This window comes from Flavobacterium panacis (assembly GCF_024649945.1).
GTDB lineage: Bacteria > Bacteroidota > Bacteroidia > Flavobacteriales > Flavobacteriaceae > Flavobacterium > Flavobacterium panacis.
The window spans coordinates 865070-980412 of the sequence record NZ_JANKMS010000001.1 but is presented as its reverse complement, the minus strand read 5'-3'; the positions used below and the strand labels follow the sequence as shown (position 1 = coordinate 980412).

Annotated in this window: 109 protein-coding genes and 1 pseudogene (2 of these 110 running past the window's edge); 79 read left to right on the top strand and 31 right to left on the bottom strand. The window is 33.1% G+C overall.

Going from position 1 to position 115343, the window contains the following annotated elements:
* Together ligA and NQQ59_RS04195 are read left to right on the top strand one after the other, a co-directional pair.
* Positions 1 to 903 carry the final stretch of an NAD-dependent DNA ligase LigA gene (gene ligA, locus NQQ59_RS04200; RefSeq protein WP_144213917.1) on the top strand. Its footprint begins 1104 nt before the window's first position, so only the last 903 of its 2007 coding nucleotides appear in the window; the start codon falls outside the window, past its left edge; it ends in the stop codon at positions 901 to 903.
* Complete coding sequence (locus NQQ59_RS04195) at positions 890 to 1573, top strand: hypothetical protein (RefSeq protein ID WP_144213915.1); 684 nt, start codon at positions 890 to 892, stop codon at positions 1571 to 1573. The genes ligA and NQQ59_RS04195 overlap by 14 nt, the downstream gene beginning before the upstream one ends.
* On the opposite strand, the gene NQQ59_RS04190 is transcribed toward NQQ59_RS04195, so the two are convergent.
* On the bottom strand, positions 1560 to 2471 hold the full coding sequence (locus NQQ59_RS04190) for a bifunctional metallophosphatase/5'-nucleotidase (protein ID WP_144213913.1): 912 nt from the start codon (positions 2469 to 2471) through the stop codon (positions 1560 to 1562). The two genes, NQQ59_RS04195 and NQQ59_RS04190, sit on opposite strands and share 14 nt — an antisense overlap.
* Positions 2472 to 2516: 45 nt before the next feature.
* Positions 2517 to 3293, bottom strand: coding sequence for a 5'-nucleotidase C-terminal domain-containing protein (locus NQQ59_RS04185; protein ID WP_144213911.1), 777 nt, complete (start codon positions 3291 to 3293; stop codon positions 2517 to 2519).
* A 47-nt stretch (positions 3294 to 3340) separates the two neighbouring features.
* Here NQQ59_RS04185 and NQQ59_RS04180 point away from each other — a divergent pair, with 47 nt between their 5' ends.
* The 18 genes and pseudogenes from NQQ59_RS04180 to NQQ59_RS04095 all read left to right on the top strand — a co-directional run bounded on the left by NQQ59_RS04180 (position 3341) and on the right by NQQ59_RS04095 (position 20196).
* Entirely contained in the window at positions 3341 to 3853 is a 513-nt protein-coding gene (locus tag NQQ59_RS04180; protein ID WP_144213909.1) for a DUF6913 domain-containing protein, read from the top strand.
* Between the two features lie 15 nt (positions 3854 to 3868).
* The gene (dapA, locus tag NQQ59_RS04175; protein ID WP_144213907.1) at positions 3869 to 4750 is read left to right on the top strand and encodes a 4-hydroxy-tetrahydrodipicolinate synthase; all 882 of its coding nucleotides are present in this window, start codon (positions 3869 to 3871) and stop codon (positions 4748 to 4750) included.
* Positions 4751 to 4886: 136 nt separating this feature from the next.
* A complete protein-coding gene (locus tag NQQ59_RS04170; RefSeq protein ID WP_257698138.1) occupies positions 4887 to 5681 on the top strand; it encodes an outer membrane protein assembly factor BamD in 795 nt (264 codons plus the stop codon).
* Positions 5682 to 5690: 9 nt separating this feature from the next.
* Positions 5691 to 6008: a DNA-directed RNA polymerase subunit omega gene (locus NQQ59_RS04165; RefSeq protein ID WP_008463064.1), complete on the top strand. Its 318-nt coding sequence runs from the start codon at positions 5691 to 5693 to the stop codon at positions 6006 to 6008.
* 7 nt (positions 6009 to 6015) lie between these two features.
* Positions 6016 to 7227 carry a bifunctional phosphopantothenoylcysteine decarboxylase/phosphopantothenate--cysteine ligase CoaBC gene (gene coaBC / locus NQQ59_RS04160; protein WP_144221480.1) on the top strand — a complete coding sequence of 404 codons (1212 nt, stop codon included), beginning with the start codon at positions 6016 to 6018 and terminating at the stop codon, positions 7225 to 7227.
* Positions 7228 to 7297: 70 nt separating this feature from the next.
* The gene (porD, locus tag NQQ59_RS04155; protein ID WP_144213903.1) at positions 7298 to 8182 is read left to right on the top strand and encodes a type IX secretion system protein PorD; all 885 of its coding nucleotides are present in this window, start codon (positions 7298 to 7300) and stop codon (positions 8180 to 8182) included.
* A 53-nt stretch (positions 8183 to 8235) separates the two neighbouring features.
* A complete protein-coding gene (gene recN, locus NQQ59_RS04150) occupies positions 8236 to 9888 on the top strand; it encodes a DNA repair protein RecN (protein WP_144213902.1) in 1653 nt (550 codons plus the stop codon).
* 6 nt (positions 9889 to 9894) lie between these two features.
* Positions 9895 to 10416 (top strand): tetratricopeptide repeat protein, encoded by a 522-nt coding sequence (locus tag NQQ59_RS04145; RefSeq protein ID WP_144213900.1) that lies wholly within the window; start codon positions 9895 to 9897, stop codon positions 10414 to 10416.
* Positions 10417 to 10436: 20 nt separating this feature from the next.
* On the top strand, positions 10437 to 11627 hold the full coding sequence (gene fabV, locus NQQ59_RS04140) for an enoyl-ACP reductase FabV (RefSeq protein ID WP_144213898.1): 1191 nt from the start codon (positions 10437 to 10439) through the stop codon (positions 11625 to 11627).
* 127 nt (positions 11628 to 11754) lie between these two features.
* Positions 11755 to 12753, top strand: coding sequence for a glycosyltransferase (locus NQQ59_RS04135; protein ID WP_144213895.1), 999 nt, complete (start codon positions 11755 to 11757; stop codon positions 12751 to 12753).
* A gap of 2 nt (positions 12754 to 12755) precedes the next feature.
* The gene (gene coaE / locus NQQ59_RS04130) at positions 12756 to 13352 is read left to right on the top strand and encodes a dephospho-CoA kinase (RefSeq protein ID WP_144213893.1); all 597 of its coding nucleotides are present in this window, start codon (positions 12756 to 12758) and stop codon (positions 13350 to 13352) included.
* A gap of 59 nt (positions 13353 to 13411) precedes the next feature.
* On the top strand, positions 13412 to 15001 hold the full coding sequence (locus NQQ59_RS04125; protein ID WP_144213892.1) for a sensor histidine kinase: 1590 nt from the start codon (positions 13412 to 13414) through the stop codon (positions 14999 to 15001).
* Between the two features lie 3 nt (positions 15002 to 15004).
* Positions 15005 to 15721 (top strand): response regulator transcription factor, encoded by a 717-nt coding sequence (locus NQQ59_RS04120; RefSeq protein ID WP_012025443.1) that lies wholly within the window; start codon positions 15005 to 15007, stop codon positions 15719 to 15721.
* A gap of 511 nt (positions 15722 to 16232) precedes the next feature.
* Positions 16233 to 16994, top strand: a complete 762-nt coding sequence (locus NQQ59_RS04115; RefSeq protein WP_144213890.1) for a hypothetical protein — start codon at positions 16233 to 16235, stop codon at positions 16992 to 16994.
* On the top strand, positions 16984 to 18375 hold the full coding sequence (locus tag NQQ59_RS04110) for an RtcB family protein (RefSeq protein WP_144213888.1): 1392 nt from the start codon (positions 16984 to 16986) through the stop codon (positions 18373 to 18375). The genes NQQ59_RS04115 and NQQ59_RS04110 overlap by 11 nt, the downstream gene beginning before the upstream one ends.
* Positions 18376 to 18387: 12 nt before the next feature.
* Entirely contained in the window at positions 18388 to 18999 is a 612-nt protein-coding gene (locus tag NQQ59_RS04105; RefSeq protein ID WP_144213886.1) for a hypothetical protein, read from the top strand.
* Positions 18987 to 19676 (top strand): annotated as a pseudogene (gene prfH, locus NQQ59_RS04100) (peptide chain release factor H). Before NQQ59_RS04105 ends, prfH begins: the two are co-directional and overlap by 13 nt.
* Positions 19663 to 20196 (top strand): hypothetical protein, encoded by a 534-nt coding sequence (locus NQQ59_RS04095; protein ID WP_144213882.1) that lies wholly within the window; start codon positions 19663 to 19665, stop codon positions 20194 to 20196. Before prfH ends, NQQ59_RS04095 begins: the two are co-directional and overlap by 14 nt.
* Before the next feature lie 243 nt (positions 20197 to 20439).
* Here NQQ59_RS04095 and NQQ59_RS04090 read toward each other — a convergent pair whose 3' ends face one another.
* The 7 genes from NQQ59_RS04090 to NQQ59_RS04060 all read right to left on the bottom strand — a co-directional run bounded on the left by NQQ59_RS04090 (position 20440) and on the right by NQQ59_RS04060 (position 27238).
* Complete coding sequence (locus NQQ59_RS04090; RefSeq protein ID WP_144213880.1) at positions 20440 to 21186, bottom strand: acyl-[acyl-carrier-protein] thioesterase; 747 nt, start codon at positions 21184 to 21186, stop codon at positions 20440 to 20442.
* A gap of 78 nt (positions 21187 to 21264) precedes the next feature.
* Positions 21265 to 22185, bottom strand: a complete 921-nt coding sequence (miaA, locus tag NQQ59_RS04085) for a tRNA (adenosine(37)-N6)-dimethylallyltransferase MiaA (protein WP_144213878.1) — start codon at positions 22183 to 22185, stop codon at positions 21265 to 21267.
* Positions 22186 to 22338: 153 nt separating this feature from the next.
* The gene (locus NQQ59_RS04080) at positions 22339 to 23178 is read right to left on the bottom strand and encodes an ion transporter (RefSeq protein WP_144213876.1); all 840 of its coding nucleotides are present in this window, start codon (positions 23176 to 23178) and stop codon (positions 22339 to 22341) included.
* 28 nt (positions 23179 to 23206) lie between these two features.
* The gene (locus NQQ59_RS04075; protein ID WP_144213874.1) at positions 23207 to 24568 is read right to left on the bottom strand and encodes an exonuclease domain-containing protein; all 1362 of its coding nucleotides are present in this window, start codon (positions 24566 to 24568) and stop codon (positions 23207 to 23209) included.
* Between the two features lie 50 nt (positions 24569 to 24618).
* Positions 24619 to 25278, bottom strand: coding sequence for a YggS family pyridoxal phosphate-dependent enzyme (locus NQQ59_RS04070; RefSeq protein WP_144213872.1), 660 nt, complete (start codon positions 25276 to 25278; stop codon positions 24619 to 24621).
* A 12-nt stretch (positions 25279 to 25290) separates the two neighbouring features.
* Entirely contained in the window at positions 25291 to 26184 is an 894-nt protein-coding gene (locus NQQ59_RS04065; protein ID WP_144213870.1) for a 3-hydroxyacyl-CoA dehydrogenase family protein, read from the bottom strand.
* An 88-nt stretch (positions 26185 to 26272) separates the two neighbouring features.
* Complete coding sequence (locus NQQ59_RS04060) at positions 26273 to 27238, bottom strand: Gfo/Idh/MocA family protein (protein ID WP_144213868.1); 966 nt, start codon at positions 27236 to 27238, stop codon at positions 26273 to 26275.
* Between the two features lie 347 nt (positions 27239 to 27585).
* On the opposite strand from NQQ59_RS04060, the gene NQQ59_RS04055 reads away from it, so the two are divergent.
* Positions 27586 to 28227: a protein-L-isoaspartate(D-aspartate) O-methyltransferase gene (locus NQQ59_RS04055; protein ID WP_144213866.1), complete on the top strand. Its 642-nt coding sequence runs from the start codon at positions 27586 to 27588 to the stop codon at positions 28225 to 28227.
* Between the two features lie 28 nt (positions 28228 to 28255).
* Here the strand turns inward: NQQ59_RS04055 and NQQ59_RS04050 are convergent, their stop codons facing one another.
* The 3 genes from NQQ59_RS04050 to smpB all read right to left on the bottom strand — a co-directional run bounded on the left by NQQ59_RS04050 (position 28256) and on the right by smpB (position 30568).
* The gene (locus NQQ59_RS04050; protein WP_144213864.1) at positions 28256 to 29305 is read right to left on the bottom strand and encodes a Fic family protein; all 1050 of its coding nucleotides are present in this window, start codon (positions 29303 to 29305) and stop codon (positions 28256 to 28258) included.
* 86 nt (positions 29306 to 29391) lie between these two features.
* On the bottom strand, positions 29392 to 30033 hold the full coding sequence (locus NQQ59_RS04045) for a DUF4136 domain-containing protein (RefSeq protein ID WP_144213862.1): 642 nt from the start codon (positions 30031 to 30033) through the stop codon (positions 29392 to 29394).
* Positions 30034 to 30112: 79 nt separating this feature from the next.
* Positions 30113 to 30568: an SsrA-binding protein SmpB gene (gene smpB, locus NQQ59_RS04040; protein WP_091496954.1), complete on the bottom strand. Its 456-nt coding sequence runs from the start codon at positions 30566 to 30568 to the stop codon at positions 30113 to 30115.
* A 140-nt stretch (positions 30569 to 30708) separates the two neighbouring features.
* Here smpB and NQQ59_RS04035 point away from each other — a divergent pair, with 140 nt between their 5' ends.
* Positions 30709 to 31347, top strand: coding sequence for a porin family protein (locus tag NQQ59_RS04035; protein WP_144213860.1), 639 nt, complete (start codon positions 30709 to 30711; stop codon positions 31345 to 31347).
* 111 nt (positions 31348 to 31458) lie between these two features.
* Positions 31459 to 31683: a VF530 family protein gene (locus NQQ59_RS04030; protein ID WP_144219742.1), complete on the top strand. Its 225-nt coding sequence runs from the start codon at positions 31459 to 31461 to the stop codon at positions 31681 to 31683.
* A gap of 1 nt (position 31684) precedes the next feature.
* On the opposite strand, the gene NQQ59_RS04025 is transcribed toward NQQ59_RS04030, so the two are convergent.
* The 3 genes from NQQ59_RS04025 to NQQ59_RS04015 form a co-directional block, all read right to left on the bottom strand.
* A complete protein-coding gene (locus NQQ59_RS04025) occupies positions 31685 to 32239 on the bottom strand; it encodes a DUF3575 domain-containing protein (RefSeq protein ID WP_144221478.1) in 555 nt (184 codons plus the stop codon).
* Between the two features lie 123 nt (positions 32240 to 32362).
* Complete coding sequence (locus tag NQQ59_RS04020) at positions 32363 to 32911, bottom strand: GNAT family N-acetyltransferase (RefSeq protein ID WP_144213858.1); 549 nt, start codon at positions 32909 to 32911, stop codon at positions 32363 to 32365.
* Positions 32912 to 32917: 6 nt separating this feature from the next.
* Positions 32918 to 33769: an aldose 1-epimerase family protein gene (locus tag NQQ59_RS04015; protein WP_144213856.1), complete on the bottom strand. Its 852-nt coding sequence runs from the start codon at positions 33767 to 33769 to the stop codon at positions 32918 to 32920.
* 185 nt (positions 33770 to 33954) lie between these two features.
* Here NQQ59_RS04015 and NQQ59_RS04010 point away from each other — a divergent pair, with 185 nt between their 5' ends.
* Complete coding sequence (locus NQQ59_RS04010) at positions 33955 to 36225, top strand: M1 family metallopeptidase (protein ID WP_144213854.1); 2271 nt, start codon at positions 33955 to 33957, stop codon at positions 36223 to 36225.
* 70 nt (positions 36226 to 36295) lie between these two features.
* Here NQQ59_RS04010 and NQQ59_RS04005 read toward each other — a convergent pair whose 3' ends face one another.
* Entirely contained in the window at positions 36296 to 36493 is a 198-nt protein-coding gene (locus NQQ59_RS04005) for a hypothetical protein (protein WP_144213852.1), read from the bottom strand.
* Positions 36494 to 36694: 201 nt separating this feature from the next.
* On the opposite strand from NQQ59_RS04005, the gene NQQ59_RS04000 reads away from it, so the two are divergent.
* The 11 genes from NQQ59_RS04000 (at position 36695) to argH (ending at position 48819) form a co-directional block, all read left to right on the top strand.
* Positions 36695 to 37342 carry a GNAT family N-acetyltransferase gene (locus NQQ59_RS04000; protein ID WP_144213850.1) on the top strand — a complete coding sequence of 216 codons (648 nt, stop codon included), beginning with the start codon at positions 36695 to 36697 and terminating at the stop codon, positions 37340 to 37342.
* 55 nt (positions 37343 to 37397) lie between these two features.
* On the top strand, positions 37398 to 38591 hold the full coding sequence (locus NQQ59_RS03995; RefSeq protein ID WP_144213848.1) for an argininosuccinate synthase: 1194 nt from the start codon (positions 37398 to 37400) through the stop codon (positions 38589 to 38591).
* Positions 38584 to 39561 carry an N-acetyl-gamma-glutamyl-phosphate reductase gene (argC, locus tag NQQ59_RS03990; protein WP_144213846.1) on the top strand — a complete coding sequence of 326 codons (978 nt, stop codon included), beginning with the start codon at positions 38584 to 38586 and terminating at the stop codon, positions 39559 to 39561. Before NQQ59_RS03995 ends, argC begins: the two co-directional genes overlap by 8 nt.
* Positions 39562 to 39701: 140 nt before the next feature.
* Positions 39702 to 40841, top strand: a complete 1140-nt coding sequence (locus NQQ59_RS03985; protein ID WP_144213844.1) for an aspartate aminotransferase family protein — start codon at positions 39702 to 39704, stop codon at positions 40839 to 40841.
* A gap of 44 nt (positions 40842 to 40885) precedes the next feature.
* On the top strand, positions 40886 to 42094 hold the full coding sequence (locus NQQ59_RS03980; RefSeq protein ID WP_144213842.1) for a hypothetical protein: 1209 nt from the start codon (positions 40886 to 40888) through the stop codon (positions 42092 to 42094).
* A 35-nt stretch (positions 42095 to 42129) separates the two neighbouring features.
* Positions 42130 to 43323 carry a glutamate-5-semialdehyde dehydrogenase gene (locus NQQ59_RS03975; protein WP_144213840.1) on the top strand — a complete coding sequence of 398 codons (1194 nt, stop codon included), beginning with the start codon at positions 42130 to 42132 and terminating at the stop codon, positions 43321 to 43323.
* Positions 43324 to 43412: 89 nt separating this feature from the next.
* A complete protein-coding gene (gene proB, locus NQQ59_RS03970; RefSeq protein WP_144213838.1) occupies positions 43413 to 44171 on the top strand; it encodes a glutamate 5-kinase in 759 nt (252 codons plus the stop codon).
* Between the two features lie 78 nt (positions 44172 to 44249).
* Positions 44250 to 45203: an N-acetylornithine carbamoyltransferase gene (locus NQQ59_RS03965; RefSeq protein WP_144213836.1), complete on the top strand. Its 954-nt coding sequence runs from the start codon at positions 44250 to 44252 to the stop codon at positions 45201 to 45203.
* Between the two features lie 93 nt (positions 45204 to 45296).
* Complete coding sequence (argB, locus tag NQQ59_RS03960; protein ID WP_144213834.1) at positions 45297 to 46073, top strand: acetylglutamate kinase; 777 nt, start codon at positions 45297 to 45299, stop codon at positions 46071 to 46073.
* A gap of 258 nt (positions 46074 to 46331) precedes the next feature.
* Positions 46332 to 47402 (top strand): M20 family metallo-hydrolase, encoded by a 1071-nt coding sequence (locus NQQ59_RS03955; protein WP_144213832.1) that lies wholly within the window; start codon positions 46332 to 46334, stop codon positions 47400 to 47402.
* A 136-nt stretch (positions 47403 to 47538) separates the two neighbouring features.
* Positions 47539 to 48819: an argininosuccinate lyase gene (gene argH / locus NQQ59_RS03950; protein WP_144213830.1), complete on the top strand. Its 1281-nt coding sequence runs from the start codon at positions 47539 to 47541 to the stop codon at positions 48817 to 48819.
* A gap of 73 nt (positions 48820 to 48892) precedes the next feature.
* On the opposite strand, the gene NQQ59_RS03945 is transcribed toward argH, so the two are convergent.
* Positions 48893 to 50212: a T9SS type A sorting domain-containing protein gene (locus NQQ59_RS03945; protein WP_144213828.1), complete on the bottom strand. Its 1320-nt coding sequence runs from the start codon at positions 50210 to 50212 to the stop codon at positions 48893 to 48895.
* Positions 50213 to 50476: 264 nt separating this feature from the next.
* On the opposite strand from NQQ59_RS03945, the gene NQQ59_RS03940 reads away from it, so the two are divergent.
* A complete protein-coding gene (locus NQQ59_RS03940; RefSeq protein ID WP_144213826.1) occupies positions 50477 to 51478 on the top strand; it encodes a DUF2157 domain-containing protein in 1002 nt (333 codons plus the stop codon).
* Positions 51475 to 52641: a hypothetical protein gene (locus NQQ59_RS03935; RefSeq protein WP_144213824.1), complete on the top strand. Its 1167-nt coding sequence runs from the start codon at positions 51475 to 51477 to the stop codon at positions 52639 to 52641. Before NQQ59_RS03940 ends, NQQ59_RS03935 begins: the two co-directional genes overlap by 4 nt.
* A 76-nt stretch (positions 52642 to 52717) precedes the next feature.
* Here NQQ59_RS03935 and ytxJ read toward each other — a convergent pair whose 3' ends face one another.
* On the bottom strand, positions 52718 to 53107 hold the full coding sequence (gene ytxJ / locus NQQ59_RS03930; RefSeq protein WP_144213821.1) for a bacillithiol system redox-active protein YtxJ: 390 nt from the start codon (positions 53105 to 53107) through the stop codon (positions 52718 to 52720).
* Between the two features lie 202 nt (positions 53108 to 53309).
* Between ytxJ and clpB the strand changes: the two genes are divergently transcribed.
* The 8 genes from clpB (at position 53310) to NQQ59_RS03890 (ending at position 61282) form a co-directional block, all read left to right on the top strand.
* Positions 53310 to 55907 (top strand): ATP-dependent chaperone ClpB, encoded by a 2598-nt coding sequence (gene clpB, locus NQQ59_RS03925; protein WP_144213819.1) that lies wholly within the window; start codon positions 53310 to 53312, stop codon positions 55905 to 55907.
* A gap of 115 nt (positions 55908 to 56022) precedes the next feature.
* Positions 56023 to 56511, top strand: a complete 489-nt coding sequence (locus tag NQQ59_RS03920; protein ID WP_144213817.1) for a T9SS type A sorting domain-containing protein — start codon at positions 56023 to 56025, stop codon at positions 56509 to 56511.
* A 24-nt stretch (positions 56512 to 56535) separates the two neighbouring features.
* Complete coding sequence (locus NQQ59_RS03915) at positions 56536 to 57576, top strand: hypothetical protein (RefSeq protein ID WP_144213815.1); 1041 nt, start codon at positions 56536 to 56538, stop codon at positions 57574 to 57576.
* Between the two features lie 391 nt (positions 57577 to 57967).
* Positions 57968 to 58846, top strand: a complete 879-nt coding sequence (locus NQQ59_RS03910; RefSeq protein WP_144213813.1) for a DUF808 domain-containing protein — start codon at positions 57968 to 57970, stop codon at positions 58844 to 58846.
* Positions 58847 to 59189: 343 nt separating this feature from the next.
* The gene (locus NQQ59_RS03905; RefSeq protein ID WP_144213811.1) at positions 59190 to 59600 is read left to right on the top strand and encodes a hypothetical protein; all 411 of its coding nucleotides are present in this window, start codon (positions 59190 to 59192) and stop codon (positions 59598 to 59600) included.
* Positions 59601 to 59757: 157 nt separating this feature from the next.
* Positions 59758 to 60003, top strand: coding sequence for a hypothetical protein (locus NQQ59_RS03900; protein WP_144213809.1), 246 nt, complete (start codon positions 59758 to 59760; stop codon positions 60001 to 60003).
* Entirely contained in the window at positions 60003 to 60296 is a 294-nt protein-coding gene (locus NQQ59_RS03895; protein ID WP_144213807.1) for a type II toxin-antitoxin system RelE/ParE family toxin, read from the top strand. The genes NQQ59_RS03900 and NQQ59_RS03895 overlap by 1 nt, the downstream gene beginning before the upstream one ends.
* Positions 60297 to 60391: 95 nt before the next feature.
* A complete protein-coding gene (locus tag NQQ59_RS03890; RefSeq protein WP_144213805.1) occupies positions 60392 to 61282 on the top strand; it encodes a carbon-nitrogen hydrolase in 891 nt (296 codons plus the stop codon).
* Between the two features lie 296 nt (positions 61283 to 61578).
* Here NQQ59_RS03890 and NQQ59_RS03885 read toward each other — a convergent pair whose 3' ends face one another.
* A complete protein-coding gene (locus NQQ59_RS03885) occupies positions 61579 to 62838 on the bottom strand; it encodes an OmpA family protein (protein WP_144213803.1) in 1260 nt (419 codons plus the stop codon).
* A 200-nt stretch (positions 62839 to 63038) separates the two neighbouring features.
* Positions 63039 to 64556 (bottom strand): choice-of-anchor I family protein, encoded by a 1518-nt coding sequence (locus tag NQQ59_RS03880; RefSeq protein ID WP_144213801.1) that lies wholly within the window; start codon positions 64554 to 64556, stop codon positions 63039 to 63041.
* Between the two features lie 188 nt (positions 64557 to 64744).
* Between NQQ59_RS03880 and NQQ59_RS03875 the strand changes: the two genes are divergently transcribed.
* Both NQQ59_RS03875 and NQQ59_RS03870 read left to right on the top strand, forming a co-directional pair.
* Positions 64745 to 65785 carry an agmatine deiminase family protein gene (locus tag NQQ59_RS03875; RefSeq protein ID WP_144213799.1) on the top strand — a complete coding sequence of 347 codons (1041 nt, stop codon included), beginning with the start codon at positions 64745 to 64747 and terminating at the stop codon, positions 65783 to 65785.
* Between the two features lie 214 nt (positions 65786 to 65999).
* Entirely contained in the window at positions 66000 to 67184 is a 1185-nt protein-coding gene (locus NQQ59_RS03870; protein WP_144213797.1) for an endonuclease/exonuclease/phosphatase family protein, read from the top strand.
* 82 nt (positions 67185 to 67266) lie between these two features.
* Here NQQ59_RS03870 and fahA read toward each other — a convergent pair whose 3' ends face one another.
* The gene (gene fahA, locus NQQ59_RS03865; protein WP_144213795.1) at positions 67267 to 68550 is read right to left on the bottom strand and encodes a fumarylacetoacetase; all 1284 of its coding nucleotides are present in this window, start codon (positions 68548 to 68550) and stop codon (positions 67267 to 67269) included.
* Between the two features lie 109 nt (positions 68551 to 68659).
* Here fahA and glyA point away from each other — a divergent pair, with 109 nt between their 5' ends.
* The 4 genes from glyA to NQQ59_RS03845 all read left to right on the top strand — a co-directional run bounded on the left by glyA (position 68660) and on the right by NQQ59_RS03845 (position 72378).
* Complete coding sequence (gene glyA, locus NQQ59_RS03860; RefSeq protein WP_132991450.1) at positions 68660 to 69934, top strand: serine hydroxymethyltransferase; 1275 nt, start codon at positions 68660 to 68662, stop codon at positions 69932 to 69934.
* A 110-nt stretch (positions 69935 to 70044) separates the two neighbouring features.
* Complete coding sequence (miaE, locus tag NQQ59_RS03855; RefSeq protein WP_132079980.1) at positions 70045 to 70638, top strand: tRNA-(ms[2]io[6]A)-hydroxylase; 594 nt, start codon at positions 70045 to 70047, stop codon at positions 70636 to 70638.
* A 194-nt stretch (positions 70639 to 70832) separates the two neighbouring features.
* Complete coding sequence (locus NQQ59_RS03850) at positions 70833 to 71873, top strand: GMP reductase (RefSeq protein ID WP_144213793.1); 1041 nt, start codon at positions 70833 to 70835, stop codon at positions 71871 to 71873.
* A 1-nt stretch (position 71874) separates the two neighbouring features.
* Positions 71875 to 72378 (top strand): GNAT family N-acetyltransferase, encoded by a 504-nt coding sequence (locus NQQ59_RS03845; protein ID WP_144213791.1) that lies wholly within the window; start codon positions 71875 to 71877, stop codon positions 72376 to 72378.
* A 171-nt stretch (positions 72379 to 72549) separates the two neighbouring features.
* Here the strand turns inward: NQQ59_RS03845 and NQQ59_RS03840 are convergent, their stop codons facing one another.
* Positions 72550 to 73137 carry a pentapeptide repeat-containing protein gene (locus NQQ59_RS03840; protein WP_144213789.1) on the bottom strand — a complete coding sequence of 196 codons (588 nt, stop codon included), beginning with the start codon at positions 73135 to 73137 and terminating at the stop codon, positions 72550 to 72552.
* A 156-nt stretch (positions 73138 to 73293) separates the two neighbouring features.
* Here NQQ59_RS03840 and aspA point away from each other — a divergent pair, with 156 nt between their 5' ends.
* From aspA to NQQ59_RS03805, 7 genes are all read left to right on the top strand, one after another.
* Entirely contained in the window at positions 73294 to 74703 is a 1410-nt protein-coding gene (gene aspA / locus NQQ59_RS03835; protein ID WP_144213787.1) for an aspartate ammonia-lyase, read from the top strand.
* Between the two features lie 222 nt (positions 74704 to 74925).
* Positions 74926 to 76116, top strand: coding sequence for a BamA/TamA family outer membrane protein (locus NQQ59_RS03830; protein ID WP_257698137.1), 1191 nt, complete (start codon positions 74926 to 74928; stop codon positions 76114 to 76116).
* A 124-nt stretch (positions 76117 to 76240) separates the two neighbouring features.
* Positions 76241 to 76858: a porin family protein gene (locus NQQ59_RS03825; RefSeq protein WP_144213784.1), complete on the top strand. Its 618-nt coding sequence runs from the start codon at positions 76241 to 76243 to the stop codon at positions 76856 to 76858.
* A gap of 165 nt (positions 76859 to 77023) precedes the next feature.
* The gene (locus tag NQQ59_RS03820) at positions 77024 to 77698 is read left to right on the top strand and encodes a response regulator transcription factor (RefSeq protein WP_144213782.1); all 675 of its coding nucleotides are present in this window, start codon (positions 77024 to 77026) and stop codon (positions 77696 to 77698) included.
* 1 nt (position 77699) lies between these two features.
* Positions 77700 to 79082 (top strand): HAMP domain-containing sensor histidine kinase, encoded by a 1383-nt coding sequence (locus NQQ59_RS03815; RefSeq protein WP_144213780.1) that lies wholly within the window; start codon positions 77700 to 77702, stop codon positions 79080 to 79082.
* A gap of 83 nt (positions 79083 to 79165) precedes the next feature.
* The gene (locus NQQ59_RS03810) at positions 79166 to 79888 is read left to right on the top strand and encodes a hypothetical protein (RefSeq protein ID WP_144213778.1); all 723 of its coding nucleotides are present in this window, start codon (positions 79166 to 79168) and stop codon (positions 79886 to 79888) included.
* A 102-nt stretch (positions 79889 to 79990) separates the two neighbouring features.
* Positions 79991 to 80938, top strand: coding sequence for a bestrophin family protein (locus NQQ59_RS03805; RefSeq protein ID WP_144213776.1), 948 nt, complete (start codon positions 79991 to 79993; stop codon positions 80936 to 80938).
* A 215-nt stretch (positions 80939 to 81153) separates the two neighbouring features.
* Here the strand turns inward: NQQ59_RS03805 and NQQ59_RS03800 are convergent, their stop codons facing one another.
* Positions 81154 to 82575, bottom strand: a complete 1422-nt coding sequence (locus NQQ59_RS03800) for an aminotransferase-like domain-containing protein (protein ID WP_144213774.1) — start codon at positions 82573 to 82575, stop codon at positions 81154 to 81156.
* Between the two features lie 109 nt (positions 82576 to 82684).
* On the opposite strand from NQQ59_RS03800, the gene NQQ59_RS03795 reads away from it, so the two are divergent.
* The 6 genes from NQQ59_RS03795 to NQQ59_RS03770 all read left to right on the top strand — a co-directional run bounded on the left by NQQ59_RS03795 (position 82685) and on the right by NQQ59_RS03770 (position 92537).
* Positions 82685 to 83599 (top strand): EamA family transporter, encoded by a 915-nt coding sequence (locus NQQ59_RS03795; protein ID WP_144213772.1) that lies wholly within the window; start codon positions 82685 to 82687, stop codon positions 83597 to 83599.
* Between the two features lie 213 nt (positions 83600 to 83812).
* The gene (locus NQQ59_RS03790; RefSeq protein WP_144213770.1) at positions 83813 to 86077 is read left to right on the top strand and encodes an acyl-CoA dehydrogenase family protein; all 2265 of its coding nucleotides are present in this window, start codon (positions 83813 to 83815) and stop codon (positions 86075 to 86077) included.
* A 210-nt stretch (positions 86078 to 86287) separates the two neighbouring features.
* A complete protein-coding gene (locus NQQ59_RS03785; RefSeq protein ID WP_144213768.1) occupies positions 86288 to 87934 on the top strand; it encodes a DUF6377 domain-containing protein in 1647 nt (548 codons plus the stop codon).
* A gap of 203 nt (positions 87935 to 88137) precedes the next feature.
* Positions 88138 to 90354 carry a glycoside hydrolase family 3 C-terminal domain-containing protein gene (locus NQQ59_RS03780; RefSeq protein WP_144213766.1) on the top strand — a complete coding sequence of 739 codons (2217 nt, stop codon included), beginning with the start codon at positions 88138 to 88140 and terminating at the stop codon, positions 90352 to 90354.
* A gap of 289 nt (positions 90355 to 90643) precedes the next feature.
* On the top strand, positions 90644 to 91291 hold the full coding sequence (locus tag NQQ59_RS03775) for a DUF1349 domain-containing protein (RefSeq protein ID WP_144213764.1): 648 nt from the start codon (positions 90644 to 90646) through the stop codon (positions 91289 to 91291).
* Positions 91292 to 91394: 103 nt separating this feature from the next.
* Complete coding sequence (locus NQQ59_RS03770) at positions 91395 to 92537, top strand: acyltransferase family protein (protein ID WP_144213762.1); 1143 nt, start codon at positions 91395 to 91397, stop codon at positions 92535 to 92537.
* A gap of 90 nt (positions 92538 to 92627) precedes the next feature.
* On the opposite strand, the gene tyrS is transcribed toward NQQ59_RS03770, so the two are convergent.
* The 3 genes from tyrS to NQQ59_RS03755 form a co-directional block, all read right to left on the bottom strand.
* The gene (tyrS, locus tag NQQ59_RS03765) at positions 92628 to 93830 is read right to left on the bottom strand and encodes a tyrosine--tRNA ligase (protein ID WP_144213760.1); all 1203 of its coding nucleotides are present in this window, start codon (positions 93828 to 93830) and stop codon (positions 92628 to 92630) included.
* Positions 93831 to 94295: 465 nt separating this feature from the next.
* The gene (locus NQQ59_RS03760) at positions 94296 to 95402 is read right to left on the bottom strand and encodes an NADH:flavin oxidoreductase (protein ID WP_144213758.1); all 1107 of its coding nucleotides are present in this window, start codon (positions 95400 to 95402) and stop codon (positions 94296 to 94298) included.
* Positions 95403 to 95409: 7 nt separating this feature from the next.
* On the bottom strand, positions 95410 to 95712 hold the full coding sequence (locus tag NQQ59_RS03755) for an ArsR/SmtB family transcription factor (protein ID WP_091496855.1): 303 nt from the start codon (positions 95710 to 95712) through the stop codon (positions 95410 to 95412).
* Between the two features lie 336 nt (positions 95713 to 96048).
* Between NQQ59_RS03755 and NQQ59_RS03750 the strand changes: the two genes are divergently transcribed.
* Entirely contained in the window at positions 96049 to 96543 is a 495-nt protein-coding gene (locus NQQ59_RS03750) for a TlpA family protein disulfide reductase (RefSeq protein WP_144213756.1), read from the top strand.
* 185 nt (positions 96544 to 96728) lie between these two features.
* Here NQQ59_RS03750 and NQQ59_RS03745 read toward each other — a convergent pair whose 3' ends face one another.
* Positions 96729 to 97109: a hypothetical protein gene (locus tag NQQ59_RS03745; protein ID WP_144213754.1), complete on the bottom strand. Its 381-nt coding sequence runs from the start codon at positions 97107 to 97109 to the stop codon at positions 96729 to 96731.
* A 241-nt stretch (positions 97110 to 97350) separates the two neighbouring features.
* On the opposite strand from NQQ59_RS03745, the gene galA reads away from it, so the two are divergent.
* The 5 genes from galA (at position 97351) to NQQ59_RS03720 (ending at position 104471) form a co-directional block, all read left to right on the top strand.
* Positions 97351 to 100143, top strand: a complete 2793-nt coding sequence (gene galA, locus NQQ59_RS03740) for a beta-galactosidase GalA (protein ID WP_257698135.1) — start codon at positions 97351 to 97353, stop codon at positions 100141 to 100143.
* Between the two features lie 360 nt (positions 100144 to 100503).
* Positions 100504 to 101373, top strand: a complete 870-nt coding sequence (locus NQQ59_RS03735; protein WP_144213750.1) for a helix-turn-helix domain-containing protein — start codon at positions 100504 to 100506, stop codon at positions 101371 to 101373.
* 293 nt (positions 101374 to 101666) lie between these two features.
* A complete protein-coding gene (locus NQQ59_RS03730; protein ID WP_144213748.1) occupies positions 101667 to 102074 on the top strand; it encodes a cupin domain-containing protein in 408 nt (135 codons plus the stop codon).
* A 206-nt stretch (positions 102075 to 102280) separates the two neighbouring features.
* On the top strand, positions 102281 to 103333 hold the full coding sequence (locus tag NQQ59_RS03725; protein WP_144213746.1) for an NAD(P)-dependent alcohol dehydrogenase: 1053 nt from the start codon (positions 102281 to 102283) through the stop codon (positions 103331 to 103333).
* A 154-nt stretch (positions 103334 to 103487) separates the two neighbouring features.
* Complete coding sequence (locus NQQ59_RS03720) at positions 103488 to 104471, top strand: aldo/keto reductase (protein WP_144213744.1); 984 nt, start codon at positions 103488 to 103490, stop codon at positions 104469 to 104471.
* A 256-nt stretch (positions 104472 to 104727) separates the two neighbouring features.
* Here the strand turns inward: NQQ59_RS03720 and NQQ59_RS03715 are convergent, their stop codons facing one another.
* Complete coding sequence (locus NQQ59_RS03715; RefSeq protein ID WP_144213742.1) at positions 104728 to 105315, bottom strand: DUF4142 domain-containing protein; 588 nt, start codon at positions 105313 to 105315, stop codon at positions 104728 to 104730.
* A 147-nt stretch (positions 105316 to 105462) separates the two neighbouring features.
* Here NQQ59_RS03715 and NQQ59_RS03710 point away from each other — a divergent pair, with 147 nt between their 5' ends.
* From NQQ59_RS03710 to NQQ59_RS03690, 5 genes are all read left to right on the top strand, one after another.
* Positions 105463 to 106335 carry an XAC2610-related protein gene (locus NQQ59_RS03710; protein ID WP_144213740.1) on the top strand — a complete coding sequence of 291 codons (873 nt, stop codon included), beginning with the start codon at positions 105463 to 105465 and terminating at the stop codon, positions 106333 to 106335.
* A 257-nt stretch (positions 106336 to 106592) separates the two neighbouring features.
* On the top strand, positions 106593 to 106832 hold the full coding sequence (locus NQQ59_RS03705; protein WP_257698134.1) for a DUF7218 family protein: 240 nt from the start codon (positions 106593 to 106595) through the stop codon (positions 106830 to 106832).
* Positions 106833 to 106873: 41 nt separating this feature from the next.
* Positions 106874 to 107968, top strand: a complete 1095-nt coding sequence (locus NQQ59_RS03700) for a DNA topoisomerase IB (protein ID WP_144213735.1) — start codon at positions 106874 to 106876, stop codon at positions 107966 to 107968.
* Positions 107969 to 108055: 87 nt separating this feature from the next.
* Positions 108056 to 108217 (top strand): DUF1328 domain-containing protein, encoded by a 162-nt coding sequence (locus tag NQQ59_RS03695; RefSeq protein ID WP_073417710.1) that lies wholly within the window; start codon positions 108056 to 108058, stop codon positions 108215 to 108217.
* Positions 108218 to 108305: 88 nt separating this feature from the next.
* A complete protein-coding gene (locus tag NQQ59_RS03690) occupies positions 108306 to 108950 on the top strand; it encodes a DUF5661 family protein (RefSeq protein WP_144213733.1) in 645 nt (214 codons plus the stop codon).
* Between the two features lie 81 nt (positions 108951 to 109031).
* Here NQQ59_RS03690 and NQQ59_RS03685 read toward each other — a convergent pair whose 3' ends face one another.
* Positions 109032 to 109568: a hypothetical protein gene (locus NQQ59_RS03685; protein ID WP_144213731.1), complete on the bottom strand. Its 537-nt coding sequence runs from the start codon at positions 109566 to 109568 to the stop codon at positions 109032 to 109034.
* Positions 109569 to 109756: 188 nt separating this feature from the next.
* Here NQQ59_RS03685 and NQQ59_RS03680 point away from each other — a divergent pair, with 188 nt between their 5' ends.
* From NQQ59_RS03680 to NQQ59_RS03670, 3 genes are all read left to right on the top strand, one after another.
* Positions 109757 to 110308: a YciE/YciF ferroxidase family protein gene (locus tag NQQ59_RS03680; protein ID WP_144213729.1), complete on the top strand. Its 552-nt coding sequence runs from the start codon at positions 109757 to 109759 to the stop codon at positions 110306 to 110308.
* A gap of 65 nt (positions 110309 to 110373) precedes the next feature.
* A complete protein-coding gene (locus NQQ59_RS03675) occupies positions 110374 to 111105 on the top strand; it encodes a DNA-formamidopyrimidine glycosylase family protein (RefSeq protein ID WP_144213727.1) in 732 nt (243 codons plus the stop codon).
* Entirely contained in the window at positions 111102 to 111818 is a 717-nt protein-coding gene (locus NQQ59_RS03670; RefSeq protein WP_144213725.1) for a DUF72 domain-containing protein, read from the top strand. Before NQQ59_RS03675 ends, NQQ59_RS03670 begins: the two co-directional genes overlap by 4 nt.
* Positions 111819 to 111946: 128 nt before the next feature.
* Here NQQ59_RS03670 and NQQ59_RS03665 read toward each other — a convergent pair whose 3' ends face one another.
* Positions 111947 to 112447, bottom strand: a complete 501-nt coding sequence (locus NQQ59_RS03665) for a pyridoxamine 5'-phosphate oxidase family protein (RefSeq protein ID WP_144213723.1) — start codon at positions 112445 to 112447, stop codon at positions 111947 to 111949.
* Positions 112448 to 112667: 220 nt separating this feature from the next.
* Here NQQ59_RS03665 and NQQ59_RS03660 point away from each other — a divergent pair, with 220 nt between their 5' ends.
* Positions 112668 to 113102: a response regulator gene (locus NQQ59_RS03660; protein WP_144213721.1), complete on the top strand. Its 435-nt coding sequence runs from the start codon at positions 112668 to 112670 to the stop codon at positions 113100 to 113102.
* On the opposite strand, the gene NQQ59_RS03655 is transcribed toward NQQ59_RS03660, so the two are convergent.
* A protein-coding gene (locus NQQ59_RS03655; protein WP_144213719.1) for a PAS domain-containing sensor histidine kinase crosses the window boundary here: on the bottom strand, positions 113103 to 115343 show its 3' portion. It continues 567 nt past the right edge of the window; the window shows 2241 of its 2808 coding nt (coding positions 568-2808); the start codon falls outside the window, past its right edge — the gene reads right to left on this strand; the stop codon is at positions 113103 to 113105.

The window sequence follows — 115343 nt, the reverse complement described above, 5'->3', positions numbered from 1 at the left end:
ACTGTTTTTGTAGAAAAAGGAGGAGAAATTATTCCAAAAATCATTGCAGTAGATTTAGAAAAACGTCCAGAGAATTCAGAAAAAACAAATTATATCGCTTATTGTCCAGAATGTCATACCGAATTGGTTAGAAATGTGGGCGAGGCAAATCACTATTGTCCAAATTTTTATGGATGTCCTCCGCAGATTATTGGAAGAATTCAACATTACATTTCCAGAAAGGCAATGGATATTGAAGGACTTGGAGGAGAAACAGTAGCTTTACTTTTTAAAAACGATTTAGTACATAATTATGCCGATCTGTATGAATTGAAAGTAGAAGATATTCTTCATTTAGAAAGAATGGCTCAAAAATCTGCTGAAAATTTGGTAAACGGAGTTCAGAAATCAAAAGAAATTCCTTTCGAAAGCGTATTGTTTGCGCTAGGAATTCGTTTTGTTGGAGAAACTGTGGCTAAAAAATTAGCCAAACATTATAAAAATATAGACGCTTTAAGCCAGGCCTCTTTAATGGATTTGATTTTGGTTGATGAAATTGGGGAGCGAATTGCAAAAAGTGTTATTGAGTTTTTTGAAAATGAAGAAAACAAAATCATTATAGAACGCCTAAAAAGCTACGGAATACAGTTTGAAATTGAAGAAAAGATAAATCCAGATGCAACAGATAAATTTGTTGGAAAAACATTTGTCGTTTCTGGTGTTTTCAGTCAATTTTCAAGAGATGAACTTAAGAAAACCATTGAAGATAATGGAGGGAAAGTTGGAAGTTCAATCTCTGCAAAAACAGATTTTGTTGTAGCAGGAGATAATATGGGACCAGCAAAATTAGAAAAAGCAACCAAATTAAACATTCCGATATTATCCGAAGAAGATTTTATAAACAAATTAAATGAAAGCGAATAAACCGTCGTTAATTTTGTTTTTTTTCGCCTTGTTGTGTACAATTATTTTTGATTGGACACAACAGGATTTTTTTGCGACTTATGCTAAAGCCATTGTACTTCCTGCAATTTTTATTTATTTTTTAATAAGTAGCGAATTCCAAATAGGCAAGACAGAAGGCGTAATTTTTTTCTTTTGTTTTGTTGGGCAGGTTTCTGATCTAATGGATATTGAACTTGGAGGAGTTTTTAGTTTCCTTATTGTTTACTCCTTACTAATATTCATATTCATTAGGGAACATGAAAAAATACACTTAACAAAAAGAGACATTCTGCCAATTTCTATTGTAGTAGTTTTTATAGTCTATTTATTGATTTCAGTTCTAAGTCTAAAATTAGACAATATGATGAAGTTTAATTTTGTTTATATTTTGTACGGAATTGTACTAAGTATAATGAGTTATTTCTGCTTTGTCAATTACATCACAAAAGGGACACACATTGCTTTATTGATGTCCCTAATGGCTGTAAGCTATATCTTTTCGGATATATTTTATATTTTCAATGAATATTTCACTTATTCAATTGCTTTGGTTTTAATACGAGATGTAACTCAAATTTTGGCTTATTACTTTATGGTAGAATATTTTTTAGAAAAAGCCAGAATTCATAGAAACGCTACACTACAATAGTTGCACTTTGATTTGTATGTGCTTTATCGTTATCAAAATAAAAGTCAATACGGCCTAAGTTGATTCCGTAACAACCAACCTGATTTACCAAAACCTCTTTACCAGCTTTATTTTTTACAATTGTTGGTTTGTCTAAGAAAGTGTGTGTGTGCCCTCCAATAATCAAGTCAATATCTTGAGTTTGTGCAGCAAAGGTTAAATCACTGATTTTTGTTGGTTCGTCTTTGTATTTATAGCCTAAATGCGAAAGACAGATTACTAAATCGCATTTTTCTTGCTTTTTCAAAAGCTGTGTCATATCCTGAGCAACTTCAACAGGATTATTATAGACAGTTTCCAGATATAATTTTTTGTCTACTAAACCTTGCAATTCAATTCCAACTCCAAAAACACCTACTTTAATTCCGTTTTTATTAAAGATTTTGTACGGTTTAACATGTCCGTCCATAACCGTATTTTTGAAATCGTAATTGGAGTTGATAAAGTCAAAAGTCGCATGAGGAAGTTGAGCATATAATCCATCAAGACCGTTGTCAAAATCATGATTTCCAATAGTTGAAGCATCATACTTCATCATACTCATTAATTTAAACTCCAATTCACCTCCGTAGTAATTAAAATATGGAGTTCCCTGAAAAATATCACCAGCATCTAGCAAAAGAACATTCGGATTTTCTTTACGAATACTTTCAATTAATGTTGCACGACGAGAAACACCACCTTTATTAGGATTACGTGGATCGTCAGCAGGAAAAGGATCGATATGACTGTGCACATCGTTAGTATGTAGAATAGTTAAATGCTTAATATCGTTAGTTCCAAAACTGCTCAAAGACAATCCTAAGCTTAATAGGGCAGTACTTGCTGCTGTTTTTTCGATAAACTCTCTTCTTTTCATTTTATATTTTTTTTGCAGGAATGCTTACTTTATTTTCTTTGATTTTTATTCTTCTGTAATTCGAATATTTTTCGGAGCAAGAACCGTGTCTACATCTTTAAAATAATCAATCAGTACATTTCTAAGCTTATAGTTCAAGTCGAATTTTTGAGTGCCTTTAGCAAAGAAAGTCATACTGTCACCACCATTTGCTAAATAATCATTGGTAGCAACATAATAAGTTTTATTTAAGTCAAGTGGCTTGCCTTGTACCATAATATTTTTTGCAGTATTGTCTTTTGTAATTGTAAATGTCATTCCAGACAATGGCTGAGGTTTTTTCTCTTTAATAATATAAGCCGCAATATCCTGGATTTGTTCTCCTTTTAGGGCTATCACAACCAAATTGTTTTCAAAAGGCATAATTTCAAAAGCTGTTCTTGTTGTAACATTTCCTTTAGGAAGAATAGCGCGAATACCACCATGATTTAAAAGACATAAGTCAATATCTTTATTCTCACGAGATTTAAAAACAGTGTTTCCTTTTTGTAGACAAACATCAGCGAGTAAGCTTCCAATACTAGTCTGCCATTTTCCAGTGCTTTTGTCAAGCGTTTCAGGACAATATGCTAATACATTATCCAAATCCTGATTGATATGATCACGATACGGTTTTATAAAAGCTTCAATTGCTGGAGTTTCACCAATTTTTTCAGTAATAGGAAGCTGTTTTCCTTCGATTTTGTTTAAATTGTAGTTTTTAGGGCTACAGGAGAATATGAAAAATGTTAAGAATATAACAAAAAGTTTTAAAAATACGTTATACTTTTTTAGTTTTACCATTTTAAATGCAACTTAAATAATTAATTTTGTAATCTGGTAAAAGTACTATGTTTTTGAATTATATAAAGGAATTTTTTGTAAAAAAATCATTAAAAAATAACTTAAGTGATGTAAAAAATGAAGTCTTTTCAAACAACGTTCAAACAATTGGTTTATTGATAGATGAAAGTAATTTTAGTCATTCAGAAGCTTTAAAAAAGGAGTTAACTATTCACGGAATTGCTTCAGAAAACATAAAAGTTGTTGCTTTCAATGCAAAATTCAAGAAAAATGAAACGTATTTACGACCTACTTTTGGTAAAAAACACATCAATTGGAAGGGGGAGATTTCAGAAGACTTTTTAAAAGAATTCATAAATGAGGATTTTGATCTTTTGATAAGTTATTATGATATAGAAAATACAATTTTGATGATGCTCACAAGTAAATCAAAAGCTAGATTTAAAGTTGGATTTTCCGCAGTAAACAACGATTTGAATCGTTTAATGATAAATACGGAACTAGAAAACTATAAACTATTCGTTTCAGAATTGTTTAGGTATTTAAAAAATATAAAATAAATTATAATTAAAAATATGCAATCATTAATAGGAACAGGAGTTGCACTTGTAACGCCATTTAAAAAAGATTTTTCAGTTGACATTGAGGCTTTACATAGAATTGTAAATTTCTCTATTGATGGAGGAGTAGAATATCTTGTTGTTATGGGTACGACGGCTGAAAATGCTACTCTTACAGCAGAAGAGAAAGAATTGGTTATAAAAACTGTAATCGATGTAAATAAAGGAAGATTACCGCTGGTTTTAGGAGTTGGAGGAAACAATACTATGCAGATTGTTGAAGAATTAAAAACAAGAGATTTTTCTGCTTTTGAAGCAATTTTATCTGTTTCTCCATATTATAACAAACCTACACAAGAAGGAATTTATCAGCATTTTAAAGCAATTGCTGAAGCTTCTCCAGTTCCAGTAATCTTATATAATGTTCCAGGAAGAACTTCAAGTAACATGCTTCCTGCAACGGTAGTTCGTTTGGCTAATGATTTTGAAAATGTTGTAGCAATTAAAGAAGCTGCGGGTGATATGGCTCAGGCAATGCAGATTATTAAAAATGCTCCAAAAGATTTCTTAGTAATTTCTGGAGATGATATGTTGGCATTACCAATCGTTTTAGCAGGTGGAGCAGGAGTAATTTCTGTTATTGGACAAGGTTTTCCAAAAGAATTTTCAGAGATGATTCGTTTAGGATTGAATAAAAAAGCGGCAGACGCTTTCAAAACACATTACTTTTTATCAGACAGTATCGATATGATTTTTGAGCAGGGAAATCCAGCTGGAATCAAGCAAATCTTCCAAGCCCTTGGAATTGCAGATAATACTGTTCGTCTTCCGTTAGTTTCGGTTGATGATTCTCTAGCTGCAAGATTAAATGAGTTTGTAAAAAACAGCATTAAATAATTGTTAAAGTGTTAGTATTTTAAGATACTAAAAAATTATTTTGCAGTCGCTAAATTAATAACTAAATTTGCCACCGAAACTTCGGTGTGATTTTGTTTTGGCAAATTGTCTAAGAGATCATAATAAAAGTAAATAAATGAAGAAAATAGTATCATTATTAATAGTTGTTGCCCTTTTTGCTTCTTGTGGAGAATACCAAAAAGCTTTAAAAAATGAAGATGTTGCAGCTAAGTTTGAAGTGGCAACAAAAATGTATGATGCTGGTAAATACAATAAAGCGATTCGTCTTTTTGAGCAGTTAGCACCTTCTTATAGAGGAAAACCTCAAGCAGAAAAGCTATTTTATATGTTTTCTCAATCGTATTACAAAACCAAACAATATTATTTAGCTGGTTACCAGTTTGAAAGTTTTGTTTCAGGTTATCCACGAAGCGAAAAAGTACAAGAAGCAGCTTTTTTAGGTGCATATAGTTATTCAAAATTAGCTCCAGTTTACAGCTTAGACCAAGCTGATACTGTAAAAGCATTAGAGAAATTACAAGCTTTTATTGATAATTACCCAAATTCAGAATATTTGGCACAAGCTAATGAAACTGTTCAAGTATTAAATGGTAAATTAGAGAAAAAAGCATACGAAAATGCTAAAGGATACAATACCATTTCAGATTTTAAATCAGCTTTAGTAGCATTTGATAATTTTATCGCTGATTTTCCTGGGACACCTTTTAAAGAAGATGCGTTGTTTTACAAATATGATTCAGCATATCAGTTAGCAATTAATAGTGTGCCTGCTAAAATGGAAGAACGTTTACATGTGGCGCAAACAGCTTATGCTAATTTGATAAAATTTAAAAGCGACACAAAATACAAAGTTAAGGCAGAAGAAATGAATGCCAGAGTTGAAACAGATTTACAAAAATTTACTAAATAAATAAAAGTCATGGATTTAAAAAAGACGAATGCTCCTGTTAACACAATAACTTACAATAAAACAGTTATTGAAGAGCCAACAGGAAATGTGTATGAGGCAATTACCATTATGGCTAAAAGAGCAAATCAAATTAATTCAGAGATTAAAAAAGAATTGACTGAAAAATTAGAAGAGTTTGCTACTTACAATGATAGTCTAGAGGAAGTTTTTGAAAATAAAGAGCAAATCGAAGTTTCTAAATTTTACGAAAAATTACCAAAACCACACGCTTTAGCTGTTCAAGAATGGTTAGACGGTAAAACTTACCACAGAAGTTCAAACAAATAATAGTACAATGTCAGTTTTAAACGGTAAAAAGATTTTACTGGGAGTTTCCGGTGGAATTGCAGCCTATAAAACAGCCACTTTAGTACGACTTTTTATAAAAGCAGGTGCACATGTCCAAGTGATCATGACACCTGCTTCTAAGGATTTTGTAACCCCACTTACATTATCTACTTTATCAAAAAATCCGGTACATTCAAGTTTCTTTAATCAAGACGATGAAGAAGCAGTTTGGAACAATCACGTAGAATTGGCTCTTTGGGCTGATATTATGCTGATTGCACCTGCGACTGCCAATACTTTATCTAAAATGACAACAGGAAACTGCGATAATCTTTTAATCGCGGCCTATTTATCTGCAAAATGTCCAGTGTACTTTGCTCCTGCAATGGATTTGGATATGTATAAACATCCTTCAACTTTATCTAGTTTTAGTGCTTTAAAACAGTTCGGAAATATTATGATTCCAGCTGAAACAGGTGAACTTGCAAGTGGTTTGTCTGGAGAAGGACGAATGGCAGAACCAGAAAATATAGTTGCTTTCTTAGAAGCTGATTTAGAAAGTAAACTGCCTTTAAAAGGAAAAAAAATACTAGTTACTGCCGGGCCAACATACGAAGCTATAGATCCTGTACGTTTTATTGGAAATCATTCTTCAGGAAAAATGGGGTTTGATATTGCTAATGAGGCTGCAAATTTAGGTGCTGAAGTTTTTTTGATTGCTGGGCCAACACATTTTAAAGCTAAAAATGCTTTGGTAAAGGTCGTAGATGTTGTTTCTGCTCAGGAGATGTATGATGCCTGTCATTTGTATTTTAATGATGTTGATGTGGCTATCGCGGCTGCGGCTGTAGCAGATTATAAACCTAAATTTGTTGCAGATCAAAAGATTAAGAAAAATGCTGCTGAATTTTCGATAGAACTTGAAAAGACAAAAGATATATTGTCTTCATTAGGAGCGATCAAGAAAAATCAGTTTTTGATTGGATTTGCATTGGAAACTGAAAATGAAATTGAAAATGCTAAGTTGAAAATTCAGAAAAAAAACTTAGATTTGATTGTTTTAAATTCCTTACAGGATAAAGGTGCCGGTTTTAAAAAAGAAACCAATAAAGTCACTTTTATTGATGAAAATTTTGAAATTGAACCAATGGAATTAAAATCAAAAGAATCGGTAGCAGCTGATATTTTGAATAAGGTGATGCTTCATTTTTCAAAATAAAAGTTTGAGATATACGCCGAAAACAGAAATGGAAATCATTTGTGTTTATAAAATTAAATTTTAGAAGAGTATGAATAAGATAGTTGCACTGTTGGTATTTTTGAGCTTTGGTTTTGTGCAGGCGCAACAGCTAAATTGTACAGTAACTATTAATACAGAACGACTTACGAATCCGAATAATCAGGTTTTTAAAACACTGCAGACTTCTTTGTCTGAATTTGTCAATAAAACAGACTGGACTGGTTCGACCTTAAAGCAGAATGAAAGGATTAATTGTTCGATGTATATTACTTTGTCGTCCAATAGTTCAGATCAATTTACAGGAACCATTCAGGTTCAGTCTTCAAGATTGATTTTTAATTCTACTTATTCATCTCCTGTTTTAAATTATAACGATAAAGATTTTAATTTCAGATATACAGAATACGAACCATTATTGTTTAATCCAACTACTTACGATTCGAATTTGGTTTCTGTAATCTCTTTTTATTGTTATCTAATTTTAGGTATGGATGCCGATACTTTTCAGATGGGAGCAGGTAATCAATACCTTCAAACGGCACAAAATATTGCCAGCGTTGCACAACAAGGCGGATTCAAAGGTTGGAGTCAGGCAGACGGAATTCAGAATCGTTATTATTTGATTAATGATATGATAGCGCCAACTTATAGTGATTTGCGTCAGACAATGTATGCTTATCATACTGGTCTTGATGGAATGAGTCTTGATTTGAAAGCGTCTAAAGAAAAAATAAAAACTTCGTTAATGCTTATTGGTAAATTAAATTCGGTGAAGCCTAATGCTTTTATTACCCGAGTTTTCTTTGATGCCAAATCAGATGAGATTGTTTCTATTTTTTCTGGTGGACCAAGTATTACAATTACAGATTTAACAGATGTCTTAAATAAAGTTTCACCGTTAAATTCTACTAAATGGTCACAGATTAAGTATTAATTCTGTGTCATTTTAAAAATCTTCTCTAACTTTTTATTTTATAAAATTGCCCTATGATTACGTCACTGTCAATTAAAAATTATGCGCTTATTGAAAAACTGGCTATAGATTTTTCTAAAGGTTTTTCTATAATTACGGGTGAGACGGGAGCGGGAAAATCCATTATTTTAGGCGCTATAGGATTGGTTTTAGGAAAAAGAGCGGATCTTACTTCTTTAAAAAATAAAGAAGAAAAGTGTGTTATTGAAGCGCAATTTGAAATTGGAAAATACAATCTAAAAGAGTTTTTTGAAGCTAATGATCTGGATTATGAAGAGGAGACAATCATTAGAAGAGAGATTTTGCCTTCTGGAAAGTCTCGTGCTTTTATCAATGATAGTCCTGTAAATCTTCAGGAACTTCAAGATTTGAGTTTGTATTTAATTGATATTCATTCGCAGCAGCAAACTCAGGAATTATCAGATGAAAATGTACAATTCAAAATTATTGATGCTATTGCAAATAATGCAGAAATAATTACTGAATATCAAAAATTGCTGAAATCTTACAAATCAGATAAATCAAAACTAAATACTTTGTTGAAAAAACAAAGTGATGCAGGAAAAGAGCAGGAGTATCATACTTTTTTATTGAATGAATTGGTTGCTGCTCAGTTGAAGTCTGGCGAACAGGAGGAATTAGAAGCAGACTACGAAAAATTGAATAATGTTGAGATCATTAAAGAATCTCTGGATAAATCTTTAGCAATTGCGAATGAGGAACAGTTTGGTGTTTTTCATAATTTAAATGAAATTAAAAATGCATTGCAAAAAGTAGCTCTTTTTTCTCCAGAATATCAAAATTTATTTGAAAGAGTTAGCAGTTTGACTATTGAGTTTGATGATGTTTCTAAAGAGTTGGAAAGTTGTTCAGAAAAATTATTAAATGATCCTGTACAATTAGAATTGGTAAGTCAAAAATTGCAACTGATTTATAATTTACAGAAAAAACATCAAGTGAGTTCTGTAGATGATTTGCTTCAAATTCAGTCAGATTTAGGGAATTCTTTGTTGGAGCTAGATAATATGGATGAGGAAATAGCTTCGTTATCTAAAATTATCGAAGAAAAAGCAATTGAGCTTAATGATTATGCTTCTAAAATACATGGTAATAGAGTAAATGCAATTCCTAAATTATCGGAACAATTAGTTGCAATTTTAGAAACGTTAGGAATGCCGAATGCTCGTTTTAATATGGAGTTACAGCCTTCTGAGACGTATTTCCAAAATGGAAAAGATGAATTGCAATTCTTGTTTTCTGCCAATAAGGGAACTGATTTTGGATTGTTGAAAAAAGTAGCTTCTGGTGGAGAGATGTCTCGTATTATGCTTGCTGTAAAGGCTATTTTGGCAAAATATTCAAAACTTCCGACTTTGATTTTTGATGAAATTGATACAGGGGTTTCAGGAGAAATAGCAATCAGAATGGGGGAAATTATGAAAGAGATGAGTAATACCATGCAGATTTTTGCTATTACACATTTACCGCAAATTGCCGCAAAAGGAGACTCGCATTTCAAGGTTTCCAAATCGACAATTGGTGATGATACACAGTCTGAATTGAAACTTTTATCACAAGAAGACCGAATTATCGAAATTGCTCAAATGTTGTCTGGAGCTAATGTTTCTGATTCGGCTCTAAATCATGCAAAAGAATTATTGAATTAAAACACAATGGAAAGTTTAAGTTTTTACGAGAATCAGTTTATAAAAGCGGATGCCTTAATATCTGAAGGGAATTCTGCAGATGCAAAAGAATTGCTAGAGGAAATCCTGTCTCAATATCCTGATTTTGGAAAAGCCCACAATCATTTAGGTTGGATTTATTACAACAAATTAAGTGATTACGAAAAAGGAATTTATCATTATAAATTGGCAATGAAATTTGATCCTAAATACGCTGCGCCATATTTAAATTATACCTATTTGTTGATTGATATTGGAAGATATGCTGAAGCAAAAGTACATATTAATAATACTTTGTCTGATTTGGAAAATGCTGATAACTCTTCTTATAACAGTGAATTAGGGAGAATGGCGGAATATGAAGGCGATTATTCGTTGGCTTATAATTATTATAAAGAAGCTAATAAATATGCTTTAAACCCAAATTTTATTGACAATATGAAGGCTAATATGAAAAGGGTTAAGGATAAAATGTCTACTTTTGAAAAATTAAAACTGAAATTCAAATAATACAAAAAAATAATTGCAAGATGATTATAGAACCTAGAATGAGAGGATTTATTTGTTTGACTGCCCATCCAACGGGAGCTGAGCAAAATGTAAAAAATCAAATCGAATACGTAAAATCAAAAGGAGAAATTGCTGGACCTAAAAAAGTTTTGGTGATTGGAGCTTCTACAGGTTTTGGGTTAGCTTCAAGAATTACTAGTGCTTTTGGTTCTGATGCTGCTACAATTGGAGTGTTTTTTGAAAAACCACCAGTTGAAGGTAAAACAGCTTCTCCAGGATGGTACAATTCTGCAGCATTTGAGAAAGAAGCTCACAAAGCAGGTTTGTATGCGAAAAGTATCAATGGTGATGCTTTTTCAAACGAAATAAAAAGAGAAACATTAGACTTAATCAAAGCTGATTTAGGACAAGTTGATCTTGTAATTTATAGTTTAGCTTCACCTGTTCGAACAAATCCAAATACAGGTGTTACACATCGTTCAGTTTTAAAACCAATTGGACAAACTTTTACAAACAAAACAGTTGATTTTCATACTGGAAAAGTATCAGAGGTTTCAATTTCTCCTGCAAACGAAGAAGATATTGAAAACACTGTAGCTGTTATGGGAGGTGATGATTGGGCTATGTGGATTGAAGCTTTGAAAAGTGAAAATTTATTGGCAGAAGGAGCTACAACTGTTGCTTATTCTTATATCGGACCATCTTTAACAGAGGCGGTTTATAGAAAAGGAACTATTGGTCGTGCAAAAGATCACTTAGAAGCTACTGCATTTACAATTGGGGATTCTTTAAAATCTATTGGAGGAAAAGCTTATGTTTCTGTAAACAAAGCTTTGGTAACTCAGGCAAGTTCTGCAATTCCGGTTATTCCATTGTATATTTCTCTTTTATATAAAATCATGAAAGAAGAAGGAATTCACGAAGGTTGTATCGAACAGATTCAGCGTTTGTTCCAGGATAGACTATACAACGGTTCTGAGGTTCCTGTTGATGAAAAAGGAAGAATCAGAATTGACGATTGGGAAATGCGTGAAGATGTTCAGGATAAAGTGGCTAAACTTTGGTTAGAAGCTACAACAGAAACGTTGCCTGAAATCGGTGATTTGGCAGGATATAGAAATGATTTCTTGAACTTATTCGGATTCGAAGTTCCTGGTGTTGATTACAATGCAGATACAAACGAAGTTGTTGAAGTAGAAAGCATCAAATAACAATATTTTACTTTAGTAAAACAGAAAACCATCAATCAAAAGTTGATGGTTTTTTTGTTAATATACCGTATCTTTGTTAAAATTTTAAACAATAAAAAATTACCCTTTAAAAACTGCACATTCTGCTATGATTTTTTCTTTAATTATACCCGTGTATAATCGTCCAGATGAAGTTGATGAGCTTTTAGAAAGCCTCTCAAAATCTGATTATAATGAAGCTTTTGAAATTGTTCTTGTCGAAGATGGATCTTCAGTCCCGTGTCGGGATGTGGTGATGAATTATCAGGGAAAATTAAATATATCATATTATTTTAAAGAGAATTCCGGACCAGGAGATTCCAGGAATTTCGGAATGCAGAGAGCTAGAGGAGATTATTTTATCATTTTTGACTCCGATTGTATTATTCCTTCAAATTATTTAACAGAGGTTCGTAAAGAATTGGATAGGGAATATGTAGATTGTTTTGGAGGTCCAGATAAAGCTTTAGATAGTTTTTCTAATATTCAAAAGGCAATCAATTTTGCTATGACCTCTTTCCTAACTACAGGTGGAATCAGAGGTGGATCTGAGAAAATAACTAAATTTCAGCCGCGTAGTTTTAATATGGGGATTTCCAGAAAAGCTTTCGATGCTTCAAAAGGTTTTGGAAACATTCATCCAGGAGAAGATCCCGACTTGTCTATTCGTTTATGGAATTTAGGATTTGAAACCAGATTGTTTTCTGAGGCTTATGTGTATCATAAAAGAAGGATTGATTGGGAAAAATTCTCTATTCAGGTAAAGAAATTCGGTATCGCAAGACCTATTTTAAATAGCTGGTATCCAGAACATAATAAGCTAACGTTTTTCTTTCCAACTGCATTTATATTGGGTTTATTATTAGCTTTTTTATTGTTAATTTTCAATATTGATATTTTATTACAATTATATTTCGTATATTTCGTTATAGTTTTTCTTACAGCAAGCGTTCAAAATAAAAGTATAAAAATTGGATATCTTTCTGTGATAGCAGTGTGGAAACAATTCTATGGTTATGGAACTGGATTTTTACAATCTTTCATAAAAATAATTGTATTGAAAAAGAAACCTCAGGAAGCTTTTCCACGTATGTTTTTTAAAGTATAAGAATGACAAAAGTTATTGGGCTTACAGGAGGAATTGGCAGTGGTAAAACAACTGTTGCAAACTATTTTGAAGAAATGGGAGTTCCTGTTTATATAGCAGATAACGGAGCCAAAACAGTAATGCAGTCACAAGAGATTGCTGAAGAAGTAAAAACTGCATTTGGTCATGACATTTTTGATGGAGAAGTTTTAAATAGAGCAAAATTAGCTCAGATAGTTTTTAATAATAAAGAAGAATTAGCAAAGTTAAATGCAATTGTACATCCGGCTGTAAAAAGAGATTTTGAAAAATGGATGTTGGGATATAAAAGCTGTGAATACGTTGTTTATGAAGCAGCTATTTTGTTTGAAAGTGGTCGTTACAAAGATTGTGATATAATTATAACGGTTACTGCTCCGGAAGAAGTGAGAATCGAAAGAGTTATAAAACGAGATAACACTACAAGGGAACAAGTGTTGAGCAGAATGAAAATGCAATGGAATGACGAAAAACGAATTTCTAAGAGCAATTTCGTGATTAATAACAATAATCTTAAAATTGCTAAGGAAGAAGTTGTTAAAATTCTTAAAATTTTAAATATAAAACAAAATCAGTCTTAAATGTTAATATTTGGTTAATGTATTATTTAGTATATTGTTAAAATATTAATTTTGTTTCGATGAATAAATTATTTTTTAGAATACTTGTTTTATTGATGAGTTTGTCCTTAATCGGGATAATTCTGGTTCAAGTATTTTGGTTCAATTCTTCGTTCAAGAATAATGAAGAGCAATTTAAATACCACGTTACTCAAGTAATTGGAAATGTTGCAGATAAACTGGAACAACAAGAAGAGTACAGTTTCTACGACAAATACAACCGTATCAAAGACAGTACGGGTAAAATTCCAAAAAAAGAAGATTTACTGGAAGTACTTTATGTACAAAGAAATCCAAAGACAAATAAAACAATTGTTTATACTAGTACTTTGACATCTGAAGACTATGATATCAATGGATCTCTTTTTAATAAAAAGTTCAGTAGCGAACGTTTTAAAAATTTCAGTTCAAAAAGAATAACAGAGGTTTATAATAACAATAAGGGAATTGATAATAATAATTTAGAACAAAGTATTATTCCGGATCTTAAATTTGAAAAATCTGGAAGTTTAGATATTTTAAATAAAGTTCAACAGCAAATTCAATACAAAGATATTGCTGCTTTAACTCCAATTGAGGGAAGAGTAACAAAAGACAAGCTTTATAAATTATTGAAGAAAGAGCTTGAAGAATATGAGGTTAAAACTAAGTTTGAATTCGGAATATACAGTAGTGGAGTTCCAACAAAGATTAAATCTGATGGATTTCATTCTTTAGACAAAGAAGCAACCTATAGTATTCCGATTTATACTGACAATGAAGGAAATAGTAGATACGAGTTGTCTGTTACATTTCCAAATAAAAAGAAATTTTTATTATCTGAATTATTAAGTATCACTATTTTATCTATAGTTTTTACATTAATTATTATCGTGGCATACACGAGTGCATTAAATCAATTACTGCGTCAAAAACATATTTCTGAGATCAAAACAGATTTTATCAACAATATGACGCATGAGTTTAAAACTCCGATTGCAACGATAAATTTAGCATTAGATGCTATTAGAAATCCAAGGATTATTGAAGATAAAGAAAAAGTTTATCGTTATCTACAAATGATTAGGGATGAAAATAAAAGAATGCATGCTCAGGTAGAAAATGTTCTTCGTATTTCTAAACTAGAAAAGAGAGAACTTGATATTACAAAAGAGCCAACTGTAGTTACTGATATTATTGACGATGCAATTGAACATGTGAATCTGATTTTAGAAGACAGACAAGGTACAGTAGTAAAACATTATAATGCTGCAAGAACAACCTGTTTGATAAATGAAGTTCATTTTACAAATGTTTTAGTTAATATTTTAGAAAACGCTATTAAATACTCTCCAGATGTTCCAGAGATCGAAATCTTTACTGAAAATGTAAAAGATATGATTCTGATAAAAGTACGAGATCACGGACTGGGAATGAGTAAGATAGCTCAAAAGCGAGTTTTTGAAAAGTTCTATAGAGAACATACGGGAGATTTGCACAACGTAAAAGGTCACGGTTTAGGTTTGGCCTATGTAAAAAGAATTGTAGAAGACCATAATGGTCAAGTATATGTAGAAAGCGAAAAAGGAAAAGGTAGCACCTTTATAATAAAAATACCATTAATAAATTAAAATATGGAAAATACTAACAAAAGAATACTTTTAGTAGAAGATGACCTAAATTTTGGGGCAGTTCTTAAAGATTATCTAATGTTAAATGACTTTGAAGTTACTTTAGCTAAAAACGGTATGGAAGGTTTCGAAAAATTCAAGAAAGATGTATACGATTTATGTATTCTTGATGTAATGATGCCATATAAAGATGGGTATACTTTAGCAAAAGAAATTAGAGAAAAGAACAGTGAAGTGCCAATTATCTTCTTAACAGCTAAATCTATGAAAGAAGATGTTTTAAAAGGATATAAAGCTGGTGCAGACGATTATTTAAATAAACCTTTTGATTCAGAAGTTCTTTTAATGAAAATTAAAGCAATCATTCAAAGAAAATCGGCTGATACAAAAGCAGAACAAGTACAGTTCGAATTTAATATTGGTAAATTCCATTTAAATTCAAAATTGAGATTCTTGACTTTCCAAGATGAAGAACCAATTAAATTGTCTCCAAAAGAAAATGAATTGCTTAAAATGCTTATTCTTCATGAAAATGATTTAATGCCGAGAGAATTAGCTTTAACAAAAATCTGGAGAGACGACAACTACTTTACTTCAAGAAGTATGGACGTTTACATCGCAAAATTGAGAAAATACCTAAAATCTGATGAAGATGTTGAAATCTTAAATATTCACGGAGAAGGTTTCAGATTAGTGGTAAAAAGCAAAGTTTCTGAATAATTAATTCATCGAAAAACATATAAGCTCTGAGAAATCAGGGCTTTTTTTATGCAATAGATTGAAATTTTTTTAATTTAATTTATTGAAATTAATTTTGGTTTAATTGTTTGAATTTTAAGTGTTTATTCTTGGTTTTAAAAGGCTTGAAAATGTTACTGAATTTTATTTTGATGAATTTTCTTTAAAATTATTTGGAAAATCAAAAAAGTATTATGAATATTTGCACACGAAAAAATTAATAACCCTTTAAAAACGAAGAAAAAATGTTTGTACTTACATTGACATCTCAGAGCTTTACACCAAACGGATTTGGTGAAGCAATTCTTCGTGGCTTATTTCAATCTTAGAAATATAATTTTAGATATATAAAAAAGCCCGAAGACAATAAGTTTCGGGCTTTTTTTATTCTAGACTCTTCAAAATTTTCCCGAAAATCGATTTTTAGAATTTATCCGTGAGGATAAAAGGTTAAGCCTATTTGGCTGTTAATTTAATGCACGATAATTTTTTTATGGAAAATTATACGGTAGAGGAGTATGCTTTGTGTACTCGTTTTAAAAGTAAAAGAAGAAAAAAAAGAGTAGTAAAAGAAGATTTTGAAAAACAATTAATTCAGTTAAGAAAACTTGAAAAAGAACTTTGGAACAAACGACAAGATTTACCGTTAGTTCCTCTGGAAGTACCCTATCAAAAAGGCTGGCAACGTAATTTCAAATTAAGAGAAGATGTAGCCAGATCAAGTGAAGCTACATTTTACAGCGAATTATTGGAAAAAATAAACACATGGCAGTTTTCTCCCGAAAAATCTTTTAAGAGAAAGAAAAAACGAAAAAGGAGAGGTGTTTATGTTGAAAAAATCCAAACTGTAAAAGAGTTTTCAGAGTGGGAATGGAAAAGTTCAAAACTCGAATTGACCGAAAAAGAAAAAGCGCATTTTTATAAAAGAGAACGTTGGTGCAGCAATTGCAAACGATACAAAATTCATTATGTATTCAACGAACCTTGGCGTTATGTTCTGCGTGTGAGTCCTTACATGATTACGCATACAAAAATGGTCGATTCAGATTTAGAAAGTCAAATTAAGCTTATTGATAATTATATTGATAATCATAATCTGAGAGATAAAATAAACAGATTAATGCACGGCGGTTCTCATACATGGAGTTACTATGAAAAAGAAAACCCAAAAGAGATAAGTCCAATTAAAAATAAAAGTTTGCATGCATTGTATCAGCAATATGCAGATGAAATGATAGAACATCATGGGAAATAAATTATCTGGAAAAGACTTAATTAAATTAGGTTTTCCAAAGAACAATTCAATAAACATCGCCTTAGGGCAGATAAATAGATATAGAAAAAGAGAAAAAAAGGAATCTATTCTAACAGAAGCAAAAGATGTACTGCTAAATCCTGAAAAATACGAAGGAAACGGAACTTGGGGCAAAGTTGCCGAAGGTTTAATCAAACCAGTACAAGTAAGAATGCATCAGCTTAAAACAACGAGAGCGCCTTTTACCATTTTTGGTGAAAATGAAATTGATCAGCAGGCAAAATTTCAATTATATGATTCATTGAAATTACCAGTTTCAGTTGCTGGAGCTTTAATGCCAGATGCGCATTCTGGTTACGGATTGCCAATTGGTGGGGTTTTAGCGACTGATAATGCGATTATTCCGTATGGAGTTGGTGTGGATATTGGTTGCAGAATGAGTCTTTCAATTTTTGATTTACCAGCTTCTCATTTTAAAGGGAGAGAGCATCAATTAGAAGCAATTCTAAAAGACAATACGAAATTTGGAATGTATGAAGCGCATGCTTCAAGAGTCGATCACGAAGTATTTTATAAAAGCGAATTTCAGGATATTCCATTACTGAAAAATCTTTTACCAAAAGCTTACAAGCAATTGGGAAGTTCAGGTGGAGGAAATCATTTCGTAGAATTCGGAATCGCAAAAATCGATAATCCTGAGAACGAATGGAAATTAGAAAAAGGTGAATATTTTGCCGTTCTATCACACAGCGGTTCACGCGGATTAGGCGCTAACATTGCAAAACATTACACGTATTTGGCAACAAAACAATGTCCGTTACCAAAAAATGTACAGCATTTAGCTTGGCTAGATTTGAATACGCACGATGGTCAGGAATATTGGTTGGCAATGAATTTAGCTGGTGAATATGCAAAAGCTTGTCACGATGATATTCACAGAAGAATTGCCAAAGCGATTGGAAAAAGAGTAGTGGTAACAATAGAAAACCATCACAATTTTGCTTGGAAAGAAATGGTAAACGGTCAGGAATGCATTGTGCACAGAAAAGGAGCAACGCCAGCTGGTGAAGGTCAACTTGGAATTATTCCTGGTTCGATGACAGCGCCGGGATTTATTGTGAAAGGAAAAGGAAATGCAGAAAGCCTAAATTCAGCTTCGCATGGCGCTGGACGTTTGTTTTCTAGAGCGAAATGTAAAAGTAGTTTTACGCAAAGTCAGATTAAAAAAGAATTGAAGAAACATGATGTGACTTTGATTGGTGGTAATATCGACGAAGCTCCAATGGCTTACAAAGACATTGAAAAAGTGATGACAAACCAAACCGAGTTAGTAGAAGTTTTAGGAACATTTACGCCTAAGATTGTTAGAATGGATCGCTAAAAATTAAAGATCATGGAAAGATTTCAAGACGAAAATAAATGGCTGGGAAGCTTTTATAATGAGATTTTGGTTAAATGCCCAAAATGCGAATCGAAAGCGGTTGTGAAAGAGGAATTAAAAGAAAAATGCGAATGTGGAAGATGTCACAATATGGTTTTTGAATGCAAAAATTGTTTTTACAAAATAAAAGAACCTGTGTATCAATACATAGCTTATGGCAAGGAATATTGCAATAATTGCTTCGAAAAATTCGATTACCAATCTCAGCCTTTAAAGGAAAAACCTTTAACATACAAAACGAAATGTCCTCATTGTGATTTTCAGGAGGAATGGAAAACAAAAACGTATAGAGTTAAAGAAGAATCGAAAGCAGATAATGGTTTAGCAAAAGATATGTGGTATGATTTGCCTCTTTGGTTTCAGAAAGAAATTAACGGAAACTTATTTTGGGCATATAATATGAATCATATCGATTATCTCGAAAGATACATTACGGCAGATTTGCGAGAAAGAAACAATGACGGGAGTGCTAATGGAACGATGGTTTCGAGACTTCCGCAATTTGTAAAAGCAGCGAAAAACAGAGAAAAGCTGCTCAAAATTTTAAAGAAATGGAAAGAATAATTCAGATAACAGCGGGTCGCGGACCTGCAGAATGCACTTGGGTTGTGGCCCAAGTGCTTAAAAAAGTGCTAGAAGAAGCGCAAGAACATAAACTAGAAATAGTTTTACTGCAAAGAGAAGCAGGAACTGAAAACGGAACTGTAGAAACGGCATCAATTGCTGTAAAAGGAAAAAATGTTGACCAGTTTGTGGATTCATGGATTGGAACAATTCAATGAATTGGCCAAAGTCAGTTTAGGAAAATGCACAAACGCAAAAACTGGTTTATCGGTATTTTTGAAGTTGAACAACAGAAAAACAATTCGTTTTCAGAAAATGATATTCAGTATCAGGCGATGAGAAGCTCTGGAGCGGGAGGACAGCATGTAAACAAAGTGAGTTCTGCGATTCGAGCGACTCATATTCCGACAGGAATTGCAGTTGTGGCGATGGACAGCAGGTCGCAACATCAAAACAAAAAACAGGCAACAGAAAGATTAATTAAAAAACTAGAAGACGAGAAATTACTACAGCTTAAAAATCACGTAGGAAAGCAATGGGAAAATCAGCTAAATGTACAGCGTGGAAATCCAGTTAGAGTTTTTATCGGAAGTGATTTTAAAAAGAATAAAGTAGAGAAAAGCTACAAAGGAACTCGTCAGAAATTAAAAAACGATTTACGAAATGAAGACAACTGATAAATATCTTTTTCAGGCTTTGGATAATTATCCGTTTTGGCTGGAAGGAACAATTGAATCTTTGGATTATGCTTCTTCTTATGATGATAAAAACACGATGGTTTTGTGTTTGTACGGAAGAATTCAAGCAGAACAATTAATGAATTATGAGGAAGCGAAATCTTATTTTCAACAGGCTTTAGCAATTAATATCCATGCGCTTGAAGTATATCCGTATTACTTGAAAACTTTGATTTTGAATGAAGATTTCGAAGAGGCGCAAAAACTTATTGATTTTGCTTTGACAGTTAAAGGGATCAATAAATCGGAGATTTATGTCAAAAAAGCGGTTCTTTTGGAAGTGCAGCATCAATTTAAAGATGCTTTAAAAGAAATTAAACAGGCGAAATTATATTCGATTCAACACGATTATGACTCCGGAATTAGTGAAGTTGAAAAACGAATTAAAGACAAAGTTGATTTGTTGAAAAAGAAGAAACCTAAAAAGGATAAGAAAAAATCTAAAAAGAAATCGAAATGATTTTAACAAAAAACGATGCAGTTCTGCGGGAATTACATCGTTTTTTTTATTTTTTTGTTTGCCACGAATTACACGAATTTTCGCTAATTGTTTTTTTGCCACAGATTAAAACAATTTTTGAAGATTTTTATGAACAGAATTTTTAAAATAAATAATTCAAAGTTTTAAAAATTAGTGGGAATTCGTGTAATTCGTGGCTAAAAAAAAAATCATTTAGAATCTTTTTAATCAGTGGCTTAAAATTTATTTCCAATGCAATTCTAAAGCAAAACAATTTTTATCCCCTTTCGTAATGCTGAAAGTTGTCGCTGAATGATCTTCATTGTCATTTTCATGAATAACGACTTGATCGTTTAGAGAAAGCTCTTTTAGGAAATTCATTTCGAAGCTTTTTACTTCTTGTTTTAGAATTCTTTTTACGTCAACATGATCCAAACACCATTCTAAATATTTTACATTATTAGCATGATTTACAATGTCTAAATCTGATAAATAAACTGTTTTTTCGAAAACTGATTCTTTTTCGGGATTAATGTTGATTCTAGAAAATCCTTCCACTGTCGCTCTGTTGTCTGGGAATAACTCAAAATGTTCAAAAGGCAAAGCCAAAGCTTCTGGACGACGTGCTTTGGTGTTGAAAACAGCCCAATAAGTTTCACTTCCCACAATCTTTTTGCCGTTTACATACATTTCAAGCGCACGAACTGAACGTGAATTTTCAAGGCTATTGATCCATGTTTTTACCGTGACAACATCTTGCCATTTTGGTAAAGCGGTTATCTCGACACGCATACGGCTTAAAACCCACGCTTGATCAAATTCCTGCATGTCCGTAAAGCTGATACCGCCCACTTCTGAATGTGCTGCGGCTGTCAGTTGTAAAAGATTGCATAAATCGGTATATTTTAAATAGCCATTTGGCGTACATTGTGTAAAATTAATTTCCCAGTCTTTGCTTAAAACGGATGTGAAATTTGGTGATATTGGCATTTTCTAAATTTAGATTTTAGATTGTTGATTTTAGATTTTTGAAGGAGAGAACAAAGAATATAGAACAAAGAGAAAAGATTATTTTGTTTTATCTTCAATGTAATTTATAATTTGTTTTCTATCTAGCGCATAATCAAACCATTTGGTGTTTTCATTTCGTTTGAACCACGTTAATTGTCTTTTTGAAAATCTGCGTGTGTTCTTTTTTATTTCTTCAATTGCGAAAGGCAAAGTGAATTCTCCTCCAAAATAACTAAATAATTCCCTATAACCGACCGTTTGTAAAGCATTTAACTCTTTGTTAGGATAAAGTACTTCTGCTTCTTTAAGTAAACCTTCATTCATCATGATGTCTACACGCTGGTTGATTCTGCTGTAAATGATTTCTCTATCGGCGTCTAAACCAATTAAAATAGGAGTGAAGTTTCGATTGTTTTTCTTAAGATTTAAAAAGGAAGAATATGGTTTTTGCGAACCAATACAAACTTCGACAAAACGCATCATTCGTTGTGGGTTTTGCAAAGTCTGAGGATTTTCGATTTTTATTTTTTGATAATAATCTGGATCTAAGTTTTGTAATTGTTCTTGAAGATATTCGATCCCGAGCTTTTCGTAATTTGAATTAACTTCGGTTCTGACTTCTGGAGCGATTTCTGGGAATTCATCAAAGCCTTTTAAAACGGCATCGACATATAAACCTGATCCGCCAATTAGAATGGCAAAATCATTGTTTTGGTACAATTCTTCTAATTTTAAAAGCGCTTCTTTTTCGTAATCGCCAACTGTATAATTTTCAAAAATTGATTTGTTTTGAATGAAATGATGTTTGGCAACGCTTAATTCTTCCTGACTTGGAACGGCGGTTCCAATCGTCATTTCTTTGAAAAACTGACGGCTGTCGCAAGAGATAATCTCGCATTTAAAATGTTGTGCCAAAGCGATACTTAGGGCAGTTTTCCCGATAGCTGTTGGTCCGACAATGGTAATTAGGTACTTCATATTTTTTAGCCCAGATGGAAATGGAAACCCCGGACTTATATTTGTTTGTTTTTTTTGGAATAAAAGAGCGACCAACGGAAGCTCCTTTTATGACTTTAAAAAACAACAAAGATAAGGAGGAGTTGTAATGTACAGCTGGATTAGCTTCATAAATTAATTATTGGGTAATGTTTTTCCGCATTGGTAGCAGTATTTTGCATTGTCAAAATGAAGTTGAGCATTGCATTTCGAACAGGTTCTTTTTCCGCTTACGGAGCTATTTTTAAGGCTTGCTTTGGCAAATTCTGCTGTTACTATACCCGTTGGAACTGCTATGATTCCGTAACCCATAATCATGACAAGTGATGCGAGAAATTGCCCAAGCGGTGTAATTGGCGAAATATCTCCATAACCAACCGTGGTAAGTGTTACGACAGACCAATAAATGCTGACTGGAATGCTGGTAAAACCGCTTTCTTTGCCTTCGACAACGTACATTAATGCACCAATGATAACGGCACTTATTACGACAAAATAAATGAAAACAAGGATTTTTTCTTTACTAGCCTGCAATGCTTCTTTGAGCTGGTACGATTGATGGGAAATTTGCGGAATATGCAGAATCTTGAATAATCTGAAAAAACGCAGTACACGCACAATGGTCAAAACATTTGTAGCAGGAAAAAAGATTGACAAATACATTGGTAAAATTGCCAGTAAATCTATGATTCCATAAAAACTGAAAACGTATTTTACTGGTTTTTGAATTGCAATTATTCTTAAAACATATTCTAAAGTAAAGAATGCAGTGATAATCCATTCACAAATTAGAAGTTGATGGTGGTATTTATGATTAATACCTTCTACGGTATCGAGCATTACCAATAATACGCTTAATAATATGAGTCCGAGGAGAACCAAATCGAACATTCGGCCCAAAATGGTGTTTGTTCCGTAGAGAATGATTTTGATTTTTTCTCTAAAAATCTCGTATTTTGATTTGTTTTTTGTCATATCGCGAAGATACGTAAAGTTAATCGTATTAAAAATGCATTATTTTTAATGACCTGCTTTTACGAATGTAGCTTTGAATGATGTTTTTTACGTCTCGATTGTGCTGCATAGGAATTAGAATGTTTTTAAGGATATCGATATTTGTGATTTGATAATTCAAATCGTAGTAGGCGTAGCCTTTGTAAGTTCCGTCTTCTATCAAGATAGCACTTCTTTCGTTTACATTTCTACCTCTGTCGATTAAGATCATACTTTTATTTTCGAAACTGTTTTCTGAAATAAATTGCTGTACTCTTAAATTGTAAACTTCAGGTGTGATTTCTCCAATACAAGCACCATCACATTCTTTGATGGTATACTGAAAACATTCTTTTTTGGTTTGGTATAAGCCTGTTAATTTTTGACACAAATGATATTTGGCTGTGAATCTAAAAAGAGCATTTTTGCCATCTTGTAAAGAAGCAAAAGAGGTAATTTCTTTTTTTCGTCCGTCGGCTTTCTCTAATTTTAGGTTAATATATCCATTTGCATCTTTTTCAGCGTATAGAGCAAAAGGGAAAACGGTTTTCTTTTGTGAACGATTATATTTTGGACGGTTTATTTTTACTTCCTGACTTTCTTTTAAAAGCGCAATTAATTCGCTACCAGTTTCGTCGTAAGTAACTGTAAAAACTTCTGCCTGAATTCTTTTGCTTTTGGTTGTAATTCCGGTAAAATGCTGGTTGACTCTCTTTTTGATATTTTGGCTTTTGCCAATATAAATCAACGTGCCAGCTTCATTATAAATATAATAAACGCCAGTTTTGGTCGGCATTTGGTTTAAAATATCTAAGAATTTTGGAGAAATTCCTTTTTCGACCTCTAGTTTTATAAAATCTTTTACGATTGTTTTCTCGGTGTCTTTTTCTAAAAGCATTTTGAACAGCTTTGTTGTAGCCATAGCATCTCCGCTCGCACGATGTCTGTCTGCCATTGGAATTCCAAGAGCACGTACCAATTTTCCTAAACTGTAAGAAGGCTGTTCTGGAATTAGTTTTTTTGCTAATTCGACTGTACAAAGTGTTTTAGCTTCGAAATCGTAGCCCAAACGGCGAAATTCTGTACGAAGAATTCTGTAGTCAAAAGAGGCGTTGTGAGCCACAATTACGCAATCTGAAGTGATTTCGATAATGCGTTTGGCTACTTCATAGAACTTTGGCGCCGACTGTAACATCGCGTTATTGATTCCAGTCAGTTTTACTACAAACGGCTGAATCGGAATTTCGGGATTTACAAGACTGATGAATTGGTCAACTACTTCATGCCCATCAAATTTATAGATGGCGATTTCGGTAATTCCTTCTTCATTAAATTGTCCTCCAGTGGTTTCTATGTCTAGTATTGCGTACAAATTAAGTGTCCAGTCTCAGTTTTTAGTAATCAGTTAAAATCTATTGTAGTTTAGCGCCCGCCAAAAATGCTGCTTCCAATTCTCACCATTGTGCTGCCACATTCTATGGCTAATTGATAATCGCCGGACATTCCCATTGATATAGTATTCAGTAGGCAGTTTTCAGTTTTCACTGTTTTAGCAGAATCAAAAATAGATTTTAAATGTGTGAATTCTTTCTTTATTTGGTTTTGGTCTTCGGTGAAAGTGGCCATTCCCATTAAACCTAAGATACGAATATTTTTCAATTCTTTGAACTCTGTAGAAGTTAAAAGTTCATTTAATTCTTTTTCGTCCAAACCGAATTTAGATTCTTCTTCAGCAATATAAATTTGAAGAAGACAATCTATAATTCTGTTGTTTTTTAAAGCTTGTTTATTGATTTCTTGTAATAATTTCAAACTGTCAACACCATGGATCAAAGTGACATAAGGTGCCATAAATTTGACTTTATTCGACTGAACATGACCAATCATATGCCATTGGATATCCTTTGGCATTTCTTCCCATTTCTCCGTCATTTCCTGAATTTTGTTTTCTCCAAAAATTCGCTGACCAGCTTCATAAGCTTGCATCAAATCTGAAACAGGTTTTGTTTTGGAAACGGCAACTAGAGTTACGTGTTCAGGTAAAGTTGCTTTAATTGTATTTAAATTCGATTGAATCGACATGATATTTCTTTTTTATGAAAGAATAAACTGCTTCGAAATTTTCTCTGCTTTTTTACTTTCGCTATAATCGTAAAAACCTTCTCCAGATTTAACTCCTAATTTTCCAGCTCTAACCATATTTACTAAAAGCGGGCAAGGAGCATATTTTGGGTTTTTGAATCCGTCGTACATTACATTAAGAATTGCAAGACAAACGTCAAGTCCTATAAAATCGGCTAATTGAAGTGGTCCCATCGGATGTCCCATTCCTAATTTCATTACGGTGTCGATTTCGTAAACCCCAGCAACTTTATTGTATAACGTTTCAATTGCCTCGTTTAGCATTGGCATTAAAATTCTGTTTGCCACAAATCCCGGATAATCATTTACTTCAACTGGAACTTTACCTAATTTTTCAGATAAAGTCATGATGATTTTAGTTACTTCATCACTTGTGTTATATCCGCGAATGATTTCAACCAATTTCATAATCGGCACCGGATTCATAAAGTGCATTCCGATAACACGCTCAGGATGTGCTACAACTGCTCCAATTTGTGTAATTGAGATAGAAGAAGTATTGGTTGCTAAAATCGTATTATGTGAGCAATATTCATTTAATTGTTTAAAGATGTTCAGTTTCAATTCTACATTTTCAGTTGCAGCTTCAACTACTAAATCAACGCCTACAACGCCGTCTTTTATATCGGTATACGTAATAATATTGGTGATTGTTCTGGCAACATCTTCTTGTGTAATGGTGCCTTTAGATAACATTCTATCTAAATTGGCTGCAATAGTTGCCATTCCTTTATCTAATGATTTTTCAGAAACGTCAATTAATTTTACAGTAAAACCGCTTTGCGCAAAGGTATGCGCAATTCCGTTACCCATTGTTCCTGCTCCAATTACAGCTATTGTTTTCATATTTTGATAGATATTTTTTTATGATTTAGCCACGAATTCACCAATTTATTCGTGAATTCGTGGCTAATTTATTTTTTTTGAAATTTACTTATTTATTGAAACAGTCAATAATTTGGTAAGCCACTCTTAATGCATCTGTAGCTTGCTCCAATGTTACAACTGGCGTAGTATCAGTATTGATTGCATTTGCAAAAGATTCTAATTCGTCCAAAATAGCATTATTTTGCTCAACATCTGGATTAGTGAAATAGATTTGTTTTTTTACACCTTCGGCATTTTGAAGAATCATATCAAAATCTCCAGGAACTTCTGGCGCATCCTTCATACGAACCACTTCGCATTTCTTTTCTAAAAAGTCAACCGAGATGTAAGCATCTTTTTGAAAGAAACGGGATTTACGCATGTTTTTCAATGAAATTCTGCTCGCAGTTAAATTTGCAACGCATCCGTTTTCGAATTCAATTCTAGCATTCGCAATATCTGGAGTGTCACTAATTACGGAAACACCACTTGCATGAATGTCTTTTACTTTTGAATTCACAACACTTAAAATCGCATCAATATCATGAATCATTAAATCTAAAACCACAGGAACGTCAGTACCACGCGGATTAAATTCGGCCAAACGATGCGTTTCAATAAACATTGGATTTTCGATCATGTTTTTTGTAGCAATAAAAGCGGGATTAAAGCGCTCTACGTGACCAACTTGTCCTTTTACATTGTATTCTTTGGCTAAAGCAATAATTTCTTCAGCTTCTTCTACAGTATTGGCGATTGGTTTTTCAATAAAAATATGTTTTCCAGATTTGATTGCGACTTTTGCACATTTGTAATGTGAAAGTGTTGGAGTAACAATATCAATCACGTCGACAGCGTGAATGAGTTTTGCAATTGTGCTGAAGTTTTTATAGCCAAACTCTTTTGAGATTCTTTCGGCATTTTCTTGATTTTCGTCGTAAAATCCAACTAATTCGTATTGGTCAGATTGTTGTAATAAGCGTAAATGTATTTTACCAAGATGACCAGCACCTAAAACTCCTACTTTTAACATGAGAATGTATTTTAAACAAAAATATAATTTATTTGTTTAACGTGAAAATGAATTTAGCGAATTGTGAAATGTGAGTTGTGAAATGTTTAATTGTTAGTCGTTGGTTGTTGGTCGTTATTTGACTGTCGTTGGTCGCAAATTGCATTTTCAACTTAAAGCTATTTCTCTTGAACGAAATCAAAAAACATAAAATTAAAATACGAATGAATTCGACTTCGCTCAACGTGCCAAATGGTGATTTACGACTTTTAACTATCGACTTTCGACTGTATTAATTTATTATTTAAAAATCAATATTTGAAATCCTGTTTTGTTTCTTATTTTTGCGAAAATAAAACCCACCCATTTTGAAAGACACTGCCAAACATCAAGGACTTCGTAATCAATTAGTAACTACTTTAGAGCAAAAAGGAATTACTGATAGAACTGTTCTAGAAGCGATAAGAAAAATCCCGAGACACCTTTTTTTGAACTCAAGTTTTGAAGATTATGCTTATCAGGACAAAGCGTTTCCTATTGGAGCGGGGCAAACTATTTCTCAGCCTTACACAGTAGCTTTTCAGTCGCAATTGCTTGAAGTTAAGAAAGATCATAAAATTTTAGAAATTGGTACAGGTTCTGGTTATCAGACTGCTGTATTATTTATGCTTGGTGCGAAAGTTTATACAGTTGAGAGACAAAGTGAATTATTTAAAACAACTTCAAATCTTTTTCCAAAATTAAACATTCGTCCAAAGCATGTTACTTTTGGAGATGGATATAAAGGATTACCAAATTTTGCTCCGTTTGATAGTATTATAGTTACAGCGGGTGCACCTTTTATTCCGCAGCCTTTAATGGCGCAATTGAAAATAGGAGGAAGGCTTGTTATTCCGTTGGGAGAAGATGTTCAGATTATGACTTTATTAATCAGAAAGAATGAAACTCAATTTGAAAAACATGAATTTGGAGAGTTTCGATTTGTTCCTTTATTAGAAGATAAAAATTAATAGAAAAGCCCGTTTTATACGGGCTTTTTTATTGCGTTAGAATTGAAATGTATCTTTCTAAACTTTCTTTTTCTCTTTGTGCAATGAAAAGGAAAAAATCTTCTTTGTCTTTTTTAGTTTGGGCTATTTCTAAAGATTGATAATATTGCATTCGATTTTCATAATCGCCTTTAATATTAGCTATTGGATAGCCTTTTTGCATCAAAATTAAATTCATAATCAATCTTGAAACTCTGCCGTTTCCATCAATAAAAGGATGAATTGCTACTAAGCGTTCGTGCATTTCAGCAGCTAGAATGACAGGATGTAATTTGTTTTTGTTGATTTCGTACCAAATAAAATATTCTTCCATTTCCTGAGGAATCATTAAAGGCTGAGGAGGCATGTGTGAACTTCCTTGTATCATAACTTGAACTTTTCTGTAACGTCCTGCATCTTCTGGAATTATTCCTCGAAGTATCAAATTATGAATAGATAAAAGATCGCGTTCGTTTAACGAATTACTTTTACCCATTAATTCTTTTATAAAACCAATAGCTTCTTGATGATTAATAGCTTCAAGATGTTCACGCATACTTTTTCCCGAAATGGTCAAACCTTCATTAATAACCATATCCGTTTCGCGAAGCGTCATAGTATTTCCTTCAATTCTATTGCTTTCAAAAGTGTATTCTAATTCGAGCGCTTGTTTGATTTTAAAACTGTCATATTGACGATGAGAATCAAGTTTTGTTTTTAAAGAATCTATTTCTTTTAGAATCTTCTCTAATGAAGTTGATAACTTAAGATTGGAAACTGTTTTATTGTATTTTATTTCGTCTTCGGCAACTTTTAAAGCTTTCAAAGCAAATTCATCATCACCAATTTCATATAGAATCTTTTCTTTAAGCCAAGCTATCATCAAAGTTTCATAATCAATCTCCAAAAGTTGAGACAGTTTTATAACTTGATCTTTAGTTGGTTTTCTAGTTCCAGATTCAAATTTGCTAATCAAAGCTTGATCAATTCCTACAAGTTGAGCCAATTCACGAGTTTTTAAACCTTTTTGTTCTCTAGCGTTTTTTAAAAGCGATTTCATTATATGAATTTTTTAGTCTTGACAAATTTAGTCAATTTTCTAAACAAAAGAAAAGCAGTATTTTGAAATACTGCTTTTTGATATTTTTATTTTGGAGGAAGAGAACCGTCTTTTCTCATTTCTTTTACAACAGCCTGCATGATGGCATCTACAGTTTGTCCCAAATCAGTAACATAATCAGATTTTGTAGTTCCTGTCCAGATTAGTTTATTTTCTTTTAATGAAAAAATATTGGTTTCTACCATATAAGATGTTGATTCTTGGTAGTAACCAGGATCATAGAAGTTTGGTGAATACATTCCATACCAGTTTCCAAAGCCGTATCCGTACATTCCGGTATACATTCCGTCAAAACCTCCATAGTACATTCCAGTGTAAGTTCCAGGAACATAGGTTGTTTCTTTTTCTTTGCTTACAAGTCGCATGGTTACAACTCCATCGAAATTTTCATCTTGAAGAATTTTTAACTTCTGTTCCTTTGTGAGTTCTTTTGTTGTTTCGTTTAAGTATTGATAAGAAGTTTTAAAAATAGGATGGTTGGCGGCGATTCGGTTTTCTGCAACTCTTCTTGATGCTTCATCTTTTACCAGAACAACGACTAAAACCTTTTTGAAATTTTCTTGGGCAACCGTAATTTTTGGATCTCTCCAGCTGTTTACAATAGAAGTATTGCTGCCACAACCAGAAAACATAACTACAGCGAAAAATAAAAGTAAAGACTTTTTCATATTTTACAGTTAATTGGTTATAAGTAAAAATAACGATAAAATATTAATAAATAGGACTTTATGGAAATTAAAAAAGCTTTTAGTTAAAAGCTTTTTTAATACGATCCAAATCTCTCTTAGTATCTTGTTCTTTTAAAGACTCTCGTTTATCATAGTTTTTCTTTCCTCGACAAAGTCCAATTTGTAATTTGGCTAAACCTTTTTCATTTGTGAATAATTTTAAAGGAACAATAGTAAGTCCTTTTGCTTGCACATTTTTATGAAGGGTTTTTAATTCTTTTTTATTCAAAAGCAGTTTTCGTTCGCTTCTTGATTTATGATTGAATTGATTTCCAAACGAATATTCTTCGATATACGTATTGATTGCAAAGAGCTCCATGCCACTGAACTCGCAAAAGCTTTCAGTGATATTGGCTTTTCCTAAACGAATTGATTTGATTTCTGTACCAGCTAAAACAATTCCAGCAGTGTAGGTATCGATTATTTCGTAATCAAATCGGGCTCTTTTATTTAATATATTGACTGATTTTAACATGGATGCAAATGTAAGACAAAATTGAAAAACTTTATGCTCGCTAAGATAATTAAAGTTTTTTTTTAATCTATGATTTTAATCATTCCCGAGAGAAAAGCTTACGGCTAAGTTTGTTTCATAATTTCAAAAACAAATTTATAATGAAAAAAATTGTAACGCTAGTAAGTGTTGTATTATTGAGTTTCGCCGCTAAAGCTCAGGATTCAACTCAAGGTTTAAAAGGAACGTGGTTTGTAACTTCTCAGTTTGGTTATCAGCAGACTAAAACGGCAGATGCTAAAAGTACCAATATTTCTGTATTGCCAATTGTTGGAACATTTGTAACTCCATCTGTTGCTGTTGGAGCGGCTGTTGGTTATATAAATATAAAAGCAGATTCTGACGCAGGTACAGCAGCAAAAACAGATTTAATCGTGGCACAGCCTTTAGTTAGAAAATATTGGAATGTTGCAGGTTCTCTTTATTTCTTTGGACAATTAGCAGTGCCGATTATTTCAGGAAAAGAAAAAGAAAGCGAGTTAAAAGTGAATCAAATTGGGGTATCTATGTCAGGCGGATTTGATTATTTCGTAACTAAAAATTTCTCTGTGGAGTTTTCTTATGATTTGGCGAACTTTACATCAACAACACTTGATCCTAAAACGGGAGAAAAAACTACAGTAACTAATTTCGGATTAGCGCATGCAGCAAATGTGGATCCATTTTACAATACTGCTTTAGGCGGGAGTAATCCTAATTTAACTTCTCCAATTTCTGTAGGATTTAAATTCTTATTCTAATTTATTCTTTATTTGATTACTGTAAAATTCAATTTAGTAATTTTGCAAAAAGAAAAGACCGTACTTTTCATAGTACGGTCTTTTTGATATTATTTAATGAAATATTACAAAATGCAAAACCAATCTAAAGATCCTTTACACGGAATAACACTTCAAAAAATTGTCGAAACATTAGTCGACTATTATGGTTTTGATACTTTAGGAGAATTAATTCCTGTCAAGTGTTTTAATTCTAATCCAAGTGTAAAATCGAGTCTTACCTTTTTAAGAAAAACAGATTGGGCAAGAAAGAAAGTGGAAGAGTTGTATATAAAAACGCTTCCTAAAATTTCCTAACTTATAGTTTGTACGAAATCATTACACCTCCACGGTAAGGAAGCCATTCGCCGCTTTTGTTCCAGTTGACTGTTTTTTCGTATCTTCCTGGAGTTCCGTCATTATATTTACCATGATAGAATCCTTGGTGCCAGCCACCTCCGACAAAAATATCAAGTACAAACTTATCGTTTAATTTTAAGTTGTATCCTGCCGTAGCTCCAATTCTGTATCCAAAACCATCTTCGTACATGTTGGTGTCCCAGTAATTCCATTTTTGTAGTTTATATTGATCAGCTCCAATGTGGGCTCCAGCATAAAAACCATTATATTTTTCTTTAAAATGATAACGAATTTCGGGAGTAAAAGTGACAAGTTTCATCGGGTGATTTCCGTTAAACGATTCCCAAAAAGAAGCCATTACATCGGCACTAAATGTGGTTTTTTCGCCAATACTAGTTTCAATTCCAATATTAGGAACTAATAATAAAGCTGTTGCACCATTAAATTTTACAAAAGTCTGACTTTGAGCTTGAATTGTTAAGAAAAGAACAGTTAAGGCGAGTATTTTTTTCATGATTATTTTGTCGCGTGGAGAATAATTAATTTTCGGCACAAATATAACGTAAGTAAATCGTTACTATTGCTGAAAACTCTGCTTTTAACAAGATTATTTTTTGTCAGAATCAAATTAAGTGGTCTAACTGTTTAATAACGAGTAAACTACTTTGTCTAGAAAATTTCCTTCCCAAAATTCTGCTTCTCTTAAATGAGCTTCTTTAACAAATCCGCATTTTTGTAATACTTTTTCAGAAGCATAATTTTCTGGATCAATAACAGCTTCAATCGAATGTAGATTCAAATTTTTGAATCCAAAATTGATTAATACATTTACTGCTTCAGGTACAATTCCTTTTCCGTGAAAATCCGGAGATAGCATATAACCAATTTCGGCACGGTAATTTTCAGGTTGCATTTTGTAAAAACCTATGATTCCTAATAATTTTGTATCATCTTTAAGTCTGATTCCCCAATTTATACCAGTATTGTTTTCTATTTTTTCATCAATCATTTTGATATGTTCCAATGCATCTTCGTTATTTTTAACTAAAGGCCTTGGAATATACTTCATGGTTTCTGGATTAGAGCGAAGTTCAAAGACTTCTTTGAGATCTGCTTCAGTAACTCTGTCTAGAATCAAACGTTCTGTTTCTATTACAGGGAAAGGAGAAAAATGAAATTCTAGCATTTTTGATTATAATATTGAAATGGTAAATTTTGCAGTGAAATTTTTGTTTTCGTCCAAAATCAAAATTCCTTCTTTTTGATATAAATCTCCTGAATTTTCGTCGGTATCAGAATAACCCAACCAAGGTTCAATGCAAACAAAAGCAGCATTTTCTTTTGTCCATAGACCTAAGCTAGGGAAATCTTCGAAATCAACTTTTATGTAAGGTTTTGAATTTTCCAGAATAGTTAAAGATTTTGACTCTAATGTTTTAAAAATTAAGGCGTCATTTTTGAAAAGCTCATAATTAAAAGGAACGATTTTATCTTTTGCTTCCAGAATTTTAGTTTTTGATGAAATCAGATCATTTTCAAGAAGATAATATTTTAAATTTTCTTCTTTCTCAAATTCGAAGGCATAATCTTCAAAGTTTTTTGGTAGTGCAATTGCAGGATGCGCACCAATTGAAAACGGCATTTTTTCTTTACTTTTATTAATGACGTTATATTCTAAAGACAAAGAATCTTCATTAAGCGTGTAAATAAGCTGTAGCTCGAATTCAAAAGGATATTTTTTTAAAGTCTCTTCAGATGATTTAAGAGAAAAGATGGCTTTGTTTTCAGTTTTATCGATTAATTCAAATTCCATATCACGGGCAAAGCCATGTCTCGGTAATTGATATTCTTTACCATTAATGGTGTAAATGTTATTTTTTAAGGTTCCAACAATTGGAAAAAGAACAGGAGAATGTTTTCCCCAGAAATCAGGATTACCTTCCCAGATATATTCTTTGTTTTGATTGTCTTTTATTGAAATTAACTCCGCTCCAGCATGTTTAATGGAAGCGCTTAGCTTTGAATTTGAAATAGTTGTAGTCAAAATATCTAGTGTAAAATGATTGTTTTTTTAAGTGAGGTAAAGATATTTTATAAAATTTAGTTTTTTAATAAAATGAGCTAAATTATTTAATTGATAAAATTTTGCTAAAATTAAATTTATGTTTTGAAATTTCTCTGTAAATAGCTTTTTTTTTCATTAATTTGCTACATAAACAGCTAAAAAATATGAAAAAGCAATGTGCAAAAGCCTTTTTAACCGCGGCTTTATTTTTTGGGATTTCATCGTTATGGGCGCAGCAAACTCCAGCAGCGACAGCGGCAAATCCTGTAAACAATTACAATTATCATGATGCCTTTGGTCCACATTTTTACACCAAAAATGGAACATCAACCCGTACAGCGAGCGGTCAGCCGGGAGCTGAGTACTGGCAGAACAGAGCCGATTACCAAATCACAGCAAAATTAAACGGGACAACAAACGAGATTGTTGGTACAGACGAAATTACATATACAAATAATAGTCCGGATAAATTAGGATTTCTTTGGCTGAATTTAGATCAAAACTTATTTAAAGAAGATTCAAGAGGAAATGCGGTTGTACCTTTAACAGGAAGCCGTAACGGAGCGCAAGGACAAGTTTTTGATGGCGGAAACAAAATTAAATCTGTAAAAGTAATTTCAGGAGGAAAGGGCAAAGCAGAAGTTGAAGCAAAATATGTTGTTACAGATACCAGAATGCAGATTTTTCTTCCACAGGAGTTGGCAGCAAAAGGTGGTTCTGTAAAAATTAAAATCGAATTCTCTTTTATCGCACCATTTGAAGGGTCTGACAGAATGGGAGTTTTAGAAACTAAAAACGGAAAAATCTTCACTATTGCACAATGGTATCCACGTATGTGTGTTTATGATGATGTAAGAGGATGGAACACAGCTCCATATTTAGGTGCTTCTGAGTTTTACTTGGAATATGGTGATTTTGATGTGAAGTTAACTGTTCCTGGAAATCATTACGTAGTAGCTTCTGGAGAATTGGTAAACGGTCAGGAAGTATTTTCAGCAGAACAATTAAAAAGATATAAAGAAGCTTCTAACAGTGATAAAACAGTTATGATTCGTACAGCTTCTGAGGTTGAATCAACTGCAAATAACAATGCTGGAACTGAAAAAACATGGCACTACAAAATCAAAAATGCACGTGATTTCTCTTGGGCTTCATCTTCGGCTTTTATCTTAGATGGTGCTAAAATTAACCTTCCAAGTGGTAAAAAATCATTGGCATTATCAGCATATCCAGTTGAAAGTGACGGTCGTGATGGTTATGGACGTTCTACAGAATATGTGAAAGCTTCAATCGAACATTATTCAAAACAATGGTTTGAATACCCTTATCCGGCAGCTACAAATGTAGCAGGAAATGAAGGAGGAATGGAATATCCAGGAATTGTTTTCTGTGGATGGAAATCTAAGGGGCAAGATCTTTGGGGAGTTACAGATCATGAATTTGGTCATATTTGGTTTCCTATGATTGTGGGATCTAACGAAAGACTATTTGGATGGATGGATGAAGGTTTTAATACTTTTATTAATTCATTAAGTACAGCGGCATTCAATAATGGTGAATATAAAGAACCTGCATCTGATTTGCATCAAGAAGCTGAATCATTTACTCGTCCTGATTTGGAAACCATTATGAGTTCGCCAGACAATATGAAAGAAGGTAATATTGGGATGTTATGTTACTTTAAACCAAGTGCTGGACTGATCATTTTAAGAGAGCAGATTTTAGGGAAAGAACGTTTTGATACTGCTTTCAGAACTTATATTGAACGTTGGGCTTACAAACATCCTCAGCCAGATGATTTCTTTAGATCAATGGAAAATATTGCAGGTGAAGATTTAAGTTGGTTCTGGAGAAGCTGGTACGTAAACAACTGGAGATTTGATCAAGGTATTAATTCAGTAATGTACGTTAAAAATGATCCGTCAAAAGGAGCGGTAATTACGGTTGAAAATTTCGATAAAATGCCAATGCCGATTGTTTTAGATGTTAAAACGAAAAGCGGAAAAGTTACAAGAGTTAATCTTCCTGTAGAAATCTGGCAACGTAATAACAGTTGGTCTTTCAAGCATAATTCAACAGAAGAAATTGCAAGTATAACTTTGGATCCTGATCATGTTTTTCCAGATAATAACGAATCAAATAATGTTTGGACAGCTGGAAAAGGTAAGTTAGAAAAAGACATTATTTTAGATGCATATGTAGGTAATTATGCTACTAAAACTTCGCCTTTGACAATTGAATTGACAGAGAAAAATAGTGTTTTAAGTGCGGAACTTCCAAACTATCCAAAATTCTCTTTATCTCCTGTTGCAGGTGAAAAAGATACATTTGAATCGTCTAGAGCTGGATTGAAATTTAAATTCAATGAAGCTAAAACAGGTTTTGATATGATTCTTATGGGAAATAATCAGGTAATACCTTTTACTAAGAAGTAAAAAAGCTGAATTATAAAACATTTAAAACCCGATAATTAGAAATAATTATCGGGTTTTGTATTTTGCGGTATTAACAAAACGCAAAAAAAATGTTAGAATTTTTAATTTTTGTTTTGTAAATAAAAAAAAGATGTACTTTTGCACCGATGAATAAAATAAGTTTACATATAACTTCTTTGTCACGGACAAACTCACCGATTACTTCTCCCGAAGTACGGACACTAGCTCTATAGTGTTCACTGAGTTTTATAGCCGTATATTTATTCATATCCATTTTTCATTTTGAAATCACATAATTTGTCCATTGGACAAACATATCCTAAAAGTATTTATTATTTTGTAAATTTTCTTGATCAAGGTTTTGATTTTGAGAAAGTTACTTCTTTTATGCTTAAATTTATTGGATTCAATTCTGGATTTCAAACGAGTCAATATGCTTTAATTTTTAACTCTAACTTCAATTATTGAAATGAAGATCTCTATTGTTGTTACCCAGGAAGAACACTTCAAATTCGCACAGGAAATCTGCGATACGATAGAATCATCTGCCTTGTTGAGAGGTACGGGGATTGCTAAAAGAACTCCTGAGTACATTCAGAAAAAAATGTCGAATGGTGATGCGATGATTGCTCTGGCCGATGGAAAATTTGCAGGTTTTTGTTATATCGAAAGCTGGGAACACGGAAAATTCGTGGCACATTCTGGTTTAATTGTACACCCAGACTACAGAAGTTTAGGTTTGGCAAAAAAGATCAAATCAAAAGTTTTTGATTATTCTTTGAAGAGATATCCTGATGCTAAAATATTCGGAATTACAACTGGTTTGGCGGTTATGAAAATTAACTCTGAACTTGGCTATAAACCTGTTCCTTTCTCAGAATTAACAACCGATCCGAGTTTTTGGGCAGGCTGTAAAACATGTACTAATTTCCCGATTTTACAAAGCAAAGAAAACAAAATGTGTCTTTGTACAGGAATGTTGTACGATCCGAAAGAAAAACAAAAAAATCCGCCGAGACATCCTTTTAACGAGGCTGTTCTAAGCAGATTGAAAAAAATCAAACAGGCTTTATTCTTAAACAAAATAGTGTCATTTATTTTTTTATTCAAAATTTAATTAAAAAGAAATCTCAAACTGCTACATACGAAAGTATTAGCCTAAATTATAAAAAATGAAAAAAGTAGTATTAGCTTATAGCGGAGGATTAGATACCTCGTATTGTTTGAAATATTTAAAAAATGAAAAAGGATACGAAGTTCACACTGTTCTTGTTGACACAGGAGGATTCGACGCAGAAGAATTATCAGCAATAGAAAAAAGAGCTTACGAGTTAGGAAGTGCACAACACGCAAACTTGACAATCGTAGACAAATATTATGATAAAGCTATAAAATATTTGATTTTTGGAAACGTATTAAAAAATAATACATATCCATTATCAGTAAGTGCAGAGCGTGTTTTCCAAGCTATTGAAGCAATTAAATATGCTAAAAAAGTGGGAGCAAGCGCAATCGCACACGGAAGTACAGGTGCAGGAAATGACCAAATTCGTTTCGATTTGATTTTCCAAACTATTGCTCCGGAAATCGAAATCATTACACCAATTAGAGACTTAAAATTGTCGAGACAAGAAGAAGTAGAATACCTTCAAAAAAATGGTGTAAGCTATTCTTGGGAAAAAGCACAATATTCTATCAATAAAGGACTTTGGGGAACAAGTGTTGGAGGAAAAGAAACTTTGACATCTGCAAAACCATTGCCAAGTGAAGCTTATCCTTCACAATTGCAAAAAGATGGTGAAGAAAAGGTAACACTTCATTTTGAGCAGGGAGAATTAGTTGGTTTAAACGGAAAAACAGATAAACCTTCAAACAATATCGTAGCGCTTGAAAAATTGGCAAATGCTTATGCAATTGGTAGAGATATTCACGTTGGAGATACGATTATCGGAATAAAAGGTAGAGTTGGTTTTGAAGCTGCTGCTCCGTTAATTATCATCAAAGCGCATCATTTATTAGAGAAACATACTCTAGGAAAATGGCAACAATATTGGAAAGAACAGCTAGGAAACTGGTACGGAATGTTGTTTCACGAAGGTCAGTTTTTAGATCCTGTAATGAGAAACATCGAAACGTTCTTGCAAGACACTCAAAAAACAGTAAATGGAACTGTGACTGTTTCGTTAAAACCATATCATTTCTCACTTGACGGAATCGAATCTGAAAATGATTTGATGAACACTGGTTTCGGTCAGTATGGTGAAATGAACAATGCTTGGACATCTGAAGATGCAAAAGGATTTATTAAGATTTTAGGAAATGCTCAAAATATTTTCTCATCTGTAAACAAATTAGACCATGATTAATGTCGGAATTATTGGTGGTTCTGGCTACACAGCCGGAGAACTCATCAGAATTTTAATGTATCATCCAAAAGTAAACATCGATTTTGTTTACAGTACAACAAACGCCGGAAAACCACTTTCTGTAGCGCACCACGATTTGATGGGCGATATCGAAATGAATTTCACAGCCGAAATCAATCCAAATGTGAATGTTGTTTTCTTGTGCTTAGGCCACGGAAAATCGATTTCATTTTTGAAAGAAAATCAGTTTGCAAGTCATACTAAAATCATTGATTTAGGAAATGATTTCAGATTGAATAAAGATGCTCATTTCGAAGGAAAAGATTTCGTTTACGGATTGCCTGAAATTAATAAAGCAGAAATCAAAAAAGCAAATTATATCGCCAATCCAGGTTGTTTTGCAACTGCTATTCAGTTGGCCTTGTTGCCTTTAGCAGAACATAATTTGTTGAATAACGATGTTCATATTAATGCAACAACAGGAAGCACAGGAGCGGGAGTAAGTCTTTCAGAAACTTCTCATTTCAGTTGGAGAAACAATAATTTTTCGCATTACAAAGCTTTCGAGCACCAGCATTTAGGTGAAATTTCAGAAAGTTTGGTTCAGTTGCAAGATGATTTTGACAGCGAATTGCTTTTTATTCCGAACAGAGGAGATTTTCCAAGGGGAATTTTTGCAACGCTTTATACATTATGTGATGACAGTTTGGAGCAATTAGTTGAAAAATACCAAGAGTTCTATAAAAATGAACCTTTTGTAACGGTTACAACAACCAACATCAACATGAAACAAGTGGTTCAAACGAACAAATGTATCATTAGTTTATTGAAAAAAGGAAACCGGGTTCTCATAACATCAATTATAGATAACTTAACCAAAGGTGCTTCAGGACAAGCAATTCAAAACATGAATTTAATGTTCGGATTAGAAGAAACCACAGGTTTGCATTTGAAGCCAAGCGGATTTTAATTTTTTAGTTTCAAGTTTAAAGTTTCAGGTTACACGTTAATCTGAAATATGAAAAAGAAACATAACTAGTTTCAAGTTTAAAGTTTCACGTTGCAAGTTAACTTGAAACCTGAAACCTGAAACAAAATAAACAAAACAAAATGAACTTATTCAACGTTTACCCATTATACGACATTACTCCAGTAAAAGCAATTGATTGTACCATTATCGATGACAAAGGAGTAGAATATTTAGATTTATACAGCGGACATGGTGTGATTTCTATTGGACACACACAGCCGGATTATGTAGCAAAACTTAAAAATCAAATCGATCATTTAGGTTTTTATTCAAATGCAATTCAAAATCCTTTGCAGGTTGAATTGGCACAGAAATTAGGAAAACTTTCAGGATTAGAAGATTATGAATTGTTTTTATGCAGTTCTGGTGCTGAAGCAAATGAAAATGCTTTAAAATTAGCTTCTTTCCACAACGGAAAATCAAGAGTTGTGGCATTTCATAATTCTTTCCACGGAAGAACTTCTGCAGCAGTTGCGGTTACAGATAACAAAAAGATTGTTGCGCCATTAAATGCGCAGCAAGAAGTAACATTTTTACCTTTAAACCAAATCGAATTGGTTGAAGCGGAATTAGCAAAAGGAGATGTTACAGCTGTAATTATTGAAGGAATTCAAGGAGTTGGAGGTTTAGACCAAGGAACAACGGAGTTTTTTCAAGCTTTAGAAAAAGCATGTAAAAAACACGATGTGGTTTTAATCTTAGACGAAGTACAGTCAGGATACGGAAGAAGTGGGAAATTTTTCGCTTTCCAACACCACGGAATCAATGCTGATATTATTTCAGTTGCAAAAGGAATGGGGAACGGTTTTCCAGTTGGAGCAATTTTGATTTCTCCAAAATTCGAAGCAAGTTTCGGGTTATTAGGAACTACTTTCGGTGGAAGCCACTTGTCTTGCGCAGCAGGAATTGCAGTTTTAGACGTAATTGAAAAACTTGATTTACAAAAGAATGTAAATGAGGTTTATGAATATTTCTTAGAGAAAATCAAAGAAGTTGAAGGAATCAAACAAGTAAAAGGAAAAGGCTTAATGCTTGGAGTAGAGTTTGATTTTGATGTAGCAGCTTTAAGAAAGAAATTGATTATCGAAAAACACATTTTTACAGGAAGCGCAAACAATAAAAATCTATTAAGAATTTTACCGCCTTTAACTGTGAAAAAAGCTGATATTGATACGTTTGTAAAAGCTTTAAAAGAAAGTTTAGAAGAGCTTAAGAGTTAGTTTTCTAAAGTATATATGTTCATTTAATTTCAGAATATAAATATATGGATAACGCAAAGTTTCAAATCATTCTTCAAGAATATTTCGATTCTATTAATGATAGAGATTATGAAAAGTATTTAAATTTTCTATTAGATAAATTTAGAGATGCAATCACGAAGGATGATTTGAGCTTTGTTTTTGGATTAAATCACGAATTTAAGACTGAATTTACTCAATTCGATTTAGACTCTTTGTCAGATCCAACGTCAGAAGGAGATTTTATTATATTCAAAATGGATTATAGTTTTTCTCTGAAAGATGAAAATGAGAAAGTTTTCAATACAGATACAGTTGTCTGGTTATTTTATGATCAGGAAGATGAAACCTTAGCTTTTTTGCCTTATCTGCCAGAAAAAAAAGAATTAATTTTTAGTTTTCTTCCTGTAAAGATAGTTAATGAAGTTTTGAGAAGTGAAGAAAAATCATATTCGGTTGATTTAATTCCATATCCAGAGTTTGAAGATGTGTTTACAGAAGAAACAGATCTTAAAGCAAAATTTGTTTTTTTACCATTAGTTACAATAAAAATTAGTAATCATGAACAATTCAAAGACAAAACATTTCATTTGATTTCGCTTTGGGATACAGGAGATTACGAAAGAGAATATTTTGGTGACTATAGAATTGATGTAAATGAAATTGTATTTGATTTAGTTGGTGATAAATTAGGTTATAAAGACAAAATTGATTTTCCAAAAATTGAATTTTTAGAAGAAGCCTATACTATTATTAGCGAAGATTTTGAGATACAAAAAGAATATTATCTAAGTAATTTAAATTACAAAGAGAATAAGTCTAAAATTGAGAGGGGAGGAAATTTAATTTTAGATAGAATTCCAGAATTTGGAAAGTTCGAAGCTGAATATTATTTTGAAAGAATTACCTCTGTTCTTCTTTCTAAATACAGGTTTAAAAATTATGGAGTGATAAATTCCTGTTTTGATGATAATTCTTTCTTTAGATATAAATTTAAAGGAGACTATTCTGACGAGGAACTTGAAAAAATTGATTTTAATAAAACGGGTAAAGTTAATTTTATTGATAATCTGTTACTAATGCCGGATTTTATTCAAAACAATGAATTTCCGTCAGATACTATTTTCATTGGACAAGTGGATGAGGGAGATTTTATTTCTTCTAGTTCTACAAATACTTTTCTCTTTTATGATGCTATAAACGAGAAACAAATACAAATTTTTCAATGGGATTAAAAATTTAAATTTTTTTAACCAACCAATTATAAACTATGAAACCATTATCAATTGAAATACGCAATGCGGTTTTGCGAACCATGGCAAAGCTGGTCGAACAAGAGCGGAATCAGATCATTTTGACCAATCAGGAAGATCTTAGTGATTACGACGGTTCAGATTTAGCGATGGAAGAACGCCTGAAAGTAGATGATAAAAAAGTAGATGAAATGATTTTATCGCTTAATCAGTTAGCTTCGCAGGAAGACCCCATCGGCATTGAGCTTTTTCATTTTACTCATGATAATGGAATTAAAGTGGTGAACAAAACCGCAGCTTTCGGAACCATTTTAATTATTTACGAATCTCGCCCAGATGTGACAATCGAAGCGGGCGGAATTGCTTTTAAATCTGGAAATAAGATTTTATTAAAAGGTGGAAAAGAATCTCTAAAATCAAACTTAAAGATTGTAAGTCTTTGGCATAAAGCTTTAGAAGAAAATGGCGTTTCAAAAGACTGGGTTGAATATCTGAATTATAACAGAACTGAAACTCAGGCATTTTTAGAAAAACCAACTCAAAAAGTAGATTTAATTGTTCCGAGAGGAGGAGAAAAATTAATTGAGTTTGTAAAAGCGCATGCGACTTGCCCAGTAATTGTAAGCGGACGCGGAAATAATTTTGTTTACGTTCATCAAGATGCTGACACAGATTTGGCTTTAAAAGTAATTTTAAATGCTAAAACTGCTAAAATTTCGGCTTGCAATGCATTAGATAAAGTTTTGATCAGTTCGAAACTTCCCAATTTTGAAGGTTTTACAGCGATGTTAATTGAAGCTTTAATCGAATCAAAAGTGGAAGTTATTGTCGATAAATCTTTAGAGAATTTCGAGAATACCAAAACCATTCAAAACGAAGATATTTGGTACGAAGAGTTTTTAGATTATAAAATTGTAATCGGAACCATCGACTCTGAAAATCACGCGATTGATATGATTAATAAATACTGCGGAGGGCATTCTGCAGCAATTATTACAAGAGATAATGAAGTTGCACAACAATTTATGGAATCGATAGATGCAGCGGCGGTTTATCAAAATGCATCAACAAGATTCACAGACGGCGGGCAATTCGGCCTTGGAGGAGAATTAGCCATAAGTACTGATAAGTTGCATCAAAGAGGACCAATTGGTTTACAGCACTTGGTAACCAATAAATGGTATGTGTACGGAGAAGGGCAAATTAGATAATGTGTCAATTAGATAATTAGATAATTGAAATCTTCGATTAAATTTAAAAAGAAACTTTGTGCCTTAGCGCCTTCGCGGCAGATACGAAAATGAAAAAACGGATTTTATTAAAAATAGGAAGTAATACTTTAACCAAAGAAACGAATCATATTTCGCGGGGAAAGATTGAAGATCTTGGAGTGCAGATTGCAGCTTTAAACGACGAATACGAATTTATCATCGTAAGTTCTGGCGCAATTGCAGCAGCAAAACAATTTGTAAAGCTGGATAATCAAGATAAAGATGTTTTTGTAAAACAGGCTTTGGCTTCAATCGGACAGCCTCATTTAATGCGGATTTACAATGAAAATTTCAAAGATTTAGGATTAAATACTTCGCAGTGTTTACTTTCTTATTCTGATTTTGAAAAAGAGCAAACGAAAAAGAACATTGTAAATACGATTAATGTATTAGTTAAAAACAATTACATTCCGATTATCAATGAAAATGATACCGTGGCGACAGATGAGATTCGGTTTGGAGATAACGACAAATTAGCGGCTTTAACTGCAGTTTTATTAAATGTGGACATTCTGATTATTGCAACCAATACAAACGGAATTTATACAAAAGAGACCTTTCAAAATGAAGTTCCGGAAACAATAAAACTGGTAAATGATTTAAAATCGCTTGAAAAAGAAATCGGAGATTCAAAATCATCACACGGAACAGGAGGAATGCAGTCCAAAATTGAAGCAGCAGGAATTGCAAAAGCAGCCAAAATAGAAACCTGGATCGTCAACGGATTAAATGATAATTTTATTCTGCGGGCATTGAAAGACGAAATTTCGTTTACTAAAATAATTTAATGAGTCAATTAGATAATTAGAAAATGTCACAATTATCTAATTATCAAATCATCAAATTTTCTAATTAATAAAAAAGACATGAACTATATCTCAATAAAAGAAATCAACTCATTATCAAAATGGGTAAACCAAGCGATCAAAATCAAAAAGAATCCGCTTAAAAATCAAAGTTTAGGAAAAAACAAAACTTTAGGAATGTTATTCTTCAACCCAAGTTTAAGAACGCGTTTGAGTACTCAAAAAGCGGCTATGAATTTAGGAATGAACGTTATGGTGATGAATTTTACTAGCGAAGGATGGACTCTTGAATTTGAAGACGGAGCAGTAATGAATTCTGGTGCTTCAGAACACATTAAAGAAGCCGCAGAAGTAGTTTCTCAATATTGCGATATTATTGCAATTCGTGCTTTTGCAGGTCTGGTAGATAAAGAAAAAGATTATGCTGAGACGGTAATTTCTGGATTCCAGAAATATGCTACAGTGCCAATCGTAAACATGGAAAGTGCTATACGTCACCCATTGCAGTCATTAGCAGATGCAATTACGATGGAAGAATTCAAACCTAGACACAAAAATAGACAAAAAGTGGTGCTTTCATGGGCTCCGCACCCAAAAGCTTTGCCACAAGCAGTTGCAAATTCATTTGTAGAAATGATGCAAATGCAAAAAGATATGGATTTTGTAATCACGCATCCAGAAGGGTATGAACTAAGCCCAGAAATTACAAAAGACTGCGTAATTGAATACGATCAAGATAAAGCTTTCGAAAACGCTGATTTCGTTTACGTTAAAAATTGGAGTAATTTCAAAGATTACGGAAAAGTAACCAACAGCGATCCAAATTGGACCGTTACTGCCGAAAAAATGGCTTTAACCAACAATGGAAAATTTATGCACTGTCTACCGGTTCGTCGTAATGTAATCGTAACTGATGAAGTTTTAGACGGAGAAAATTCAATCGTAATCGAACAAGCTAATAATAGAACGTATTCAGCGCAATTAGTTTTACAAAAGATTCTTAAAAAAATATAATCTTTGAGGTTCAAAGGTTCAAAGTTACAAAGGTTCAGAGGTTTCTTCCGAACTTAAACTTTGTCCCTTTGTTCCTCTGAACCTTTGAACCTCATGAATAAAGTTACTGTAATAAAAATAGGTGGAAACATCATTGATAATCCAATAGAATTAGAACAATTTTTAACTGATTTTTCTAAAATTGAAGGACATAAAGTTTTAGTTCACGGCGGCGGAAAATCGGCTACTAAAATGGCGCAAAGTATTGGTTTGGTTCCACAAATGATTGACGGACGCCGAATCACAGATGCTCCAATGCTAGATGTTGTAGTAATGATTTATGCAGGTCAAATCAATAAACATATTGTGGCACAATTGCAGGCAAAAGACAATAATGCAGTAGGTTTTTCTGGAGCTGATGGAAATTTAATTCAGTCAACCAAAAGAAATCACCCAACGATTGATTACGGATTTGTAGGCGATGTAAAACAAGTCAATACCAAATTATTAGCCACTTTATTAGAAGCTGGAATTGTACCTGTTTTCTGTGCCATCACGCACGACAAAAACGGACAATTGTTAAACACAAACGCTGATACTATTGCAAGTGAATTGTCAATTGCATTATCTGAAGTTTTTGATGTTACATTAACTTATTGTTTTGAAAAACAAGGTGTTTTAATGGATTCAGAAGACGATTCTTCTGTAATTACAAAAATCAACGAAGCGTTATATAATAAACTAAAAGAAGAAAAAGTAATTCACTCTGGAATGATTCCGAAACTGGATAACTGCTTCAATAGTTTATCAAGAGGTGTGCAGAAAATCAAAATTGGGCATCACAAAATGCTTCAAAATGGAAATGTTCCGCATACAACCATTACATTATAAAAAATGTTGCCACAAATTGACGCTAATTCCCTCAGTTAAAAGAGAAAATAATTTTAGCCACACGTTAAAAAAATCATTTTGATTTTAAATTAGTAACAAAAAAATAATTTGCGAAAATTCGTGTAATTCGTGGCAAAAAAACACAACCGCGCAGTACTTTTAAGATTAAATTTAAGAAATTTGCGCAAACTTTAAATGTCACAGATTGATCAAAAAAAACTTTGTGACTTCCTGCCTTCGTGGCAAAGAAAATATACTATGAAAAATATAGATACGCTTACCCAGGAAGCAATTAGTTTATTAAAAAGCCTTATTGAAACCCCTTCATTTTCAAGCGAAGAAGATCAAACAGCTCTTTTAATAGAAAATTGGTTCAATCAGAATGAAATTCCATTCAAGAGAGAAAATAACAATGTGTGGGCTTTCAATAAATATTTCGACGAAAAGAAACCAACACTTTTATTAAACTCACATCACGATACCGTTAGACCGAATCAGGCTTACACCAACGATCCGTTCAAAGCGATTGAAAAAGACGGTAAATTATTTGGTTTAGGAAGTAATGATGCCGGAGGATGTTTAGTTTCGTTATTAGCAACATTCGTTCATTTTTACGAGAACCAAAATTTATCTCATAATATTGTTATTGTTGCTTCGGCAGAAGAAGAAAGCAGCGGTAAAAATGGTTTAAATAGCGTTTTGAAACACTTACCAGAATTAGATTGCGCAATTGTAGGTGAACCAACTTTAATGCAATTAGCAGTTGCAGAAAAAGGACTTTTAGTTTTAGATGTAAAGGTAAAAGGAACTGCAAGTCATGCGGCACATCAAAACGATGATAACGCTTTATACAAATCAATTCCGGTAATGGAATGGTTTAAAAACTATAAATTCGACAAAATCTCTGATGTTTTAGGTCCTGTAAAAATGACTGTAACGCAGATTAATGCTGGAAAACAACACAATGTAGTTCCGTCAGAATGTGATTTGGTTGTCGATATTCGTGTAACAGATTGCTACACAAATGCCGAAATTTTGGAAGTAGTAAAAGCGAATGTAAATGCCGAAGTTACGCCAAGATCAATGCATTTAAATGCTTCGTCTATTCCAGTTGCACACGGTTTGGTACAAGCAGGAATTGCTTTAGGAAGAACAACGTATGGTTCGCCAACACTTTCAGATCAATCGGTTTTAAGCTGTCAATCTTTAAAATTAGGACCAGGAGAAACGTTACGCTCACATTCAGCAGACGAATTTATTTTTGTAAACGAAATTGTAGAAGGAGTCGATTTGTATATCAAAATACTAACCGGTTTCTTTAAATTATAAGAAAAAAAACCGCCACGAATTCACGAATTATTTTTTACTATCTAAACGAAATATTAATTCGAATTCATTCGAAAAAAATAATCGCAAAGATTTGAAAAAATAATTCGTGAATTCGTGGCGAAAAAAAACACAACCTATGAAACTTTGGGAAAAAGGAATACCAACAGATAAACAAATCGAACAATTCACAGTTGGAAACGATCGTGAACTGGATTTGGTTTTAGCAAAATATGATGCTTTAGGTTCAATTGCACATGCCAAAATGTTAGGTCAGATTGGTTTGTTGACAGAGGAAGAAACAACTTCTTTGGTAGATGCATTAAACGAAATCATTGCGGATATCGTAGTAGGAAATTTCGAAATCGAAGACAGTTTTGAAGATGTTCATTCTAAAATTGAATATTTACTAACAGTAAAATTGGGTGATGCAGGAAAGAAAATCCATACGGCGCGTTCTCGTAATGATCAGGTTTTAGTAGATGTTCATTTGTATTTAAAAGACGAATTAAAAGCAATAAAAGAGCAGGTAAAAACACTTTTTGATTTGTTGATGGAATCAGCAGAAAAACATCAAAATGTATTATTGCCAGGATATACGCATTTGCAAATCGCGATGCCATCTTCATTCGGAATGTGGTTTTCGGCTTATGCAGAAAGTCTAATTGACGATATTACAATGCTGAACGCTGCTTCAAAAATTGTAGACCAAAATCCGTTAGGATCTGCTGCAGGTTACGGAAGCTCATTTCCAATCAACAGAACTTTTACCACTCAAGAATTGGGTTTTGAAACTTTAAAATACAATGCCGTTGCAGCACAAATGAGCCGCGGAAAAGCAGAAAAAACTGTTGCTTTTGCTATGACAAGCGTTGCAGGAACATTATCAAAATTCGCGATGGACGTTTGTTTGTATATGAGTCAGAATTTCGATTTTATTGGACTTCCAGCTCATCTTACAACAGGTTCAAGCATTATGCCTCACAAGAAAAATCCAGATGTTTTCGAATTAATCAGAGGAAAATGCAACAAGATTCAGGCACTTCCTTACGAAATCACTTTAATTACCAATAATCTTCCAAGCGGTTATCATAGAGATTTACAGCTTTTAAAAGAAGGGTTATTTCCAGCAATTCAAAACTTGAAAGCTTGTTTGGATATTGCGATTTTCTCAATTAAAGACATCACAGTAAAAGATCATATTTTAGAAGATAAAAAATACGATTATTTATTTACAGTAGATACTTTAAACGAAATGGTGGTTGCAGGAATGCCATTTAGAGATGCTTACAAAGCTGTTGCGGAACAATTGGAAGCAGGAACATACAAATCTCCAAAAGAAACCAAACACACGCACGAAGGTAGTATCAATAATTTATGCTTAGATGCGATTAAAGATAAAATGAAAGCTGCTTTTTAAAATTTAAAAAATAAGCTATAAAAAGTAAAAGGTCATTGATTTGTTTCAATGACCTTTTTTTATGGAGCAAAATTTAGTTTTTGACCAATTTAAATGTTTTGCTTTTGTTGTCGATTTTAACTTTACAGATATAAATGCCTTTTGAAAGATTTCCGACATTGAGTTCTAATTTTTCATCTGGAACAACATTTTTAGAATGCGAATATACTTTTGATCCATTTGAAGAAAATAAATCTACTTCAGCTAAACCATTGTCAGAACTTGAAAAATCAATATTCAAAAGACGATTGATAACTGAAGGATAATATTTTAATTCCAAACTATTTTTTACATTATCATTTAAGCCTAAATTATTACAGCTCGTAGACAAAACACCTTGATTGGTAACCTGAAGAGTTGCTCCGGCACCGCAAGTTGCATTCGAAATAAAACCTGCAACATTTGCAGTTGGTAAAACACTATACGAATAAGCAGGTTTTGTTACTGCTGTTCCAGAATTTGCAGGAGCATTCAAACAATCATTAAAAGAAATTCCAATTGTACCGCCGTCTGTACTCACGTAATTTTTAAAAGCAGTTCCAATTTTAGCAAAATCGGTGCCTTCAACGTAGCAATTAGTATTATTGTTACCACCACCTAAACCAATTGCTAGTGATCCAGAAACCGAAGTATTGTAATAGCAATTCAAGATATGAAGCTGTGCATTTCTAGCTCTTGGCATTCTTTCTTTGCAACCTTCTGCCCAATAACAATTTTTGAAAGTTATACTGTAATGACCATCTGCTGGAGCATCAGATTTTGAAGATCCAACTAAATCAGAAAATCGGTGATCGTCTGCACCACCAGAACCTCCTGGTTTCGGAGCTTTAAGATAAGTGAATTTACACCAAGAAACCGTTACATTATCTGCAGCGCCTTTGTTGTCAAAGTTACCATCCATTCCGTCTTGAAATTCACAATGGTCTACCCAGATATTGGTTGCTTCAGATGTAAGGTTGTCTCGTCCGTCAACATCGTATGCGCCAGGGCCTTCAAAAATTAAATTTCTAATGATAATATTGTTTGATCCCGGTTTTAAATTTAAGATTCCAGAACCTGTTGCAGTTTGATCCAGATTCACTAATCGGGCACCAGGAAGTCCGATAATTGTTTTGTCATTTATTTGCAAGCTGGTGTACGGAAAGGTTATAGTTCCAGAAACTAAAATAACCTGTGGTGTTGTGAGTTTAAGCTTTGCTGTAAAATCAGCCAAAGTAGTGACAGTAACAGGAGTAGCACTTCCTCCGCCAGTTGCAGAAGCTCCAAATCCTTCTGGTGCACTCATAAAATAATTTTGAGCAAAGAGAAAGGAGCAAGGCATAAGCAATGCCAATAGCATAAGTTTTGTTTTCATTTGTGGTTTTTTTTGTGGTTTGATAGTTTAATGTAATCGATTGCACAAATGTAAAAGAATAAAAATAAATTCAAATTAATTTATCACTTTTTTATGTTTTAAAGATTTGATTATAAGAATTATAAGTGTTGTTTTTACACTAAATAAATTGGCCTTTTTATTGTGTAAATTAGAGTAAAAGAAACAATTGCTTTCTACAATTTATTAAAGAAGAGAAAATTCATACTAATTCCATATATTTGAGTTTAGGTTTAAATGAGGCAAATGAAAAAATTTAACGAACAATCCACTGAAGTTCTTTTTGAAAAAGGCTTAATAACAGAAAATCAGTTTGAAGAAATAAAAGCATATCGAAATTTGAATATCTTTTCGGTAAATGCAGAATTGAAGTTCTTCCTTTATTTATCAGTATTGTTGTTTACGTCTGGAATTGGAATTTTAATTTATGAAAACATAGATTCAATTGGGCATATTGCTATTCTTTCTCTTCTTTTAATTGTAATTGTAGTTTGTTTTTTTTACTGTTTTAAGCATTCTAAGGGCTTTCAGAAAGAAGAAACAACTTTTGAGCATCCTGTTTTAGAATATCTCGTTTTGGCGGGTAATATTTTGACTTGTATTTTTATCGGATATCTGCAGTTTCAATATAAACCTTTTGGAGAGCATTACGGATTAGCAACTTTGGTTCCGACCATTGTGAGTTTCTTTTGTGCCTATTATTTTGACAATAGAAGCGTTTTAACGATTGCGATTACAGGTTTAGCAGCCTACATCGGACTTTCGGTTACGCCTCAGGATATTTTTAACGATAGCAACAATTTATATGCAAGTCAGAATTTAAGTTATTCGGCTGTAATGCTCGGAGTTTTGTTAATCTTATGGACGATTTACAGTCGCCGAATTGCTTTAAAAACTCATTTTGGATTGGTTTTCCTCACTTTTGCATTGCATATCATAAGTATCGCAGCAATTAGTAATTTGACTGGTTATGATACTTTAACATGGATCATATTTGCTGTGATTTTGGCGGCTTCTACTTATTATTTTTATAAGATAAGTTACGATTACAAAGCAATGTCTCTGTACGTTTTTATGATCGTTTACGGTTATATTGGTGGAAACATAGTTTTGTTTAGAATTTTTGAGAATGTTGATTTCTCTAACATTTGGGAATTATTATTTTTTGTACTTCCAGTATATTTTGTAGGTTCAATTATAATGTTCATTAAACTGATTAAGAACTTTCATAAAGAAATCGCGGCATGATAGTATACGATACAAAAATATTAGATAACGAAATCTTGGTTGATGAAGCAGATACTTTATACAAAGGAGGTTTTATCAGTAAAGAACAAAATAAATTTATAAAAAAAGAATTGCCTGTTTTTAGAAGTCAGGATAACATTCTGGTTCGTATTGGATTCTTTTTATTAGGCAGTTTATTGTACAGTTCGATCTGTGGTGCAATAACCATTGTCGGTTTGAGTTCGGAGCATGTGTATTTTCAAATATGTTGTTATCTTTTTACAGTTGTTGGTTTTGTAGGTTCAGAAATATTAGCAAAGCAGAATATTCATAATCATGGACTGGATGATGCATTTATTTTAGGAACCATCCTGAATCTTGGAGTTGCTATTGCTGTAACAACAGAAGGTTACGAAGCTGTGATTGCTTTTTTTACAGCAGCAGTGTCTATTTTTATGTTTTTAAGGTATTTGCATTTGCTTTCAATGCTTGTGTTTTGTTTATCGGTGACTGCATTTTTGTTTTTTCAAATGTTTGAATTTGGTGATGTCGGAAGGGCTCTTTTACCCTTTATAGCAATGATTTTTGCCGCTATTTTTTATTTTCTCACAAAGAAATTAATCAATCAGCTATCTAAGCATTATTACGGAAATGGATTATTGCTTGCTAATAGCTTTTGTCTTGTCTTGTTTTATTTTTCCTGTAATTATTTAGTGGTAAGAGAACTTTCAGAGGAACTTTTAGGAACTGAAGTGAAACCAGGAACAGATATTCCGTTTGCATTTTTCTTTTATGGCTTTACGTTTATAGTTCCAATTATTTATTTGTTACAGGCTATAAGAACGAAAGACAGAATTATGCTTTGGCTTAGCTTTTTAGCTATAGCATTTTCATTTTATACTATTCGATTTTATTATGCTGTTTTGCCAATCGAAGTTGCGCTTACACTTGGCGGAGCCGTTTTGTTTGCAATAGCTTATTTTTCAATTAAAAAATTAAAAGAAAAAGAAAGTGGATTGACATTCAAAGCAGACCGAATCAATCATTCGGACAATTTCTTGAATGCAGAAGCTTTAGTGGTTGCATCAACCTTTGGAATTAAACCTGGTGTAAAAGCTCCAGATTCTCCAATGGAATTTGGAGGAGGAGGTTTTAGCGGTGGCGGATCTGAAGGAAGTTTTTAAATAAAAGTTGCCACGAATTTCACGAATTTCCACAAATTAATTAGTGTGAATTAATGAAATTCGTTGCAAAAAAAATCTATACTTTGCTTTTCAATGCTTCAGCATCAATATCGCTGTGTGAAACATCATAAACTGCTTTTCCATCTTTAATTAAGATAAGCTGTGGAGATTCATGGTAAACTCCAAATCGGCTTGCAATTTCGTTTGAAATATCTCTGTGTGCAATCAAATCTAAAAAGTACGCATCAACAACATCTTCAAGATCATATTCTCTTTCAAACTGTTTTAATGCCATTCGGCTGATGCTGCATCTTGTGCTGTGTTTAAAAATAACTACTGGCTTTTCTTTAGAAATAGCTTCGATCTCCATCAATTGAAGGATATCTGTTAATTCTGTCCAGTTTACTTTACTTTTTGGAGCTTCTGAGTTCTCTGAACTTCCGAAGATTGAATTAAAAAAACTCATATTTGGCTTGTTTTATGACTTTTTGACGTGTAAAAATGATTGAATTTTGATTTTTAACGCCATTTTGTCTGTTTTTTTGTTGTGGAATATAATTTGTCTATTCGAATACAAAGTTAAATGATTTGAGTCAAAAATGTAACTCAATAAATCGTAACTTTAATCTTATAAATTTCAAACAAAAAATTAATCAAATCGAAAAAATATGAATATAAATAAGTTTACTATTAAATCGCAGGAAGCCATTCAGTTGTCGCAGCAATTAGCGCAACGAAATGGCCAGCAACAAATTGAAAATGAACACATTTTCAAAGCTATTTTTGAAGTTGATGAAAACGTAGCGCCATTTATCTTAAAAAAATTAAATGTAAATGTGCCGTTATTTTTACAACTTTTGGATGCTACAATTCAGAGTTTTCCAAAAGTTTCTGGAGGTGATATTTTGCTTTCTAGAGATGCCAATAAAGCTTTGAATGAAGCAGAAATTATTGCACAAAAAATGAACGACGAATACGTTTCGATCGAACATTTAATTTTAGCCATTTTTGACTCAAAAAGTAAAGTTTCTCAGATTTTAAAAGATCAGGGCGTTACAGGAAAAGGTCTTAAAGCAGCTATTGAAGAATTAAGAAAAGGCGAGAGAGTAACGTCAGCTTCTGCAGAAGAAACGTATAATTCGTTGAATAAATACGCTAAAAATCTAAACGAGCTAGCGCGTACAGGAAAACTGGATCCAGTTATTGGTCGTGACGAAGAAATCCGTCGTGTGCTGCAAATTTTAACGCGTAGAACCAAAAACAACCCAATGCTAATTGGTGAGCCTGGAGTTGGTAAAACTGCAATTGCAGAAGGTTTAGCACATAGAATTGTGGACGGAGACGTTCCGGAAAACTTAAAAGAAAAAATCGTTTTCTCATTAGATATGGGAGCTTTGATTGCCGGAGCGAAATACAAAGGAGAATTCGAGGAGCGTTTAAAATCGGTTGTAAAAGAAGTTACATCAGCAGAGGGAGATATCGTTTTGTTTATTGACGAGATTCATACGCTTGTAGGAGCGGGTGGAGGTGAAGGCGCAATGGATGCAGCTAACATCTTAAAACCAGCTTTGGCTCGTGGAGAATTGAGAGCAATTGGTGCAACGACTTTAGATGAATATCAAAAATATTTCGAAAAAGATAAAGCGCTTGAAAGACGTTTCCAAAAAGTGCTGATCGACGAACCAGATACAGAAAGTGCGATTTCTATTCTTCGTGGAATCAAAGAGAAATATGAAACACACCATAAAGTTCAAATTAAAGACGAGGCGATTATTGCAGCAGTTGAACTTTCTCAAAGATATATTACGAATCGTTTCTTACCAGATAAAGCGATTGACTTAATGGACGAAGCAGCTTCTAAACTGCGTATGGAAATCAATTCAAAACCAGAAGAATTAGATGTTTTGGATCGTAAAATCATGCAATTGGAAATCGAAATCGAAGCCATTAAACGTGAAAAAGAAGAAAGCAAGCTGAAAATCTTAGGTATGGAATTGGCCAACCTGAAAGAAGAGCGAAACGAAATCTACGCGAAATGGAAACAAGAAAAAGATATCGTTGACGGAATTCAGGCTGTAAAACACGAAATAGAAGACTTTAAATATGAGGCAGAACGCGCAGAACGTGATGGTGATTACGGAAAAGTAGCTGAGATTCGTTACGGAAAAATAAAAGAAGCTCAAGAACGTCAGGAAGATCTGCAAAAACAATTGCAGGAATTTCAATCTGGAAATTCTTTAATTAAAGAAGAAGTCACCAGAGAAGATATCGCAGAAGTTGTAGCAAAATGGACTGGAATTCCAGTGACCAAAATGCTTCAAACAGAAAGAGAAAAACTATTGCATTTAGAAGACGAATTGCACAAACGTGTAGTAGGTCAGGAAGAAGCGATAGAAGCCGTAAGTGATGCAGTTCGTAGAAGCCGTGCCGGTTTGCAGGATATGAAAAAACCTGTTGGAACATTCTTGTTCTTAGGAACAACCGGAGTGGGTAAAACCGAATTAGCAAAAGCTTTAGCCGAATATCTTTTTGATGATGAAAATGCCATGACGCGTATTGATATGAGTGAATACCAAGAGCGCCACAGTGTGAGTCGTTTAGTGGGTGCGCCTCCAGGATATGTAGGTTATGATGAAGGGGGACAATTGACAGAAGCGGTTCGTAGAAAACCATATTCTGTGATTTTGTTAGACGAGATCGAAAAAGCGCATCCAGATACTTTTAATATTTTATTACAAGTTTTGGATGAAGGCCGATTGACAGACAACAAAGGACGTCTAGCCGATTTCAAAAACACAATTATCATCATGACTTCTAATATGGGAAGTCAGATCATTCAGGAGAAATTCGAAAACCTAAAAGGTGGAGTAGAAGCAGCGACAGAAGCTGCTAAAAACGAAGTTTTAGGATTGTTGAAACAGACGGTTCGTCCGGAATTTATCAACCGTATCGATGAGATTGTAATGTTTACGCCACTTACTGTAGAAAATATTTCAAGAATTGTAAGCTTACAATTAAAAAGTGTTACAAAAATGCTGGCACTACAAGGCATTACAATGGATGCAACTCCAGAAGCAATTGCTTATTTGTCAGACAAAGGATATGATCCTCAATTTGGGGCAAGACCAGTAAAACGTGTTGTTCAGAGAGAGGTTCTAAATCAACTGTCAAAAGAAATTCTGGCAGGAAACATCACAACAGAAAGTATTATTTTATTAGATGCTTTCGATGGCAAATTGGTTTTTAGAAACCAGACCACTAAATAATTTTTTCATGTTATTCTTAGAAAAGCATCAGTCGAAAGGCTGGTGCTTTTTTTATTAATATTTAATTTATTGTAAGAAATAGTTTATATTTTTCCGTAATTATTAAATCAAAAATATGAAAAGAAATCAAAGGGCATTTTTATTTTTATTTCTTGTAAGTATTTCATTTGTGACCAATTCGCACGCACAAGAAAGTATTGTTGCGGCTGGAGGAAAAGGCACAGGAGATGGTGGAGCTGCAAGTTATTCAATTGGACAAATTGCTGATGTTAAATTGAAAGGGAATGGTGGCTCTGCACAGCAAGGCATCCAGCAAGCTTACGAAATATCGACTTTAAGCAATGATAAATTTGAAGGAATTAGTTTAGTTATGACAGCGTTTCCAAACCCTGTTGTTGATGAACTGAACCTTATTGTCAATAATAAATTTGAAGACTTGTCTTATAATTTATTTGATATCAATGGAAGAATACTTTCAAAGGCTTTCAATATTACTTCGTCAGAAACAAAAATATCGATGCAAGGATTGGCGCAAGGGATTTATTTTCTTACAGTAAACAACAATTCAAAAGCTATAAAAACCTTTAAAATCATTAAAAAGTAAAAATTTTAAACAACAGAAAAATATATGAGAAAAATTACTCTAACATTTCTATTATTAAGTTCTTTTACCATTTTACTTGCTCAAGCACCGCAAAAAATGAGCTATCAGGCTGTTGTTCGTAAAGCGGATAGTACATTACTTGTAAATTCTGTAATTGGTATTAGAATAAGTATTTTAATAGGGTCGGAAACAGGAAAACCGTCTTATGAAGAAACTCAGACGACAACAACAAACACTAACGGATTAGCAACAATAGAAATCGGTGGTGGTACAGCAATTAATGGAAGGTTTTCAGATATTGATTGGGGAGCAGGATCTCATTTTGTTAAAACAGAAATTGATCCAACTGGAGGAACCAATTATACAATTAGTGGTACAAGTCAGCTTCTAAGTGTTCCATACGCTTTATATTCAGGAAGTAGTTCAAATAAAGGAAAAACTAGTATTGTATTAACTGGTGATATTAGTGATGCAGAAGCTAGAGCACAAATAAAATCTGAATTAGGTTCTTATACAGAAAATATTTATGTTACTAATACAACAAACCTGACAACTTTAGATTTGAATTCAGCAACAAATTTGATAAATTTAATTATACAGGACAATGTAAAATTAAGTACTATAAAAGTAGATAATCTGCTTAATATTTATGGTGACTTAGAGATAGAAAATAACGAAAAATTAAGTACAATTGTGTTTTCTGCTTTAAAAGGAATGCATGGATATGATCTCAGCATTATGAATAATCCATCTTTGCTATCGATTTCTTTTCCTGCATTGATTAAGACTAAGGGAGTTTATTTTGCTGAAAATAAATCTCTTAGTTATATTAGTTTTCCGCTACTAGCAAAGGTTTATGGCTCTCATACAAGTCTCAGTTTTAGCAATAATGCCCTTCCAAGTCCTCAGGTTAATGCAATTTTACAAAAACTGTTAGGTATTACGCCAACTTCAGGATGGTATATTCAGTTGCAAAGTCAAAATCCTATATCTCCTCCAACAGGTCAAGGAATTATTGATAAAGCAACTTTAATTAGTAGAGGTCAAAATGTAGATACCGATTAATTCAAGAAATATTACATTAAAAGCATCAGTTTAAAACTGATGCTTTTTTTGTATCCTCAAATTTTGAAACTTTTCTCCCAATTTTTATAACAATTCATTTTGAAAAAATAATCAATTTTAAATTAATAAAAATCAGCAAATTATTAATTAAAATCAAAAATCATGAATAACATATTTAGAGGATTATTGGCAGGTTACGGAGCTAAAAAATTAGGTGGAGGATGTTTCGGAACAATTATCGTTTTTATTATTCTTTGGGTTCTTTTAGGACAATGTAGTTAATAGTCACATTACAGAAAATTAGGAATAAAAAACTTAAATTTAATATGATATTGTTGGGCAGATTACGGCAAATTGTCTAGATTCGCATCACTAAAAATAAATTTAAAAAATGGGTTCAGGTTTTTTCGCTCTATTAGATGATATCGCAGCAATTATGGATGATGTTGCTATAATGAGTAAAGTTGCTGCAAAAAAAACAGCAGGAATTCTTGGTGATGATTTGGCAGTAAATGCCGAAAAAGCTTCAGGATTTGCTTCATCAAGAGAGCTTCCGGTTTTATGGGCAATCACAAAAGGTTCGTTATTAAACAAAATCATTATTCTTCCAATCGCATTTTTATTGAGTGCTTTTTTTCCAATTGCTATCATGGTGATTTTGGTTTTAGGAGGATTGTTTTTAGCTTATGAAGGAGCAGAAAAAATCTATGAATTTATTGTACCTCACAAACACGAAGAATCTGAAGGGATTACAGACGAAGTTCTTACTGAAGAAGAAATTCTAATAATCGAAAAAGATAAAGTAAAGTCGGCAATTGTAACCGATTTTATACTTTCTGTAGAAATTGTAATTATCGCTTTAGGAACCGTAATCGGAAAACCATTGGTTTCTCAAATTATCACAGTTTCAATCATCGCATTAATTGCAACAATTGGCGTTTACGGAATCGTAGCGCTTATTGTTCGTATGGATGAAGTAGGTTTCAAAATGATTAAAAGCAGTAAAAAAGAAAACAGTCTTTTAAAAAGTGTTGGAAATGTATTAGTTCAAGCGCTTCCAAAAGTAATCAAAGGATTAACTGTAATCGGAACAATAGCCTTGATTTTAGTTTCCGGAGGATTATTCGTTCACAACATCGAATTCTTTCACCATCTTTTACCAAATTTCCCTTCAATTGTAAAAGAGTTTGCAATCGGACTTATAATAGGCTTTATTGTTTTAGCAATCGTAAATCTATTGAAAAAGATCTTTAAAAAGAAAACAGTTTAATTAGAATTTCAAAATATAATTTCAAGAAACATCAGTTAACGCTGGTGTTTTTTTTGTTTAGGAGCAGATCGAAAGTTTTTTCAAAAGAGCGTTCGGTCCCGCTATCCGCTATATCTTTTTTTGGTAGAAAAAACCAAAAAAAGGATGCCGCTTCTATCGGGGCTAAGTAAGAAAATTTTTCTCTTCATAAGAAAAAATAATAATTCATTAAAAATTTTTCAATAAATAAGGGTTTGATTTACAAATGTTTAATTGTTGATTCAAAACTTTTAACATTTTGCCAAAGCAACCTTTGCAATTATGTGCTGTCTTCATAGTAATTAACAATTAATTATTATTTTATATGAAAAGTTTTAGATTAAAATCAGTTTTAGTAGTATTATTTTTATCATTATCAATTGTTTCATGCAGCAATGACGATGATGAAAAAACTCCAGCTCCAACTACAAAAGCTGCTTTGGTAACAGAAATTAAAGGACCAGCAACAGGAAAAGTAAATGAAGAATTAAGCTATGAGGTAACGTATGTTGTAGACAATGCCTGTGCAGAATTTGATAAAATTACAGAAGTAAAAATTGGAGATGTAAAAGGATTGCAAGTAATTGCAAAATATCCATCGGAAGTTTGTACGCAACAAGTACCAGAACCAAAGAAAACAGTTTACAAAATTAAACCAACTGTAAAAGGAACTGTAGAGATTAAATTCAAAAAATCAGAAACAGAATTCTTAACTCAGAAAGTTGTAATCGAATAGCAACTAGTTTAGTTGATATTTTTTTAGGTTGAAAGCCATTTTGCAGAAGCTTAGTTTTAAGCTGATGTGGGATGGTTTTTTTTATTTAAAGTTTAAGAATTATAAGGTCTAAAGTACATCTTAAAAATGCTATCTTTGAATTGTAAAAAATAGAATTATGGGAGCTTTGGAATTGAGAGAGAGTATTTTGGAGTATATAAATACAGCAGATGAACGTCTGTTAAAGGTAGTAAAAGCAGTAATTGAAAGTTATCAGGAAGATGAAATAGTTGCCTTTTCAGTTGATGGAAAACCAATCACTAGATCAGAATATAAACTGGAATTATCAAATGCTGAAAACGAAATAAAAAATGGAAGCCTAATTTCTCACGAAGATTTGGAAAAAGAATCTGAAAATTGGTAATGGAAAGAGTTAAAAAAGTCATTTGGACAAATTCTGCCAAAGATGAATTAAAAGCTATTTATACATTTTACAAACAAAAATCTACTCAAGGAGCTTTAAGTTTAAAAGCGGATATTTTAGAAACTGTTAAAAGCATTGTTTTTGCAGAACAATATCAGAAAGATGAAATTGACCCAGAATACAGAAAAATTATTGTTAGAGATTACAAAATTCTCTACAAAGAAATAAATGGTGAAGTTTTTATTGTAAAAATATTTTCAATAAGACGTTTCCCAGAGAGGGAATTAGAATAGAGCTTTTTTGAGGCTCTTTTTTTATGCATAAGAGGTAAAACCTAACTTTGCCATTCCTCTAAAATTTACTATTTTTGCACTCTAAATTTTATGTCATGGCGAAAAGAAAATATAAAATATCGGTTATTCAGTTAAATCTGAATGATGTTGCCGAAAATAATCTTAAGAAATGTATCAGCTGGGTAAGAGATGCTGCGAGTCAAGGTGCAGAAGTGATCTTACTTCCTGAATTATATAGCAGTCATTATTTCTGCCAAAGCGAGGATGTAGATAATTTTGCATTAGCAGAACCACTTTACAGTACTTCATTTATTGCATTCAGCGAATTGGCAAAAGAATTAGGAGTAGTTATCATTGTTCCTTTCTTCGAAAAAAGAATGGCTGGAATCTATCACAATAGTGCGTACATTATTGATACTGATGGAACAGAAGCTGGTTTATACCGTAAAATGCACATCCCAGACGATCCTCATTTCTATGAAAAATTCTACTTCACACCTGGTGATTTAGGTTTTCAGGCCATAGAAACTAAAAAAGGAACTGTTGGAACTTTAATCTGTTGGGATCAATGGTATCCAGAAGCAGCTCGTATTACAGCGCTTAAAGGAGCAGAAGTTTTATTTTATCCAACAGCAATTGGATGGCATCCTAAAGAAAAAGAGCAATACGGAGAAAACCAATATGGTGCTTGGATGAATGTAATGAAAGGCCATGCCGTTGCAAATGGTGTTTTCGTTGCAGCAGCAAACAGAATCGGTCTTGAGAAATATTTGGAAGGAACAGAAGGAATTCAATTCTGGGGAGCTTCTTTCATTGCTGGGCCACAAGGTGAAATCTTAGCGCAGGCTTCTCACGATAAAGAAGAAATTCTAATTGCTGAGGTTGATTTAGATTTACAAGAAAATGTTCGTCAAAACTGGCCATTCTTCAGAGATAGAAGAATTGATGCTTTTGGAGATATTGTAAAAAGAGCAATTGATAAATAATTAGAATTATCTATACTATTTAAAAGAGCTGTCTAAAAAAGACAGCTCTTTTTTTGTACGCTTCAGAGAAGCGAAATAGCTATAGAAAATAATTCACACATATAATAAAAAAGCTCCAGCGGAGCGACATATAAATTGTGAATATGTCACTCCGCTGGAGCTTTTTTTGTTTTAATTATTGAAACTCTATAAATATTTTGCTTCTCTGAAGCTCTTTTATAATTTATATTAAAACAAAAAAGAACTGCTTCATTACTGAAACAGTTCCTTTTCTTGTTTTTAGCTTTATATTTAGATTACTTCACTTGGAAAGTAACTCTTCTCACGATTTGACGTGCTTCTTTAGAGTTTTTGTTAACAGAAGTATCTTCTCCGTTAGCAATTACATTCAATCTTGAAGCATCGATTCCAGCGTTTACTGCTACTTTTTTCACAGCTTCAGCTCTTTTTCTAGACAATTCAGTATTGTAGTTTGAACTTCCAATTTCATCAGCATAACCAATAATATCTGCTGATTTTCCTGGATTGTTTTTCAAGTATTTCACTAAGAAATCTACACCAGATAACGAAGCATTGGTAGGTTTAGACGAATTGAAATCGAAATAAACATTTACATAACCTCCGTTGATTAATTCTTCAACAGTATTGTTTGTGTTTGTACCAGCGCCTTTCTTTTCATAAGTTTTATCTAAATAGCTTTCTAACTCATCAGGTACACCATTTTGATTGGTATCAATAGATTGACCTTTTGTGTTAACAGCAACACCAGCAATAGAATTTGGTTCTAAATCGTATAAATCAGCAACACCATCTTTGTCTGAGTCGATAAGACCAGTTTCGATTAAGTCCACTCTTTTTTCCAATTCCCCAATTCTGTCTTCTTCACCAACCCAGTCAGCATGTCTTTCATGTTTTCCTAAGTAGAAAGTTAAACCAACAGAAGCATTTAATAATACACCATCAAAAGATCCTGTTGTTGTATTTCCCATTCCGTCAAAGTTCCAGTTTTGTCTTCCGTTAACAATACCTGTTAAGTCTCCAGTCAAAGCTACACGGTTGCTTAATCTGATTTGTCCAGTTAAACCAGCAATTCCGTGTGCCATATAATCTTGACCACCAAAACCAGTTTCTGTACTAATTTGCGAAACTCCAAAACCACCATGTGCTAAAAGTCCGATTGTATTCGTCCATGTTTCAAAATTCAAAGCACGTCCAACATTTACAACTCCTTGTAAACTTGCTCTAACATAACGGCTTTCAAAATCAGGAGTATTTTTTTTCTCTTTAAATTGATCGTATCCAACATCTAATTTCAAACCAAATTTTGGATTAAACATATATCTTACACCTAAATCTCCGTGAAAAAAGTTTGCAGATTCTGTTGTATAACCTGGTGTCATTGTTCTCGTTGGTTTATTAACACCTCCATTAAGTTCAATCGACCATTTATTGAATTCCTGGTCTACGGCAGGTTTGGTAGAAGTGGTAGCCATATTTTGCGCGCCAGCGGCGAAGGATAGTAATAATAACGAGGCTGATACTAATTTCTTTTTCATGATATCAAAAATTAAATTGTTTTTATTTTAAACTCATGAACAAAATTAGGGCGTGTATATTTAGAATGTGTTGTATAGTTACTTACATAATTCCCATCTTTTGGCTTTTAATTATGTAAATACGTTAAAATTAGCCTAATACAAGTCAAAAAAAAAGAGCAAAATTTACATTTTGCTCTTTTTGATGTACTGAAAATATATTATTTTAAGTCTGGTTGGTAGATTTTAACACTTCCGTCTCCTTCGCTACTTACCACTAATAAACTTCTTTTAGTAGGGCTTTTTGAAGCTGGAATAAAAAGTAATCCTTCTGGAGCGTCACCTGTTTTTACAGTTTGTAAATATTGTGGCGATGTTGGGTTTGTAGCATCATAAACCATAAAGGCATCAGATCTTTCTAAACCAACAAAAATAATGTTTTGGTTCCCCATTTTTGCAGTAACAACCGCTTCTGGCTCAGAACCTTTGTCATCACTTCTTTTGTCATCGTAAGTTCCTAATTCGTGCGTTTTTTTGTCAACGTCATTTTTGCTGTCATAAACGATTTTTCCTGTGTTGCCATTCCAAATTGAGAAAGATCTTCCTCCAAAACTTACCATTTCGTCTAAATCTCCATCACCGTCTGTATCTCCCATATCAGCAACTAGATTTAATCTTCCCATGCTAGGATCTAATTTTAAAGCAGCAGCATCTGGAAAAACTGTTGCATCCAATTTCAAGCTTTTCATACGCTTCACATCAGAATAAGCGTTGTATTCTCTTGCATCACCTTCGTTAGCAGTCACAAAGTAAGGAACATTATTTACGGTATAATGTGCAATAGCATCCGGCATATAAAGTCCTTTCACTTTCCAAGGATTGAAAGCAATTTTATCATCACTGTCACTTACATCAATTGCATTTTCAGCAGTATTGTAATCTTTTAAACCTAAAGGATAAATAGCAGTAATAGTTTTAGAAGTCAAATCAACTTTTGCAACACCATTGTTTTCTTGTAAAGTTACCCAAGCCGTTTTAGAATCGTCAGAAATAGTAATGTATTCTGGTTCGATATCTTGAGCAAAACTAGTTTTAGAAAATTTAGAAATTCTAAACCCATCTTTTGCTAAAGCAGCTGCCTGACTTGCAAACGAAGCGAAATCTAAAGTTGTAACAGTATAAGTGCTGGTTTCGATAATAGAAATTGTTCCGTTTGGATCTTGTGTGTAATCTGTATTTGGCTCACCTTCATTAGCAGTCATAATATATTTTCCATCAGGAGAAAAAGTTACCATATCTGGCAAAGCTCCAACAGTAACTTGTTTGATTAAACTATAATCAGAAGTATTAAAAATAACTACTTTTCCGTTTGCTTGTTTGTTTGCAGTTGATTCTAAAGCAACAGCTAGTTTTCCGTCAAAAACAGAAACACTGTTTGCAGCACCTTCATAAGATGCTAAATCAATTTTTCCAATTTTCATCGGTTTGGTAGGATCTGTAATATCAATAACATCAATTTGATTTACTCCGCTATTGTTTACTGTAAATAATCTTTTTGTTTTTTCGCAGTAAGCAGAAATTTCAGCAGCAGCTTCTCCACCAATAGTGATAGAACCAATTTCTTTAAAAGTTCCTGGATTCTCGTTAACAGAAAATTCTGGTTCGTTGTTTTTTTCATCATTATTACAGCTTGCCAAGATCAAAAGGGCAGCCATTAATGAGATTGATAATTTTTTCATGAATGTGTTAGTTTTTAGTTTCGGCAAAAGTAATTCTGTGGGTTCTGTTAAATATTAAGAACGCATTATGAAATCTTTAACTTAAATTTTGCAGGATATCCTTTGTGAAATCATGTGCGAATTTCACTCAGATGTTTTATAATCCTAACGAATGCTTATCTTTGCACTTTCTAAATTAGAACGAATTTATGTCAACAAATAATAGAAGATTTCCAGCAGAATGGGAAAAACAACAAGGAATTGTATTGTGTTTTCCGCATAATGGTAATGACTGGCCGGGAAAATATGAGGCAGTTCAATGGGCTTTTGTAGAGTTTATTAAAAAAGTAGCCACTTTTGAAACTGTTTTTTTGGTCGTAGCCGATGAAAAGCTAAAAGAAAAAGTTGCTGATATGCTTGAGAGAGCTCGTGTAAACCTTGAAAATGTTTCTTATATTATTCATAAAACAAACAGAAGCTGGATGCGTGATTCAGGACCGATTATTGTAAAAAACGGCTCTAAAAGAGAAGCTTTAAACTTTAATTTTAATGGTTGGGCAAAATATAAAAACTATCAATTAGATAAATTTGTACCAGGCAAAATTGCAGATTTTATTGATGTGCCACTAACACAAGTGATGTACAAAGGAAAACCTGTAATTGTGGAAGGCGGTGCAATTGATGTAAACGGAAAAGGAACTTTATTGACTTCTGAAGAATGTTTGATGCATCCAACAATTCAAGTAAGAAATGCTGGTTTTACGAAAGAAGATTACGAAGCTGTTTTTAAAGAATATCTTGGCGTTACCAATGTAATTTGGTTAGGTGACGGAATCGAAGGTGATGATACACACGGACACATCGATGATTTATGCCGATTTGTAAATGAAGATACCATTGTAACGATTGTTGAAACCGATAAAAACGATTCAAATTACAAGCCATTACAGGATAATTTGAAACGTCTTCAGAATGCAAAATTAGAAAACGGAAAATCGCCTGTAATTGTAGCATTGCCAATGCCAAAACGTGTTGATTTTGAAGATTTACGTTTACCAGCAAGTTACGCTAATTTCTTGATTTTGAATAATTGTGTTTTAGTGCCAACATTCAATGACAGCAATGATCGTGTTGCTTTGAATATTTTAGCAGAATGTTTCCCAGATCGTGAAGTAATAGGTATTAGCTGTATTGATTTCATTTGGGGATTCGGAACTTTGCATTGCTTAAGTCAGCAGATTCCTGCATAAAAATAGTAGTCACAAATTAGAGTGAAATTACTTTGAACGTCTTAATCTGTGATAAAATTATCTGATATACAGAGATTTTCTTGTATTATTAAAGCTGTCACTTTTGGTGACAGCTTTTTTTTGATGTATATTTAACAAAGAGATTTGTCGTGTGTACTAACAACCTTCTTATATTCGTGTAGTCAACAATGCAGAAATGCAGATTTAATTTTATATGAAGAAGATATTTTTTATTCTTTCCGTGCTTTCTTCCGGAGTTCTATTTTCACAGACTGATTCACAAGAAAAAGTTGAACTTACATTTGCCACTTATAATGTAAGTATGGAATCTGATAATTATTCTCCAAAAGGGGCAATGGGAAAATCGGAGCAACTATTAATTCAACAGCTTAGTTCGGGGCATAATGCTCAAATCAAAAATATTGCACAGATTATTCAAACCGTTAGGCCAGATGTTATTCTGTTAAACGAATTTGATTACATTAAAGATCCTGAACTTGGTGTAAAGGCATTTATTAAAAATTATTTGAATATAGGCCAAGGTGGAGCATCAGCCATTGATTATCCTTATTACTATTATTCAACAGTGAATACAGGTCAGCCAAGTCCTTACGATTTGAACAATGACGGAAAGTTGACTAATTTTGGAAATGATGCATGGGCATTTGGTAATTATCCTGGGCAATATGGGATGATGCTTTTGTCTAAATATCCTATTGATGTTAATGCGATTCGTACTTTTCAGCATTTTAAATGGAAAGATATGCCAGGAGCATTGCTTACTAAAAAAGCGGATGGATCTGATTGGTATAACAAGAAAGCATGGAAGGAATTTCCATTATCTTCAAAATCTCACTGGGATGTTCCTGTACAGATTGGTGATAAAACAGTTCATATTTTAGCTAGTCATCCAACTCCTCCGACTTTTGATGGTGTTGAAGATCGTAATGGGAAAAGAAATCATGATGAAATCCGATTTTGGAAAGATTATATTTCAGATAATTTGGCTTCATATATTTACGATGATAAAGGCGTAAAAGGTGATTTGCCTCCGAATTCTCGATTTGTGATATTGGGTGATCAAAATGCTTCGCCTGTTGAAGGAGATGCTATTAGAGAAGGTATAAAGTCTTTAATAGAAAGTCCGAAAGTCAATAGCGACTTTACACCTGCTAGTAAAGGTGGTGCAGAATTTAGTCCTAATAATCCTTTTGGGGTTAATCATACGGCCTTTTGGAGAATGCATGCTGATTATGTATTGCCATCCAGATTAGGTTTTAAGGTTGTCGATAGCGGTGTTTTCTGGCCTGCAAAAGGTGAACCAATGGCCGAATTGGTTGAAAAACGCGAATCAAGTTCGGATCACCGTTTAGTTTGGGTAAAGGTGATTTTAGAATAAATAACTTTAAATAAAAGCATAAAAAACCTTGGTCATCGCCAAGGTTTTTTACTTTTTATATCTCTTCAGACTTATCTGCTCTTCATTGTTTGATGAAAGGAGGTAATAATTGACTAGAAACTTCTCCAAAACCAATTCTTACCTCAGTATTTTCGCAGAAACCACGAATAATTACAGTATCGTTATCTTCAATAAATTTACGCTCGCTTCCGTCTTTTAACTTCAATGGATTTTTTCCTCCCCAAGTCAATTCTAACATAGAGCCAAAACTATCAGGAGTTGGACCAGAAATCGTTCCAGAACCCATCATATCGCCAGAATTTACACGACACCCGTTAGAAGTATGATGTGCTAACTGTTGGCTCATTGACCAATATAAATATTTGAAGTTTGATTTTGAAATAACAGTTTCTTCTTGATCTTCAGGTTGTAATGAGACTTCTAAATGAATATCAAAAGCTTTTTTTCCTTTAGTTTGTAAATAAGGAAGTGGAGCAGGATCTTGTTTTGGTCCTTTTGTTCTAAAAGGTTCCAAAGCATCCATAGTCACAATCCAAGGAGAGATTGAAGTGGCAAAGTTTTTAGCTAAGAATGGTCCAAGAGGCACATATTCCCATTTTTGAATGTCACGCGCGCTCCAGTCATTCAATAAAACCATTCCGAAAATATAGTCTTCTGCTTCGTAAGTTGGAATATTTTCTCCCATTACATTTACATCTGTTGTAATAAAAGCAGTTTCTAATTCGAAGTCTACTAAACGTGAAGCACCAAAAACCGGCGTATCGTGACCATTTGGCAAGGTTTGTCCCATTGGTCTATGAACCGGAATTCCAGATGGCACAATTGTAGAACTTCTACCGTGATATCCAACTGGAATATGAAGCCAGTTTGGTAACAATGCATTTTCTGGATCACGGAACATTTTACCTACGTTTGTAGCATGTTCTTTACTAGAATAAAAGTCTGTATAATCACCAATTAAAACTGGTAATTGCATTTCTACATCTTCTATTTTAAATATAACAATATCTCGGTGTTTTGTTGAATCTCTTAATTGCGGATTGGTTTCGTCAAAGATCTCAGCGATACGATTTCGAACCAGACGCCATGTTTTTTTTCCGTCAGAAATAAAATCATTTAGCGTATCCTGCATAAACATATCATCGGTTAATTCTATTCCTTCAAAATAGTTTAATTGTTGTAAAGCCCCTAAATCTATAGCATAATCACCAATTCTTGTTCCTACAGTAACGACATTTTCTTTGGTAAGAAACACGCCAAAAGGAATATTCTGAATAGGGAAGTCGCTATTTTCTGGCACTTCTAACCATGATTTTCTACTGGTATCGTTGGCGGTTATAGGCATGTTTAATGTTAATTATTTGTTGAAAAATTACATGTCAAATATATCATAATCTAGCAGTTTGACAAACGTTTTTTTGTATTTTTGCGTGAAATTAACGAAAAACATAAAAATGCAACGCGACGAACAAATTTTTGATCTTATCCAAGAGGAGAAAGAAAGACAAATTCACGGATTAGAGCTTATTGCTTCAGAGAATTTTGTAAGTGATGAAGTAATGGCAGCAGCAGGGTCTGTTTTAACTAATAAATATGCAGAGGGTTATCCTGGTAAAAGATACTACGGCGGTTGCGAAGTAGTTGACGTTATTGAGCAAATTGCTATTGATAGAGCTAAAGAATTATTTGGTGCTGAATATGCAAACGTACAACCTCACTCAGGTTCTCAAGCAAATACAGCTGTTTACCACGCTTGTTTGAATCCTGGTGATACTATTTTAGGTTTCGATTTATCTCACGGTGGTCACTTGACTCACGGTTCTCCGGTAAACTTCTCAGGTCGTTTATATCGTCCAGTATTCTACGGTGTAGATGCTGAAACGGGTCGTTTAGACTATGATAAAATTCAAGAAATTGCAACAAAAGAACAGCCAAAATTAATCATCGCTGGAGCTTCTGCTTATTCTCGTGATATGGATTTTGCTCGTTTTAGACAAATTGCTGACAGCGTAGGAGCAATCTTATTTGCTGATATTTCTCACCCAGCTGGTCTTATCGCAAAAGGATTATTGAGCGATCCAATTCCACATTGTCATATTGTTTCTACAACAACTCATAAAACATTAAGAGGGCCACGTGGAGGTCTTATTTTAATGGGGAAAGATTTCCCAAATCCACAAGGATTAACAACTCCAAAAGGAGAAATCAGAATGATGTCTTCATTGTTGGATTTAGCTGTTTTCCCAGGAAATCAAGGTGGACCTTTAATGCACATTATCGCTGCTAAAGCGGTTGCTTTTGGTGAAGCGCTTAAAGATGAGTTCTTTACTTACGCAATGCAATTACAAAAAAATGCAAATGCAATGGCTGATGCTTTCGTAAAAAGAGGTTACAACATCATCTCTGGCGGAACAGATAACCACATGATGCTTATCGACTTAAGAAATAAAAATATTTCTGGTAAAGAAGCTGAAAATGCATTAGTAAAAGCTGAAATTACAGTAAACAAAAACATGGTTCCTTTTGACGATAAATCTCCATTTATCACTTCTGGAATTCGTGTTGGAACAGCTGCAATCACAACCCGTGGTTTAGTTGAAAAAGATATGGAAACTATAGTGGCTTTAATCGATAAAGTTCTTACAGATCATACAAACGAAGATCTTATCGAAGAAGTTGCTGAAGAAGTAAACGAATTAATGAGCGAAAGACCAATTTTTGCATATTAATTAGATAAGTCTTAAAGTTTTTAAAATCGAAAGTCAAAAGCCTTATTTTTGACTTTCGATTTTTGCTTTTATAACACATAACTTTTAATTCATAACTCATAACTTTAGAAATGGGCGTATTAAGATTACAACTACCAACTGACCCAAGATGGGTAAATATTGTTGAGAAAAACATCGAAGAAATCTTGACAGATCACGCTTGGTGCGAGCAAAAAGCAGCAACAAATGCGATTACAATTATCACGAATAACTCTGAGCATCAAGATTTAGTGAAAGACTTATTGGCTTTAGCCAAAGAAGAAATCGATCATTTTGAGCAAGTTCATAACATTATCATCAAAAGAGGATTGAAACTAGGACGTGAGCGTAAAGATGATTACGTAAACGAACTGTACCAATACATGAAAAAAAGCGGAGACGGAAGTCGTGTTTCTGGACTTGTTGAGAGATTATTATTCTCAGCAATGATTGAAGCTAGAAGCTGCGAACGTTTTAAAGTGCTTTCTGAAAACATCAAAGACGAAGAATTAGCACTTTTCTATAGAGAATTAATGGAAAGCGAAGCAGGACATTATACGACTTTCATTACTTACGCTCGTAAGTACGGAACAGGAATCGACGTTGAAAAACGCTGGAGAGAATGGTTGGCTTTTGAAGAATCTATCATTACGAATTACGGAAAAGGAGAGACGATTCATGGTTAGGTTTTAGTTTTCAGTCTCAGTGGCAGTTTTCAGTTTGCTTTGTGAATCTTTGCGTTATCTTTTGTGAATCTCTGTGGAATTTTAAAGCAAATCAAAGGCCTGAATTGTTTACAAGTTCAGCTTTTTGTTAATCTAAAATCAACAATCTAAAGTCCAAAATTCCGTACATTTGAGAGTAACCAAAATCTCGAACTATGAGAATAGAAATGGACCTGAAATTAGGATTTAAAGACGTAATGTTTAGACCTAAAAGATCAACGCTGAAAAGCAGATCTGAAGTTTCCTTAGAACAAAATTTCAAGTTTTTGCACAGTACTTCAAGCTGGACAGGAATTCCGATTATGGCTGCTAATATGGACACCGTTGGAACTTTTGAAATTGCGAAGGTTTTGGCAGGAGAAAAGCTTTTTACGGCGATTCATAAGCATTACACTTTAGAAGAATGGAATAATTTCTTGAAAAATGTCAGTCCAGATTTCTACGATTATATCGCTGTAAGCACAGGTACAGGAAGAGAAGATTTTGAGAAAGTAAAACAGATTATCGCATCAAATCCTCAGTTAAAATTTATTTGTATTGATGTGGCAAATGGCTATTCCGAACATTTTGTTCAGTTTTTGAAACAAACTCGCAAACAATATCCCGATAAAATAATTATCGCTGGAAATGTGGTCACAGGAGAAATGACCGAAGAATTACTCTTAGCAGGCGCTGATATCGTAAAAGTCGGAATTGGACCAGGTTCTGTTTGTACAACACGTGTTAAAACTGGCGTCGGTTATCCGCAACTTTCTGCTATTATTGAATGTGCTGATGCCGCACACGGTTTAGGTGGACATATTATCAGCGATGGCGGTTGTACAACTCCCGGAGATGTTGCAAAAGCTTTTGGTGCAGGAGCCGATTTTGTAATGTTAGGTGGAATGTTAGCTGGACATACCGAAAGTGGTGGTGAGTTGATAGAAGTAAAAGGAGAAAAATTCAAACAATTTTACGGAATGAGTTCGAAAACAGCCATGGATAAACATTCTGGAGGAGTTGCAGAATACAGAGCAAGTGAAGGAAAAACAGTTCAGGTTCCGTTTAAAGGAGATGTGATTCACACTGTTTTAGATATTTTAGGAGGAATTAGAAGCACTTGTACTTATGTTGGAGCTTCAAGATTAAAAGAATTAACTAAACGTACGACTTTCATCCGCGTAAGCGAACAAGAAAATCAAGTTTTTACAAAATAATATGATTCAAATTACTGAAGCAACTATTGAAGATATTACTAAAATTCAAGAGATTGCACGTATAACTTGGCCAATTACGTATGGCGAAATCTTAACGGCGGAACAATTAGGATATATGTTGGATATGATATATTCTGATGAAGCACTTTCAAAACAAATTCAGAATAAAGAGCAATTATTTTATTTAATTTCAGATGCTGATTCTGAAATTGGTTTTATCGGAATTGAGCACAATTATAAAAACGAAGCGATAACCAAAATTCATAAAATTTATCTTCTACCAGAAACGCAAGGAAAAGGCTATGGCAAAATCGTTTTTGAAGAAATTGGAAAATTGGCTTTAGAAAATAATTCAAAAAATCTTTTATTGAATGTAAACCGTTTTAATACAGCGTTGAATTTCTATAAAAAATTAGGTTTTGAAATTAAAGAAACGGTTGATATTGAAATTGGAAACGGTTATTTAATGGAGGATTTTGTGATGGGGAAGCAGATTTCAAATTAAGTTTTCAGCATTTTTGTCATTCCGACGAAGGAGGAATCTCCACGAGAAACTCTACAAAGATTGGTGATATTCTATGCGGAGCTACTTGTGGAGATTCCTCCTTCGTCGGAATGACAAACTTCGCGTGAATCATTAAATGAATAAAAAAAAGCCAATAGTTAGTGGCTTTTTTTATTTCTGATCACTCACAATAATATCATGTTTAAACAACAACCCTTTCACTTCACTCAAAGAAAAAATAGCTTTCTTCAATTTAGTTTTAGACGGATCAATAGTATAATTGAAACTCGTTTTAAAATCGGTTTTGTTGGCGATGGCTTTATTAAATTCAGAACGATATAAATCGCAATTATAGAAAACGACACTCGTTAGATCTGCAGCCATAAAATCGACAGCGATTAAACTGCAGTTGGTAAAAAACGTTCCTTTTAATTTTAGAGTGTAAAACTTCGAAAAGTCAAGAATACAGTCATTAAATTCGATTTCAAAAATCAATTTATCACACATCGCAAAATTGACGTCTTTAATCTCACATCGATTAAAAGTTGCCGTTCTAAAAGCAACATAATTGATTTTGGCTTCGGTAAATATACAATCATTAAAAACACAGTCAATAAAAGTAACAGCCAAGAAAGTACATGCTGAAAAGTTACAATTATTAAAAACGCAGCATTCGAAGTCTTTAAAATTAAGATCATCTTTGTCGTAAACAATCGTATTGTATTCTTTATCAAGAAAATATTCGCTTTCTTTTTTCAACTCTTTTTTGATAATTATTTGAGACTGAAAAGGTAATAATTTGCTGTAGAATTTTCGATGAAAATCGGAATCATTTTGAAATTATTAACGACTTTAGAATAAAATTAATGTAGCTTTACAGGTATTTTTTAAGCTAAAATTTATCAATTTCACAATATGGAATCAACAAGAAAAGAGCATGATTTTCTAGGGGAATTAGAAATTCCAAATCATTTATACTACGGAATCCAAACTTTTAGAGCGGTAGAAAATTTCAATATTACAGGTATTCCAATTTCAAAAGAACCTTTATTTATCAAGGCTTTAGGATATGTGAAAAAAGCTGCTGCCTTGGCTAACAAAGATTGCGGTGCAATTGACCCAAAAATTGCAGAAGCGATTTGTTACGGAAGCGATCAGGTAATTGCAGGTAAATTTGATCAGGAATTTGTGAGCGATTTAATTCAAGGTGGAGCAGGAACTTCTGTTAACATGAACGCGAATGAAGTAATTGCCAATATCGGACTAGAATATTTAGGTCATAAAAAAGGAGAATACCAGTTTCTTCATCCAAATAATCATGTAAACTGCTCGCAATCTACAAACGATGCTTATCCATCAGCATTTAGAATTGCTTTGTATTTGAAAATGGAAAGTTTCATCAAAACTTTTGCAGGTTTAGAAGTTGCTTTCGCTAAAAAAGGAGAAGAATTCAAAGAGGTCTTAAAAATGGGAAGAACGCAATTGCAAGACGCTGTTCCAATGACTTTAGGACAAGAATTTAAAGCTTACGCAACCACAATTGGCGAAGATATTCAGCGTTTAAAAAATGCTCAAGAATTATTATTGGAAATCAATATGGGCGCAACGGCAATTGGAACAAAAGTAAATGCTCCAGAAGGTTATCCAGAAATCTGCGTAAAATATTTAGCCGATGAGGTTGGAATTCCGTTAACGCTTTCGCCGGATTTGATTGAAGCGACGGTAGACACAGGGGCTTACGTTCAGATTATGGGAACCTTAAAACGTTCTGCGGTAAAGATTTCAAAAATCTGCAACGATTTACGTTTATTGAGTTCTGGACCAAGGACAGGTTTAAATGAAATTAATCTTCCTGCACGTCAGCCTGGTTCGTCTATTATGCCAGGAAAAGTGAATCCAGTAATTCCGGAAGTCGTAAATCAAACTTGTTTTTATGTAATCGGGCAGGATTTAACAGTTACAATGGCAGCAGAAGCGGGACAATTGCAATTGAATGTAATGGAACCTGTAATTGCTTTTGCTATGTTTACGTCGTTAGATTATCTTTCAAATGCGATTCAAACTTTAATCGATAAATGTATTAACGGAATCACTGCAAACGTTGATCATTGTTATAATATGGTCATGAACAGTATAGGAATTGTGACGCAATTAAACCCGATTATTGGTTATGAAGAAAGTGCGAGTATTGCAGGTGAAGCTTTAAAAACAAACAAAAGTGTGCATCAAATTGCTGTTTTAGAACGAAAGTTAATTACACAGGAAAAATGGGATGAAATCTATTCTTTAGAAAACTTAATTCATCCAAAGTTCATCACAAAATAGTTTTTTAGAGAATTAATTAAAAGCCGTTAATTGTTTAACGGCTTTTTTTGTTTTGGAATAAATCTGGTTTTAATTCGTAAGATGTTGAAAATTAGGATTATATTTACATTATGTTGCTGGTTTCTAATGAAATAAATTTTTTAAATGGTGAATTTTTTAAAAAATAATGGCTTTCAGTACAAGTGTAAAATCTTAGGATTGTTATTTTTTATTTCATTTAATATGTTTTCTCAAGAGGAAATAGAAACTTCAGAAATTTGTCCACCAAAAACCATTTTCGATATCTTTAAAAAAGAGGATAATTCATTAGTTGTTAAACCCACAAAAAACAATTTCTTCCTATTAATTCCAGCAATCGGCTCTCAACCGGCAACTGGATTTTTTTTTGGTGCTATTGCGCAATATACCTTTAAAGGAAAAGAAGAAAAAGATAAATATTCCATTGCCAACGTTGGAATTACTTATACTCTGAAAGATCAATGGCTTGTAAACATTAAAAACAATATTCTGCTTAAGAACAATAAAATCTTTTTGAGCGGTGATTATCGAATTTATCTTTTTTCACAGCCTAATTATGGTCTAGGAACTGATATTATTCCACATCATAGCAAAAGAGAAAATTTCAGTATCGATTCTATCGCTCAGGATATGGATTACAATTATTTCAAGTTTCATCAAACAGTTTCTTTTGAAGTGAGAAAGAATTTTTATGTAGGTGGAGGAATCAACATTGATTGGTATTCTAGTATTAAGGATAAAGAATTGGATGTAGAAAACGGAAATCTAACGTATCATTATAATTACAGTCAAAAATATGGATTCGACAATTCAGAATATTTTCTCAACGGACTAAGTCTGAATTTAGTTTACGATTCCAGAGACAATCAGGTTAATGCTTCCAAAGGTTGGTTCGCCAATATCAATTATAGATTTAATCCCGTTTTGTTTAATAATCAGGATTACAGCAATGTTTTATTTGCTGAATACAGACATTTTATTCCACTTTCGCATAAAAATCCACATTATATTTTAGCTTTTTGGACTTACGGACAATTTGTAACTCGGGGAAAAGTTCCTTATTTAAATTTGCCCGCAATTGGTTGGGATCAACGAAGCAGAAGTGGGGAAGGTTATACACAAGGACTTTTTAGAGGAAACGGTTTAGTTTATTTATCTACCGAATTTAGATTTCCAATTACTTGTAATCAATTGTTGAGTGGTACGGTTTTTACCAATTTTGTAACCGCCAGTAATTCAGTTACCAATCTTTCTCTTTTTAAATCGATTCAACCTGCTGCTGGAATTGGTCTTCGAATTTTAATTGATAAAGCGACTAAAACAAACTTGGTTTTAGATTATGCTTGGGGAAATAACTCAAAGGCTTTTTATTTGAATGCGGGCGAGACTTTTTAGTTAATGTTTTGTTTTTCAAATGTTTGTGTTGTTGTTTTTAAGTTTTTTCTTTCTAAAATAAATCAATTTTTGAAAGAAAAAGATTAATTTTGATTATTCCATTAACAAACAAAATCCAAAATTTATGAAAAAGTACAGTTTATTATTAGTTGTATTTCTGTCGGCGATGGGGATACAGGCTCAGGATGCAAGATCATTTTCTCTTAATTTGTATGGAGGTTATAATTTTTCAGATAAGTTAGATTATAACAATTATTCTGCAACAATTGAAGATGGTTTTCAATATGGTGCGGGATTTGAGTATTTCTTTTCAACCAATAACTCAGTTGAGTTAAAGTATCAAAGAGCAGATGTAAAAATACCTTTGTACGGTCCTGCAGGAATCCAGATTAATACCAACGACAAAGGTGCCTTCAATTTCATTTTAGCAGATTTCACTCATTATTTTGATACAGGATCAAATTTGCTTCCGTTTTTGGGTGCAGGTGCGGGAGTTGGTATTGTAGAATCACCTCAAGGAGGAAGTGGTACTTATTTTGCTTGGGATATAAAAGGTGGTGTAAAAATTAAAACAGATTCAGCTGTATCTGTAAATATTAACGCTTATTTGCAATCAATGTCTGCGGCAGTTGGAGAGAGTTATTATTGGAGCTATTGGGTAGGACCAGTGGCTATTGAAGATTACATTTCAACTTTTCAATTTGGACTTGGTGCAACTTTAAGTTTTAACTTCAAAAATTAATAATTAAAGGCTTTAAACCTAAATAAATAAGAAAAAGCAGACTATTAAGTCTGCTTTTTTGTGTATTGACTAAATTGTTTATAATTAAATCAAAATTTCTATCCGTAATAAGTACTATTTTTGAAACTCAATTCTTATTTTTGTTGTATATACAAACTTCTCAAGATGAAATTACTGATAGTCGAAGACGAACCAAATCTATTATCTATACTAAGAAAAGGATTTGCCGAAAATAATAATGAAGTAAGTGTGGCTCTTGATGGCAAAACTGCTCTTGAGATGATTCATAATTATACTTTCGACGTCGTAGTTCTAGACGTAATGCTTCCGGATATTAACGGAATCGAAATTTGCAGAAGACTTCGCGCAGCTAAAAACTTTGTTCCTATTTTATTGTTGACGGCTTTAGGAACTTCAGAAAATATCGTTACTGGTCTTAATGCTGGTGCAGATGATTATTTGGTGAAGCCTTTTAAATTTGGAGAATTAGATGCTCGCGTAAATGCACTTTATAGAAGATCGCATCAGGAAACGGAGAAAATTGATACTATAACAATTGGCGATTTAGAAATAAACGGACGTGCAAAATCAGTTAAGAGAGGCGGAGAAAATATTGTTTTAACGGCCAAAGAATTTAAACTTTTGTACTATCTCGCAAAAAATACAGGCAGAATTGTATCTCGTGATCAAATTTTGGATAATGTTTGGGATATTAATTTTGATATGAATACCAACGTTGTCGATGTGTATATAACCTATTTAAGAAGAAAGATTGACAAGCCTTTTGATACCAAACTTATTCATACCATGAAAGGTTTAGGTTATGTTATAAAGCCATAAAATGGATATTAGAAAAAAAATTACCTTCAACTACGTTGCTCTTTCTACCTTTAGTACATCGCTATTGTGTATCATCGTGTTTTTTTTATTCAGAGAAAATAATAGATATCACTTTTTAAAGCGTTTAGATGACAGGTCAAAAATTGTCGCGTCTATTCATTTTCAAAAAGATCCTGAGAAAATAAAGTACTATAAAAATCTTCAAAAAAATGGTCTTGAAGAATTAATTGAAGAAGAAGAATATGTATTAAAAATCAACAGTCATAACAGTTTTGATTATAATACCAATCTTAATCTTCCGAATACTTTTTATACCAATATTTTAAGCACTGGAAGAGATTCTTACGAAATAGATAACAAATATTATTTAGGACAGATTTTTGAAGAAAACGGACAAAGATATATTGTAATTGTTGGCGCGAGAGATCGTAAAGGAAAAGATACAACGGTTTATATTGTCAAAATTATGCTTTTTGGCGGTATTGGTTTCGTTATTCTGGCTTTTCTTTTAGGTAGATTTTTGGCAAAGCGAGTAATAAATCCTGTTGCACGAATTACAAAAGAAGTAAAAAGAATTAGTGCTTCAAACCTTCATAATCGTCTTCCAGAAGTTAAAAATTCAGATGAGATTTCAGATTTGACCAACACCTTTAATAATATGCTGGATCGCTTGGAAACTTCTTTCGAAATTCAAGCCAATTTTATTAATAATGCCTCTCACGAATTAAAAACACCAATAACTACCATTATTGCCGAAGCTGAGATTATGCTTCTTAAAGAAAGAGAAAAGGAAGAATACGTAGAATCGTTGCAAAATATTTACAGTCAGGCTTCAAGATTAGGAAATTTAACCGAAAGTCTTTTAAAGCTAACACAAACTGGTTATGACGGTCAGAAACAAGTATCAGATATTGCCAGAGTTGACGAATTGTTATTAGATGTAAAATCTGATTTGGATAAAATTTATCCAGACAACCGAGTGAGCATCAAAATTGATATTGCGCCAGAAGATTCTAACTTGCTTTTGCTTCCGTGTAACAGACCTTTGCTCGAATTGGCAATCAATAATATTATTACGAATGGAGTAAAGTATTCTGATAATAATGAAGTATTTGTAAATCTTTCAGCAAATTCAGATAAGATTAAAATTTCGATTAATGATATAGGAATCGGAATTCCGCCAGAAGATATTCCGCATTTGTATGAACCTTTCTTTAGAGGGAAAATCGCGACTAAGTATATAGGTTATGGTTTAGGACTTCCTTTGGCTTCTAAAATTATCAGAATGCACGAAGGAGAACTACAAGTACAATCTGAGCAAAATAAAGGAACAATCGTAACGATTATCTTCAAGAAAAGAAACATTAAAAAATCTAATGTTTAAATTTAGGAAATTCTAATTTTAGGTTAAGAACGGTATAATTCGTTGATAGTTAATTTGTAAGTATAAACTAAAAGAGTATACTTATGAAAAATTTTCTTATACCTACGACTTTAAAAGACGATACAATCTTAGCTGTTAAATCTGCGGTGAATCAGTCAAAAGATACTGAATCAGAAATTATTTTAGTATTAGTTTCAGAAGCACCGGATACTTTTTCTACTTCTAGTTTTTTAAGAGAAATGAGATCCGGACTTACCAAAAGTCAGGAAGAAGTTCTGGAAACTTGCAGATATATTATTGAACACACTCCAAATACCAAACTAAAAGTCCATAACCAATACGGACTTTCAGCACCAATTTTCAAACGTCTTATTGAAGCTTTTTCTGTAAAATTGGTCATTTTAACGCATTCTTATAAACAAGAAACCAAAAAAATCCATCAGTATTTGGTTCAATTGGCTGGAAATCAAAAATGTCCAATTCTACATTTGAGTACAGAAATTAATAAAGAAGTTTTCAGCAAAGCACTTTATGTTGAAAATTCTACTAAAAGTATTCATGTAAAAGATGTACAGCAATATTTAAGCGAAAACTTCTCATTTGAAATCGTAAGTCAGACAGCAAATTTTGATGATAATTACGAAAATGTTGCACCATTTTTATCAGAAGCCATTTCAAAGCATAATATAGACATGTTGGTCGAAACCAGAAAAGGCGAAAAAATCAAATTTAAAAAAGTAAAAAAAGAAAATGTCAATGAAAAACTAGGACTTCCAGTTCTTTCATTGTATGAAGAGATAGTTTAAGATGCTAAGTTTCTAAGATACTAAGTCTCTAAGTTTTTTTAATTCTTAGCATCTTAGAAACTTAGCCTCTTAAAAAAGAAAATTTAATTTAAATCCGAAAATATGTTGTTAAAGAAAAGAATACCAATGAAGTACGTTCTCGGGAAAATTAAAGTAGAAATTGTTCTGGTATTAGCTTATACCGTACTTTTTGAAATTTTTCATCATTATTTTATCAATCTTCCCGTAGATATTCCAATCGCAATTCCAACCATGATTGGAACCATTATTTCCTTATTATTGGCTTTTAAGTCGAATCAGGCTTACGACAGATGGTGGGAAGCCCGAATTGTTTGGGGAGCCGTTGTAAACGATTCCAGAACCTTAATTCGTCAAGTTTTGACTTTTTATAAAGATCCAGATTTTTCTGTTGAAGCCAGCGAATTCAAAGAGAATTTTGCAAAAAGACAAATTGCTTGGTGTTACAGCTTAGGAGAATCTCTAAGAAAAAGAGATGCCATAAAACCACTTGAAGGTTTGATGAGTGATGAAGAAATTAAATACATCAAAAACCATCAAAACGTTCCAAATGCTATTTTAATGTTGCATGCAAGAGATTTAAGAAATGCAAAAAACGAGAAGAAAATCAACATGTATCAACAAGTTGAAATTGATAATACATTGTCAAGACTTTGTGATGAAATGGGGAAATGTGAACGAATTAAAAACACGATTTTCCCAACAACTTACAGTATGTATATTCGATTGACATTGTGTTTGTTCATCTTATTATTACCATTCGGATTAACAAGTGTGTTAAGTTGGTTTGCAATTCCGTTGATTACCGCTATTGGAGCCGCTTTCTTTTTGATTGAAAGAATGGCAATTCATTTGCAAGATCCGTTCGAAAATCGACCAACAGATACTCCGGTTACAACTATTGCAAGTACAATCGAAAAAAATATAAAACAAATGCTGAATGAATATCAAAGCGAATTTGATATTCTGAATGAATTTGAATTAAACGACGAACCTAAGAAAGTCGAGAAAGACGCTTACTTTGTCTTATAAGAATTTAATTTTGGTCTTCTTTTAATTAGTTGGCTGGACAGTGTGTAGTTGCGCTGTCCAGTTTTTTTATTTAAACACATAGAAACATAGTTTTGCAACCATAAAAAAGGCGTTTCACTTATTTGAATGCACATAGCTATGTGTGAGAAACTGGTTTCTTTCTTTATTCTTTATTTAGCAAAATAAAATCTATGTTTCTATGTGTTTAAAATACTTTACAGTTGATGAGCCAATCTCCCCAATGTTTGAATAGCAGTTCTCAATTCATTTGTCCAAGGCAGACCAAAACTCAATCGCATACAATTAGAAAATTGATCCTGAAACGAAAAAATCCTTCCCGGAGCAATACTGATATTGTGTTTTAAAGCCAAATGGTAAAAAGCTGCCGTATCAATCTTTTTGTCCATTTCGACCCAAAGAAAAAAACCGCCTTGAGGTTGACTCACTTTAGTACCAGCAGGAAAAGATTCTAAAACGGTATTGATATAATTGGTACAATTTCGATTTAAAATCTGGCGTATTTTTCGAAGATGATTTTCATAACGCCCGTTTTTCAAGAAATCTCCAACTACTTCATGTGTTATGGTAGAATTTGAAATCGTATGATATAGTTTTGTTCTTAGAACTTCCTTTTTAAATTTTCCAGGAATAATCCAGCCTACACGATAACCTGGCGCTAAAGTTTTAGAAACAGAACTACAGAAAAGAACAATTCCGCTTTCGTCGTAAGTTTTACAGGTCGTTGGACGACTTGCTCCAAAGTACAAATCGCCGTGAATATCATCCTCAATCAATGGAACATTATAAAAATCCATCAATCGGACAATTTCTTTTTTATGTTCATTTGGCATCATACTTCCTGACGGATTACTGAAATTACTCATCAAAACGCAAGCTTTTATTTTATTAGAAGAAAGTGTTTTCTTTAAAGCTTCTAACTCTATTCCAGTGGTCATGTTTGTTGGAAGTTCCATTACATACAAGCCCAACGATCTGGCCAATTGCAGAATACCAAAATAAACAGGGCTTTCGGTAACAATAGTATCTCCTGGTTTTGTCAAAGTCAGTAAACAATCTGAAATGGCAGAGATACAGCCTGGTGTTGTAATAATGTCTTCTTCAGTAAAAGAGCCGCCCCAAGTAAATGACCAACGTGCAATTTCTTTACGTAAATTACTGTTTCCTTGTATTTCCTCATAACTTGTTCCGCTGTTCGGTAATTGACGCATGGCCTGCACCATTCCTTTATTCAATTTTGCAATTGGAAGTAGCTCATTAGAAGGAAAACCAAGCGAAAGCATAGTAAGGTCTTTTTTGCGCATATCGCCATAAACCAAATCAATCAGATCCTCACGTTCGATATTTTCAACTGTTAAAATTGGATTACTTGCCGATGGTTCAGGAATTGTTCGAGCCGAAATATTACTTACATAATAGCCAGATTGTGGTCTTGATTCGATCAAAGAACGACTTTCAACTTCGTAATATGCCTTGCTTACTGTACTCATGCTGTAACCCGTTTCGGCACAGACTTCACGTATAGATGGCAGTTTATCACCCACATTTAAAAGTCCAGATTTGATCTGTTTCTCGATACGGTCAGCAAATTGAAGATATAAGTGATTAGAATTTTTCATAAAAAAATAAAAACTGTTATGCTGCAATTTACAAAAACTGTATCTGTATTGCTATTTTATTTTTTGGAAATTTGCTTCATCAAAAGAAAACAAATTCAAAACACATTTTGTGAAAACAACAAAGTATTATATTGCGGCGATTTCAGCCTTTATTACATGGGGACTTTTCAGTTTGGTTTTAAAGCCAATTCATGATTATCCTTCATTGGATATTTTATTTTTCCGTGTTTTTAGCTGTGCTATTTTAATGCTTTTGATTGCTTTTCTTTTCAAAAGAAAACAAATCAAAGAAACAATTGCTATTTTCAGTGCTTTATCAAAAGCAGAAAAAAGAAAATCGATTTTGTTGAATATTGGCGGAAGTGCATTTTTGATGGCAAATTGGTTTACTTTTATTTATGTAGTAAATCATGTTAGCGTTAAAGCAGCTTCTTTGGCTTATTTGGTTTGTCCAATTCTAACAACTTTATTAGCTTATTTTATATTGAAAGAAAAACTGTTGAAAACGCAATGGCTTTCAGTAGGATTAAGTATCTCAGGATGTATATTGCTTTCATACAGCGATATAATGGATATGTTTTTCAGTATCATTATTGGACTAACTTATGCCGCTTATTTAGTAAGTCAGCGTGCCAACAAAGGTTTTGACAAATTTATCGTTTTGACTTTTCATATCACATTGGCTGCATTGTTTTTAGTACCATTTTACCCAACTTATGGAGGACCGGTTCCAACAGAATTTAAATTCTATTTCTGTATCGAAACAATCGCAATCTTATTTACTATTGTACCGCTTTTCCTGAATTTGTACGCGCTTTCTGGAATCAATTCTTCAACAGTTGGAATGTTATTAAACATCAATCCGATGATTGCATTTGGATTGGCAGCCTTTGTTTTCAAAGAGAATATTACACCTTTACAAATTACAGCATACGGAATTATTTTTGCTGCAGTGTTAGTTTTTAATTCACATCATATTTTTGCCATAAAGCAGAAATTAAACACAATATCCAAAGGTTCATAATCCTTAGTTTTCATATTTTTTATTGGTTTAAAATCGAAAATTACCAGAATCTTAACAGGATGTTTAAACAGGAATGATTATTTTTCATTCCTGTTTTTTTATGCGATAAAGCGAAAAAAGTGATAGCCACGAATTCACGAATTATTTTAAAATAAATATTAAAAATTCGTGAATTCGTGGCTAAAAAAACTATTAAAAACTGAATCTATTGATATGAAAAATACCAAACTTCAAGCCTTTACTCCCTTATTTTATTTAGTGTGGTCAGATGATTTATTGACGCAGAAAGAATTTGCTACTTTAAAAGAGTTTATCAATTCCTTAAATGTTTTATCTGAAGAAGAAAAGCAATATTTACTTTCGAAAGTAGATATTTCTAATCCGCCTTCGCGAAATGAACTCACACAATGGAAATCGGATATTGAAAAAAGTATTCAGGATAAATCTTCTATTAAGTCTATTTTTGATATTGCAAAAGCGCTTTCAGCAAACGATTTGGACTTAACGCCAATTGAATCAGATTTTAAAAAACTGGAAAATGATTTAGGGATTTTAGGCGAAGAAGCGCTTCAAAACTTCAAAACCAAAGCAGGATCTTTTACAGCAGATTCTCATACCGATGCGAGTTTTGACATTCAGAAAATTACTCAAATTTTAGACGGAAAGGAAGCTGCCATAATAGCAAAAGTAAAATCGGTGATTTCAAGACCTGAATTTGCTTACGAAACTTCTACCGATATTAACGTTTTTAGGCAAACCGTTTACAAATGGTGTAAAATTCTGGCAGATGAAAATCTCGGAAATATGGCGTATCCAAAGCAATATGGTGGCGGAGAAAACATAGCAGATTATTTTGCGATTATGGAAACGCTGAGTTACCACGATTTAAGTTTGGTAATCAAATTTGGTGTTCAGTTCGGACTTTGGGGAATGAGTGTTCAATCTTTAGGAACAGAAAAGCATTATGCTAAATACTTAAAAGATATTGGTTCACTAAAACTTCCAGGTTGTTTTGCTATGACCGAAACACATCACGGATCAAACGTAAAGGGTTTAGAAACAACGGCAACTTACAATCATAACGATCAAACTTTTACCATTCATACGCCAAATAAAAATGCTCAAAAAGAATATATCGGAAATGCTGCTGTTCATGGTCAAGCTGCAACTGTTTTTGCAAAATTAATTATTGATGATCATGATTATGGAGTAAATGCTTTTGTGGTTCCGCTTCGTGATCCAAATGGAAATGTACTAAACGGAGTAACAATTGGAGATTGTGGCCATAAAATGGGATTAAATGGTGTGGATAACGGAACGATTAGTTTTGATAATGTGGTAATTCCGAAAGAAAATATGTTGGATCGTTTTGCATCTGTAAATGAAAAAGGTGAATTCGAAAGTCCGATTCCGAGTGATAACAGACGATTTTTTACTATGTTAGGAACTTTGGTAGGAGGAAGAATCGGGATTCCGCGTTCGGCTTTAGCGGCAGCTAAATCTGGATTGACAATTGCCATTCGCTACAGCGACCAAAGAAGACAATTTGGACCAGAAGGAGGTTCTGAAGTTCCAATTTTAAATTATAGAATGCATCAGCGTAGATTGTTACCTCATTTGGCTAAAACTTATGCGGTTCATTTTGCACTTCAATATCTAACTAATAGATTTTTGAAAAGAACTGAAGCTGAAATGCAGGAAATCGAAGCTTTGGCTGCTGGAATGAAATCATATTCGACTTGGAGTACCAGAGATATTCTGCAGGAATGTCGTGAAGCATGTGGTGGAAAAGGATATTTGTCTGAAAATAGAATTGATGCATTGAAAAACGATACAGAAATCTACACAACTTTTGAGGGTGATAATACTGTTTTAATGCAATTAGTAGCCAAAAACCGTTTGTCTGAGTTTAGAAAATCATTTGGAGAAATGGGGTCGTTGGGAATCATTAATTATGTTTATGAGAATGCCAAAACTGCAATTACAGAGAAAAATCCGATTGCAACCCGCAGAACAGAAGACGAGCATTTGTTAGATGGGGAATTCCATCTTCAGGCTTTCGTTCATAGAGAAAAAACTATTTTAGCTTCTGCAGCAAGACGTATTAAAAAATTGGTTGATGGAGGATTAGAAGCCTATGATGCTTTTAATGTGGTTCAGCATCAAATGATTGATGTGGCGCAGGCTTATTTGGAAAGAGTAGTTTTAGAACAATTTCAAATTGCAATTAAAGAAGTAGAAGATGAACAGTCAAAAGCAATTTTGACAAAATTGAGTCAATTGTATGCGCTTTCACAAATCGAAAAAAATAAAGCATGGTATCTTGAAGATGGTTATATGGAAGCCGTAAAAACTAAAGCAGTTCGTAAAATGGTAAATCAGCTTTGTTGGGACATTCGTCCGGATGCTGTGGCTTTGGTAAATGCATTTGATATTCCGGAAAGTTGCCTAGCCGCGCCAATTGCAGCACATATCTAGTTTCGAAAAATACATTTTTAGTAAATGATTTCGGTTTGGTTCAATTCAGATCGAAATCATTTTATTTATAAAAAAGTGATATGTGCGATTATTTTATTTATAGCATTAGTCTAAATCGCACCCATTTTTAGTACATTTTGACCACAATGAAATAATTCTCTTTTTATACTTTCGCTTTGTTATATTTGTAAATCCATTAACTAAAACGACTTGAAAAATTATTACTTATTTCTGTTCCTTATTATTATAAACTTTCCAGTTTTTGCATTGGGAAGCACAGATGATATTTTAAAACAATTAAATGAGGCAATAAAAAATAAGCAGCAATATGTCAAGATTAAAGAAGAACGAATTCTTAATTTTAAGAAATTAAAATCGGATAATCTTACCAAAGAACAGGAATACAATTATAACAAAACATTGTATTTTGAGTATCAGAAATTGAATTCAGATTCGGCAATTCAATATGTAAAAAAGAATCTTAAAATTGCAGAAGAATTAAAAGATAAAGAGCTTTTTAATTTAGCTCAATTACAATTAGTTACCTTATATTCTTCGTCTGGAAAATATCGCGAATCTGAAGCGCTTTTGAAAAGCATTAATAAAAATAATCTCGCAACTTCTTTACTTCCCAACTATTACATTTCGTATCGTGAGTTTTTTGAGCATTATGCGGCGAATAGTTACAGTCCAGAATATCGAAAACAAATTGGTAAATACAGAGATTCGTTATTAAATATTTTAGATAAAAATACACTTGAATATCAGATTAATAGAATTCAACAGGATATTTTTATTAATAAAAAATACAAGAATCCAGAGAAAGAATTATTGGTTTTATTGAATAAAACTAAAGAAGAAAGTCCTCAATATGCGATGATAACTTATTTATTGGGAAAAATTGCAGAAGCTACACATGATTTAGAAGCAAGAAAAAAGTACTATGCGCTTTCTGCCACTTCAGATATTAAAAATGCCAATAAAGACAATGCTTCGTTACAGGAACTAGCATTGGTTTTTTATGAAATTGGTGATGTAGATATGGCTTACAAGTTGACGCAGTCGGCAATTGAAGATGCATTATACTGCAATGTTCAATTTCGAACTTTACTGATGTCAGAAGTATACTCCATAATCAATACGGTTTATCAGGAACGTGAAGCACAACGAAAAAGTGAATTACAAATTTATCTTCTTTGTATCAGTTTGTTATCGTTATTCTTATTAGTGGCTATTATTTACGTATACATGCAAATGAAGAAAGTTTCGCGAATTCGATCAGAACTTTATGAAACCAGTCAGAAATTAGCAGAATTAAACAAAGATATTACAGAAACAAACAACCAATTACAGCAAAGTAATCTACAATTGTCTGAATCTAATTTGGTTAAAGAAGAATATATTGCGCATTTCTTCAGTCTTTGTTCGACCTACATTAATAAACTGGAGAATTACCGAATTATTCTAAACAAAAAAGCGACTGCAAAACAGTTTGATGAAATTTATAAAATCTTAAAATCAACTACTTTGGTTGATAATGAGTTAGAAGAATTGTACAAAAACTTCGATATTATCTTTTTAAACTTGTATCCAACATTTGTAAAGGATTTCAATGCGTTGTTAATTCCCGAAGAACAAATCGTTCTAAAACAAAATGAATTGCTGAATACTGAACTTCGAATTTTTGCTTTAATCCGACTTGGAATTACTGACAGTGTTAAAATAGCGGCATTTTTACGTTATTCTTTAAGTACAATTTACAACTATCGTACAAGAGCCAGAAATAAGGCAGCAGTTTCACGAAACGATTTCGAAGAAATGGTCATGAAAATCGGTTCAATGGCTTTGAAAGCGTAAATATTTATTTTAAATCTACTACTTTTTTTACTGGTTTAAAAAAGTTAAATATTTGTAAATCAGTTTTTTAATTTTTTAATTCACTACTTTTTTCTATCTAAAAATGTAACGTGAACGATAACGTTTTAGTTTTACAATATGATAAAAAAAGTTTTCCAAAAAGACTTTCCCTATTATAAACTAATGCTTTAATAATTACTGTTATGTTAAAAAACGTTAAAACAATTGTTGTTTTACTTTTACTAAGTTCTTTGGGAGTGAATGCCCAAAACAAAGTTCCAGTTTATCTGGACGATAAAAAACCGATTGAAGAGCGTGTAGAAGATGCGCTGAAACGAATGACTACTGATGAGAAAATTGCCATGATTCATGCGCAATCTAAATTTAGTTCTCCAGGTGTAAAACGTCTTGGGATTCCAGAAAACTGGATGACAGACGGACCACACGGAATTCGTACAGAAGTAAAGTGGGACGAATGGGATCAAGCAGGATGGACAAACGATTCTTGTATTGCTTTCCCAGCGCTTACAGCACTTTCATCTACATGGAACAAAGAATTATCTTCTTTATACGGTAAATCTATCGGAGAAGAAGCGCGTTTTCGTAACAAAAACGTATTATTAGGGCCAGGGGTAAACATTTACAGAAGTCCATTAAACGGTCGTAATTTCGAATATATGGGAGAAGATCCGTTTTTGGCAGCAAAAATGGTGGTTCCTTATATTAAAGGAGTTCAAGCCAATGGAGTGGCTGCTTGCGTAAAACACTTTGCATTAAACAATCAAGAAACAAACCGTAATTCAGTTAACGTAATTGTTGACGATCGTGCTTTATACGAAATTTATCTTCCTGCTTTTAAAGCAGCCGTTCAAGAAGGTGATGTTTGGTCGATTATGGGATCTTACAACAAATATAAAGGACAGCAATGTTGTCACAATGAATATTTATTAAATGATATTCTTCGTGGAGAATGGGGCTTCAAAGGAGTTGTAGTTTCAGATTGGGGTGGAGTTAGCGATACGAAACAAGCTATTCACAATGGTTTGGATATGGAATTTGGTTCTTGGACAAACGGTCTTTCTTGGGGAACAAGTAATGCTTATGATAACTATTACTTAGCAAAACCATATTCTGAAATGATCAGAAAAGGTGAAGTTGGAACTAAAGAATTAGACGAAAAAGTACGTCGTATTCTACGTTTATCTTTCTTGACTACAATGGACAGAAATCGTCCTTTTGGATCTTTCGGAACGGAAGAACACGCTTTAGCAGGTCGTAAAATTGCTGAAGAAGGAATTGTTTTATTACAAAACAACAATAATATTCTGCCAATCAACCTTTCTAAAACTAAAAAGATTGCGGTTATTGGAGAAAATGCTATCAAAATGATGACAGTTGGTGGAGGAAGTTCTTCGCTTAAAGCAAGATACGAAATCACACCGCTTGAAGGTTTAAAGAAAAGAGTCGGAAACCAAGCTGAAATTGTTTATGCAAGAGGTTATGTAGGAGATCCAACAAGTAACTATAATGGTGTTATTGCTAAAGTAAGTTTAGAAGAAAAACGCCCTCAAGCAGAATTAACTGCAGAAGCTTTGAAAATTGCTAAAGATGCTGATATTGTTCTTTTTATTGGTGGTTTGAACAAAAGTGAAAATCAAGATGACGAAGGACACGATCGTAAACATTTAGAATTGCCTTATGGTCAGGATAAATTAATCAGTGAATTAGCGAAAGTAAATAAAAACATTGTTTTCGTAAATATTTCAGGAAATGCTGTTGCAATGCCTTGGATTAAACAAGTTCCAGGAGTTGTTCAAGGATGGTTTTTAGGAACTGAGGCTGGAAATGCTTTGGCAAATGTTTTGGTTGGAGATGTGAATCCTTCAGGAAAATTATCTTTCACTTTCCCAGTAAAATTAGCAGATAACGGAGCTCATGCTTTAGGAGAATTCCCAGGTGGAGATGATGTAAAATACAACGAAGGAATTTTTGTTGGATACCGTTGGGTGGACAAAAACAAAATTAAACCATTGTTTTCTTTTGGACACGGCTTAAGCTACACGACTTTTGCTTACGGAAAAGTAACAGCTGATAAAAAACAAATTAACGAAGGAGATAAAATTACATTCTCAGTTAACGTGAAAAATACAGGAAGCAGAGAAGGATCTGAAGTGGTGCAGTTGTACATTACAGACGTAAAATCTTCATTACCTCGTCCGATAAAAGAATTAAAAGGTTTTGAGAAAGTGGCTCTAAAAGCTGGAGAAGAAAAAACAGTAACGTTTACAGTTGATAAAACGGCTTTAAGTTTCTTCGATGATAAAAAACATGACTGGGTTGCAGAACCTGGTGATTTTGAAGCAATCATTGGTGCTTCATCAACAGATATAAAATCTAAAGTGAATTTCTCACTTAAATAAGTTTTTATTTCTAAAAATTGGTTGGTTTGTAAAGCTGCAAGTGTAAAAATTTGCAGCTTTGCTTTTGGTTATAAACTTACCATTAAAACATAATATTAGTTTTATCATTAAGATATTAAGTTTCATTAAGAAAGTCTTATTTTTGAATATTTCCAGGATAAGATTCATTAGGTCAAACTTAATATTTGTAAAGTAAAGCTTTCTTTCTTAAAATATTTAGGCAATACTATTTACGAAGTCCAGCTTAATTCTCTTAATAACTTAATGGTTTAAAAAAAAATAAAACAACATGAAGAAAATTACGCTTGCAATAGCAACTTTATTTTTTGCACAGTATATTTCAGCACAAAGTCTGAATAAAATGCAATGGTTTAATGAACCTGAAAAATGGGAAATTAAAAACAATGCATTAATTATGAATGTTACTGCAAATAGTGACTACTGGAGAATTTCGCACTACGGATTTACGGTTGATGATGCTCCTTTTTATTACGCCAATTACGGAGGTGAATTTGAAGCAAAAGTAAAACTGACCGGAAACTACATCGCACGTTTTGATCAAATGGGTTTAATGATTCGCATTGACGAAAAAAACTACATCAAAACAGGAGTAGAGTTTGTTGACGGGAAATTCAATGTCAGTACAGTTGTAACACACGATAAAAGCGATTGGAGCGTAACAACTCTAGATAAAGCGCCACCTTTTATTTGGATTAAAGCCGTGCGACGATTAGATGCTGTTGAGGTATTTTATTCTTTTGATGATAAAAACTACATCATGACCAGAAATGCACCATTACAAGACAATACGCCAGTTATGGTAGGTTTAATGGCCGCTTCGCCAGACGGAAAAGGTTTTGAAGCGAAATTTGAAAACTTCTCTGTCAAACATTTGCCAGACCAAAGAAGAGCAGAATGGCTTAAAAATCACCAATAAGTTTAAATTCCAATTTAAAAAAATCCAAATTCCAAACTCAATTGTTGAATTTAAATCTAATCTACAATTAAAACCTAACTTAACCTTAATAAACCAAATACAAATGAGTTCAATTTCATCTGATATTAAACCAAAAAAACATTACGAAATTCTAGACGGATTGCGTGGAGTAGCAGCTATCTTGGTTGTTGCTTTTCATATTTTTGAAGCTTTTGCAGGCGGAAACCGTTTTAAACAAATTATCAATCACGGCTATCTTGCTGTTGATTTCTTTTTTCTTTTATCTGGATTTGTTGTCGCTTATGCGTATGACGATCGTTGGGGAAAAATGACGCAATGGGAATTTTACAAACGCCGTTTAATTCGTTTACAGCCAATGGTAATCATGGGAATGATCATTGGAGCCATATTTTATTATTTTCAAGCTTCAGATATATTGTTTCCAATGATTGGAGGAATGGAAGTTTGGAAAGTCATTGTAACCATGGTAATTGGATTTACTTTATTACCAATTCCGCCGTCATTAGAAATTAGAGGTTGGGGCGAAATGCATCCTTTAAATGGTCCGGCATGGTCGCTTTTCTTCGAATATATTGCAAATATCTTGTACGCCACAATCTTTCGTAAATTTTCGAATAAAGTACTATCAGTTTTCGTACTGATATTTGCCGGACTGTTAATTAATTATACTGTTTTCGGAACAAAAGGAGATGTAATCGGCGGATGGTCATTGAATTTAGAGCAATTGAATGTTGGTTTTACAAGACTATTATTTCCATTTTTCGCTGGAGTTTTATTATGTCGTTTAGGGAAATTAATTCATCTAAAAAATGCGTTTTGGATTTGCAGCATTTTAATCACGATTGTGTTAGCCTTGCCAAGATTTGGAGATGAAAACAGCCTTTGGATGAACGGAATTTACGAATCAATTTGTATTATTTTCATTTTCCCACTTATTGTTGCTATTGGAGCAGGAGGAGAAATCAAAAACGAAACTTCTTTAAAAATCTGTAAGGCTTTAGGTGATATTTCATATCCAATTTACATTACACATTATCCGTTAATTTATTGGTTCACCGCTTGGGTTGTAGATAATAAAGTTTCGATGAAAGACGGATACATGGAAGGAATTGGAGTTTTAATCGCGAGTATAATTATGGCATTTGTATGTTTGAAATTATATGATGAGCCAGTTAGAAATTGGTTGGTAAAGAAGTTTCAAAATAAAAAGCAAGTAACAGCATAAAGAGTTTTTTAGAGTTTGTAATTTTTGTTAGTTACAAATACGAAAAGGGATAAAACGTTTTGTTTTATCCCTTTTTTAATTAGATCAAATTTATTGTAGTTCATAGAAATTTCGCTTTCCAATCTTAATTTTGGTTTCTTTTTTTAATGAAATCAGTTCAAACGGATTAATGATTTTTTCATTATTAATTTGAACCGCACCACTTTCAATTAATCTTCTGTTGGCTGATTTTGTGATATCATTTTTTATGAAAGCACAAAGATCAATTAATAAAATTTCTTCTGATTCATTTTCTAAAGAAGAAATCAAAACCGGAACAAATGATTTTGTGGCTGCATTTTTACTTTGAAATTGATTAATAAAAAATTGTTCTGCCTGTTCTGCTTCCGTTTGATTATGGTATTGGCTGATGATATTTTTAGCAATTAGTTTTTTAATGTTCATCGGATTTTCTAATTCCAATCTTTTCTTGATTTCTTCTTTTTCTTCGAATGAAAAATCGGTTGTCAATTCTAAAAATTCCAAAATAAGATCGTCAGGAATCGACATGGTTTTGCCAAACATTTCATTCGGTTCGTCAATCAATCCGATGGTGTTATGAAGTGATTTGCTCATTTTTTCTTTTCCGTCAAGTCCTTTCAATAAAGGCATGCACATCACAATTTGTCCAGAAAGTTTGAAACTTTCTTGTAATTGTCTTCCCATAGTACAATTAAATAATTGATCTGTTCCGCCCATTTCGATATCAGCCTTAATTTTAACCGAATCAAAACCTTGCAAAATTGGGTAAACGAGTTCATGCATTGCAATTGGCGTATTCTCTGTAAAACGCTTATTGAAATCATTTCGATGCATTAATTGCGCAACGGTCACATTCGACATAATGTGAATCACTTCAGAAAAAGGGAGTTGGTCCAACCATTCTGAATTAAAAACAATTTTTGCTTTTTCAACATCAATAATTTTAGACAATTGCGAAATGTACGTTTCTGCATTATGTTGTACTTCTTCGATGCTTAGCGGTTTTCGGCTTTTATTTTTTCCGGTTGGATCGCCAATTCTGGCTGTAAAACTTCCCACAACAATCACAATTTGATGTCCTAGATCTTGAAATTGTTTTAGTTTTTTAAGTACAACAGCATGTCCCAAATGTAAATCTGGAGCTGTTGGATCAAAACCCAGTTTGATAATTAGTTTTCTGTTTTCTTTTTCAGCTTGATTGATTTTTTCTTCTAAGCCATTTTCGGGAAGAAAGATGACAGTATTTTCTTTTAATTTTTGAATTGTTTCCATTTTTTTGAAAATAAAAAAGCCCGGACAAAATGCCCGGGCTTTAAGGTTTATATAATTTTTTATCTGTTTAAATTACAGTTTTGAATTCGTTGAATTATATGCATAGCCTATCCGAGCAGATATTATTGCATAATAATAAGTGCTGAAAAATGGAAGACGTAATATGCTGTTCAAGAATTTCATATCGACTGCAAAGATAAATGTTTTAAACTAATTTTTAATCTATTAGGTGAAATTGAATAAAATAAAAAGTTTCATTCAAAAAGTAAAATCTAATTTGATCTGCTTTAATCTGTATAAATCTGCGTGAAAAAAATCGATGCGCAAAAAGTATTTCACGCAGATTTTAAAAGATTTCAGCAGATTTCCACAGATTTGAATTTAAACCTGTATTGTAGAAAACAACAAAGGTTCAAAGGAAAAGCTTTTTCCCTTTGAACCTCTGTTGCTTTGTATCTTAAAAAATTATTCTAAAACCAACTGTCCTAAAGCTTCTTTAGTAAAACCTTTTAATTCATCCGTTTTTCCAGCTTTGATTTTAGCCACCCAATTCGGATCTGATAAAAGAGGTCTTCCAACAGCAACCAAATCAAAATCACCTCTGTCGAAACGTCTGTTTAATTCCTCTAAAGAAGTTGGCTCAGAACTTTCTCCAGCAAATGCACCAAAGAAATCACCAGAAAGTCCAACAGAACCAACAGTAATAGTTGGTGCTCCAGTTACTTTTTTAGCCCATCCTGCAAAGTTCAAATCAGAATCTTCGAATTCTGGTTCCCAGAAACGACGTTGCGAAGCATGAATAATATCAACACCAGCGTCAACAAGAGGAGTAAGCCAAGCTTCTAATTCTTGCGGATTTTTAGCTAATTTATAATTATAGTCAGAAGGTTTGAATTGAGAAAAACGCATAATCACAGCGAAGTCATTTCCAACTTGTTTTCTTACTTCTTTTGTCACTTCAATAGCAAAACGATTGCGTTCAGGAAGTGTTTTTCCTCCGTAAATATCTTCACGTAAGTTTGTCTCCTCTCTAAAGAATTGGTCAATTAAATAACCGTGTGCACCGTGAATTTCAACAGTGTCAAAACCTAATCTTTTAGCATCAGCAGCAGCTTTACCAAAAGAAAGAATGGTATCTTCAATATCTTTTTCAGTCATGGCAACACCATTTCTAAAATCAGGACGGTTTAATCCAGACGGACCTTCAAATGGAACAGGAGGTACCCATCCAGAATGGTGGTTGTCCATAATTCCCATATGCCAGATCTGCGGTCCCATTTTTCCGCCCGCAGCGTGAACTTCATCAATTACTTTTTTCCATCCATTTAAAGCTAAATCTCCGTGAAAGTGAGGAACATTAGCATCATTAGATGATGAAGGTCTGTCAATAACAGTTCCTTCAGATAAGATTAAACCAACTTCGCCTTCAGCTCTTTTTTGGTAGTAAGCAGCGACTTCATCAGTTGGAACTCCATTAGGAGAAAAAGAGCGCGTCATTGGCGCCATTACGATTCGGTTTTTCAGATTTAACGTTTTTAAGTTAAATGGAGAAAACAGGTTGTTTGTACTCATAGTAATTTTACAAATTAGATTGAATTAATTTACTGAGTGCTTCAAAGGCACCTTCGTTACGTTTATAATAAGTCCATTGTCCAACACGTTTGGCTTCGATAAAACCAGCGCGCTGTAAAATAGACAGGTATTCGGATACTGTGGATTGTGTCAAACCAGCTTTGGCCTGAATCTGCCCAACGCAGACACCATGCTCAAATCCGGCATGTTCAAGCTGTCCCGGAAAGTTAATTTCGGGTTCTTTTAGCCATTCCAGCATTTGTAATCTGGATTTGTTGGATAAAGCTTTAAAAATTTCTATCGTTTCCATGGTACAAATATATCGACTTTTCTCGATATACCAATTAAGAGAAAAATATTTAGGATAATTTTGTGATTGAGAGAGAATGAAGAATAAAAAATAAAGTTTTCTTAGGTCAAGAAATTCTGTGAAAGAAAAATTTATATTTGTTTTAGAATAATCTCGCAAAGTCGCGAAGTTGCAAAGTTTTTTATGAATTGTCTCTAGCTTTAGCTGGAGGTTTAAAAAAGAGTGAAATAGGAGGGCTTTGGCCGAATATTCAAACTTAGAAATAAAACTTAGCGCCTCTGCGCCTTTGCGAGATTAAACTAAAAAGGCCCCACAATCTAAATTATAAACTTAATTATGAAAAAAACTTTACTTATTGCAGCATTTTTATGCTGTGTTGTAACAAGCACAAACGCACAAGTTGTAGGTGTAAATATTGGAGATATTGCTCCAGAAATTGAGCTTCCAGATACAAAAGGAGAAAACATATCGCTTTCCTCTTTAAGAGGTTCCTTAGTTTTGGTTGACTTTTGGGCTTCCTGGTGTGGACCTTGCATTAAAGAGCAGCCTGTTTTAGTAAAATTGCACAATGCTTATCCAGACAAATTATCAATTTATGGCGTCTCTATGGACACCAAAAAGCCATTATGGACAGCAGCAATTGCAAAAGGGAAATTACCTTGGACAAACGTTAGTGATTTAAAATACTGGCAATCTCCAGTTGTTGGTGATTATAAATTGCAATCTGTTCCGTTGAACTTTTTGATCGATAAAAACGGAATCATTTTAGCCAAAAACATTCACGGACATGCTTTAGAAGCTAAAATTAAAGAGCTTTTAGAAGTGCAATAGTTTTTTGTTAACAGCAAAGTATCATTTAAAAGATTTTTCTCTCGTAGATTTAGTAGATTAAACAGATTTGATTTTTTTAAATAGAAAAAAATCTCCATAATCTGCTAAATCTGCGAGAGAAATAAAGTTTTTTGAGTGTAAAAACAAAAAAGCCCAATCGACTGTGATTGGGCTTTTAATTTTTTTTAAGACTCTTTAATGACTTTCTTGACACCTCCGAAACTAGTTTTCAGCATTTCTCTAATCTGAAACTGCGTTTTGTTTCCCGATGCGCTTTTCCAATCTTTGAGATCAAAAATATGAAGTTGATCTGCGTAAGGATTCGTTAAAAATGAAATTCGTGAAATGGCATATTTATAGTATTTCAGTTCGTGAGAAACATGTCGATTTGGAACCACAATTAGTATGTTTTCCCATTTCAGAAAGTCCTTCGGAACATCATTTCTTTCTGTCAATCCTAAAGATTCAAAAAAAGCAACAATCTTTTGATCATTAAGTTCATTAATCTTATGATCTAAGGTTTTGAATTTACTTTGGAGTCTATTTTCATTTATAATAGTACTCATAATTTTCTTGCTTTTTTATGATTTTAAAATAAAGTTACATCAAAAGAAAATCATTTTTGAATTTGAAGCTATTAGATTCATTCTAAATTTTAAAACCCATTTTAGAACTGTATATATGAATGAGTTATCATATTTTGATAAAATACTATTAATGTTTTTTCTGTAAAAGCCTTATTTTTATCACTATTTGAATTTACTAACAAACCAACCTATGAAAACCACTTTTCCTCAAAGAATAATTATGTCTTTTTTTCTCCTGTTTTTATTTCAGGCTTTTGCGCAAAATAAATCGGTTAGAGAATTAATTTTAATTGATAAAGATTGGCGGTTTTCATTCGGACATTTGTATGATACCAAAAAAGATTTCGGTCATGCAGAAGGCTACTTTTCGTATTTAACCAAAACAGGTTTTGGTGACGGACCTGCTGCAAAAGATTTTGACGATCGAGCTTGGAGAAAATTAGATTTACCGCACGATTGGGCAGTTGAACAACCCTTTAGCGAAAGTGCAAGTTTCAGTCACGGATTTAAAGCAGCTGGGAAAAATTATCCAGAAAAAAGTATTGGTTGGTACAGAAAAAAAATCACGATTTCGAATGAGGATTTAGGGAAAAATATTTCTCTAAAATTTGACGGTGTTTTTAGAAATTCAAAAGTCTTTTTTAATGGCTTTTATTTAGGAACTCACGAAAGTGGTTATAATGGTTTTGAGTATGATATATCGGCTTATGTCAATTATGGAGGAGAAAATACCATCGTGGTTCGAGTTGATGCTTCGATGGAAGAAGGTTGGTTTTATGAAGGAGCAGGAATTTACAGACATGTGTATTTGCAGAAGACAAATCCGATTCATGTAGTTCAAAATGGAACTTATGTGACTTCAGAAATTAAAAATAACAATGCTGAGGTTACTGTAAATGTTGCAATTGAAAATAAAGGAAAGTTTGACGGTTTTCTGGAAATTGTTCAGATGATTTTTAATGCTGAAAACAAACAAGTTGGCTTCTTTTTAGAAGATGTAAACGCACCAGAATTTTATAAAACTGCAAATTTTATTTCAAAGATAACTGTGAATAATCCGCTTTTGTGGGATATTGAAAGTCCTAATTTATATCGTTTGGTTACTCAAATTAGGAAAGACGGAAAGTTAATAGATAATTATGAAACTTCATTTGGAATCAGAACTATAAAATTTGATCCAGAAAATGGTTTTTTCCTTAACGGAAAACATGTAAAATTAAAAGGAACAAACAATCACCAAGATCACGCAGGAATTGGAACGGCGCTTCCAGATGAAATGCAGTATTACAGAATTGCAAAACTGAAAGAAATGGGGTCAAATGCTTATCGTTGTTCGCATCATCCGCCAACTCCTGAATTATTAGATGCTTGTGATAAATTGGGGATGTTGGTTATTGATGAAACGCGTTTGATGGGAATTAACGATTATCATTTAAATGATTTACAGCGAATGATAGGGCGTGACCGCAATCATCCGAGTATTTTTTGCTGGTCGGTTGGAAATGAAGAATGGCAGATTGAAGGCGGAATTACCGGCGAAAGAATTACCAATATCATGCAGGATTTCAGCAAAAGTATCGATCCGACAAGACCTGTAACAGTAGGAATCAGCAGCGGATTTAAAAGCGGAATTTCTAATGTAGTTGAAATTATGGGATACAATTATCTTGGAAACGGAGATATTGATGCGCATAGAAATCAGTTCAAGCAACAACCAGGAATGGGAACAGAGGAAGGTTCGACGTTTGCAACACGAGGAATTTATTTTACAGATGACGCCAAACATTACCAAAGCGCTTACGATAAAAAGCCAAGACCCACTTTTTACAGTATAGAAGAAGGCTGGAAATTCTATGCAGAAAGACCTTATTTAGCAGGAATGTTCATTTGGACTGGTTTTGATTACCGTGGCGAACCAACGCCTTATGGCTGGCCGTCTGTAACTTCTTATTTCGGAATGATGGATGTTTGTGGTTTCCCAAAAGACAATGTTTTTTATTTAAAATCTTGGTGGGGGAAAGACCCAGTTTTGCATTTGCTTCCACATTGGAATTGGAGCGGAATGGAAGGCAAAGAAATTGATGTCTGGGCGTATTCAAACTGTGATGAAGTAGAGCTTTTTCTCAACAAAAAAAGTTTAGGAAAAAAGAAAATGGAGCCAAACGGACATTTAGAATGGAAAGTAAATTATGCTCCAGGAATTTTGGAAGCTGTTGGTTATAAAAACGGAAAAAAAGTACTTTCTGATATTCAAAAAACAACGGGAAAAGCAGAAAACATCAAATTGTCTTTCGATAAAGAAAATGTTTTAAAAGGGAATGTTTCTGTTGTAACAGTTGAAACTACAGATAAAAATAGTTTGCGTGTTCCAACGGCAAACGACGAAATTACGTTTTCTATTAAAGGCGGAAAAATTTTAGGAGTTGGAAATGGAGACCCAACTTCGTTAGAAAGCGATCAGTTTATTGATGACATTGCGTTAGTTGCTATAAATAATTTTAAGGAACAAAAAGGAACAAATGAGACTCTGCCTCAACAATTACCAAATTATTCAGAAACCGAATGGACAGAAGCTTTTAAAGATCGTGATTACAAAAAACAGGCACCATCCTATATTTATAAAGGAGAATTTGAGTTGAAGAATAATTCTATCTCAAATGTGGTAAGTTTCTTTTACAAGAAAATAGGAGTAGAGACTGTAGTTTTCATTAATGGAAATAAAGTAAATCCAAGTGCTGAAGATCCTCAAAAATATATTTTAAATACATCAATTTTAAAAGAAGGCAAAAATACAATTCATATTGCCGCAACTCCATTACAAAAAGTAAAAGACTGGGATGTAATGAACACAGAACCAGGAATTATTCAAGTTATAACACCAGCAGAACCTTGGAAAAGAAAACTGTTTAATGGCTATGCGCAAATCATTATTCAGAAAGAAGAAAATGTTAAAGAAGTTGTTTTGTCTGCTTCTGCGAAAGGGTTAAAGAATGGTGTGATTGTGGTGAAGTAGTCTCAAGTTTTTTTAGCTACAAGAGATAATGCCCGCAAAGTCGCTGAGACGCAAAGTTTTGATGTTTCAATAAGTAAATGAATTGCGTCCAGCTTTAGCTGGATTGTCTAGGACTTTAGCCAACAGTTCTTAGTTTGGCTAAAGCCTTTTTTGTACATAAATAGTAAACCTCCAGTTAAAACTGGAGGCAATTCAAATAAACTTTGCGTCTTAGCGACTTTTCGAGCATTTTTTCTTTCAAAATAAAAACTTTCCTCCCGATGTCTATCGGGATTGCGAAAAATCTTAGCGCTCTTTGCGGTAAAAACCAAAACAAAAAATTAACAAAAGAATAATGTTTGATTTTCATAACTTTGCAAAATGAATAATCAAACAGAAACTCAGAATTGCGATTTTACTTCAGATTTGAAGATGAAAGGATTTAAAGTCTATCCTATAAATGGAGATTTCAGTAAAGTTCCCGTTTACAGCCGAAGAGACTTTTATAAAATCTGTATCAATACCAGCAAAAGCATTATACAATACGCAGACCGAGGTATAGAAACCGACGGAACGATTCTATTTTTTGGTAATCCGATTATTCCCTATTCTTGGGAAACCGTTTCAGAGAAATACGAAGGTTATGCTTGTGTTTTTACAGAAGAGTTTTTTAAGACCAAAGATCGGTCAGAGACACTTCATGAATCGCCTTTGTTTAAAATAGGAGGAACGCCGATCTTTACTTTAAACGCTGAACAAAAGGTATTTATCGATTCATTGTTCCAAAAAATGATCGAAGAATATGAAACTGATTACGCATTCAAAGATGATTTAATGCGTAGTTATGTCAATTTGATTATTCATGAATCAATGAAAATGCAACCTTCGGAGAATTTCTTTAAACATAAAAATGCTTCTTCCAGAATTACTTCTTTATTTTTAGAATTGTTAGAAAGACAATTTCCTATTGAAACCAAAAATCAGCCTTTAACTTTAAAAACGCCACAAGATTACGCACAAAGTCTTTCTGTTCACGTAAATCATTTAAACCGTTCGGTAAAAGAAATTACGGGAAGACCAACTACAGCGCATATTACGGATAGAGTTATCAACGAGGCAAAAGCTTTGCTGCAACATACTGATTGGAGTATTTCAGATATTGGTTATTCTCTTGGATTTGAATATCCGAGTTACTTTAATAATTATTTTAAAAGACTTACAGGAACGGTTCCAAAATCGCTTCGAATGTAAATTGTTTCAATTTCTTAATTTTTTGTTTGAATATTGTTATTTCGCGACATTAGTATTGCACTACATTTGTCCCGAAATAAACAACGAATCATTGTATCAGTTTTTAAAAGACTAAATAACACTTCACAAAAGCGATTTCTTGCTTTTCTGTTTGGTTTTAAATTTTGATAAAAAAAATATATAAATTTTTAAAGTATTAATTAAAATGCAATCTCCTTTTAAAAAGAGATTCGATGTTCTGATTGTTTCAACAACTTTTAAAATAAATTATTAACCTATAAAACAACGAAATTATGACAACAAATTTCACTGCCGTAACCGAAGAAGGTAAAATTTCAAATACTTATATGACAGGTGAAGTGTCATATAAAAAGCAAACAAGTGAAATTCACCCTGAAAATACTGTGATCAAAGATGTTTCTTTTGAGCCGGGCGCAAGAAGCAATTGGCACAGTAACACTAGTCTGCAATTAATCATTGTAACAAACGGAATTGGGTATTACCAAGAAAGAGGCGGGCAAATCAACCTTATCGAAAAAGGAAAAGTAATCACTGTTTTACCAGGTGTAGAACATTGGTATGGAGCAACACCAAAATCAAAATATTCTCATATTTCTATTAGTACAGAAGTAGATAAAGGTTTTGGCGTGTGGCTAGAAAGCGTAACCGATGAAGAGTATTATTCTTTCGAAAGATACTAAGATTCTAAGTTGCTGAGATTCTAAGATTTTTCTCGTAGATTTTACTGATTCGTAACAGATTTTATTTTTTGATTAGAAGAAAATAATCGAAATTTATATAAGTATTTGTATATCAATATGAATCAATAGGATTTCTATGCCAATTTCTTAACGGTTTTAAACTTTAAACCTGAAACAAAACAAAAAACAAACAAACTATAAAAATTATGGAAACAAAAAGTATTAAAGCCTTTGGTACAGAAGCTGCAGAAGCACCTTTACAAACATTAGATATTACAAGAAGAGAAGTACAAGCACACGACGTAGAAATTGAAATTTTGTATTGTGGAATCTGCCACTCCGATTTGCATTCGGCTAGAAACGAATGGCACGGTACAATTTATCCAATTGTTCCTGGACACGAAATCGTTGGACGTGTAACAAAAGTTGGAGATCACGTTAAAGGTTTTAAAGTTGGTCAATTAGCAGGGGTTGGCTGTATGGTTGATTCTTGTAGAGAATGTGAACATTGCAAAAATGATTTAGAACAATTTTGCGATGAAGGAAACATTCAGACATTCAATTCGCCTGACAAACATTTAGGAGGACAAACTTTTGGAGGTTATTCTCAAAGTATTGTAGTGGATGAAAGCTTTGTATTACACATTTCAGATAAATTAGAGCTTGCAGCTGTTGCGCCTTTATTGTGCGCTGGAATTACAACTTATTCGCCATTAAAACACTGGAAAGTTGGTCCTGGTCAAAAAGTTGGAATTGTAGGTATCGGTGGTCTTGGTCACATGGGAATCAAAATCGCAAAAGCTATGGGAGCTCATGTAGTAGTTTTTACAACATCTTTATCTAAAACTGAAGATGCAAAACGTCTTGGAGCAGATGAGGTTGTATTGTCTACAGACGAAGCACAAATGGCAGCGCAAGCTAGAAGTTTAAATTTCATTTTAGACTGCGTTTCTGCTGAACATAATATTGATGCTTACTTAAACTTATTAAAAGTAGACGGAACATTAACTTTGGTTGGAGCGCCAATGGATCCGCTTCCTGTAACTTCTTTCAGCTTGATTTTAGGAAGAAGAAGCTTCTCAGGATCTCTTATCGGAGGAATTGCAGAAACTCAGGAAATGCTTGATTTTTGTGCCGAACATAATATCACATCAGATGTAGAAGTAATCGGTGTTAATGATGTAAATGATGCTTACGAAAGATTATTAAAAGGAGATGTTAAATATCGTTTTGTAATTGATATGGCTTCTTTGAAATAAGATACTAAGTTGCTAAGGTTCTAAGAAGCTAAGTTTTTTTCTTTGCGCTTAGAATCTTTGTCTTAAATTATAAAAAAATAAGTATGCTAAGATTTAGAATACTAAGATAAAACTTAGAACCTCAGAATCTTAGTATCTTAGAAACTTTAAAAAAATGCAAACACGTAAACTAGGAAATAGCAGTTTAGAAGTCTCAGCTTTGGGACTTGGCTGTATGGGAATGAGTTTTGGTTACGGACCTGCTCATGATAAAAAAGAAATGATCAGTCTTTTGCGTTCGGCTTATGAAAAAGGAATTACTTTTTTTGATACAGCAGAATGTTACGGACCATTTTTGAACGAAGAACTTTTAGGAGAAGCTTTAGCGCCTTTCCGTGATAAAGTTGTCATTGCAACGAAATTCGGTTTTTTAGAAGGCGATTCTAAAAAAGGATTAGACAGCCGTCCAGAATGGATTAGAAAAAGCGTTGAAGGTTCATTAAAAAGATTAAACACAGAGGTAATCGATTTGTATTACCAGCATCGTGTAGATCCGAATGTGCCTATGGAAGACGTTGCAGGAACTATTAAAGATTTGATTCAAGAAGGAAAAGTAAAACATTTTGGACTTTCAGAAGCGGGTGTAGAAAGTATTCGTCGCGCACACGCGGTTCAGCCTGTGACTGCGCTTCAGAGCGAGTATTCACTTTGGTGGAGAACTCCAGAAGAAGAGATTTTTCCAGTATTAGAAGAACTAGGAATTGGTTTCGTGCCTTTTAGTCCGCTTGGAAGAGGTTTCCTAACCGCTAAAATTGATGAAAATACACAATTTGATAGTACCGATTTTAGAAATACTTTACCTCGTTTTACACCAGAAGCTAGAAAAGTAAATCAGGCGTTAGTTGATTTGTTATCGAAAATTGCAGCAGAAAAAGGAGCAACAAACGCACAAGTAGCGCTTGCATGGATTTTGGCTCAAAAACCTTGGATTGCACCAATTCCAGGAACAACAAAACTACATCGTTTAGAAGAAAATCTTGGTGCAGTAGATTTTAAACTTTCAGCACAAGATCTAGTAGAAATTGAAAATGCCGCTTCAAAAATAACAATTGAAGGCTCAAGATATCCAGAACATTTGCAGAAGCAAGCGGGAAAATAAGTTTTTAAGCTTCTAAGATACTAAGGTTCTAAGTTGCAAAGATTTCGAGCTACTTTGCATTTTTGTGCAAAGAGAAAAACTTAGAATCTTAGCAACTTAGAACCTTAGTATCTAAAAAGCAAAACCCCTCAAGCAATTCAACTCTTGAGGGGTTTTTTAGCAAAGATTTGAGGTTCTTAGATTCTAAATAACTTAGGATCTTAGAATCTCAGAATCTTAGCATTTAAAAAATAAATAATAACCAATTAAATTTATTTTACTTTTTGTCTAGGTTTTGTTTTAGCATTTTAGCATGTTCTAAATGTGCTGTTAAACCTGCAATATTGTTAGAAGCCCAAGTTCTTACTTCTTGATCGTTAGCATCTTTTGCGGCTTTCTCTAATTTTTTAATCGCTTTTTCGTGACCATCAATCATCATGTCAGCGAATTTTTTATCGAAATCAACTCCTGTTTTTTCATTCAGTTTATTGTATTCCTCTTGTCCTTCTTCAGTTAAAGAAGTTGGCAATGTAAAGTTCTTAGCTTTTGCTAAAGTACTTACTTCAGAAGCTGATTTGGTATGCTCATCAACAAGCATTTTACCAAATTTTTTCACTTCAGTATTAGTACTTTTTGTTTGTGCTAATTTACCTATTTCGATTTCAGCTAAATTAATTTCCGCTTGATCTACCAAGAATTCAGAATCATCTTCTTTACTGTCGATAGAATCAAATTTAGCCTCGTTTGCATCTTCTGCTACTTCTTTTGGATCTTCTTGTTTGGTTTCGTTTTTACAAGATTGAAGACATAATACAAGAAGTCCTGCTCCTAAAATAGTTTTTCCGGCTAATAATAACTTTTTCATGATTTTAATAGTTTAATGTTATAATGTAAAATTATTGAGAAGATGTAAGAAAATTTTACAGGATTTTTATGGATTGTTATAGGATTTGGATGCTGTATAAAATTTAGAAAATGTATGTTTGTAATACTATTGAAAATAAAAAGCTTCATGAAACAAAAAATTACACTCCTATTTCTTTTAGCAACAGCTTTCCTATCAGCCCAAATAAGTTATAAAGGTTTCATTGATAAATATCCAATAGAGTTTGTCTCTGATGTTTATTCTGATGGAGTAGGATCAGCAATTTATGCTTACTCTAATTACGACACTCCAATTGTTTTAAATGCAAAACTTACGGGAAAAACGCTCGTTTTAATTGAAAAAGATAAAAATGACAAGGAAACAGCAAAACTGACTTTCGAAAATTACGATGAGAAAAGCGATCAGTTAAACGGAGTTTGGAAAGATTTAAATTCAGGAAAAGAACTCAAAATAAGTTTAGCAAAAGACTTTGATATCAATTATGGAAATGATGTAGAATGGACAGAAAGAGAAATTCTGCAACCTGTTTCATTTAAAGACAAATACTTTAAATTAGTTATTAATAAAGAAAAAGGCAGTTTTTACTCGAGAGTTTCGGCTATAAAAATTATCGAAAAAAAGACCGATAAATTAATTCAGAAAATTGATGTGCAATGTCAACTTTGGGGATTGTATAATATCGGTATAGGAGATTATAATTTTGATGGATTTGAAGAATTCTCTGTTTTCGAATCGAGTTATGCTGGACCCAATACTTCCAGAATCTATTTTCTTTTTAATCCGAAAACGGGCAAATATTTTGAAAGCAGTTTTAGCGGTACTTCTTTAGAATTTGATAGTAAAAAAAAGAGAATATTTGAACACAATCAATGTTGTGCAGGAAGAAGTCATGAAAACGCCGAATATAAAGTCGTTAATAATAAAATGGTTTTAATTAAAAAGACTTGTATGGAATATGATGAAAAAACGCAGGATTATAAGATGATTAAATGTGATTAGTTTTATAATATATAAGTATAGGAAATCCCAACTCCCAAGAGTTGGGATTTTTTTTGACCAACCACGAGCAATCAACCATCAACCACCAACCATCAACCATCAACAATTAAAAATTAAGATTTTACATTCCTCCTTTCAAAATTCCCATCCCACAAATTTGAAAATTCTGAACAAAATTCTATAACAGAATAGCCTTACTTTTTGAGGAACTTTGACTTATCAGATTTTTAGAATTTAATCCTATAAAAATAGAAATCATGCCAAATCCAAGAATTAAAAATGAAGAGCAGTATGAAGCGTTGGTAAAGAAAGGATACAGCAAAGAAAAATCGGCACGTATTGCCAATACGCCAAATGCAGGAAAAAAAGGAGGAAAGGCAACGCCTTATGAAGAATGGACCAAAGAAGAACTTCAAAAACAAGCCAGTAAAGTGGGTATAAAAGGAAGATCTTATATGAATAAAAAAGACTTAATTGATTCTTTAAGAAATAATTAAAATTTAAAATGAATTATTAGTGTGATAAAAATTTAAATATCATGAATGCTGCGAGAAAAGAAGTTTTAATGGATCAATTGATAAAAGCACCACATTTAGTTATCGAAAAACTAGACTTGGAGTATATAAATGATAATCAATTGACGATTGTAAGATGTCGCGAAGGAGAGCATTTCGTTTATAAAAAAAACGGAAGAGATGTAAAAAGCAAAAATGAAATTAAACGCATTAATAGTTTGGTATTGCCTCCAGCTTGGGAAAATGTTCGAATAACAGATGTTACAAACGGTCATTTGCAAGCAGTTGGAATCGATGTAAAAAACAGAAAACAATACCGTTATCATCCGAAATGGAATCTGATTCGTAATCAGACTAAATTTTACAAGATAGCGGCATTTGGTGCGAAACTTCCATCAATTAGAAAACAAGTTGATATTGATTTGGAAAAGAAAGAATGGTCGAAAGAGAAAGTAACGGCTTTAGTCATTCGGTTGATGGAGGAAACGCATATCAGAATTGGAAACGAAAAATACGCAAAAGACAATAAGTCTTATGGACTTTCGACTTTGCGAAAACGTCATATTAATATCAATAAAAATTCACTTCGATTTGAATTTATTGGTAAAAAAGGAAAACAACACACCATTACAACTCGAAATAAAAAGTTGATAAAATTGGTTAGTCGTTGTGAAGAAATTCCAGGTTATGAAGTGTTTAAATATTATGACAAAAACGGTGAAAAGAAGATTTTAGACAGTCACGCCGTTAATGAATATCTGCACAATATTTCTGGCGAAGATTTTAGTGCGAAAGATTTTAGAACGTGGGCTGCGTCGATTATTTTCTTTGAAAGTTTAATGGAAATGGGAGTCACTTCTGATGAAAAAGTAATCAAACAGAATGTCATAACTGCGTTTGATTTAACGGCAGAGGCGCTCGGAAATACTAGAAAAGTATGCAAAGATTATTACGTTCATCCGCTTTTGATTTCGACTTATGAAGATGGTTCTATCCAGAAATATTTTGATAGAGCAAAGAAAAGCCGCAGTACGAAAAAGTATTTTACAAAATCAGAAATCGCATTTTCAGAATTGATTCAGCATTATGAAGTCAATTTTGAATCAGAATGCGCTTAAAATAAAAGAGTTAAGGCATCTCTCAAAAAGCTTAAATTATACATACAAACAGAATCAAAAATCAGTATTAACTAAAAAACTATTATTATGTTACGTTGGACAGTCACATTTATTATTCTAGCCATAGTGGCGGGAATATTTGGTTTTGGTGGAATTGCCGCTGGAGCCGCTAGTATAGCAAAAATTTTATTCTTCATATTTTTAGTCTTATTCATTATTTCACTTATCAGTGGAAGAACGAGAGTATAATAAAAATAGCAGTAAATAAAGAACCATAAAACGACACATTTATTTCGATAATGTGTCGTTTTGTGGTTACAATTAAAAAATAGAAGTCATGGGAACAAAAAGCGGTGCTTATCAGGATGTTTACATCAAAAGAGAAGACGAAATGGTAAGTTTGAAAAATGATGTCATAGATTTTTGCGAAAAATACATAAAGCCTGTTCATCCCAAAAATTGGGATTGGTCGGTTCGTGATTTTGAAAATCCAGAAAACGATCCGACAATTGCAGAAGCCAGAGCTATAGCAAACATTGTTTTTAGAGATTTAAGCAGTAAACAAACAGATGTTGATCTTTCGACGATGAATAATGTGCATGCAATAAAAGCCTATTTAGATCCGAAGAGTAAACATGAAGCTTTTAATATGGAAGAATTTGCTTTTGCCTTAAAAGTAGAATTGGAGCACGGAAGAGTAAAAGATGTAAATGTGACCAATAATCATCCGTTTTTAACCGCCATGATTGCACTTGCCCATATGACCGAAAGTTTGACTTATTACAAAAGATTGAAAGTAATGGAAGCGGAAGGAGAAATCTATGAAATTGTTCGAAAATTGGAAACTTCTCCAAAAGGAAAAGAACAATGGTATATAGAATTGGGCAAAGCAGAACAAGAACTGAACGAAGCGCGGGCGGGATTAGCAGAACGTCTAGCGCGAATGGACGATATCCCAGTATTGAAAATTATTGGAGATTAAGTAGTTGAATTTTTTTAAACTCAAAAAAACCGTCTCGTTTTTTAACGGACGGTTTTTTCTTTTTGTGATATTAAAATCGATTTAAAAACGACGAGGATCATTTTCAGGATATTCTTCGTCATCATTATCTTCCTGGACATCATCTTCTATGTAATCATTTTCATGATCATCAATATCTTCTTCGACATAATCATCTTCGTCTTCCTCATCATCCTCGTCTTCGTCCAAATCTTCCAAAACATCCTCTGTTTCGTTAAAGTCGTAATCGTCTTCTCCAGCATCTGAAGGATTATCTAATTCGTCAACTTCATCTTCGTAATCATCGTCTTCAAGTTCTACTTCGTAAACATCATCATTATTATCTTCCAAATCTCTGTCCGTATGGAAATCATCGTTTAGATCATCCAGATCATCATCAGACATATAATCTTCTTGATCCGGATTTGGTCTGTTCGGATTATATCCGTTTCTCACCGTGTAACCACGTTCTGCAATTTCAGCATTATCATTGTCTGATTGACGAATATCATCTTTTAAATCGTCGCCTAAATTTCTGTCATTAGAGAAATGATTCTGAATATCTCTATTTAAACTGTTTTTTTTATCTGTAGTGTTCATGACGTTTTGTTTTTATGATTTCTATCTTACAAAGCTACCGATGAAGTTTCACGTATTATTATAGAATTATATACTCTAATTGCATAATTAACAGATGTTTAGAATGCAATTTATATGGTGAATCATATAACCAGTCCGATTTTAGAGAGTCTAATTTTATAATCTTATTAATCGTAAAAATTATTACCATGAAAACTACAGAAAAACAAACCACACCAAGAGGAGTTACGAAGCCAAAATCAAATGCAGCTTCTGGTTTAACAGAATTATTTGAAGATGGATTAAAAGATATTTATTGGGCAGAAAAAGCTTTGACAAAAGCACTTCCAACAATGGTGAAGAATGCGTCTTCAGTAGAATTGAAAGATGCAATCGACAATCATTTAACCGAAACCGAAGAGCAAATCGCGCGTTTAGAACAAGTATTTAAGATTTTGGGACAAAAAGCCACAGCCAAAAAATGCGATGCTATGGAAGGTTTGATTGAAGAAGCAAAAGGAATGCTGGAAGAAACTGAAATTGGAGTTGTACGTGACGCAGCAATTATTGCAGCCAGTCAGAAAATTGAGCATTACGAAATTGCTACTTATGGAACTTTAAGACAATTTGCCGAAACTCTCGGATTGCCAGAAGCAGCAACTTTACTGGAGCAAACACTAGACGAAGAAAAAGGTGCCGATAAAATATTGACTGAAGTTGCCGTAAATGCAGTTAATCTTGAAGCTGCTGAAATTGAATAAAGAATAAAAATGTATTTAAAAGTGCAGTTTTTGAGACTGCACTTTTTTCATAAATAAAAGAATTTATGCCCGAAGGTCCTTCCATAGTAATTTTAAAAGAAGAAGTACAGCAATTTACTGGAAAGAAAATCATTTCTGTTTCTGGAACTGCTGCTATTGATATTTCCCGATTAAAGGATAAAACGATAAATGCTTTTAAGACCTGGGGAAAACATTTTTTGATTTGTTTTGATTCTTTCACCGTAAAAATTCACATGCTGATGTTTGGAACATACAGAATTAATGAACGTAAAGAATCGAAACCACGATTAAGTTTGGTTTTTGAAGATGGAGAACTTAATTTTTATACCTGTTCCGTTAAATTATTAGAAGGAGATCTCAATTCTTATTATGACTGGAGTGTTGATGTGATGAATGAAGACTGGAATCCCAAAAAGGCACAGATTAGTTTAGAAAAAATGTCAGACAAAATGATTTGCGATGCCATTTTGGATCAGGATATTTTTGCGGGAGTAGGGAATATCATTAAAAATGAAGTTTTATACCGTTGTTACATTCATCCTGAATCTATTATTGGAAAAATCCCTCCAGATTATATCAGTCAAATTATTGCCGAATGCTCGACGTATAGTTTCGAATTTTTATACTGGAAAAAGAAATTTGAACTCAAGCAACATTGGGAAGCCTATACAAAAGATGTTTGTCTGAGATGTAATCTCCCATTTCATAAAAAACAAACAGGAGAACGAAAACGCAGAAGTTTTTTCTGCACCAATTGTCAAGAATTATATATATGAAAAGTAAAGTATTAATAGGATGTTCAAGCTTTTACAACAGTTTCTGGAAAAGCATATTTTACCCCAACAATCTGCCCTCAAAAAAATGGTTTGAATTTTATTGTCAGCATTTTAATACTTACGAATTTAATGGTAGTTTTTATAAATTTCCTACGCTTAAGATTTTTCAGAATTGGTACGATAAGTCGCCCGAAGCCTTTTTATTTTCGATTAAAGTACCAAAAGAAATTACGCATATTAAAAAGCTTCACGAATGTGAAAGTCTTTTACATGACTTTTATGAAGTGTGTATAAACGGAATGAAAGAAAAGCTTGGGCCGATTTTATTTCAGTTTCCGCCAAGTTATGCTTTTAGCAAAGAAAAATTAGATAATATAATTGGCATTTTAAATTATGATTTTCAAAATGTAATTGAATTTCGTCATGAAAGCTGGTGGAATCCGGATGTATGGAATTCATTTAAAGAAAATAATATCACATTCTGTAGCGTGAGTCATCCTGATTTGCCGCAGACTATATTTAAGGATTTCCCTTTGTTGTATATTAGACTTCATGGTATTCCGAGAATGTTTCATTCTAGTTATTCGACAGATGAATTAATAGTTGTGAAAGGTGAAATACACTCTAAAAAAGAAGGATTTGTCTATTTTAATAATACAGCAAGTGAAGCAGGAATTCTAAATGCTTTAGAATTAAAAAGAATGAATAATTAGGTTTGTTTTAAACCGCAAAGAGCATAAGGAATTTATTTAAAAAGTTTAGCCACAGATTAAAATGATTATGTAGAAAAAAATCTATTAAATCCTTTTAATCTGTGGCTAATAATTTTGTTGTAACTAAATTACAATTTTAAGCTTCCTTCGATTCCGTCATCCATGGTTTTTCCAGTTACTAAAGCAGCGGTCATTTTGGCAATGGCAACCATTTTTCCGTTTTTATTATTCCAGTAGTAACCATCTTCAGGAACAACTTTAATTACGCTCAGATTTGGATCGTCTTCACCGCCAGGCATCCATATTTTAACTTCTGGACTCCACAGTTTTTTGATCGTTTCTTTATCATGCTCAATACTTGCCGTTCCGTGTAGCGTAAGGAATTTATCGTGTGGTTCAGAAAAAAAGATTTCGACCATCGGATTTAAAGTAATTTCAGCATTTTGACTACTGTTTCTGTCCGATAAGAACCAAAGCTGTCCTTTATCGTCGATTTTTTGAACAGACATAGGTCTTGACTGTAATCTGTATTCGTTGTAAGTACAAAACATACATGTTTTGATATTTTCTGCCAGATCTTTTATTTTGTCTACAGCAAATTCATCCTTAAGGTCTTTATGATCTCCCATGATATTGTGTTTTTTAGTTTGTATATGTTTGAAAAACAAATAGATATTTGTCTGAAAATTGATAAAGTAAAGTTGCCATTTTTATCTTTTTTCCTATTATATAATTAACCTGAGAAATTATGAGATTTCAATTTGAGATTGAGTATGAATTGGATTAATCAATCATTATCGGATAAAAAACACTATATTTGGAAGAATTAAAATTTACTCCCAAAGTAACATGGCCGATTATACTATATTTTACACGGATGATGATGACGATGATTTGAGCATTTTTACCGATGCAGTAGAATCTATGCCACAGAAAATTATACTTCAAACCTATACAGGAGGAGATAAATTGCTGCATGCTATTTCTAATAATCCAATTCCGGCACCTCATGTTGTTTTTTTAGATTTGAATATGCCAGGGAAAAATGGTTTTGATGTATTAGAAGAACTTCGAAAATCAGATTTCCAAAAAGATGTACCGGTACTTATTTATTCTACTTCGAGCGAACCTGGAATTATTGAAAAATGCCGTAGTCTTGGTGCTAATGGTTTTATTACAAAACCAGTTTTAATGAGTGACATTATCAAATCTATTGAACACGCTTTGCAGATTGACTGGAGTAAATTCATTCCTACCAAGTCCAATTTTGTATTCAAATATTGATTACGATAAATCGGGAATGTAAATATTAAATACAGATCCTTTATCTTTTTCGCTGAAAACGGTGATGAATCCTTTATGGTTTTCAACGATTTTTTTTACGATAGCCAGACCAATTCCAGTTCCTTTAAACTCGCTTTCGGTATTTAAACGCTGAAATACTTCGAAGATTTTTTCTTTATAAACAAGTTCAAATCCAATTCCGTTATCCGAAACCTGAAGATGATGGTACATTTTGTCTTTAAATTCTGCTTTTGGAAGTAGCTTTCCATTCACTTTTTCTACTGAAATTTTTACTTTCGGAGGAATTCCAGGTCTCGAGAATTTCAATGCATTTTCAACTAAGTTATGAAGTAATTGTCTGAATTGAAACTGAATGAGTGTGGCTTCTCCTAAATCGCCGTATTCTACAACGGCATTTTTTTCTTCAATCCGATCTGAGAAATCGCTTATGACTTCTTCGGCAACTTCGTTTATTTTCACAATTGTAAAAACGCGGTCTGCAGAATTGGTTCGTGAATAGGTGAGTAAATCTTGTATTAATGTTTGCATTTTTTTTGCCGAAACTTCAATTCTACCCAAATACGTTTTGGCAATAGCCGAAATATTTTCATCATCTAAATCAGCAAGGCGACTGGCAAAAGTTTGTATTTTACGTAATGGTTCCTGCAAATCATGGCTTGAAATATAAGCAAACGACTGCAGTTCAATATTCATATTGACTAAATCTCGATTTTTAAGTTCCAGTTGAGTCGTACGTTCAATAATTTGCTCTTCGAGTTGATTGGTAAAGTTTTTCTGTTCTTCGATATCGGTGCTGGTTCCCACCCACATTTGTATTTTTCCGAATTCATCTATTTGTGCAATAGCGCGACTGAGTTGCCATCTGTATTCGCCGTCGTAACGTTTGAATCGATGTACAAACAAAAAATCATGTCCTGTTTTTACAGACTCCATCCAGAGTTTTACATTCTCTTCACGGTCATCTGGGTGCACGACTTGCAGCCAGCCGTTTTTCTCAATTTCTTTTTTCGAAAATCCGCAATAGGTATAAAAAGTTTCATTGAAATAATTGAGATTTCCGATGGAGTCACTTGTCCAAATTAACTGCGGAATAGAATCGGAAAGGAGCCTGAATTTTTTCTCGCTTTTGAGTAATATTTCCTGATTTTCTTTTTCGTCGGTAATGTCCATTACCGTTCCAATCATTTTTGCAGGTTCTTTGTTATCATCATAGAATATTTTACCGTGTACTTTTATCCAGCTTATGGTTTCATCTAATTTCTGAATTCGGGCTTCATATTTATAAATACTTGTTTTTAAAGCTTTTTCAAAGGCTTCTAAAACAATAGACTCATCTTCTGGAAGAATTCGGTTTCTAATGTCTTGATGTACAATCTTTGTAGATTTTTCAAAACCAAAAATATCCAATAAATTTTCGCTGTAGATTAGTTTTTTAGTTTGAAGATTTAAATCCCACATGGCGATTTCTCCAATTTCTGCTGCTAATCTGGCTCTTTCTTCAGCTGTTTCGACTTTTTTTCTGGCTTTAACTTTAGAAGTTACATCGTTTACCGTTACCATGATGCCAGACGACTTTCCGCTTTTTTCGTAAAGCGGTGTGTATTCGTAATCGAGATAGAATTTTTTTAGTTTTCCTTTAATATCTACATACGCAATTGATTCGTTTTCACGGATTGTTTTACCATAATCACGCACTTCATTTAATAACTCCGGATATTTCTGATTGACTAATTCAGGAAAAACCTCCAATAAAGGTTTTCCAATAGTATCTTTTTCTTCTCTTTGCCAAATCGTATATAGCATGGTATGATTGGCTAATTCGATAATATGGTCTTTTCCTCTAAAAATTGCCATTGCCATCGGAGAATCCATAAAAATATTTCGAAAAGCTTTTTCACTTTCAGCTAAAAGATGTCTTCCTTTTACTTCTTCAGTTATTTCATAAGCGACAACAATAACTCCAGTAATGTCATTTTCTTCCTTTAAAGGATAAAAAACAAGATTAAAATAAGCCAATTCTTGCTGGTTGTAACGATTTAAGATTACATTAAACTCATCAGCAAAATAAGGTTCGCCAGTTTCAAAAACATTTTTTATAATAGGATACGCAGTTTCTTTAGTTTCAGGAACAGAATCAAAAATGGGTCTGTTTAAAACATCATTTTCTGTTCGATCAATAATATGAAGGTAAGTGCTGTTTGCCATTTCAACAACCAGATC

Bases quoted from the DNA above. Each gene is read 5' to 3' on its own strand.
- NQQ59_RS03965 (WP_144213836.1), top strand. From the start codon at position 44,250: ATGAACTATATCTCAATAAAAGAAATCAACTCATTATCAAAATGGGTA.
- NQQ59_RS03705 (WP_257698134.1), top strand. From the start codon at position 106,593: ATGCCAAATCCAAGAATTAAAAATGAAGAGCAGTATGAAGCGTTGGTA.
- NQQ59_RS03940 (WP_144213826.1), top strand. From the start codon at position 50,477: ATGAAAAAATTTAACGAACAATCCACTGAAGTTCTTTTTGAAAAAGGC.
- NQQ59_RS03665 (WP_144213723.1), bottom strand. From the start codon at position 112,447: ATGGGAGATCATAAAGACCTTAAGGATGAATTTGCTGTAGACAAAATA.
- NQQ59_RS03720 (WP_144213744.1), top strand. From the start codon at position 103,488: ATGCAAACACGTAAACTAGGAAATAGCAGTTTAGAAGTCTCAGCTTTG.
- ytxJ (WP_144213821.1), bottom strand. From the start codon at position 53,107: ATGAGTTTTTTTAATTCAATCTTCGGAAGTTCAGAGAACTCAGAAGCT.
- NQQ59_RS03670 (WP_144213725.1), top strand. From the start codon at position 111,102: ATGAAAAGTAAAGTATTAATAGGATGTTCAAGCTTTTACAACAGTTTC.
- NQQ59_RS03805 (WP_144213776.1), top strand. From the start codon at position 79,991: ATGTTGTTAAAGAAAAGAATACCAATGAAGTACGTTCTCGGGAAAATT.
- NQQ59_RS03820 (WP_144213782.1), top strand. From the start codon at position 77,024: ATGAAATTACTGATAGTCGAAGACGAACCAAATCTATTATCTATACTA.
- NQQ59_RS03880 (WP_144213801.1), bottom strand. From the start codon at position 64,556: ATGAAAAAATTATCAATCTCATTAATGGCTGCCCTTTTGATCTTGGCA.
- NQQ59_RS03975 (WP_144213840.1), top strand. From the start codon at position 42,130: ATGAAACCATTATCAATTGAAATACGCAATGCGGTTTTGCGAACCATG.
- NQQ59_RS04010 (WP_144213854.1), top strand. From the start codon at position 33,955: ATGAAAAAGCAATGTGCAAAAGCCTTTTTAACCGCGGCTTTATTTTTT.
- NQQ59_RS04145 (WP_144213900.1), top strand. From the start codon at position 9,895: ATGGAAAGTTTAAGTTTTTACGAGAATCAGTTTATAAAAGCGGATGCC.
- NQQ59_RS03830 (WP_257698137.1), top strand. From the start codon at position 74,926: ATGTTTTCTCAAGAGGAAATAGAAACTTCAGAAATTTGTCCACCAAAA.
- NQQ59_RS04170 (WP_257698138.1), top strand. From the start codon at position 4,887: ATGAAGAAAATAGTATCATTATTAATAGTTGTTGCCCTTTTTGCTTCT.
- NQQ59_RS04090 (WP_144213880.1), bottom strand. From the start codon at position 21,186: ATGCCAATATCACCAAATTTCACATCCGTTTTAAGCAAAGACTGGGAA.
- NQQ59_RS04060 (WP_144213868.1), bottom strand. From the start codon at position 27,238: ATGTTAAAAGTAGGAGTTTTAGGTGCTGGTCATCTTGGTAAAATACAT.
- NQQ59_RS04000 (WP_144213850.1), top strand. From the start codon at position 36,695: ATGAAGATCTCTATTGTTGTTACCCAGGAAGAACACTTCAAATTCGCA.
- argC (WP_144213846.1), top strand. From the start codon at position 38,584: ATGATTAATGTCGGAATTATTGGTGGTTCTGGCTACACAGCCGGAGAA.
- NQQ59_RS03890 (WP_144213805.1), top strand. From the start codon at position 60,392: ATGGCGAAAAGAAAATATAAAATATCGGTTATTCAGTTAAATCTGAAT.
- glyA (WP_132991450.1), top strand. From the start codon at position 68,660: ATGCAACGCGACGAACAAATTTTTGATCTTATCCAAGAGGAGAAAGAA.
- NQQ59_RS04110 (WP_144213888.1), top strand. From the start codon at position 16,984: ATGGGAAATAAATTATCTGGAAAAGACTTAATTAAATTAGGTTTTCCA.
- NQQ59_RS03800 (WP_144213774.1), bottom strand. From the start codon at position 82,575: ATGAAAAATTCTAATCACTTATATCTTCAATTTGCTGACCGTATCGAG.
- NQQ59_RS03985 (WP_144213844.1), top strand. From the start codon at position 39,702: ATGAACTTATTCAACGTTTACCCATTATACGACATTACTCCAGTAAAA.
- NQQ59_RS03825 (WP_144213784.1), top strand. From the start codon at position 76,241: ATGAAAAAGTACAGTTTATTATTAGTTGTATTTCTGTCGGCGATGGGG.
- NQQ59_RS03750 (WP_144213756.1), top strand. From the start codon at position 96,049: ATGAAAAAAACTTTACTTATTGCAGCATTTTTATGCTGTGTTGTAACA.
- NQQ59_RS04120 (WP_012025443.1), top strand. From the start codon at position 15,005: ATGGAAAATACTAACAAAAGAATACTTTTAGTAGAAGATGACCTAAAT.
- NQQ59_RS03875 (WP_144213799.1), top strand. From the start codon at position 64,745: ATGTCAACAAATAATAGAAGATTTCCAGCAGAATGGGAAAAACAACAA.
- NQQ59_RS03760 (WP_144213758.1), bottom strand. From the start codon at position 95,402: ATGAGTACAAACAACCTGTTTTCTCCATTTAACTTAAAAACGTTAAAT.
- NQQ59_RS03710 (WP_144213740.1), top strand. From the start codon at position 105,463: ATGAAACAAAAAATTACACTCCTATTTCTTTTAGCAACAGCTTTCCTA.
- NQQ59_RS03660 (WP_144213721.1), top strand. From the start codon at position 112,668: ATGGCCGATTATACTATATTTTACACGGATGATGATGACGATGATTTG.
- NQQ59_RS04025 (WP_144221478.1), bottom strand. From the start codon at position 32,239: ATGAAAAAAATACTCGCCTTAACTGTTCTTTTCTTAACAATTCAAGCT.
- NQQ59_RS03920 (WP_144213817.1), top strand. From the start codon at position 56,023: ATGAAAAGAAATCAAAGGGCATTTTTATTTTTATTTCTTGTAAGTATT.
- NQQ59_RS04020 (WP_144213858.1), bottom strand. From the start codon at position 32,911: ATGCTAGAATTTCATTTTTCTCCTTTCCCTGTAATAGAAACAGAACGT.
- argB (WP_144213834.1), top strand. From the start codon at position 45,297: ATGAATAAAGTTACTGTAATAAAAATAGGTGGAAACATCATTGATAAT.
- NQQ59_RS04195 (WP_144213915.1), top strand. From the start codon at position 890: ATGAAAGCGAATAAACCGTCGTTAATTTTGTTTTTTTTCGCCTTGTTG.
- NQQ59_RS03700 (WP_144213735.1), top strand. From the start codon at position 106,874: ATGAATGCTGCGAGAAAAGAAGTTTTAATGGATCAATTGATAAAAGCA.
- proB (WP_144213838.1), top strand. From the start codon at position 43,413: ATGAAAAAACGGATTTTATTAAAAATAGGAAGTAATACTTTAACCAAA.
- galA (WP_257698135.1), top strand. From the start codon at position 97,351: ATGTCTTTTTTTCTCCTGTTTTTATTTCAGGCTTTTGCGCAAAATAAA.
- NQQ59_RS04030 (WP_144219742.1), top strand. From the start codon at position 31,459: ATGCAAAACCAATCTAAAGATCCTTTACACGGAATAACACTTCAAAAA.
- NQQ59_RS04050 (WP_144213864.1), bottom strand. From the start codon at position 29,305: ATGAAATCGCTTTTAAAAAACGCTAGAGAACAAAAAGGTTTAAAAACT.
- NQQ59_RS03815 (WP_144213780.1), top strand. From the start codon at position 77,700: ATGGATATTAGAAAAAAAATTACCTTCAACTACGTTGCTCTTTCTACC.
- NQQ59_RS04065 (WP_144213870.1), bottom strand. From the start codon at position 26,184: ATGAAAACAATAGCTGTAATTGGAGCAGGAACAATGGGTAACGGAATT.
- NQQ59_RS03775 (WP_144213764.1), top strand. From the start codon at position 90,644: ATGAAGAAAATTACGCTTGCAATAGCAACTTTATTTTTTGCACAGTAT.
- NQQ59_RS03780 (WP_144213766.1), top strand. From the start codon at position 88,138: ATGTTAAAAAACGTTAAAACAATTGTTGTTTTACTTTTACTAAGTTCT.
- dapA (WP_144213907.1), top strand. From the start codon at position 3,869: ATGCAATCATTAATAGGAACAGGAGTTGCACTTGTAACGCCATTTAAA.
- NQQ59_RS04180 (WP_144213909.1), top strand. From the start codon at position 3,341: ATGTTTTTGAATTATATAAAGGAATTTTTTGTAAAAAAATCATTAAAA.
- fahA (WP_144213795.1), bottom strand. From the start codon at position 68,550: ATGCCTATAACCGCCAACGATACCAGTAGAAAATCATGGTTAGAAGTG.
- NQQ59_RS03770 (WP_144213762.1), top strand. From the start codon at position 91,395: ATGAGTTCAATTTCATCTGATATTAAACCAAAAAAACATTACGAAATT.
- coaBC (WP_144221480.1), top strand. From the start codon at position 6,016: ATGTCAGTTTTAAACGGTAAAAAGATTTTACTGGGAGTTTCCGGTGGA.
- NQQ59_RS03695 (WP_073417710.1), top strand. From the start codon at position 108,056: ATGTTACGTTGGACAGTCACATTTATTATTCTAGCCATAGTGGCGGGA.
- NQQ59_RS04125 (WP_144213892.1), top strand. From the start codon at position 13,412: ATGAATAAATTATTTTTTAGAATACTTGTTTTATTGATGAGTTTGTCC.
- NQQ59_RS04005 (WP_144213852.1), bottom strand. From the start codon at position 36,493: ATGAATAAATATACGGCTATAAAACTCAGTGAACACTATAGAGCTAGT.
- clpB (WP_144213819.1), top strand. From the start codon at position 53,310: ATGAATATAAATAAGTTTACTATTAAATCGCAGGAAGCCATTCAGTTG.
- NQQ59_RS03870 (WP_144213797.1), top strand. From the start codon at position 66,000: ATGAAGAAGATATTTTTTATTCTTTCCGTGCTTTCTTCCGGAGTTCTA.
- NQQ59_RS03905 (WP_144213811.1), top strand. From the start codon at position 59,190: ATGAAAAGTTTTAGATTAAAATCAGTTTTAGTAGTATTATTTTTATCA.
- recN (WP_144213902.1), top strand. From the start codon at position 8,236: ATGATTACGTCACTGTCAATTAAAAATTATGCGCTTATTGAAAAACTG.
- coaE (WP_144213893.1), top strand. From the start codon at position 12,756: ATGACAAAAGTTATTGGGCTTACAGGAGGAATTGGCAGTGGTAAAACA.
- NQQ59_RS03790 (WP_144213770.1), top strand. From the start codon at position 83,813: ATGAAAAATACCAAACTTCAAGCCTTTACTCCCTTATTTTATTTAGTG.
- NQQ59_RS03680 (WP_144213729.1), top strand. From the start codon at position 109,757: ATGAAAACTACAGAAAAACAAACCACACCAAGAGGAGTTACGAAGCCA.
- NQQ59_RS03915 (WP_144213815.1), top strand. From the start codon at position 56,536: ATGAGAAAAATTACTCTAACATTTCTATTATTAAGTTCTTTTACCATT.
- NQQ59_RS03675 (WP_144213727.1), top strand. From the start codon at position 110,374: ATGCCCGAAGGTCCTTCCATAGTAATTTTAAAAGAAGAAGTACAGCAA.
- NQQ59_RS04115 (WP_144213890.1), top strand. From the start codon at position 16,233: ATGGAAAATTATACGGTAGAGGAGTATGCTTTGTGTACTCGTTTTAAA.
- fabV (WP_144213898.1), top strand. From the start codon at position 10,437: ATGATTATAGAACCTAGAATGAGAGGATTTATTTGTTTGACTGCCCAT.
- NQQ59_RS03735 (WP_144213750.1), top strand. From the start codon at position 100,504: ATGAATAATCAAACAGAAACTCAGAATTGCGATTTTACTTCAGATTTG.
- NQQ59_RS03995 (WP_144213848.1), top strand. From the start codon at position 37,398: ATGAAAAAAGTAGTATTAGCTTATAGCGGAGGATTAGATACCTCGTAT.
- NQQ59_RS04165 (WP_008463064.1), top strand. From the start codon at position 5,691: ATGGATTTAAAAAAGACGAATGCTCCTGTTAACACAATAACTTACAAT.
- aspA (WP_144213787.1), top strand. From the start codon at position 73,294: ATGGAATCAACAAGAAAAGAGCATGATTTTCTAGGGGAATTAGAAATT.
- porD (WP_144213903.1), top strand. From the start codon at position 7,298: ATGAATAAGATAGTTGCACTGTTGGTATTTTTGAGCTTTGGTTTTGTG.
- NQQ59_RS03685 (WP_144213731.1), bottom strand. From the start codon at position 109,568: ATGAACACTACAGATAAAAAAAACAGTTTAAATAGAGATATTCAGAAT.
- NQQ59_RS03715 (WP_144213742.1), bottom strand. From the start codon at position 105,315: ATGAAAAAGTTATTATTAGCCGGAAAAACTATTTTAGGAGCAGGACTT.
- NQQ59_RS03755 (WP_091496855.1), bottom strand. From the start codon at position 95,712: ATGGAAACGATAGAAATTTTTAAAGCTTTATCCAACAAATCCAGATTA.
- NQQ59_RS03900 (WP_144213809.1), top strand. From the start codon at position 59,758: ATGGGAGCTTTGGAATTGAGAGAGAGTATTTTGGAGTATATAAATACA.
- NQQ59_RS03895 (WP_144213807.1), top strand. From the start codon at position 60,003: ATGGAAAGAGTTAAAAAAGTCATTTGGACAAATTCTGCCAAAGATGAA.
- NQQ59_RS04105 (WP_144213886.1), top strand. From the start codon at position 18,388: ATGGAAAGATTTCAAGACGAAAATAAATGGCTGGGAAGCTTTTATAAT.
- NQQ59_RS03955 (WP_144213832.1), top strand. From the start codon at position 46,332: ATGAAAAATATAGATACGCTTACCCAGGAAGCAATTAGTTTATTAAAA.
- NQQ59_RS03845 (WP_144213791.1), top strand. From the start codon at position 71,875: ATGATTCAAATTACTGAAGCAACTATTGAAGATATTACTAAAATTCAA.
- NQQ59_RS03745 (WP_144213754.1), bottom strand. From the start codon at position 97,109: ATGAGTACTATTATAAATGAAAATAGACTCCAAAGTAAATTCAAAACC.
- NQQ59_RS03690 (WP_144213733.1), top strand. From the start codon at position 108,306: ATGGGAACAAAAAGCGGTGCTTATCAGGATGTTTACATCAAAAGAGAA.
- NQQ59_RS04190 (WP_144213913.1), bottom strand. From the start codon at position 2,471: ATGAAAAGAAGAGAGTTTATCGAAAAAACAGCAGCAAGTACTGCCCTA.
- NQQ59_RS03810 (WP_144213778.1), top strand. From the start codon at position 79,166: ATGAAAAATTTTCTTATACCTACGACTTTAAAAGACGATACAATCTTA.
- NQQ59_RS04070 (WP_144213872.1), bottom strand. From the start codon at position 25,278: ATGTCGATTCAATCGAATTTAAATACAATTAAAGCAACTTTACCTGAA.
- NQQ59_RS03980 (WP_144213842.1), top strand. From the start codon at position 40,886: ATGGATAACGCAAAGTTTCAAATCATTCTTCAAGAATATTTCGATTCT.
- NQQ59_RS04185 (WP_144213911.1), bottom strand. From the start codon at position 3,293: ATGGTAAAACTAAAAAAGTATAACGTATTTTTAAAACTTTTTGTTATA.
- NQQ59_RS04045 (WP_144213862.1), bottom strand. From the start codon at position 30,033: ATGAAAAAGTCTTTACTTTTATTTTTCGCTGTAGTTATGTTTTCTGGT.
- NQQ59_RS03885 (WP_144213803.1), bottom strand. From the start codon at position 62,838: ATGAAAAAGAAATTAGTATCAGCCTCGTTATTATTACTATCCTTCGCC.
- argH (WP_144213830.1), top strand. From the start codon at position 47,539: ATGAAACTTTGGGAAAAAGGAATACCAACAGATAAACAAATCGAACAA.
- NQQ59_RS04080 (WP_144213876.1), bottom strand. From the start codon at position 23,178: ATGACAAAAAACAAATCAAAATACGAGATTTTTAGAGAAAAAATCAAA.
- NQQ59_RS03850 (WP_144213793.1), top strand. From the start codon at position 70,833: ATGAGAATAGAAATGGACCTGAAATTAGGATTTAAAGACGTAATGTTT.
- NQQ59_RS03910 (WP_144213813.1), top strand. From the start codon at position 57,968: ATGGGTTCAGGTTTTTTCGCTCTATTAGATGATATCGCAGCAATTATG.
- tyrS (WP_144213760.1), bottom strand. From the start codon at position 93,830: ATGGAAACAATTCAAAAATTAAAAGAAAATACTGTCATCTTTCTTCCC.
- NQQ59_RS03730 (WP_144213748.1), top strand. From the start codon at position 101,667: ATGACAACAAATTTCACTGCCGTAACCGAAGAAGGTAAAATTTCAAAT.
- NQQ59_RS03725 (WP_144213746.1), top strand. From the start codon at position 102,281: ATGGAAACAAAAAGTATTAAAGCCTTTGGTACAGAAGCTGCAGAAGCA.
- miaA (WP_144213878.1), bottom strand. From the start codon at position 22,185: ATGAAGTACCTAATTACCATTGTCGGACCAACAGCTATCGGGAAAACT.
- smpB (WP_091496954.1), bottom strand. From the start codon at position 30,568: ATGTTAAAATCAGTCAATATATTAAATAAAAGAGCCCGATTTGATTAC.
- NQQ59_RS03945 (WP_144213828.1), bottom strand. From the start codon at position 50,212: ATGAAAACAAAACTTATGCTATTGGCATTGCTTATGCCTTGCTCCTTT.
- NQQ59_RS04035 (WP_144213860.1), top strand. From the start codon at position 30,709: ATGAAAAAAATTGTAACGCTAGTAAGTGTTGTATTATTGAGTTTCGCC.
- NQQ59_RS04095 (WP_144213882.1), top strand. From the start codon at position 19,663: ATGAAGACAACTGATAAATATCTTTTTCAGGCTTTGGATAATTATCCG.
- NQQ59_RS04135 (WP_144213895.1), top strand. From the start codon at position 11,755: ATGATTTTTTCTTTAATTATACCCGTGTATAATCGTCCAGATGAAGTT.
- miaE (WP_132079980.1), top strand. From the start codon at position 70,045: ATGGGCGTATTAAGATTACAACTACCAACTGACCCAAGATGGGTAAAT.
- NQQ59_RS03935 (WP_144213824.1), top strand. From the start codon at position 51,475: ATGATAGTATACGATACAAAAATATTAGATAACGAAATCTTGGTTGAT.